Source organism: Ruegeria sp. AH7, assembly GCF_056541325.1.
On record NZ_JBQFYF010000006.1, the window covers coordinates 1 to 115,343 of the forward strand.

Genomic DNA, 115,343 nt, shown 5'->3' on the forward strand with positions numbered 1-115,343 from the left:
CGTGTCACACCCAACATGCGTCCCAGTCAAACTCAAATGATCCCGCAAAAAACCAGACAATAACGTCCGACCCTCTACATCGCCACTCACAGCCTTACCGTTCACAGTCATTGAAATCTCGGCCATAACATCCTCCCTAAAACTCTCTGCTCAAACGCCCAGAACGCGTTTGAGCCAGCCTTTCTTTTCTTCTGTCTCTTGAACTGGCTCAATCGGCTCTGCCGTGGCCTCATCTTTCGCAGCAACCGGTTCGACTTCGACCGCGCCCTGGAAATTCTCGAAGAACTGGTCGGCCATCTTCTTGGCCACACCATCGATGATCCGGCCACCCAGTTGCGCCAGCTTGCCACCCACCCGGGCATCAACACTATAGGCCAACAACGTCCCTTCCGGTGCGTCGGACAGGGTGACATCGGCAGAACCCTTGGCGAACCCGGCCGCACCGCCCTTGCCTTCACCTGTTAGTTTGACGCTTTGCTGATCGACCATGTCAGACAATGTGACCGAGCCTTTGAACGTGGCTTTGACAGGTCCGACCTTCTGCACCACCGTTGCTTCAAATCCGTCTGCGGCCGTGCCCGACATTTCTTTGCAGCCCGGTACACAGTCTTTCAACACTTCTGCAGATAACAACGCATCCCAGACCTTGGACCTTGGTGCCGCTATGACGCGGCTATCCTGTAGCTCCATGCCATTCCCTCCAAATTTCTTGCTACGCTACGCGGTGAATACCGTGCTGCCTATTCGACCTTGGGAGTAGTCAGCGAAGTTTCGGAGGGGTGTGGGTCAGGCCGTAGGTTTCAAAGATCTTTTGAATCCGCCCATCTTGCAAAGCAGCATATATAGCGTCATCGACCGCGTAGCTGAGACCCCGATAGGCAAAATGAACGGCGACGCCGCTGGTCCAGGTGCTGACGGCAAAACTCGGCAGCGGCGGAGTATGAATGTCCAGATCCTGAGTGAGACCGGCCTCCAACTGCGCGCGGGGGGCCATGGCTGCCATCGTTTCCCCTTCGGCCAGCGCGGTCATCGCCTGTTCGGCGGACGGGAACCTGTGTAAATTTTGCGAAAGCTGGCCGCCCGGAAAGGAAGACAGGTAGAAATCTGCGATCGAGTCGTTTTCCACGGCCACCGTATCGAACCGGAAATAAGCTGGGACCGGGGGGTCTTCGGGGTAGGCGTCGCGGCGATAAGCGATGGCGATCTCTTCATCGTGATATTGTCCGGTAAAGACAACCTGCTCGACGCGGCAGGCGAATTCACTGTCATAGGGAATATGCAGCATCACATTTGCCACGCGACCATTGATCAGCGGGCCTTTCCAGATCCAGTTGCGCAAATCTGCTTCTAGGTTCTCTCCTGCGGCGACCAGTTTGAACCTAGGTTCGACCCCCAGATCCTCGGCGATCAGCTTGCCGATTTCGATATCTACGCCCTGTATCTTGCCATCTTTTTCGAACGACCAGGGTGGGAAGTCCTCGTAGGCGGCAAAGTCGATATAGCCGCGCTCGACAATGGTATCGAGATCGGCGCCGACAATATCCCGACTGGCATTTTGAGGTTTAGGTTGAGGCACATGATCTTCGCATCTAGCCAGAGCCGACCCGGACGTAAGGGCGGCAACCAACAGGGAGAGTAAAAAGAGCGATCTGATCATGCGCCTCAGTCTGCCGCGCTATTGCGCTGCAGACAATCCGATAGTCAGTTGTTCGGCGGCTTCTGCGAAATCCGGGCTATCACCCGAGATCAAGACAGCCGCGCGCAGGGCGACACTGTCTGCGACCGGCGCGCCCGATCCTGTCTCGATCGAGCTGGCAATCTCGTCTAGCTCTGCCTGCAAAGCGCTTGCATCCCCATCGCCACCATCTGCCATTCCCGCGAGTGTATCTCTGATCTCTTTCAGTCTCTCGGAATGATCATCCAGGGCACCGTCATCGGGGCGGGTTTCGATATAGGTCCTGATCGCCCAGGCCGCTTTTTGACCCAGCAGGTCTCCGAAAGCGGGCATTTTGGTGATCCCATTCTGAGTATAGCCTTCGCGGAAGCGCTCGATATACCATTCATCGCCGTACTCTTCGGCTTCAAGGTAGCGAAGGTCTGGTGCCAGCCCGCCCGAGACAACGCCCAGACCGTGGCACCGGGCGCAGTTCTGGTTGTAGCCCGAGTCTCCGATTTCGATGGCCGCTTGCCAAACCTCTTCCCCCTGACTGCGATAGGGGTTTTCGATCAGCCACTCTTCGCTCACGTCGGGCAGAACATCCGTGTTCACCGGTTGCGGTGCGACGTCGCCATGGGCCAGCGCCATGCCCCCGGCGGTAACGGCGCCCAGCACTGCACTATAAAAACCAAGACGCATCTTCTCCTCCTTATGATGCTTTCCTCGGTCATAGCCCAAGCAGAATCACCGCGAAATTCGACCTTGGTTGCACATCCACCTCGATTGTCGACTAAGGTCTAATAGGCGTTCACAAGCGCCACCAGCTTTACTCTGAACCAGAGGGAGGAGGCCAATACATGTTCAGGATTTTCCGTGTTTTTGCGGTGTTAACCCTGCTACCCGGTATGGCCATGGCCGAACTGGAGATCTCAGTTACGTATCTGCAGCTTCAGACAGCCAGACCGCCGGTTCTGTCCAATCTGGACCCGGTGCCAGAGGATCTGGGTATTGCCGGGGCCGAGCTGGGGCTTGCAGACAATCTGACAACGGCGAAGTTTTTGGGGCATAAGTACTCCCTGACTATCCAATCGGTGCCTGAGGATGGCGATTGGTTGGCCGCCGCGCGGCAGGCGCTGGCCGAAACGCCTTACCTTATACTAGATGCGCCTGCACAGGCGCAGCTTGATGTGGCGGATCTACCCGAGGCGGCAGGGGCCGTTCTGTTTAATGCCTCTGCTTCTGAAATTTCAATCCGGGATGAAGCTTGTCGGGCGAATTTGCTGCATACGTTGCCGTCAAACGTCATGAGAACGGATGCGCTTGCACAATTTCTGGTCAAGCGCCGGTGGCAGAGGTTGGTTTTGGTGTCGGGGGATCATCCGGGTGATCAGGCATTTGCAAACTCGATCAAACGTTCGCTTGAGAAATTCCGACTAGAACTGAAAGCAGAGAAGACCTGGGCTTTTGATGCTGACCTTCGCCGCAACGCCGCGCAGGAAGTGCCGCTATTCACGCAGGACTTCGGCGACTATGATGTTTTGCTGGTCGCGGATGAGTTGGACGATTTTGGACGCTATATCCCGTTCAACACATGGGAAGCACGGCCCGTGGCCGGATCTGAAGGCTTGCAGCCCGTCACCTGGTCTCGGGTGGTTGAGCAATGGGGTGCGGTGCAGATGCAGAACCGCTTCTTTGAACAGTCCGGTCGGGCAATGATGCCGAAAGACTACGCCGCATGGGCTGCGTACCGGTCCTTGGGCGAAGCCGTCACGCGCACCAATTCTGCGGATCCGGCAACACTGCGGGCGTATATCCTGTCGGACGATTTCGAACTGGCAGGTTTCAAAGGGCGCGCAATGAATTTTCGCCATTGGAATGGTCAGTTGCGCCAACCGATCCCTCTGGTGACGGATCGGGCGGTAGTGGCGATGGCCCCGCTTGAAGGATTTTTGCACCAACGTACCGAGTTGGACACGTTGGGTATCGATGAAGCCGAAAGCCAATGCCAGGCATTCAAGGAGTGACAAGGATGAGACTAGCAGCACTTTTGGCAGCAACCGCGCTTTGCGCTCCGGCGGCTGCGGATGAGATTTGGATAAGCAATGAGAAAGACGACACACTAAGTGTAATCGATATTGAAACACTTGAGGTGATCAGAACCATCGAGACGGGAGAGCGCCCGCGGGGCATCACGTTCTCAAAGGATTACTCGGTCCTTTATATCTGCGCATCAGACAGTGATTCAGTACAGGTTATGGACCCTGAAACCGGCGAAATCTTGCATGATTTACCATCGGGTGAAGACCCGGAACAGTTCGTACTGCATCCCAATGATCGGCATTTGTATATCGCGAATGAAGACGATGCGATCACGACTGTTGTCGACACAGAAACACGTGAGGTGATCGCCCAGATTGATGTCGGAATTGAGCCAGAGGGTATGGCGGTCTCTCCGGATGGGAAGATTGCGATTACCACGTCCGAGACGACCAACATGGCGCATTGGATCGATACCGAAACGCGTGAGCTGTTCGCCAACACATTGGTCGATTCTCGGCCGCGCCATGCAGAGTTTCTGAAAGACGGAACCGAGCTTTGGGTAAGCTCTGAAATTGGCGGCACGATCACAGTGTTCGATGTCGAGAGCCAAACGGAAAAAGCCAAGATCGAGTTTGAGGTTGAAGGTGTCCACCCAGATAGGGTGCAGCCGGTTGGGTTTGAACTATCGAACGGTGATGAAACTGCGTTCGTAGCCCTTGGACCGTCGAACCACGTGGCGGCGGTGAATGCTGAAACCTACGAAGTTGAAGATTACATTTTGGTCGGGCGCAGGGTCTGGCACATGGATTTCAACGCGGACAAGTCGCTGCTGTTTACCACTAACGGTGTGTCGGGTGACGTGACGGTGATCGATGTTGCGAAACGCGAACCCATCAAGACGATCAAAGTTGGTCGGTTCCCATGGGGCGCGGCTTTCCGCCCAACCAATTGAATGAAAACAAGGAGATATAAGATGGTTCGACTAACAACTCTGGCCGCGATGCTGGCTTTGGCTCTACCGACAGTGGCTTTGGCAGATGATGATGACGATGATGATGGGTTTGGTCTGGCGGGCTTGTTGTCGGCCAAGAATAAGGAAGATCTGCCACCAATCACCCTGTCTGCTGGTGTCCCCCTGTCTGAAGCGCCTTGGGAGTTGAAGTCCGGCACCTATTATGAGTTCGAAATTCAAGGCGATGGCAGTCAGGAACTTGCCATTGTCGGGCCAGAGTTTTTTCGCGCAATCTGGGTGGATGAGATTGTGGTCGAAGGGCTGGAAATCCGACCACTGGGTGTCGATTCAATCGAGTTCGATGAGGCGGGCGAGATGGAAATAGGCTTTGTCGCCATCAAACCAGGCAGTTACTATCTGAAGGTGCCGGGTAGCACTGGCGAAACACAAAGGCTGGAGATTACCATTAAGTGACAGGGCTTTCAGTCCGGAATGTTAGCTACGACTATGGCGAAAAGTGTGCCCTTGATGACGTGAGTTTTCACGTTCCACAGGGCACGTTTTGCGCGCTTCTGGGGCCCAATGGCGCAGGTAAATCCACACTTTTTTCCCTGCTGACCCGTTTGTTTACCACTGCACAGGGCATCATTGAGATTGCGGGGTTCGACATGTCCCGACAGCCTCGCGAAGCCCTTGCGCAGATCGGTGTGGTGTTTCAACAGCCTACCTTGGATCTGGATCTGACCGTTCATCGAAACCTCAGTTACTTTGCTGCGCTTCACGGGCTTTCAGGCCACAAGGCTCAGGCGCGGATTATTGATGCTCTGGAACGGCTGGATATGCGCGAACGTATGGACGAACGGGCGCGCGATCTGAACGGTGGGCATCGCCGACGCTTGGAAATCGCCCGGTGCCTGATACATGAGCCCTCGGTCCTGCTGCTGGATGAACCAACCGTGGGTCTGGATGCGGCGGCACGCAGTTCGATCACATCGCAGGTTCATGAGCTGTCGGCGCATAGTGGTCTGACCGTGCTCTGGGCCACCCATTTAACCGATGAGATCGAACCCGATGATCAGATCGCGGTGCTTCACCGGGGGCAGTTGTTGCATCAAGGGATCTGTCGGGATGTGACAGGGGCAAAGCCATTGCAACAGGTGTTTCTGTCCATGACTGGATCGACTGAATGAAAGGCGCCTTTGTTGCTTTGCACGCGATATTGGTCCGCGAGGCGTTGCGTTTCGTGAGGCAACGCAGCCGGTTCATTGCAGCTCTGGTGCGCCCATTGGTCTGGCTGATCGTATTCGCAGCCGGGTTCCGCGCTGCTTTGGGTCTGTCGATCACGCCGCCTTATCAGACATATATTACTTATGAGATCTACATCGTACCAGGCTTGTGCGGGATGATCATGCTGTTCAACGGGATGCAAAGCTCACTCAGCCTTGTCTACGATCGCGAGATGGGTTCGATGCGGTTGCTCTTGACCAGCCCCTTGCCTCGGTGGTGGCTATTATTCTGCCGTTTGCTGGCCAGCACATCAATTTCCATTCTGCAGGTTTACACCTTTCTCGCTGTTGCAGCGATATATGGAATCGACATGCCGATTATCGGGTATTTCTATGTGTTGCCTGCGCTCATCATCGCAGGGCTTATGCTGGGTGCGTTGGGGATGGCATTATCTTCGACCATCCGGCAGCTTGAGAATTTTGCGGGAGTGATGAATTTTGTCATCTTCCCGATGTTCTTCCTGTCTTCGGCTCTGTATCCATTGTGGAAGATGGCGGAAAGTTCACGTCTGCTGAGAGATATCTGTTCCCTCAATCCGTTTACCCACGCGGTAGAGTTAATTCGTTTCGCGCTTTACGGGCAGTTCAATCTTGCCGCTTTGGGTTGGACGATCCTCGCTGGCATTGTCTTTTTAGGCTTCGCACTTTGGGGTTACGACCCGGCACGTGGAATGAAACGACCGGGGCGATAACCCATATACGACCATAGCAGGGATGAAATAAACCACCCAATGCGATAGTCTTATCTTCAATCGGAGGGTTTGATCATGATCCGCATTGCATACTGCCTGCTGTTTCTCGGCACGTCTGTCACGGCGCAGACGGTCGAGGATGAATTCGGGACACTTAATCCCCAAGACACCGGCTTTGGCCGTGTAATGAGCAATATTGAAAACGGTGTGACAGACATGACCACCTGCGCCACCGGCTATTACATCACCAAGTCTGGTCGGCATGAAATGGCCCGCACACTTTTCGAAAGCTGTGCCGAAGCGGGATATACCGGCGCGATGACCTGGATGAGCCAACTGGACAACAACGGGCTTGGTGCGGAATACGACCCGGACGCGGCCGCCGCGTGGGATAAGCGCGCCGCAGATCTTGGAGATCCGGTTGGCAAGTTCAACTACGGGCTCAATCTACTGCGCGGACACGGTGTGCCACAGGATGAACGGTTGGGCCGCGACTATGTAGATAGCGCAGCACAGGACGGGCTAAAAATTGCAAAGCGCCTTCAGGAATCGGGCTATGATCCGAACGAGGTCACGCCTGATGCGGATGAATGGAAGTATGCACCGCTGTTCTAAACGTCATTCGATTATGAGCTGGGGCAGCCAATGACTGTCCGGATCGGATGCGTGAATATCCTGTTCTGAAACAGGTCTTAGATTTCCGTCTTCGGGTGGCGCTGACAGCAGGCCCATATCCATTTCATGTAGGGTGCCGACAAGGTGGTCGCCGTCAATGCGTAGCTGGTAGTAGACACCGTTCCACATATCGATCCCATACTCGGTGGCCCCCTTGTGTATGAACAGAAGATCGTATTCCAGATCTGTCAGATCGTTTTGCGACACCTGACGTCGCAAGGTGTAGGGGTAGGGGACGTGACACCAGTGCTTTTCTGGCCCCTCCAGACATCGAAACGGGCGCATCGATAAGAAGTGCTCGGTGAAAGGACCGGAACTCAAATCGATCGTGTATGAAAAAGTCCCTTCAGATTCCACGAAATTCACGTGACCGATCAGTATCTTGCGATTTGAGCTGTCCAGCGCGTAGATTTGTTTTTGTCCGTCCAGCGGCGCGGCGGACGCACTTGTTTCAAATCCCAAAACGCTGATCAGTAGGAACGGAAAGAACCTCGACACTGTAGCCTCCTGACAAAAAAGTTGCGTCAATCTAGTTGAAATCCGGCGGTTGCCCCCTACGACCATTGTGCAATTTCGCTCATGGTCCGGTCCGCGAATAATACACTCGCCAACAATCCCGACGCGTCGGAGATTCGGCGTGGAGGAAAGACACAAGTCTAGGGAGGATACCGATGAGCCGGTTTATCATGGCGGCGGTTGCAAGCGTCATCGCGACAAGCGCAGCCTATGCAGAAGTTACCGAAGACGATCTGGCCAATGACCAAACGATCACCAATCAAATCGTCACGAATGGCATGGGACGTCACCTACAGCGCTACAGCCCGCTGGACATGCTGAACAAGGACAACGTCAAGAACCTGCTTCCGGCCTGGGCCTTCAGTCTTGGCGGCGAAAAGCAGCGCGGGCAGGAAACCCAGCCGCTGATCTATGACGGGATGATGTACATCACCGGGTCCTATTCACGCCTCTATGCGATTGATCTGGAGACCGGCAAAGAGGTCTGGCAATACGATGCGCGCCTGCCCGAAGGCATTCTGCCCTGCTGTGACGTGGTCAACCGGGGTGCTGCCATCTATGGCGACAAGGTCATTTTCGGCACGCTGGACGCACGGATCGTAGCGCTGAACAAGGACACGGGCGACGTGGTCTGGCGCGACAAGATTGCCGACTATAAGGCAGGCTATTCTTATACCGCTGCTCCGCTGATCGTTGATGGTCTGGTCATCACCGGCAACTCGGGCGGTGAGTTCGGCATCGTTGGTGCGGTCCAGGCGCGGGACGTCAATACTGGCGATCTGGTCTGGGAACGCCCGGTGATCGAAGGCCACATGGGCACGCTGAATGGCGAAGAAAGCACCATGACGGGTGAGCTGAACGCAACCTGGCCTGGTGACATGTGGAAAACCGGGGGCGGCGCGACATGGCTTGGCGGGTCTTATGACGCCGACACCGATACGCTGGTCTTTGGTGCCGGTAACCCGGCCCCCTGGAACAGCTGGTTGCGCGATGCGGGTACCCCGACTGAAGGCAACAAGGGCGACAACCTCTATGCCGCCAGCCGCATCGGGATCGACCCGAAAACCGGCGAGATCAAGTGGCATTTCCAGACTACCCCGCGTGAAGGCTGGGACTATGACGGTGTGAACGAAGTAGTTGCCTATACCGATCGCGAGGGAAACAAGCGGTTCGCAACCGCCGACCGGAACGGGTACTTCTATGTTTTGAACCGTGAAGATGGCGCCTTTGTCTCGGCTACACCTTTCGTCAAGGACATCTCATGGGCCGACGGTATTGATGAAACGGGTCGACCAATCTTTGTCGAAAACAACCGCCCTGGTGATCCGGCCGCGGCCGCTGATGGCAAAAAGGGTGAGGTGATCTTTGCCTCGCCGTCCTTCCTGGGCGGCAAGAACTGGATGCCGATGGCCTTCTCGCAGAACACCGGCAATTTCTATGTGCCTTCGAACGAATGGGGCATGGATATCTGGAATGAGCCGATCACCTACAAGAAGGGTGCCGCCTATCTGGGTGCGGGCTTTACCATCAAGCCGAACTACGAAGATCACATCGGCTCGCTCAAGGCCATCGACCCCGATACCGGTGAGTGGAAGTGGGAATACAAGAACGACGCTCCGCTGTGGTCGGGCGTGATGACCACGGCTGGTGGGCTTGTCTTCTTCGGCACCCCCGAGGGCGAATTCATCGCGCTGGATGACGAGACCGGCGAGAAACTGTGGTCGTTCCAGACCGGTTCCGGCATCGTCGGTCAGCCTGTGACCTGGGAACAGGATGGCGAGCAGTATGTCTCGATCATCTCCGGCTGGGGCGGTGCGGTTCCGCTTTGGGGCGGTGAAGTAGCCAAGAAGGTCAACTACCTGAACCAGGGCGGTACCTTGTGGACGTTCCGTCTGCCGAAGGAACTTGCCTCAGCAAACTGAACTGCTGGCCAAGTGGAAGAAAAACGCGCGTCAGGTTTGGCGCGCGTTTTTTAACGCATGTACGACTTTCCGACAGTAGGCGGGGTCCGGTCGACTTGCTAGGATTGGTCAGGTTGGGGCAATTTGATTGCAGAGGCCAGAATACATGCTTGCTGAAGCGACTAGAGAAAACGATTTTGAGAAGGTTCTAATCGTAGACGACCATCCGCTGTTTTGCGACGCGTTGTCCATGACGTTGCAAAGTGTTGCGCGGATTGGCGAAATCCACACAGCAGATCGGCTTGAAGACGCAATCGAGCTGATCGCGAAAGGGTTTAGGCCTGACGCGGTGATGCTTGATTTGAACTTGCCGGATGTAGATGGGCTTGAAGGGCTGATACGCCTCAAATCTGTCGCGAATGCCCCGGTTATCGTGGTGTCTTCGCTCTCAGAGAATCGGGTTATCAGTCAGGTCATAAATGCCGGAGCGTCGGGCTACGTTCCCAAGCACAGTCAGCGAGAAATCTTTCGCGCCGCAATTGAAACCGTCCAAACCGGAGGCGTCTTCGTTCCCGATGGATGTGTGCTGATTAACGCGGATGAAGATAGCGAACACAGCGCTGCAGTAAGCAAGTTGATGACCTTAACGAACCAGCAGTCTCGGATTCTGCAGTTGATCTGCGAAGGCAAACTGAACAAGCAGATCGCATACGATCTTTCGATTGCTGAAACGACCGTAAAGGCACATGTTACTGCAATAATGCGCAAACTTGGCGTCCAAAGCCGGACCCAGGCCGTGCTGATCGCCAACAAGGCCTCGTTTGCCAGCGTCTTGCAAGAATAGGGTCTAACAGCATACTTTCATAGAAAGTCGCGCCTTTTAGGGAGGATGGCTCGATGAACCAAGCTGTCGGGTGGGCAACGGCCCAGACCCGTTCGCCAGGTATTGTGAGAACAGAGTTCGTCCACTGCGACACAGATGATGCAGCGTCTGTGTTGGCGGGCGCGTTTGATAGTGACCCTTTTGCGCTGGTTATCCTTTTTGTAAGCGCCAACGCCGATGCTGGTGCAGTGATCTCGGATGCGCGCGCCGTGTTTGCGCCGGCACCTGTCGTTGGCTGCACCACAGCAGGTGAGCTTGCCGACTGTGGATATAGTGAAGATCTGATTGTCGCGATTGGATTTCCGCAAAGTCATTTCGAAGCCCGTACCGTATTGGTGCCCGATCTTGATGATTTTTCGTCCAAAGACATCATCAATGAGATGATCGACAACCGAAATCAGATGATGACTGCTGCACCGGATTGGCGACATGAGTTCACGTTTTTGATGATAGATGGTTTGTCCACCAAAGAAGATGCGCTGACTTCAGAGCTTGCCGTTGGCTTAGGCCCTGTGCCGCTGTTTGGTGGGTCCGCCGGAGACGGAACGCGTTTTGATAGCACCTTTGTGCTGTCGGATGGGCAGGCCTTGCAAAATGCGGCCGTCCTTTGCCAACTGCGCACGCGGTGTCCGATCAAGGTGTTCAAAACCGATCACTTTATCCCCAGCGCCCAACGCATGGTTGTGACAAAGGCCGACCCCGTCAAACGCATCGTTCAGGAAATCAACGCCGAGCCCGCTGCGCGCGAATATGCCCGCATCCTTGGTAAAGACCCTGAACAACTGACAACCTTCACCTTTGCGGCCCATCCTGTAGTGGTACAGATAGGCGGGCAGCATCACGTAAGATCCATTCAAAGGGTCGATGAAAACGGTGATTTGGTGTTTTTTTCCGCGATTGACGAAGGTTTGGTTCTGACCTTGGCGGAACCCAGAGATATGGTGGAACATCTCAAGGAAGAGATTGGGCTGTTAACGCGGGATCAGGTGCCAGATACCATTTTGGGTTGTGATTGTATTTTGCGCCGTCTGGAGGCTCAGGAGAAGCAAAAGACAGGGGCGATCTCTCGAGTTTTACGCGAGAACCACGTTGTTGGGTTCTCAACATATGGCGAACAATACAACTCGATCCATGTAAATCAGACACTGACCGGAGTTGCGATTTATCCCCCGGACAAAGGATAAGCGATGATTGAGGCCCTCATCAATCCAGCTGACACGCTCACGCGTCAAAACGAAAAACTCTTGAAGATCGTGGCCGCGTTGATGAAGCGGGTGGAAGAGTCCACGGACGAATCCGGAGCAGCATATGCACAGTTTCAAAGGGCCGCGATGCTGGAGCAGGAGGTGCGCGCCCGCACAGACGACTTGGAACGGGCGCTAGAGCTGCTGAACGATTCGAATGCCCGCCTGGCCACCGCAAATCAAGAAACCGAGGCTGCACGGGCAAACCTAGCCAATGCGATTGAAACCGTGCAAGAAGGATTTGCTCTGTTCAACCTCGAAGAAGAGTTGGTTTTGTGCAACAGCCGTTTCGGACTTCATATGCCGGACATCCAGGATCAGTTGCTTCCTGGATTGCGTTTCACTGAATATGTCGATTTGGTCAGCAGATCGAAATATCTGTCTCTTCCGGAAACGGTCACAACTGAGGAATGGGCACAGCGCAGGTTGGCGCGCCATGCGGATGATCACGTTGTATTCAACGTCCGGCTTAGCGGAAATCGCTGGTCACAGGTTTCAGAACACCGCACACCGGATGGTGGGACTGTTGTTCTGCAAACCGATGTCACAGATATCATGCGGATTGAGCGCAAAGAGCGGGACCGCATTTTGGATGACAAAGCGCGCCTGATCCGTGCCACTTTGGAACATATCGATCAGGGTGTCTGTATATTCGATAACAAGCTGCGACTGGTTGGCTGGAACAATCGCGCCAGCGAGTTGTTGGCCATTCCTATATTTCAGTTTCAGATGGGTGCACGGTTCAAATCCCTTTTCGACCGCCTGAGCACGACAATCAGCCTGGAAGGTGGTGTGGCAGACACCGATTTGTTGGCCTGGGTCAATCGTCCGACCAACCGGCCTCCGCTAAAGTTTCAGATGCAAAGCGGCGGGTCAAAAATCCTTTCCGTGTTTGCCCAGGAAATGCCGGACCGGGGCTTTGTGATTTCGTTTACGGATGTAACCGCCGAACGACAGTCCGCGCAGGCTTTGTACGAGGCTAAGGAGCTGTTGGAGCAGCGCGTTGCCTCGCGAACGATGGAACTTGCGGATGCGTTGAACGATGCAGAGCGTGCAAATGCATCGAAATCCCGGTTTGTTGCTGCGGCAAGCCACGATCTGCTGCAACCTTTGTCGGCTGCAAAGCTATATGTCGCTGCATTGGGCGGTGGATTGGACCCGTCCGAGGCTGGTATCGTCGCATCTAAGGCCGAAAGCGCGCTAAACAGCGTCGAGCATATTCTCGAAGCCTTGCTCGATATTTCCAAGCTGGATTCTGGTCGCGCATCGGTACACATGTCGACTGTTTCAATCAAAGAGCTTTTCTCGCAAATGGAAGACGCATTCGGGCCGGTGGCCCAAGCCAAAGGGCTGGACCTGCGTTTCGTCGCGACTGATGCGCTGGTCAGAAGCGACGCCACCTATTTGCGTCGAATTCTGCAGAATTTGTTGTCAAATGCGATCCGTTACACTGAAACCGGAAAAGTGCTTGTAGGTGTGCGGCGGCAGAGGAATAGTTTTTCGATCGAAGTTTGGGATACTGGTATCGGGATCGCGACCGATCAGCAAAATGTTGTTTTTCAGGAGTTTCGGCGCTTGAACTCTGACGCAAGTGCAGCCGAAGGAATGGGCTTGGGGCTTGCCATTGTGGAACGCGCCTGCGGATTGCTTAAACATCCTATTCATCTTCGCTCAGAGCTTGGCCGTGGAACTGGTTTTTCAATTGGCGTACCTTCGGCCAAGTCTAAAACTCAACAACAACCAGATCCGGCGGATGTCGGCGAACCAGAATCCAATATACTGGCCTCGAAGATCGCATTGCTGATCGAAAACGACGAAAGTCTGCGTGGAGCCCTCAGCATGACCATGGAAGCATGGGGTCTACACGTTCTGGAATGCGATAGCGAAAGCCAAGCCTTCCACCTGTTGCAAGAGATTGATATTTTACCTGATGTGATTGTTGCGGATTTCCAATTGAGTGACGGAAAAACAGGAACCGATGCGGTCGTTGCGTTGACCGGAAGGTTCGGCAACTTGCCCGCCTGCATTGTTTCAGCCAATCGTTCAGCGGAGCTGACAGAGCAATGTAAATCGGCAAGCCTGCCACTGCTTCACAAACCAATTGATGCGCAGCTGTTCAGGATGACGCTAGAGACCATCATGGGCTCATCGCGATCTTGAGAGAGATGAGCCCTGTTTCCCGACTTTAGAACAGGGGCTTGTACTTCCACTCGTCAGCATCGGGCGTTACTTCGTCCAGATCATAGTCGGCGCTCTGTAACCTTTTCGCAATTGCCAAGCCGTCCTTTGCTGCTTGATCTATGTAGCTGCGCCCCAATGCCTCATCCTGTTTGATGCCGTGACCTCGCATGAGGTTTAGGCCGTGGTTGAACCTTCCGACTGGATCTCCGAGTTCAGCGGCACGACGGTCCCATTCGGCGGATGCATCCGGGTTATAGTCGCCTCCAAGACCGTTGTTCTCCAGCTGGCTCATCCACGTCATGGCTTTGGTGTAACCAGCCTCTGCGCATTTGCGGGTTAGCTTTCTTGCAAGCTCATGGTTGTCGTTTTTTGTAACATTAATGCCCAAGGAACAGGTTACCGAGTCGATGACACCCATTTCGATTTTGCGGGTCAGCATCTCACGGCCTGTGTCCTGTGGGTTTAGAACACCAAGTTCATCTTCTTTGAACACAGGCGGTTCTTCTGCATGCGCACCGAACGAAAGGGCAAGGATTAGGATTGGATACGTAAAGTGTTTCACGAAGCTATCCTCCGATCCAAAGACTATCACGCGATACTAGCTCGTGTCACTTGGACTTTGGTGGTGGAGTGGTTCAGTTTGATCCAGACAACGACCAGTGTCCAATTGGATAGTGTCGGGACGATCACTCTGCCACCTATAAGCAAACGACGACCAGCCTATCTGTGATCCGATGGGGAGGATTTGTCTGGTGGTCAATAATTCACAAGCTGAGAAAATTTGTGGGATTCCTGGATGAAACGACCACAGGGCGTAGCACCATAGCCGTTTCAGAATTCACGCTGCCGCTGTTGCTTCGATTTCGAACAACAATCCGGGGATAGCGAGGCGCGTTACACCCAAGAGCGACATTGGCGGAGCCACTTGATGCGAACCGAACCGCATTCCCAGCAAGTCAAAATTCTTGAGCGCCTCGTCAACGTCGGTCGCATAGATCCCAAGCTTGATGACATTGCTCAGGTTCATGTCTGCCGCGCTGAGAACGGCTTCCAAATTATCGAGTGCAAGATTTATCTGCGCGCGCATATCGCCCGGGTGCTGGGGATTACCATCCCCGTCCACCGCCGTTTGTCCCGCACATATTACCTGACGTGACACCCCGTCAATGATCTCAGCCTGGTTGTAGCCAAGCTTGATCGACCAATCCCAAGGGTTCACAGCTCTCCGTTTCATATCACTATCTCCTCAGTTTTGTTTCCAAAGCCTTGGTAAGATGAAACGGTGACAAAATTTGACACTATTGATGTTAGAATGCTCCTATGAACATTCGAAGCAGACATGACGCCATCGTGCGAAACCTTCGTCGGAATAGTACATCTACCGTCGACGCGCTTGCCAAACAGGTCGGAGCTTCGCGCCGAACAATATTGCGCGATATTTCTGCACTGCGGGATGAAGGCTATGTAATCTACTCTGATGTAGGGCGGGGTGGCGGGCTGCAGCTTGATCCGCGCTCTATACAGACAACAGCAAAGCTATCGGTGTCCGAGGTTTTTGCGTTGTTAGTCAGCGTCGCAACAACACGTGCCGCCGGAAGCTTACCCTTTTCAGCTCTTGCCGATGCGGGCCTTGCGAAAATCGAAAAGGCGCTACCGGCAGAAAAAGTGAAAGACCTACGCAGGTTTTTGGACTGTCTCCATATTGGGCAGCTTTCACCGTTACAGGACTTGTCAGATGTAAGAAAAACCGAGCCTGAGCTTCTTCCTGCATTCGAAGCCGCGTTTCTTCAGCGACAGTTCATCCGGTTTGTTTACTGTGACGCCAAAGGTCAGAAAACGCAGCGCGAAGTCGAACCTCAAGCCATGCTCATACTACCGCCACTATGGTATCTGGTGGGCTGGGACCCGTCGCGCAAAGACTTTCGTCACTTCAGAATGGACCGGATTGCTGATCCTACGGTCGTTCCTGATACTCAATTCCGCCGGCGCCATGTTCCGTTTGAGGATGATGTCTGTCCTTATCGTGAAATGATCCGCAGAACTTAAACCCGCCTCGCAAAATAGGCTTCGAGCCCGCAGATGTTACGCTTTATCGATGCATAAACTCCGCCTCATTCCTCAACAAATACGAAAAATTCATGCTTGGCGCGAACTTGACGTTTGGCAGCGCTAAAACTTCGCAATTTGATGTTTCCCATAGTGAACAAGGGCGTACGATGTGCGCAAATCGGATGAAGTTGAAATGAGACAGATAGACCATGAGCGAACTTGAAGCGCAGCGCAAAATCTCCATCGAAGCGACACAGAGCGGGCCTCCGCCTCGGACCATCAACCCGTTCTTTGGCGTGGGGCCCATTACCGACGTGATTCAGGATGAGGCTGAAGGGCGCAAAAACCGTTTCGACTTTGACCGTTGGTTGGAAGCCACCTATCGCAAGCTTGACGACAACGGTAACGATCTGGGGCCGTTCACCACCGCAGAAATAGGCCGTTCGATGCACCGTGGCTATCCTGCGGATGCAATCCTGCGGGACATGATGTTCCATATCCATCGGTATTTTGGCTTCCCCAAATCAAATCCGATGGCTGTGGGTCTTGGCGGCGGCCATAGTGGTTTTACCGTCGCCATCATGCATTTGATGAACCCGAATCTGGATGGTCAGAAACTGTTTGTAGACACCCCGCGCCCGGAATCGGACGAGGCCACCAAGGGCGGGTTCTTCCGTCAAAGCTGGGGAACACAGATCCTGGAATTACAGCAGTTTGCCGCCAATGGGCACGAAGATAAGGTTGTGTTCGCGGACGCCGAAGGCACAATCCCGTCAGCGGACGAGCTGGAGGCTATGGGTATCACCCTGTTTGTCGGTGTTGGGCACGAAACCACCGGGGCGACCACTTATACCACCGAAGAAGTCACCTCGCTTCTGAACTGGTTGGACCGCGACCCGGCAAACCGCCACGCGATGATTGATGCAACGTCGATGCTGGGCGGGATGCCCTGGCCGCGAGACGTGGTCGAGTCCTTCATGGCGAAATGCAACATCTTCACCCCGTTCCAGAAAGCCATCGGTGGGATTTCGGGTTACTTCCTGGCGTCGTTCACCCCAGCAGCAATGCAGCTGATTGAAGACAACCAGAAGAACCCGGCCTGGGCGATTTCGCGCCAGTTGAAGCTGGTTGTTCCGACCGATGCCAAAAAGCCGCTGACCGGTGAAAAGACAGTGGGTCTTGGCCCGTTCTATGACGCCGCGGCGGACAGGATGACGGGTGGAGTGATCAACACATTCTCGTCGCTGGCTTTCGCTGAAACGACCTATGGCCTGTTGCGTGTCGAAAAGATGTTTGGCTCGGTTGCGGTGATGAACCATCGCTCGGCCGCCAACCGTGCGCAGATCGATACATGGCTGGCCGGGCAGGACCTGCTGGTTGCCGGTGTAAGCGATGCGCAGAAACGGGGCGCTGCGGTGACCCTGCTTGCGGTCAACGATCCCGGCATCACCGATCCAGCCATTCACGCTCGCATCATTGCCCGGTCGAAGCAGCTGCTGGGTTACGAGGGGCTGACCCATCCCAATGACGACTATGAACCGGGTCTGGACGCGGCCCGCTACGTAAATGCCTTCCCCGGCACCCCTGGTGACTATCGCGCCTGGATCGGTGGCATTCGCGAGCCCGAGGATATCGTGCGTCTGCTGGACAACATCTCTTACGCCTATCACCGTGCCAAGGTTGTGGTGCTGGAAGAGGAACTGGCCGCGCAAGGCACCACTTTTGAAGCCTCAGCAACAGGCGGCGCGGACCAGCGTAAAGATGACCCGAACCGCGCCTATCGCATTCTGGTCGCGGATCTGGTCGGCCTGAAGTTTGGCACGGACGGGCAGCCGGATGCTTCGGCGGTTAAGGCCTATGTCGAGGAACAGGGCGCAACCTTCACCTATGGTGGCTGGGATGGCTCCGATCTGCCTGCTGGCCAGCATTTTTTCTATCTGCCAGACCTGTCAACGCATGAGGAACTGACGGCGACATGCTGCGGCAACCAGTATGATGCGGTCATCGCGGCGGCAACCTTCTTCCCCGAGAATGCAACGTTCCCCGAAGGGGGCGTGCGTATCGGTGCCGGAACCGGCAACATGGCCTGTGCCTGTTGGGGCGGCGGTGATGGCGCGGGCGGTTCTGCCCCGCTGATGAACACCCCCAGCTTCAACAGCCGCGCGACGGCGCAGACCGCGATGAAGGCCTTGTTGCGTGTTCTGCCGGACCTGAAGGTTGATGAGATGCACAAGCGTGTCGTTGAAGGAAACTTTGACACCGGCAAGCACCTGCGCGATTACCCGACCGAAAAGCTGGAAGGCAAACGGCTGGCTGTGATCGGCTATGGCAATATCGGCCGCGAAGTAGCGAAGCTGGGCAAAGCCTTTGGAATGACCGTCGCCATACATGCGCGCGCGCGGCACCGTCAGTGGATTGAAAGCGAAGGTTTCATCTACGCTGCAACTCCGGAAGAGGCCGCCGCAGGCGCTGATGTGTTGTCGCCTCATACCGGCCTTGGTGCCAGGGGTGCGGATGGTGTCTTTGCCAATGCGGGGCTTGTTGGCGCGTCGGTTCTGAATGCCCTGAATGACGGCGCGGTTCTGGTCAACTACGACCGTGGCGAGGTTGTCGATGCAGACGCGCTGAACGATGCGATGGCATCAGGCAAGGTGGCCTATGCAGCGATCGATGCCGATCTGTTCATCGCAGAGGATGGCAGCCTATTTGGCCCGATGGTGCCTTACCGTCCGCTGATCGACGCCTATCCGGGGCGATTGGAGCTGCTCCCCCATGCGGCAGCGGATACCGAGCACACCTCACGCGTTGAAGGGGCCAAGCAAGCGGTCGATCAGATCCTGTCGGCTATTCGCTATCGCAAAGTGATCAACTGCAAGGGTGATATCCCCGAGGGCTATACCAGCGGCGGCGCACATACTGTCGCCGGGGTCGGAAAAGTATCCGCCTCTGCGATCGTATCGGCAGCAGCAGATGCGGACACGTTGACCCGTCTGCGCGATGCGGCTGAAACACTGGCTGCGATCTGGGGCGCAATTGAAACAACCCGCGACCCGGCCCGCCGGGCGGAATTGATCGAACGTCACGGAGAAGCGTTGACGCTGGCGTCGAACACGCTGCACCGAGACTTTGACGCCTGGGGTCTGGTCGGCGGTTACGACTGATTTGGCTCGGAAAGTCGACAGGCTGTGCGCAATGCAATAGCCGTGGATCTATTGAAACGTATCAAGCAAACCATCCAATGGGTGGTTTGCTTCCCGGTGCAGGATGATCTTTCAAGCAAAGCGCCTTTCTGTGCGTCCGGACATTGCGCAGTTTGCGTCTGAGCACCTATCTACTAGTAGCTTTTTGGGCTGCAAGCAATGCAGCCTCCAGTGTCGACTGATCGCCAATGTGATTGGCCAGAATCAGGATCAATCGGGCGTTCAGTGCGTGGACGCCAGCCTCGTCTAGCCCGTCATGGGCATTCAGCAGCGCCTCATAGAAATCGTCGCCATTGTCGAAGTTTGGGGTCAGGATCAGGTGTGACATGGCTCAGCTCCTCCCCAAGGCTTTGTGCATTGCTGCTTCAAGGGCAATTGGATCAAGCTGTGGCCAACGACCGGCGACATGCTGATCGGGGCGGATCAACAAAACGGCTGATTGAGCCTCGCCCAAATAGCGTTCAGCCAAATGGCCCGTGACGTTCTGAAGGGTAAGACAATCCAGCGACTGCTCAGCTACATCTATCCGCGTGGGCAGATCGCAATTCAGGGCGAGGATTGAGAATGCACCAGTGTTGAGACGATCCAGCAGAAACCCGTTTTCCAAAGGCGCATCAGGTAGTGGACTGCCGGGCCGTGTGCAGGCTGGTCCCTCGGGCATCCCGTCGTTACTATTTAGCGGCGAAAGATCATAGGTGCACGGCACCGACAGGCGACCCGAATTCACCAAAGGGCGCGCGAAATCAAAATCGGTGACCAGATCAAGCACCGCATCGCGGAACAGCGCGTGTGCAGGGTTCCTGGGCGTCAGAAAATCAGCGCTACGGCTGGAGTTTTTGATGTTCTCCAACGCGCCATGCTTGCGTTCGGTCTGGTAGCTGTCGAGCAGCACATCTGGCGCATGGCCTTGGATCACTGCGGCCAGTTTCCACCCAAGATTGTCGATATCCTGAATGCCGCCATTGCAGCCTCGGGCACCAAAAGGGCTGACCTGATGCGCGCTGTCGCCTGCAAAGAATATCCGACCATGGCGATACTCTTTCATCGTGCAGCAGCGGAACGTGTAGATTGATGACCAGACCGGCTCGAACTCTACGTCTTCCCCAATCATCGCTGATACGCGGGTGGCGACCTTATCAGGGTCCAGTTCGGCCTTGCGATCAATGTCCCATCCAAGCTGGAAATCAAGTCTCCAGACATTATCAGGCTGCTTGTGCATCAGGGCAGTTTCACCACGATTGAACGGCGGATCGAACCAGAACCGACGCTCGACCGGGAAATCCGCCTTCATCTTGATATCCGCGATCAGGAAGTTGTCTTCGAACACGCGGCCTTCGAAGCCAAGCCCAAGCATCTCGCGCGTGGGCGAGCTCGCGCCGTCACAGGCTACAAGGTAGTCGGCTTCGACTTGATAGGGTCCATCCGGCGTATCGACGTCCAAAAGGACGTGATCTTGGTTTTGTGTCAGCGCTGTAAGTTGGTTCTGTCCGCGAATCTCAATCGGCGCGCCCAAAGCTTGCTGGCGGCGAATTTCCTCGACGATGAATTGCTCGAAATAGGGTTGTTGCAGGTTGATGAAGGCCGGGCGTTTGTGGCCTTCCTCTGGCAGCAGGTTGAACGAGTATATCTCTTCCGTGTCACGGTAGACCCGGCCCAGATTCCAGACCACGCCTTTCTCGACCATGGGTTCCCCACAGCCTAGACGGTCGCAGATTTCCAGTGTTCGTTTGGAAAAACAAATCGCGCGGCTACCCATGCCCACGCCGTCATGGTCATCCAGCACAAGGCACCCAACGCCTTTCTTACCAAGATCCAGTGCAAGCCCCATACCAACGGGGCCACCACCCACGATCACTACCGGATAGCGGCTGGGTCTGGGTGCATCCTGATCGGGGACCCTTTCGTAGGGATAAAGCTGAAAGGCCGTTTGATATCGTGCTGTAACCATGGCGGTTTAACCCTGCAAGGCCTCCCACATGTCCAGATCGCGCTGGGCGGTCCAGATCCGGGGTGTGTCGATGCCGCGGGCCTCGTCATAGGCGCGCGCGACGTTGAAGGGCAGGCAGTGTTCATAGATGGCGTAGTCTTTGAACTTGGGATCGCATTCGGCGCGGACCGCGTCCCAGGCGTCTTTGAGCGAGCCGCCTTTGGCGGCAACAGGTTTTACCGCGTTATAGGTGCTATCAACAAAATCACGCGTGTTGGCCAAGGCTGCATCGACCATCTGACGTCCGACCAGAGCATCCCCGCGTCCGGGGGCAATGCTTTGCGGATCGTAAGATTTGACTGCATCCAGTGTTGCGCCCCAATCTTCGAAATGGCCATCACCGCAGTAGCAGGCTGAATGATATTCGACGATATCACCGGTGAACATCGTCTGGCTATCGGGAACCCAGATGACGCTGTCACCCGCCGTATGCGCGCGCCCGATCTGCTTGATCACAACCTTACGATTGCCCAGATAGACGGTCATCTGATCGTCGAAGGTTGTTGTGGGCCAGGTCAAACCGGGGATGCTTTCATGCCCTTCAAACAGGCGCGGAAAACGCTGAAACTCGCTGTCCCAGTCTTCCTGTCCGCGCTCCACCACCATGGCGCGCGCCGTATCGGACATGATGATCTGATCTGCGCCAAAGGCTGAGGCCCCCAACACACGCACAGCATGATAATGGGTCAGAACCACATGAGAGATTGGCTTGTCGGTCACGCCGCGCACGCAGTCGATCACCTTTTGTGCAAGGCGCGGGGTGGCCTGAGCCTCAATGATCATGACACTATCGTCACCAATGATCACGCCCGAGTTCGGATCGCCCTCGGCGGTGAATGCGTAAAGCCCTTCGCCGATCTCGGTGAATGAGATATTCTTTTCAGACATATCCCCTTGGCTTGCGAATGCTTTGGCCATGATCGGCTTCTCCCTGATACGGCCGCCCGTTTGCATGCGAAGCGACAGTTTGTTTCATCTGCAACGAGCTGTTTGTCTTTGCAAATGAGGCAAAAGTCAATATCGTTCTAGATGCAACGACCTTGGATATTGCCTATATGTCTGACGAATTTAACCTGTCTTCCTTCTTGCCATACCGGCTAGCGATATTGTCCGAGCGGGTCAGCCGCCGCTTGTCGGTCGAATATGACCGGACACATGGGCTGGTTGCTGCAGAATGGCGGGTGTTGGTGCATCTTCAGCGCTGTGTAACTGCATCGGTCCGCGATATCCGAACCTATGTGAACCTTGAAAAGCCACGGGTCAGTCGCGCGGTTTCCAAACTCGAGGCGGACGGGCTTGTCACAAAGGTGCCGGGTGATACCGATGCACGGCTTGTTTCGATTTCGCTGACCGACGCCGGACACCAAGCGTTGGCTGGCATATTGCCCGCTGCCCGAGAGATCGAAGACCGTTTGCTGGCGGTCGCCAGCCCCGACGAATTGGCAACATTCTTTGATGTCATGGAGCGCATGCATCATGTTCTGGACAAGGACCCGCAGGCCAAGCCGCGCTCGGCCATGGATCTGGACGGTGTTGAGACCTGAAGCCAACCCCACGCTTCTAGGAAGGCGCCGACAATCCCAGCGTTTTCAGGGTCTCAGCCGTCGTCTTGTGCCAACGGTCGCGCAATGAAGCGTTTGTGGTCCGCCGCAGCCCAAGTGATTTCAAAAGCTCGAAACGCTTATCATCGTCACCACCGAATGAGCCAGCAACGCGGGGCCACCAGTAGATGACTGAAGTTTGCATAGGCTCAGCTTCGCCCTGTTCGATCAGTTTGATCGCCCCCTCCTTCGCCAATTCACCATGATGCGCCTCGATTGGAGCAATTGCGCGGAAAGCTTCGGCCAGCGGCTGATATGAAATTGTTGAATATTCGGCCAGTTGTTCGGCCACAGCACCGCTCATGAGCAGGTTCATGATCACCGCGTCCGACCAGCCCGAAAACGGATAGTTGAACACGGCCAGACGCATGTCATGTTCGGACCGGGTGGCCCCGATATCCGCATCCCGGTTCAGCCGCGCCGTCCAGGGGTGATGATTGGCATAACGGTCCGTATCGACGCCAAACTCGCCCATGATGTTCAAAACGCGATCTGCATGATCCGTTTTTTCAAGCACGATCTTTGAGGCGGCGATGCGTTCCTTGATACCCGGTCCAAGGTTGATCACATCTGCAAAACCTGCTGCGCCTGCCAGCTCACTGTCGACAAATGTTGCCATCAGTTTCAACAGTTCCGCGCGATAGCGGGGCGGAACGTTGGTGGGGTTGGTCAGCACACCACCGGAGGCCAGATAGGTGTTGAGGGTCATCGCATCATTCATATCGGGCTCCTCTCTACTGATCGTAGTCCACAACCACGCGGTCTGTCAGCGGATAAGCCTGACAGCTCAGGACATAGCCCTTCGCAACCTCGTAATCCTCAAGCGCGTGGTTTGCGAGCATCTCGACCTCACCTTCCAGCACCTTGCAGCGACAGGTCGAACACACACCGGCCTTGCAGGCGTAAGGGGCGTCCATCGCGTTTTCCAGGGCGGCATCAAGCACGGACATGTCCTTGGGAATGGTCAGAGCCTGGGTCGAGCCGTCTAATGTAATGGACGCACTAGTCTGATTGTCCGTCCGGCTGGCATCCGCCGCGCTGGCCTTGCGCTTTGCGCGACCGGGCTGAGCGCTGGCGAACAACTCGAACTTGATCTGGCTTTCATCCAGCCCGTGGTCGCGCAGGGCGGCGGCAATGCCCAGCATCATCGGTTCCGGCCCGCAGATGAACGCGGTATCGACGTTTTCGATATCAACCCAGTGCTTGAATAACTCAGCGCATTTTTCCTGTGTGACTAACCCGGTGAACAGGTCGATTTCCTGAGAATCCGTTTCCAGAATATGAATCACATTCAAACGGCCCATATAGAGGTTCTTGAGGTCCTCTAACTCCTCGCGGAACATGATCGTGTTGATGCCTTTGTTCGCATAGATCAATGTAAACCCCGATTGAGGTTCCCGGGCGAGGGTGGTTTTGAGGATCGACAAAACCGGTGTCACGCCGGACCCACCCGCAAAGCCGAGATACTGCTTTTCAGCATTTTCATTGATCGGAGCGTGGAAGCTGCCCATGGGCGGCATGGCCTGCACAATGTCACCGACACTCAGCTCAGCGTTGGCCCAGCCTGAGAACGCGCCGCCATCGACCCGTTTGATGCCAACCTGCAGAACACCATCATCTTTGCCTGCACAGATCGAATAAGACCGGCGCAGTTCTTCGCCCTCAAAATCGCGCCGGAATGTCAGGTACTGACCGGCGGTAAAGTCGAATTCTTCCGCTGCACCATTCACAGGTTCTAGCGTCACAACCACCGCATCGCGGATCGTTTTGTGAATATCGGTAACTTTCAGATCGTGGAAACGTGCCATCCGGTGCTTCTCCTCAGATGCACTTGAAATAGTCGAAGGGTTCCAGACAGTCGGTACAACGCCAATGCGCCTTGCACGGGGTCGAGCCAAACTGGCTGACTTTTTCAACTGCCTTGCTGCCGCAGTGTGGGCAACGCTCGGGGCCGCCTGCCGGTTGCGGCGGGGCGATCCCGTATTCTTCCAGCCGGGCGCGGCCTTTGTCGCTGAGCCAATCCGTGGTCCAGGCGGGCGCGATGGTGGTTTCGATCTTCAGATCCTTGATCCCCTGATCCCGCAGCGCCGTTTCGATGTCCATGCTGATGACTGAGGTCGCAGGGCAACCGGAATAGGTTGGGGTAACCGTCACAGTCAGTGTGCCCGCATCCCAGTGCACATCGCGCACGATCCCAAGATCGACCACTGAAATCACAGGGATTTCGGGGTCAGGAACAGCATCCAGCCATTCCCAAATCTGGTCCGTTGGCACCCGTTCCATGTGGGCCTACCAGCTAGCGCCGGGATAGGCGCGTTGCAGCCATTGCATCTGAGTCAGCAGATGCCCCAGATGTTCCGTATGCATCTGCCCGTTGCGTCCGCCCTTATGCGCAAATGCGCTGTCGGGGATGGTCAGCGTCGCATCTGCCAAAACCCGCTGGACCAATGTGTCATACTCGGCGCGCAGATCAGCGGGATTGGGCGCGATACCTGCTGCCACCATCTCGGCATCCACCTCATCGCTGGCGAACATCTCACCCACATAGGGCCACAGATAGTCCAGCGCCGCCTGCATCCGGTCATGACTTTCGGTTGTTCCGTCGCCCAATCCAACAACCGTGTCGCTTGAGCGTTCCAGGTGATAAGCGACCTCTTTGCTGGCCTTCGCAGCGATGGCCGCAACACGGTCGTCTGAAGACTTAATCAGGCGCCCCAGCATGATCGAATGCCACGAATCGAACAGGAATTGGCGCATCAGGGTCCGGCCGAAATCTTCATTCGGAACCTCGACCATAAGAACATTGCGGAAATCCCAAGCATCACGCAGAAAAGCCATGTCATCAGCGCTCTTATTGCCATCGATTTCGCCAGCGAGGCCCAGCCACATCTGGGTTTGGCCGATCAGGTCCAACGCGGTATTGGCCAGCGCGATATCTTCTTCCAGCACGGGTGCATGACCGCACCATTCGCTGACGCGATGACCCAGGATGAGTGTATTGTCACCCATTCTGAGCAGAAACTGCAGGAAGGCTTCGTCGCGACTCATTACATCGCCCCCACTTCATCGGGAATGTCGAAGAATGTCGGGTGACGGTAAACCTTGCTTTCGCTGGGCTCATATAGCGGGCCTTTGTCACTGGGGGATGAGGCCGCAATGTTGTTCGCCTCGACCACCCAGATCGACACGCCCTCGTTGCGGCGCGTATAGACATCGCGTGCGTTCTTGATTGCCATTTCCGCGTCAGCCGCGTGCAGCGAGCCGACATGGCGATGGCTCATCCCGTGTTGACCGCGGATAAAGACTTCCCAAAGGGGCCATTCGTTTTTCATCGGGTTTCCTCCTCAGGTCAGGCTTATTCAGCGGCCACTTGACCGGCGCGTTTCTTCTTTGCGTGCGCCAGCAGGCCGTCCCGCACCCATTGCCCGTCGTCCCAGGCCTTATTGCGGGCGGCCAGACGGTCGGTGTTGCAAGGGCCGTTGCCTTTGATGACGTCAAAGAACTCGGACCAGTCGGGTTCCGAGAAATCGTAGTGGCCGCGTTCTTCGTTCCATTTCAGGTCCGGGTCGGGGACGGTCAGGCCCAGGAATTCGGCCTGCGGCACGGTCTGGTCGACGAATTTCTGACGCAGCTCGTCATTTGTGTTCATCTTGATCTTCCAGGCCATCGATTGGGTCGAATGAACCGAGTCCTTATCCGATGGCCCGAACATCATCAGCGATGGGTACCAGAACCGGTTCAGGGCATCCTGTGCCATCTTCTTCTGCTCGGGCGTGCCTTCAGCCATCTTGCGAATGGCGTCGTATCCCTGACGCTGGTGAAAGCTTTCTTCCTTGCAGATGCGGATCATGGCACGCGAATACGGCCCGTAGGAGGTCCGCTGCAACGGCACCTGATTCATGATCGCGGCCCCATCGACCAGCCAGCCCACCGCGCCGATATCGGCCCAGTTCAACGTGGGGTAGTTGAAGATCGAGGAATATTTCATCCGACCGTCCAGCAGCATCTCGGTCAACTCGTCCCGGCTGACGCCCAGTGTTTCTGCCGCGCAATACAGGTACAGCCCATGCCCGGCCTCATCCTGCACTTTGGCCAGCAGGATCGCCTTGCGCTCCAATGTGGGCGCTCGGGTGATCCAGTTGCCTTCGGGCAGTTGTCCGACGATTTCGGAATGGGCGTGCTGACCGATCTGGCGGATCAGCGTTTTGCGATAGCCTTGCGGCATCCAATCCTTCGGTTCGATCTTGATGTCCGCGTCGATCTTTGCCTGAAATTCGGCAAGCTTTTCGGGGTCATCATTAGTGGCTTCGGATTTAACCATTTGTGCGTACATCTTGCGTCCTCCGTTCGGGGTGATCTAGAATTGAACCGCTCAGCACGGTCCGTTCAGTGATCTGCCCGTCAAACCCGTTCCAAAATCAAAGCGGCACCCTGTCCGACGCCCACGCACATAGTGCATAGCGCGTAACGACCGCCTGTCCGGCGCAGTTGATACGCAGCCGTTAGCACCAATCGCGCGCCAGACATGCCAAGCGGGTGACCCAAGGCAATTGCGCCTCCATTTGGGTTCACATGTGCTGCGTCGTCGGGTAGGCCCAACTCTCTGAGCGTTGCCAATCCCTGGGAGGCAAAGGCCTCGTTCAACTCTATCACATCCATCTGTTCGATGGTGAGCCCGGCCCGGGCCAGCACCTTGCGACTGGCCGGTACTGGGCCAATCCCCATGATGCGCGGTTCAACCCCGGCAACAGACATGCCCACGACGCGCGCGATTGGGGTGAGGCTGTTCTTTGCGGCCGCTCCCTCATTCGCCATCAATATGGCTGCGGCGCCGTCGTTGACGCCCGATGCATTACCCGCCGTTACTGTATTGTCTGGTGCATTCACCCCTTTAAGGCCCGACAGTTTTTCTGCCGTTGTGCCAGGGCGTGGGTGCTCATCAGTATCGATCACAACCGGATCGCCTTTGCGCTGTGGAACCGAGACCGGGGTGATCTCATCCGCAAACAGACCTGCCTTGTGCGCGGCGGCCCAACGGGCTTGACTACGCGCGGCGAAACTGTCCTGATCTGCGCGGCTGATACCGTAGTCTTCAGCCACGTTGTCAGCGGTTTGTGGCATTGAATCAATGCCATAGGCTTGCTTCATCTTTGGATTTACAAAGCGCCAGCCAATCGTTGTGTCATAAACCGCATTGCTGCGCGTGAACGCGGATGTCGCTTTGGGCATCACAAAAGGTGCGCGGGACATGCTTTCGACCCCACCCGCGATTGCCAGGTCATAGTCGCCTGCCTTGATCCCGCGAGCCACCATCCCAACCGCATCCATCCCGCTGGCGCACAGACGGTTCACTGTGGTTCCTGGCACCTCGACCGGCAATCCGGCCAACAAGGCAGCCATCCGCGCTACGTTCCGGTTGCTTTCACCGGCCTGATTGGCATCTCCATAGATGACGTCATCCACGCTGGACCAGTCCACTTGCAGGTTCCGCTCTTTCAGAGCGGCCAGCGGAATGGCCGCCAGATCATCCGTTCGGATCGAGGACAACGCACCTCCATACCGCCCGATCGGAGTGCGCGTCGCATCGCAAATGAATGCATCCATCCGTGAAGTCTCCTACGTGCTCACGTTATTCATAGACCGTATGGTCGGTTTATAGGGTTTCTACCGATTCGAGGCAAGTATCATGTTACCAAAAAATAGTGCTTATCGAAATATCGGTAACATATTGAATCGTCACCACCGATGCTTGGCACGAGTTGGCCGTGATCAAGCTTAGTTGTTCAATTCAGCTTCCAACGCAGAGAGATTTGGCCGGGGCAACCGGTCCAGAAGGTCAGAAACGGCTGCTCGGCATTCTGACCCTTTCCAATCGGAGGGAAGGAAATCTGATGGAAACACCGGGTGGCGCAGTACGATGCGGCGCCAATTGTGTACGACGAGGACGCGTAACATCGCGGTTTCCATCGGATCGTCCACACCGGTTCTAGGTAGAAGGCCATCGACGATATGAACAGATTCTAAGAAATCAGCATATGCTGTTTTCAACGGCTGCGGCCCGAACAGGTCTTGCAACCAGTCAGGAACAGAAATGGCGCTGGTCTCATAGCCCAGCAATTCCTCCAGACCATCCGGCATAGGTCCCGAAGCCATAGCTGTTGCCGGATTGAGTGACACGTAGTCGCCGGTCAGCAATAGGTCAGCCAGTTCTTTGCGGGATGTGTCGGAGTTGTTTGCAATCAGCACGTGCCAGATATCCGGCATGCTGACTTCACGCCCATAAATGCGCGGTGCGGCTGCAGCGCTTTGATTGCGCCCATAGTCCGTGAGGTGATGAGTGCTTGCGCGCCCGATGCGGGTACTTTCGATCCACCCATCTTTGCGCAACCGATGCAAGGCAACCCTTGTTGCCTCAGCCTTGATGCCGACGCGACCCGTCAACGCCGAAATAAGTGAGCCGCTGATCTGGTCCGATCTGTTTTGCGCAAGATCGCCAAAAATTGTCACCAAAACCGACCACACCCGCAGGGAGTCGGTGGATGTCAGTCGACCGATACAGGAGTCAAACCAGTCGTTGGGCGCGTCTTTCATGACCGCAGTATAGGCGGGCCGGACTGAATTGCCATCCGGCCCGAAGCCTTTAGTAGGCCACCATGGTCAGCAGCTCGTATTCAGCGACACGTTCATCATCCTGCTGAGTCAGCGTGACGTGCCAGCGCACCTCGCCATATTCATCATTGCGTTTCGTCTTTGACTTGACGGTCAGGCGGACCTTGATGGTGTCCCCCGGCACAACAGGTTTCATAAAGCGCAACCCGTCAAGGCCGGTATTGGCCAGGACAGGGCCCTCGTTCGGTTCGACAAACAACCCGGCGGCGAAGGACAACAGCAGGTATCCGTGCGCGACGCGACCGGGGAAGAACGGGTTCCTCTCCGCCGCGGCCTGATCCATGTGCGCATAGAACGTATCGCCCGTGAATTCGGCGAAATGTTCGATATCATCCATCGTTACAACGCGCGGCGCAGTGTGGAGTGTCTCGCCGATTTCAAGATCGTTATAGCGTCGGGTGAAGGGGTGGGCGGGTCCTTTGATTTCGGTTGCGCCCGGAACCCATTTGGACCCGATCGCGGCCAGGATGTCCGGAGACCCTTGAATGGCCGTGCGCTGCATATAGTGTTTCACGCCCCGCACGCCGCCCATTTCCTCGCCACCACCCGCGCGGCCGGGACCGCCATGCACCATATGGGGCAGAGGGGAACCATGGCCGGTGGATTCTTTCATCGAGTCGCGGTTGTTGAAGTAAAGCCGCCCGTGATAGGCCCCGGCGTCCATAGCGAACTTGCAAGCGACATCCGTGTCATGCGTAATGACCGATGCAACCAAAGAGCCCTGTCCCTTATTCGCCAGCTCAATCGCATGATCGGTGTCGCGGTATCCCATTATCGTGCTGACCGGGCCGAAGGCCTCGGTGTCATGGACGCGCGTTGCCGCATCCGGATTGGCGCAATGGAACAACATCGGCGGCAGGAATGCCCCTTTTTCGACATCTGCGCCGTCAACTGCAAAGTCATCCGGATCGCCAAACACACGCTCGGCCTCTTGCCCAATGACCGCGGCTTTTTCCAGCACATCCTGTTTTTGACCATTCGAGACCAACGCTCCCATGCGCGTGGTTTCAAGTCTCGGGTCGCCGATGACCGTTTTGGACAGGCGCGCGGAAAGGGCTTCGATCACCGCCTGGACCTGTGGTTCAGGCGCGATGATCCGGCGGATTGCAGTACATTTCTGACCCGCCTTTGTGGTCATCTCCCGTTGAACTTCTTTGATGAACAGGTCAAATTCCGGCGTTCCCGGTTCAGCATCGGGCCCCAGAACCGAACAATTCAGGCTGTCTTGTTCGGCAACAAACCGTACCGAATTCTCAAGAATGACAGGGTTGGAGCGCAGTTTTAGGGCCGTGTCGGCCGAACCGGTAAAACTGACCACATCCTGCAAGGTCAGACGATCCAGCATATCCCCCAAACCGCCTGAAACAAGCTGCAGTGCTCCGGCTGGCAGAATGCCCGAATCCAGCATCAGCCGCACGCACAGTTCGGTGACATAGCAGGAGTTTGTTGCCGGTTTGACGATCGCTGGAACGCCGGCCAGCAGAGTCGGGGCGAGCTTTTCCAGCATGCCCCAAACCGGAAAGTTAAACGCATTGATGTGGACCGCCACGCCTTGCATTGGGGTGCAGATGTGCTGGCCTAAAAATGTGCCGTTGCGCGACAGCTGCTCGACGTCACCGTCCAGATACACGTGTCCGTCGGGCATCTCGCGGCGGCCCTTTGATGCGAAAACGAACATGGTACCGATCCCGCCATCGATATCGATCAGGTGATCTGATTGCGTGGCCCCTGTGTTAAACGACAGGTCATACATGGCCTGCTTATGCTGCCCCAGATGCAGAGACAGCGCCTTGAGCATCTTGGCGCGTTCGTGAAAGGTCAGCTTACGCAGCGCAGGCCCGCCAACGTTGCGGGCATAGTCCAGCATGCCCTGCACATCCAAGCTGTTGTTGCCAGCGGTCGCGATCACCTCGCCCGTTACGGCGCTGGCAATAGTGCGGGCCCCGTCGCCCGGGGCAATCCATTCGCCCGCTGCGAAACTTGAAATCTGCTGGATTGTCATGAGCCACTCCTCAGTCCTGAGATGATCTGCGCCGGCTTGCGCGCGATGAAGACAAGCATATTATTAACCGTATGGTCGGTCAATATTTAACGACTGCCTATTTGTTGTTCTCGTCAATTCAAACCTCTGCCGGTAATTGGGCGAAACCGCGAAAACGGATACGCCCGCCGCGTATTGCGCCGTCTGTGATCTGATAGTTTGGAAAACGGTTCAAAAACCGGCTGACCGCGATCTTGCCTTCCATCCGGGCAAGGGTCAGGCCGACGCAGGTATGTGGACCACCGGCAAACGCATGATGTTTATTGGGCCTGCGATCCAGCTGCACGTTATCAGGCCCGTCAAACTGCCTAGGGTCCCGGTTTGCGGCCCCAATGCATAGATGAATATCAGTCCCCGCCGGAATGGTGTGACCATGAAACGTAACCTCTTCGGTCGTCAGGCGGTTGCCAAACTGGTTTGGGCTTTCCAGTCGCAGGAATTCATCCACAGCCGAGGTGATGAGGTCGGGGGAGGTCAGCAACTCGGACCGTTTATCCGGGTGTCGGTGCAGCAGCTCCAGCGCGTTGCCGATCAGGTTTGTCGTGGTTTCGTGCCCAGCGTTCAGGATGAAAATACAGTTCTGATACAACTCAACCGCGGTCAGACCGCCATCCGCATCGTCCTGTATCAACCGGGTCAGAACATCCGTGTCCGGGTTGCCGGGATTACGTCTTCGGTCGTCAACGATATGGTGCAGGAACTCTTTGAACTCGGTGACCGCACGATTGCCCCAGTTTTCCTGTTCGGGTGTCAATTGGGGCTCTAACGCACCAAGGATGGCCAGAGACCAATCGCGCAAGGGTCCGCGTTCGGATCGGGGAATGCCCAGCAGGTTGCCAATAATCTCAATCGGGATTGCTCCGGCGAAATCCTGGATTAACTCGACGCTGCCTTTGGCCTGCATCTGATCCAGCAGAGCATCGACCAGTTCGATCAATCCTGGCTCCATCTGCGCCAAAGCACGCGGGTTCATCGCCCCGACCATTACCCTACGGACACGGGTATGCAAGGGCGGGTCATTGAACACCAGGCTGGTGGTGTGGTGTTCGTATAGAGGACTGTCGACCCCATATTTCGGGCCAAACACTGCCTTTTTGTCCGAGATGAACCGCGTTGTATCCCGATAGACCAGATCCAGATCCACGTACCGCGACAGGATCATTGAGCCGTCGGGTTGAGGGCAAACCGGCATATCCTCGCGCAATGCGGCATAGGTTGGATAGGGGTTCTCGTGAAACCCGTCTGGAAGCGCGGTCAGGGAAAACATCAGTGACCCATCGCCCCCATATGTTCAGGCAGGACCAGCACAAGCCATGGCACCAGAACGATAAGGGCCAGACGGAAGATATCGGCGATCCAGAATGGCGTTACGCCTTTGAAAATCGTTCCGGTCGAGACATCTCCGACCACGCCTTTCAGGATGAACACGTTCAGGCCAACTGGCGGGGTGATCAGGCTGATCTCGGTCACGACAACAACCACGATGCCGAACCAGATTGGATCATAGCCCAGCGATGTAACAAGCGGGAAAAAGATCGGCACAGTCAGCAGGAGCATCGACAGCGATTCAAACACGCAGCCCAAGATGATGTAGATGCATAGGATCATTAGGATCACAACAAAGGGTTCTAAATCATATGCGGTGACCAATGCGATCAATGCTTCGGGCAAACCGGCGAGGTTGATGAAGTTCGAAAATATCTGCGCCCCGATCAGGACCGAGAACAGTGCTGCGGCGGTAAACGTAGTTTCTTTCAAAACCTCGAAGGTGGAACTCAGGCTCAGCCCGCCACGCGACAGGGCAATCAGAAAGGCACCCATGGCCCCCATACCAGCGGCTTCCGTCGGGCTGAATGTCAGGTTTAGTGGGTGAAAATCAAAGGCACCATAGAGGCCGCCAATGACCAGAAAGAACAGCAATAACACTGCCCAGACAGAGCGCAGGGCATTCAATCTCTCACCCCACCCATGCTTCTCACCGGCCGGTCCCGACTCTGGCTTGCGCCAGACGGTCCAGCGGACTGCAAACAGGTATAAAAGGATGCCCAATACACCTGGGATGATCCCGGCGACGAACAGTTTGCCGATAGATGTTTCGGTCAACAAACCGTAGATTACTAGGATCACAGAGGGTGGGATCAGGATACCCAGCGTGCCGCCTGCCGCGATTGAGGCAGTCGACAGCTCATCTGAATAGCGATAGCGGCGCATTTCCGGCATGGCGACTTTGGACATCGTCGCGGCCGTTGCCAAAGACGACCCGCAGATCGCGGAAAACCCACCACAGGCCGCGACCGTAGCCATCGCGATGCCGCCTTTGAAGTGGCCAAGAAACGCATTTGATACGGCGTAGAGTTCGCGCGCCAGACCGCCCTTGTTCACGAACAGTCCCATCAGGATGAACAGCGGAATAACCGACAGGCCGTAGTCCTGTGCTGTGTCGGTGATCTGACGACCGACCATCGACATGGCCGCTTTCAAACCGCGTTCGGACAGGATGCTGCCACCACGCTCATATGCAAAGCCCAACGTTCCGACCAAGCCCATCGCGAACACGATGGGCAGACGCAGAAGCACGAGAACAAGGACAAGGGCAAAACCGATCAGCGCAGCAGTCATTGCTGGTTCTCCGTCAGAACTTGGGGCGCGAAGATGTACAGCAACCCGGTTGTGATCATTGCAACGGCAGTGACCGCAGTGGATGCAGCGATAAACCAGCCGATGTAGAAAACGGGGATCGACAGGTACTCGGTCACATCTCCATAGTCCCGTGCCCGTTCGGCAAGGATCCAGACTCGCTGAATCGGCCAGAACAGCATGATGCCCGAGATCAGATAGACAATCGCATCCCTGGCGCGGCTAAGCCGGAATCGTGAAAACAGCCCGTCGGTCAGATCAACGGCAATCTGGCCCTTTCCTGCGGATACCATCGGCAGAACCGAAAAAACGAGGATTGCCATCAGAATGCGCGTCAGTTCGGTTGCCGCCTCAATCGGGGCATTGAAGACTGATCGCAACACGACATCAAAGAACGTCATCACCATCAGCACGAATAGCGCCAGACAGGCAAGTATCGTCGGGGCGACGCTGACGCGACGCGCAAAGGTCACAAGGGATTGCATGTTTAGTTCCCGCAAGCTTGGGGGTGGCCGGCGGCTTGATTCCGCCAGCCAGGCTTGGTTACTGCGACGCCATTTCGTTGACGATCAGGTCATAGGCGGCTTGTGCGTCGACACCTGCACCATTGACCTCATCAATGACCTTGGCGCGGACATCCACGGCAATCGCGTTGAACTTCTCCAGGTCTTCGGCAGATGCGGTGTTGATCGCATTGCCGTCTGTGCCTTCGGTGGCTTCGCGCCCGATGGCATCAATTTCGTCCCAGATTTTACCGATTTCACGGCTCAGCGGTTCGCCAAATACCTGCTCTTCCAGCGCTTGCTGCAGCTCAGCAGGCAGATCAGCAAACGTGTCTTCATTCATGATGAACGCGAAGGATCCACGGTACAGACCGCCAGGAACTTCATAGACGTTCTGCGCGACTTCAGTCAGCTTAAAGCCTTTGCGAGATTCAAACGGCATCACAACGCCATCGGCCGCTTTTGACGCGAGTGTCTCGTACACTTTCGGGGCTGGCACCTGGATGCCGGTTGCGCCAAGTGCTGCACCGACATCGCCGCCAACACCGCCCGGGATACGAACCTTAAGGCCCGAAACCTCGTCCAGTGACGTAACAGGGTTGCTGGAATGCAGCTGCGCCGGTCCGTGGGTGTGCAAGGCAATCACTTTTACGCCGCGATGTTCGTCAGCGGCTTTCAGGTGCGTGTCATAGGCGCGCCAATAGGCAACCGATGCGGCCTCGGCCGAGCCCTCATAGCCGGGCAGTTCGATCATTTTGGTGGTGACAAAGCGACCGGGCTGATAGCCGTGGAAGATGATCGACGCATCCGCTGCCCCGTCCATGATCAGGTCCATCTGGGCGGGTGGGGGCGCAATGCCCAGCTTCAGTTCCGCTGTGACCTGGCCGTCTGTCGCTTCTTCAACCATCTCAACGAATTTTGGCCACATCTTGGCGTTGATGCCGTGGGTCGGCGGCGCCCAGCTGGAAATCGTCAGCGTATAATCTGCGGCCAGTGCCACGGTGCCTGAAACGGCCAAAGCGGCCGATGCCAGCAAGGTGCTTAACTTGGTGAGTTTCATGTTCAGTGCCTCCCTTTGAAACATGCATTCAGAATGCGCTAATGGTTACTTTTGTAACTATCAACATGTTATTGGCGTTTTGCTTGGGCCGCGATGACCCAAGACGCGGGGCTTTCTTCCGCCACAACCCGCATGGTCGCCGCTGACGTGCGGCTTCCGATTTCATTGCGATAGTTCATGGGGCCTCCGCGCCAGCGTGGAAAGCCATAGCCGTGGATTTGAACCATATCGACGGCCTCGGCGTTTTCGGCGATGCCTTCCTCAATGATCCGCTCGCCCTCATTCGCCAACACGGCCAGAAGACGCGAAGAAATATCCTGAGCGCTAAAGCTACGCCGAAAAATGCCTTCGGCGGCTGAATAGGTTTTGATCAGAGCCTCAACCTCGGGGTCGCGGATCGGTTTGCGATCCCCGGCATCGTATCGATACCAGCCTTTCCCCGAGCGCTGGCCAAGCCGCTCCATCTCGCAGAGTTGATCGGCGATGGTCACATAGCGTTCGTTCGGATCGCGCGTTGCGGCATTGCGTTTTCGATTGGCCCACGCGATCTGTAGACCGGTCAGATCCTGCAGCTCATATGGGCCCATGGGCATTCCGAACCCACGCATCGCCTCATCCACCTGATAGGGCAGGGCGCCATCTGCCAGCAGATAGTCGGCTGCGCGGCGATAGGCTGCCAGCATACGGTTGCCGATGAACCCGTCGCTAATGCCTGACAGGACGGAAATCTTGCGCAGCTTCTTACCCAGCGCGAACCCTGTGGCGACAACCTCTGGTGCCGTTTGAGGTGTATGCACAATTTCGAGCAGTTTCATCACATGAGCCGGGCTGAAAAAATGCAAGCCAATGCAGCGCGCCGGGTTTTCGATGCCTGTGAAGATTTCAACCGGGTCAAGATACGAGGTGTTGGTGGCCAGAATGGCTTCGACGCTCATGTGCTGCACCAATTCGGCAAAGACCTGTTGTTTGACCGAGATATCTTCGAACACGGCCTCAATTGCCAGTTGCGCGTCGGCCGCCTCAGCATAGCTGTCAACGGCGCGAAACCGGGACAGGGCGTTCTGGAATTGAGCCTCGGTCATCTTTCCGCGTTTGACCGCACCGTTCAACAGACCGTTAACCCGGTCATGAGCGGCTTTTGCAGCCTCGGTATCCCGCTCAATCAACGTAACGGATAATCCACTGCTGAGCGCGGCAGTTGCGATCCCAGCCCCCATCAATCCGCCGCCGACAACGGCAATGCGATGAATTTCGCGTGCTTCGACACCCTTGATCATGGCGGGTTTCGAGACGACGCGTTCGGCAAAAAATGCGTGGCGTAAGGCGCGACTTTCCGCGCTTTGTCGCAGCGCCATATGAAGCGTGCGTTCTTTCGGTTGCCCCGCCGAAAATGGTTCCGTCGCCCAGCTTAGTGCGGTCAGGTTTTCCATTGGTGATTGCTGCCCCTTGGCGCGCTTCTCCAGTTTACGGCGCGAGGCCTCGATTAGGTCAGGCGCAAAATCAGCAACAGGGCGCTGGCTGACGGGCACGGGGCGTTCTGGCAAATCAGAGACAAAGCGATCAACCGCATCTTCCAAAGGATCTGCCACCAGATCGATGGCACCGTGCTGTTGCATAGCCTCGGCTTTCAGGATTTTGCCCGAACAGGCCAGGTCAATCGCCAAGTCCATCCCCACAAGGCGCGGCAGCCGCTGCGTGCCGCCCGCGCCGGGGATCAGCCCGACATTGACTTCGGGCAGTCCGAAGCCCGTGCCGGGTGCCGCAATGCGCCATGCGCAGGCCATCGCAATCTCAAACCCACCGCCCAGAACATTGCCATGCATACAGGCGACGAACGGAACCTCGCTGTCTTCAATCATCTGAATGACATCGGGTAGATGTGGCTCGACCGGCGGTCTGTCGAACTCGGACATGTCGCCACCCGCAACGAAGGTTCTGCCAGCGCATCGCAGCACTGCCACTCGTGCACCTTTGACTGCGGCAACGGCATCGACCAGCCCCTGACGAACGCCGACAGAGGTCGCATTCACAGGCGGATTGTCAATGGTGATCCATGCGACATCGCCCTTGAATTCAACAGTCACAAGTGACCTGTGCGACATGGTTGTGCCCTTTATTCGGTTGAGAATCGAAGCTGGTTTATATATTGACCAACCGTTCGGTTAATGCAATGCTTTAGTTAAAGCAGCATCAAGCGGGACGGTCATGAGTAGTACGATTCTTGTGGAAGATCACGGACACTGGGTGGAAATCATCCTGAACCGGCCCGACAAGCTGAATGCGTTCAATGAAGAGATGCATGAGACGTTACAGAATGCCCTGAAGTCCGCCGGAGACAGCGGCGCGCGCGCGATCCTGCTGACAGGCGCGGGTCGTGGGTTTTGCGCCGGCCAGGACCTTGGCGACCGCGATCCGTCAAAAATAGATGGTCCCCCTGATCTGAGCGTGACCGTCAGGACCTACTACGCCCCGTTGGTGCGATTGATCCGGTCGCTGAATTTACCCGTTGTCTGCGCCGTGAACGGGGTCGCCGCCGGGGCCGGGGCCAACCTGGCGCTGGCCTGCGATATGGTCCTGGCAGGCGAAAGCGCCAAGTTCATTCAAAGCTTTGCCAAGGTCGGTCTGATCCCTGACACGGGCGGCAGTTGGCATTTGCCTCATCTGGTTGGAGAGGCCAGAGCCAAAGGTCTGGCGCTAACCGCTCAACCCTTGTCCGCACGCCAAGCAGAGGAATGGGGTCTGATCTGGAAGGCGCTTCCTGATGAGGAATTGCTGAGCGAAGCGCGATCCTTGACCAGCCAATTGGCCAATGGCCCAACCGTCGGGCTGGGCAAAACCAAACAGTGCATTCAGGCTGCTGCGACAACCACGCTTTCGGATCATCTTGAAATCGAAGCAGATGCCATGAAAATCTGTGGGGAAAGCGCGGATTATGCCGAAGGCGTATCCAGTTTCCTCGAAAAGCGCGCCCCGCTTTTTCAGGGTAAATGACAATGACCCCTCAAGAACGCGCAGCCAAATCCGCCGCCGCCATGTGGGCCCATGATGCGGCCAGCAAGTGGTTTGGCATGGAGCTTGTCGAAGTTGACGAAGGCCGCGCCGTTCTGGCGTTGACCGTCGCGCCGCATCACTGCAACGGGCATGGGATTTGCCATGGTGGCGTGACCCACGCTTTGGCAGACAGCGCGTTTGCCTTTGCGTGCAACAGCCGCAATGTGGCGACGGTCGGGCAGCACACCATGATGAGCTATCTGGCGCCAGGGCAATTGGGTGATCGGTTGACCGCAACGGCCACCGAAACCACGGTTGCGGGTCGTAGCGGTGTGTATGACGTACGCGTCACCAACCAGGATGACACCATAATCGCCGAGTTCCGTGGCATGTCACGTGCAATTGGCGGGCAGAATTTTGAAGAATAGAACGACGTCGGAGGAGCAACACTATGGATGACCTCTCACCGAGCAAAGCGGATTTGGATCCGATAGAAATTGCCTCGATTGACGAAATCCGTGTAACACAACTTGAACGCCTGAAATGGTCCGTTCGACATGCCTATGACAACGTCGCGATGTACAAGCAGCGCTTTGACGAGGCTGGCGTGCATCCCGATGATCTGCAGCACCTCTCGGACCTGTCGAAATTCCCGTTCACCTATAAGAACGATCTGCGCGACAACTACCCGTTTGGCCTTTTTGCGGTGCCACGTTCAGACGTGATCCGGCTGCATGCGTCATCCGGCACGACCGGAAAACCAACTGTCGTGGGCTATACCCAACGGGATATCGACAATTGGGCGGATCTGGTTGCGCGTTCGCTGCGCGCCGCAGGTTTGCGAAAAGGCGATATGATCCATAACGCCTATGGCTATGGCCTGTTCACCGGTGGTCTGGGCGCTCATTACGGGATTGAACGGCTGGGCGCGACCGTTGTGCCGATGAGCGGCGGGCAAACCGAAAAACAGGTCGGCTTGATCACCGATTTCCAACCCGACGCGATCATGGTGACCCCGTCATACATGCTCAATATCCTTGAACAGTTTCACAAAGCGGGGCTCGACCCCCGGCAAAGCTCTCTCAAGGTTGGTATCTTCGGCGCGGAACCCTGGACCGATGCCATGCGCGCTGAGGTCGAAGCCGCATTCGATATGCATGCAGTGGACATCTATGGCCTGTCCGAAATCATGGGGCCTGGCGTGGCCAGCGAATGTGTTGAAACAAAGGATGGCCCGGTGATCTGGGAAGATCACTTCCTGCCCGAGATCATCGACCCTGCGACTGGAGAGGTGCTGCCAGATGGCGAAACGGGCGAACTGGTCTTTACCACATTGACCAAAGAAGGGCTGCCGATGATCCGCTATCGCACGCGCGATCTGACCTGTCTTTTGCCCGGAACAGCCCGTTCAATGCGGCGGATGGCCAAGATCACCGGGCGCAGTGATGACATGATGATCCTGCGGGGTGTCAACGTATTCCCCAGCCAGATCGAAGAGCAAGTCATGGCGACGGGCGGTCTGGCCCCTCACTATCAGATCGAGCTGTACAAATCCGGTCGCATGGATGCGATGCGGGTGTTTGTCGAGGCAACTGAGGGGTCGACAGATGAAATGTCCAAAACGGCAGCGGCCCGTATGCTGACAAAGCGCATCAAGGACATGGTTGGTGTCTCAACAGAAATTGTTGTAGGTGATCCCGGCGAGGTCGAACGCTCTCAGGGCAAGGCAAAGCGCATCATCGACAACCGCGACAAGGAATAGGCCATGGCCCGAACAATCGCCAAAGACCATGACCAGAAGCGGGAACAGATCCTGAAACGCGCTGCAAAGATTTTTGCGGATCAGGGATTTGACCGTGCCTCCATGACTTTGTTGGCAAAAGAATGTGGGATATCAAAGGCGAATATCTATCACTACTACGACAGCAAGGATGCTATCCTCTATGACATCCTTGAAACCTATCTTCGCGAGCTGCGTGATCGCATTTGCAATGTAGAGCTAGGCGGCCTGAGCCCCGAGGAAAAACTCCGTAAGGCGGTGCGCGAAATCCTGTATGCCTATCAAGGGGCCGATGACGAACATCGCGTGCAGATCAGCGGCATGGGGTCCTTGACCCAAGACCAGCAGAAAACACTGCGCACCTACCAGCTGGACATGGTGAGCTTTATCCGCGAGCTCCTGAAGGAGCTTTCCCCAGAGACCTTGCGTGATGACAAAGACAAACTGCGCGGTGCCACCATGTCGGTCTTCGGGATGCTCAACTGGTATTACATGTGGAACACCGGGGCCGGAACCAAGGCGCGTACCGAATATGCTGACCTCGTCTGCACCCTGACAGTCCACGGTATTCGAAAGCTTTAGGCGCAAGTCTAATGGGGGCCAATATTCGGGTTTCGTCTAACTATAGCAGCCTCATCTTTAGATCTGCGCGTCCGCGTAGAAACGCCACGCGCAATCGCGCTATACATTTCCGTGGGCTTTCCACATAAAAGCGATATGCCAGCAATCGAATATGTCTATTCCGCACATTCTGCGTTTGCCTATCTGGGCTCTGCCGAACTTGCCCGAATATGCGCCAAGCACGATGTCACTCTAATCCACAAACCGGTCCTGTTGTCACCAGTTGTTGAAGCGCAGGGAAGTTTGCCTTTCCATGCGCGCACGCAAGCACATGTGGATTACTTTTTCGGGCGTGAAATCGAACGCTGGGCCGAGTATCGCGATGTCCCGGTTATCCGGTTCAGGCCGACATATCACGATGCGGACTACAGCTTGGCATCTGGTATGATCATCACGCTGGGTGAGACAGGGCAGGAGACTGACGCCATGGCTCATAGATTGCTCGAAGCCCATTGGCGCGACGACGCAGACCTTTCCGATACTGAAACGCTTGCGGCCGTGGCGGCAGAGTTGGGTCACAATCCAACCACGCTGTTGGATCAGGCTGGATCGAAGCAGATCCAACAAAAACTGCGCGACAACTCGGCCTGGGCCCGAACTTTCAACATATTTGGGTCACCAACCTACATCGTGGATGGCGACCCGTTTTATGGACAAGACCACCTGAGCCTTGTGGAACGCGCTCTTGAGCGACCGTTTCGGCCATCGACATGGACCAATCCATCGGTTGATTGAACCAAGATGTTCGATCACAAGCTCTTGCTCGGTTTTAACGTCCCAGTCCGGTTGGAGTGACCTCGTAGCCGGGTTCCTCAGGCTCATCATCTGTCATCTCGGCTGGGAAGCCAGGGGCGCGGATGTCCAGGCTAGTTGCGTCTTCCAAACGGCGGATAATGTTTGGCGAAAGCTCTCGGTCGCCGTAGCGCGCGATGCCATCGTCGAAGATTTTGCAGATCAGCGGCGAGATTTCCAGTGGCACATTGTTGCGCTCGGCAATCTCCTGAAACAGCCCGATATCCTTTTTCACAAGGTCCATAGTGAATGAGATATCGCGCGACCCGTTCAGGATGACCTGGCTCTCGGTTACGTGACTAAAGGAGTTGCCAGACGATATCGCGATGGCCTCATAGGCGGTGTTGAGGTTCATCCCGGCGGCTTTGGCCACGACCAGCGCCTCGGCATTGGCCACCAGATGAACGGTGGCCAGATAGTTGGTCAGCACCTTAAGCATCGAGGCCGAACCCAACTCTCCCGTGTGCAGCACGCGGCGACCAAGGGTTGTCAGCAAGGGCAGAACCCTTTCGAACGTGACGCGATCACAGCCCGCAAAGATCGAGATATTGCCTGTATCTGCGCGATGGCAGCCACCCGAAACCGGGCAGTCCACCGCAGCCCCTCCGGCTGCGATGACAAGATTTCCCAGACGAACAGCCTCGGCCTGATCGGTGGTGGACATCTCCATCCAGATCTTTCCTTCGCGTACCTCGGGCAGCATCTGTTGCAGCACGGTTTCGCAGGCCGCAGGCGATGGCAGGCACGTGATGACCACGTCACACTCCCGCATCATCTGAGCCGGGTTGGCCCCGGCTGTCGCGCCCTGCGCAACTTTTTTAGCTACGAATTCGGCGTTCAGGTCGTGGACCATCACATCGTGCCCATTGCGGATCAGGCTGCCGCTCAGCTTGCCACCGACATTGCCAAGGCCGATAAATCCGATTTTCATTGTTTTGCGTCCTGTTGTTCTGAGAAGTTGTAGACCACATCGCCAAAACGATGCTGGGCGAAGCCATAGACAAACTCAAGGCTTTCATCGCTGGCGGTCACGCCATGTTCGGCCCCAGCGGGAACGAATACCGCCATGCCCGGGTATACAGCGGTTGCTTTGCCTTCGATGGTAACTTCGCCGTGGCCCGAAATGAAATAGTAGAACTCGGCCGGATCGTGACGATGAAGCGGCAAGCGACCGAACGCCGGAAGATGGGCTGTGCCCAGCACGATATCGTCCGAGTTCATTCGATCTTTGCAGATCAGTGTTCTCCAGGTGACATCTCCGAATTTGGGGTCGAAACCGCCCTCAATCGGGGCATCATCACGAAACGCAAACCAGGGGTTTTGCGGCGTGTCACTTGCGGGGCTTGGCTCTAGAGCCAGGTTGAGGTCCATGTCGGACATATTGCTTCCTCCCAAGCAAAAAAGTTTCTTTGACCGAAGTTGCCCGCAAGCTGTGTTCGGCGATTTAAGCCAGCCCCCTAAGCGGAAAGTGCCGGGGGCTGGCCTGTTGCGTATGGGTTAGACAGGCAGGCCAAGCCCACCCCGGACCTTCAGTTCCAGATAGTCTTCAAGCCCGAAGGTCCCGCCTTCACGTCCGTTTCCGGATTGTTTGTACCCACCGAATGGCGAGCCATAGTTTGTGCTTTGTCCGTTTATGGTGACAGTACCTGCCTGCAATGCTGCACAGACACGTTCGGCACGTTCGGCGTCGCCCGTCTGAACGTAAGCCGCCAGGCCATAGACAGTGTCATTGGCAATCTGAATGGCCTCGTCCTCGGTCTCGAACGGGATCAGGACGAGAACCGGGCCAAAAATCTCTTCTCGCGCGATGGCCATCTGGTTTGTCACATCTGCGAAAATCGTGGGCTGCGCATACCATCCGCTTTCAAATCCATCCGGTTTGCCGAGGCCACCGGAAATCAGGCGCGCGCCTTCGTCAATGCCGATCTGGATCATCCGCTGCACGCGGTCATATTGGATCTGATCAAAAAGCGGACCGATATGATCGCCGGGCTGGGCCGGGTCCCCCACCGTCTGCGCCTGTGCCGCCGCAGCGGCGATGTTAACGACCTCATCATAGCAGATGCGTTCGACAATCATCCGTGTTGGGGCGTTGCAGGATTGGCCAGTGTTATGGAAGCAGCTGATAACAGACGCTTCGACGCGCGCTTTCAGATCGGCGCCATTGTCAGCAAAGACCAGATTGGGGGATTTGCCTCCCAGTTCCAGCGCCACGCGTTTGACTGTATCTGCGGCGTCTTTCGACACCAGGATGCCCGCGCGGGTCGAGCCGGTGAAGGACATCATTGCGATGTCCGGATGCCGCGACATTGCAGAGCCGACTTCGGCCCCATCGCCAAACACAAGATTGAAAACGCCCGCAGGGTAACCGGCCTCATGAACGATCTCGGCAAAGATCGCGGCGGATAGGGGCGTGTGTTCCGAAGGTTTCAACACGCAGGTGGCCCCGACGGCAAGCGCAGGCAGGACCTTAAGGGCGATCTGGCTGATCGGCCAGTTCCAGGGCGTGATCAGACCACAAACGCCAATCGGCTCTCGATACAGTACATCACCACTGGGCAGAGTTTCGCGCGCGTCGTGGTCTTTGAGCACACGGATGAAATCCTTGATGTGCTCGATCCCGCAGCCTGCCTGCTCTTGGCGTGACATATCGATAGGTGCGCCCATCTCGCTTGTGATGGCCCAAGACATGTCCTCAAGACGTGCGGTGTAGACCTCTAGCAAACGCTCCAGCAAGGCAAGCCTTTCGGCCTTGGAGGTTCTCGAGAAGGTTGCAAAGGCACGCGACGCGGCGGCTACAGCGCGGTCTACATCCGCAGCCGATCCCAGCGCAACCGTGCCGATCACAGAGTCATTTGCCGGGTTCCTGATCGGGAAGCCTGTGCTCGACAGGGGTGCGACCCAGGCACCGTCGATATAGTGGGTGTTCAGGTTTTTCATATTGATTTTGCCTTTCGAAAGACCTTGGTCCTGCGTTGGTGCGCCTGTCGGCCGATCGCGTTTCATGCCGGGCGCCTGTGCACGCCCGAGATTTTTGCATCTGCCAGGATCATCTCGGCCCCGCGCGCGGCCAGCATCATGACAGGCGCGTTGGTGTTGCCAGAGGTGATGTTTGGAAACGAAGACGCATCGATCACGCGCAGCCCGGTCATGCCATGGACCCGCAGGCGCGAGTCGAGAACTGAATCTGCGGCCGAGTTCCCCATCCGGCAGGTGCAACTGGCGTGATACACCGAATTGGCGCGTGCTTGGAAATCCTTTAGCAACGCGTCATCGGAACATTCCGTGAGTTCGGCCCGGTCGCGGATTACAGCACGGATCGCAGGCGTGTTCGCGAGCTTCTGGATATTGCGCCCTGCGGCGATTGCCATGACGCAATCTTCATTCGTCGACAGCGAGTGTGGCCGGATTTCGGGCGCTTTATTCGGGTCCGCTGATGTGATCAGAACCGCGCCACGGCTCGTGGGGCGGCAGGGCTGCGCGCAGATCAAAAAGCCGGCCTTCTTGTCCACATCGGGCTTTCCGGCGGCATTCACGCGATAGGACATCGGATTGCAATACATCTGCAAATCGGCGTGCCTGTTGCGCCCGGACCGCACAAAGCCGCTGACCTGATTGATGGGTACGGCCAGGGGGCCTTGCCGCATCAAAGCATATTGCGCCCCGGCAATGATCTTGCCTGGCCAGTTGCCCAAGCGATTGTTCAGTGTCGGCTCAGTGGCCTGAAACTGATAAGAGACTGCCAGATGATCCTGCAAACCCTGACCCACCTGCTCAAGTTGATGCTGCACATCGATACCGTGCTTTTTCAGCAATGCTACAGGGCCGATGCCCGACCGCTGCAGGATCTGCGGCGAGTTCACGGCCCCGGCGCAGACGATTACTTCACACGCGGCGTGCGCCACGATGCTGCAGTCGCCCTGTCGATACGTGACCCCTGTTGCGGTACCGTTTTTGATGGCTATCCGTTCGACCAGAGCGTCAGTGACAATGTGCAGATTGGTTCGGCCTCGGGCCTTATGCAAAAACGCGTCTGCTGCCGACCAGCGCCTGCCGTTTCTGACGGTGCTGCGTAGGCGCGCCATGCCCTCGCGCGCTGACCCGTTCAGATGATCCAGAATGGGCCAGCCCGCCTGTCGCGACGCGGCCAGAAAGTGGTTCGAAAACGGATGCATCTTTTGGCTCAGATCAGAGACGTGAATTGGGCCGTTTCCGGTATCACCCGTCTCGGTATGCTGCGTTTCGAGCGCGGCAAAGGTTTCTGAAACAGCGGCCCAATTCCATCCCTTAGCACCTGCATATTCCCAATCGTCATAGTCATGCGGCAAGCCCTGAACATAGGCCATTGCATTAATTGAGCTTGACCCGCCGATCACACGCCCGCGTGGCCAAAAGGCCTGTCGCTGGTTCAAGCCGGGATCAGATGCGGCTGTGTAGCACCAGTTGACCTTTGGGTCGTCATAGGTTTTGCCATAGCCCAAAGGCATTTTGATCCAGAAACGACGATCCGATCCGCCCGCTTCGATCAGCAAGACCTTGTGACCTCCGCAAGCTGTTAGTTTATCAGCCAAAACGCAGCCCGCAGACCCGGCGCCGATAATGATGAAATCATAGCCGCCCATCGCGACAACCTGCCTCCCTTTCGTGGCGTGCAACAGGCATCCACGATCCTTGGGGGCATCTTTCTGGCAGAAGTATTGTTAAATCAAACAATGGATTTTAGGATATAGGCTAAAATTTACTTAACGGTTATGTGACATGGACCTGCCTCATCCAACTTGGCTGCGAACCTTCGAGGCTGCAGCTCGGCTTGCCAGTTTTTCTGCTGCGGCTGACGAGCTGGGCCTGACCCCTGCCGCTGTCAGCCAGCAGATGCGTCTGTTGGAAGATCACCTGAAGACCACTCTGTTCGAACGCTTGCCGCGTGGTGTTGCGCTCACCGATATGGGCGAAGCCTATGCGCAACCGGTGCGTCAAAGCCTTGCCGACATGCGCACCGCTACAGCCGGGTTGTTTGGTGCTGCCAGGAAGCGACAGATCAAGGTCAGGGCCTCGATCTCATATGCCACCCTCATCATCGCGCCCCGCCTGAACGAATTTCTAGCCGAACATCCAGACATTGATGTTGAGCTTTCAACCTTTGTCTGGGCAGGCCGTTTTCAGCAGGGTTTAGGGGATGTCGACATCCGGTTCGGCCATGGAGATTGGGCAGACGGTCACGTTACGCATCTAGGCCATGAATATGCCATACCCGTCTGCCACAGGGACCATCTTTCGCGGTTTGGAAACGCGCCCACCTTTGATCAGCTTGCAGCCGATCACATCACAACCATCCATGGCTCCGAAACAGATTGGCCGCAGCTGATGGAACAGTTAGGATTAACCTCGCCGGTCCCGCAAAAGGTGACGCGCTTTGATTCGTCGTTGATGGCGTTGCAATTTGTAAGTTCCGGCTACGGGACGGCCATTGTTGTCGAAAGCTTTGCCAGCGCGTTTCTTGATCGCGGCGCCGTCGTAAGGCCGATTCCAGAAAAGCTTGCGATCCGACCGGCTCATTTCATTGTCGAACGTGAGGGGGCGGAAAAGCGCGACGAGGTGCGTGCGTTTTCGGATTGGGTGAAGTCAATCCACAACTGGTCCTAAGCTGAACAGTGCGCATCGTTGATGACACTATCTCAGGTCAAGTTGATCTGAGCGATCATCGGTGCGGCTCTGAGTTCGGTTCCTGCTTTTGAGCAGTATTGGTGTATCTGGGCCATTCTTTTCCGCTTCTTTGCTTTCCCAAGTTTAGCGCCCGCACAAAGGTATTTGCCTGTCTGATGCGCCAAAATCCGATAATGCCATTCCCTGTTGACAGTTAGAAATGTATAATGGATACATTATTCAAGATAAAACTGCCGCGCTGGCATAATGAGGCAGGCGAAAAGCTCAACGTTTACCCGTCGGCCTTATCAGGCGGTCAGCAGCAGCGCCTTGCCATCGCACGGGCCTTGGCGATGGAGCCTGAATACATGCTGTTTGACGAGGCGACCTCGGCCCTTGATCCTGAACTGGTGGGTGAGGTCCTCGATACCATGCGCCTTTTGGCAGAAGAAGGCATGACGATGATCTGTGTGACACATGAGATGGGTTTTGCACGGGATGTGTCGGACAGGGTTGCTTTTTTCCATCAGGGCGTGATGGAAGAGATTGGCCCACCCGGTCAGATCTTTGGTGATGCACAGTCCGAGAATACACGCAAATTTCTGGCCAATGTACGCTAAACAGTTGGCCAAACGACACGTTAAGGAAGGTTACGTTCATGTCCCAGAACATTTTTACCGGCACGATGCCGGCCCTGATGACCCCGTGCGAACCGGATCGGACACCGGATTTTGATGCGCTGGTGAAAAAGGGCAAGGAAATGATCGCGGCTGGAATGTCGGCTGTTGTGTATTGCGGTTCGATGGGCGATTGGCCGTTGCTGTCTGATGCCGAGCGCATGGAAGGGGTTGAGCGTTTGATCGACGCCGGGCTGCCCGTTGTCGTCGGAACTGGTGCGATCAATTCCAAATCTGCGGTTGCTCTGGCGGCACATGCGCAAAAAGTCGGGGCGGCCGGGCTTATGGTGATCCCGCGCGTGCTGTCGCGCGGCTCGTCGATTGCGGCACAGAGGAACCATTTTAAGGCGATCCTGTCAGCGGCTCCGGATATACCTGCAATTATCTACAACAGCCCGGTCTATGGCTTTGCAACCCGTGCCGATCTGTTTCTGGAACTGCGCTCTGAACACCCCAGCCTTGTGGGATTCAAGGAATTCGGCGGCAAATGCGATCTGCGTTATGCAGCAGAACACATCACATCCAAAGATGATCAGGTCACTTTGATGGTTGGTGTGGACACCGAGGTTTACCATGGCTTCGTCAATTGCGGTGCAACCGGTTCGATTACAGGCATTGGCACAGCCTTACCGCGCGAGGCGCTGTTGCTGGCGGCGCTATGCCAAAAGGCAGCCGTAGGTCATGCCGAGGCGCGTCAGCGTGCGCTGGAACTGGAAGAGGCTTTTGGAGTGCTGGCCAGCTTTGACGAAGGCACAGATCTGGTGCTCTACTACAAATACCTTCTGGTGCTAAACGGTGAAGAGGAATACCGCTTGCATTTCAATGAAACAGACGAACTGACGGACGCGCAACGCAACTATTGCGAACAGCAATATGCCCTGTTCCGCGCTTGGTTCAAAGATTGGTCCAAACAGGGCGGGATCATCGCTGAATGCATGTGATCGACAGCCACACAGGCGGGATGCCCACACGCGTAATCCTGGATGGTGGCCCTGATCTGGGTTCAGGGTCTCTGGCTGAACGTGCCCACCGTCTGGCGACCGAGCATGAGGCGTTCTACAAATCCGTTCTGCTGGAGCCGCGCGGTCAGCCTGGGATGGTTGGGGCGCTGCTGGTTGATCCGCAGGACCCGGGTAGTGAAACAGGTGTGATCTATTTCGACGCTGATGCGGTTCTTGGCATGTGCGGTCATGGCACTATCGGTTTGGCTGTCACGCTGGCCTATCAGGGCCGGATCGCCCCCGGCAGGCACATTTTTGAAACCCCAGCCGGTCTGATTTCGGTAGACCTGTTAGATGCAAATACCGTGCGTGTCACCAATGTCGAAAGTCGCCGGGTCCGCTCCTCTGTTGCGGTTGAAGTTGCGGGCCATGGGCAGGTGATCGGAGACCTGGCCTATGGCGGGAACTGGTTCTTTATCGTTGACCCAAGTCCAATCGCTGTGGAGCCGCGCAACATCCGTGACCTGAGTGATCTGGCGATCGCCATTCGCAAAGCGTGTATCGCGCAAGGTGTGGCGGGCGAAAAAGGTGAGCTTGTGGACCATGTGGTGTTGCAGGGACAATCCGATTTCGCAGGTATCCACAGCCGCAACTTTGTACTGTGTCCCGATGATGAATATGACCGTTCGCCCTGTGGAACTGGCAGCTCCGCCCGCCTGGCTTGCCTTGCGGCCGATGGGGTGTTGGCGCCGGGTGAAGAGATCGTGCAGGAAAGCGTTATCGGCAGTCCTTATCGGTTGAGCTATCAGCTAGGTGCAAATGGCGGCGTCATTCCCAGCCTGACCGGGCAGGCCCATGTCATGGGGGAAGGTAAGTTGATTTTCGCGAAAGATGACCCGTTTCGTGCAGGTATATCCTTTTGAAAGGCTCTTTCGGGGCAGAGCGATCTGACCCTATGGGAAACGCAATGTGAAAGCACTCAACCATGCAGTCTAGCATTCAACCGGATACTATTGTGATCGGAGCAGGCCTGATCGGGATCAGCACGGCACTGGCATTGCAAAAACGCGGCAAACAGGTGTTGGTGCTGGATCGGGAAGGGGTTGGGGCAGGGGCCTCGCAAGGCAATGCCGGGGCGTTTGCTTTTACTGAAATCGAACCGCTGGCGACGCCAGGGATTATGCGCAAGGCGCCGAAGTGGCTGATTGACCCGCTAGGGCCGTTATCGATCCCGCCTTCCTACGCGCTGAATATAGCCCCTTGGATGTTGCGTTTTTGGCGGGCCAGCTGGCGGGATCGTTACATCGCGTCGCTAAATGCGCAGGCAGAGTTGATGAACCACTGTCGTGCCGCTTTGGAGCGTCAGGTTGCAGATGTAGGCGGAGAGGCATTCATCCAGCGCGACGGCCAATTGCAGCTGTTCGAAAGCGAGGCCGAGTTTCGGGCCAGCCTACCCACTTGGGAGCTGCGCAAAGAACACGGTATTCCTTTTGACCTGCTTGAGAACCCGGAGGCGATCGCCGAGATTCAGCCGGGCCTGGATCGCAGATTCACCCATGCAGGGTTCACGCCAACCTGGTTGAACACCATAGACCCGGCCCTCTGGACCAGCCATTTGGCCAAACAGTTCACATCGCGCGGAGGGCAGATCGAGATTGCGGGTGTTTCTGCGCTGACACCCATTGAAGCCGGAGTAAGGGTGACAGCCAGCACGGGGGAGCTGACAGCGGGGCAAGTCGTTGTCTGTGCAGGCGCATGGTCGCACCGATTGGCCGCAACCCTGGGAGATCGCATCCCGTTGGAGACCGAGCGCGGATACAACACGACTCTACCCGAAGGGGCCTTTGATCTGCGGACGCATCTGACTTTTGGCGGGCATGGCTTTGTCGTGTCACGTATCAATGGCGGTGTGCGCGTTGGTGGCGCGGTCGAGCTGGGGGGGCTGCAACTGGCGCCCAACTTCAAGCGGGCAAAGACGTTGCTGAACAAGGCAAAACGCTTCATGCCGGGCTTGAACACAGACGGTGGCACGCAATGGATGGGTTTTCGCCCGTCGCTGCCGGATAGCCTTCCGGTCATTGATCGTTCGGCCCGTTCTCCGCAGGTTCTTTACGGCTTTGGGCATGGCCATCTGGGGCTGACCCAATCGGCGGGCACAGCTGAGCTGATCGCTGATCTGGCCATGGGCAGTGAACCGATGATTGATATGCGGCCTTACGCGTCGACGCGTTTCTGATCCGAAGGACGCCTCGATTTGCGACACTTTAGGTCAACTCGCCGCTTGGTAGGATTGAGGGACAGATGCGCAGCAGCAAAACGATTCACGTTATTTCTGCCCATGCAGAAGGAGAGGTGGGGGATGTCATCGTAGGCGGCGTGGCCCCGCCGCCGGGAGAGACACTCTGGGATCAGCGCAGTTTTATTGCTCTGGACCAAGCCCTGCGCAATTTCGTGCTGAACGAGCCCCGTGGCGGTGTGTTCCGGCATGTTAATCTACTGGTGCCGCCCAAGCATCCCGAGGCTGATGCCGCCTGGATTATCATGGAGCCGGAAGACACGCCGCCGATGTCTGGATCAAACTCGATCTGTGTTGCAACGGTGTTGTTGGATGGGGGGATCATTCCCATGCGCGAACCCGAGACCCGAATGGTGCTTGAAGCGCCTGGAGGGTTGGTGCGAGTGCGGGCAGAATGTCGTGAAGGCAAGGCACAACGTATCTTTGTGCAGAACTTGCCTAGCTTTGCGGATAAACTCTCGGTCCCGCTGGAGGTTCCGGGCCTGGGCACACTTACAGTCGACACGGCATATGGGGGCGACAGTTTCGTCGTGGTCGATGCCCAGGCGCTGGGTTTTGAGATCGCCGCACACGAAGCGCGCGACATTGCCCGGACGGGCGTGCGCATAACCAATGCGGCCAACGAACAACTTGGGTTCTCGCATCCCGAAAACCCGGATTGGAACCATATCTCGTTCTGCGCATTTTGCGGGCCTCTGTCGTCTACAGAGATCGGGTTGACCAGCAAATCTGCCGTCGCCATCCAGCCGGGCAAGGTGGATCGCTCGCCGACAGGTACGGCAGTTTCCGCACGCATGGCGTTGATGGCGGCCAAAGGGATAATGGCGCCCGGTCAAACCTTCGAGGCAACTTCGATCATCGGGTCCAGCTTTACCGGTCGCATTCTGGGCAAGGCTACGGTCGGTGGTCGTGACGCGATTATCCCTGAAATCGGTGGCCGAGGTTGGATCACAGGTATCCACCAACATATGTTAGACCCCGATGACCCATGGCCCGGGGGCTACCGTCTGTCCGACACCTGGGGCGTCTGAGGAACGCCGGTCCGATTGCGCCGGTGCATTGATCACTTGATCTGCTAAGATGTTGGATACAAAATAAAAGCTAAAATATTCAAAGCTATGCGAGGATACCGGATATGCGGCTTTGCTTGGAAAAACCACCACTAGTCGCTACGCGTATCTTCAGAGCGTAACTGGGCAAGGGCGGAAATGGCGGGAAAACGCGCGATCACAAGGCAAAGCCTTCCAGACGTCATCGCAAATGACCTGCGTGAACGTATCCTCAGCGGCGAGCTGGCAGAAGGCGAAACAATTCGACAAGAGGCGCTGGCCGAAGACTATGACGTGTCCCGGATGCCGATCCGAGAGGCGTTGAAGCGCCTGAATGCTGAAGGTCTTGTTCAGTGGACCAACAATCGTGGCGGGTCGGTCACCAAACATTCCCTCAGTGAAATCGGAGAGATATTCGATCTGCGCAGCCTGATTGAAGTCGACCTTTTTCGCCGATCCATCCCCAAAATGGATGCCAGCGACTTCGCCCGCTGTGAAGAAATTCTTAAGCAGATGGAAACATCTTACGACGACAACGACGTCAGTAGATGGGGAATTTTGAACCACGAATATCACTCGGCGCTTTATACAGCCTCGGATCGCAAGCTCACCCAAGAGCTGCTGGACCGCATAAATATGCAATCAGACCGCTATGTTAGGATGCATCTGAGTGTCATGAAACAGCGTGAACCGGCAAAGATGGAACACCGCGACCTTCTGCAATTGGCCCGGGACGGCAAGGTGGAAGACGCCTGCGAGCTTTTGACCTCGCATATCCGGCGGACCAAGGAACAGTTGCTTGAGATGATTGCCTCAAAGCGTGCTGTTGAGGCCCAAAGATGAATTGAAGGGGTACACACCCCGCTATTTCCAGATGGCAGTACAAGCCGTTTCGGCCCAGTCCAAACCCTCAGGTGACAATTCTGAACGCAGCCCGTTCAAAATGCCGGCGTGTGCCTGGCCCAAGCCAATCCTGCTAATCTGTTCCAGAGACGCCTTCAAACTGTGTTGTTTGCAAATTCATAGCGGCACATCGAGGCCAGTAAGGGCATTTACCTTCAGAAACGGTCGTTATCCAGAACTCATATCTGACACCGCCCATGGCCCTTTTGATATTTTATCTACGCTCAATCGCGCCACGTGACATGACCTATGGCCAAATGTATCGCGGGGTATTGCCTTTTGTCGAGGCGCAGATGTTGGTGCTGGTGGCGATCATTCTGTTCCCCGAAGTCGTAACCTGGTTGCCCGATATGCTTGTAGGTCTGTAATTTGGCGTGCAGCAACTGGTGATTCAGGACGACACTTGCAGCTCGGTGCAGTTAAATACGTGGTCAGCAACCGGAGTGCGAAATGTCATTCCGTGTATCGCTTTTCCATTTCGTCATAATAGGCTTTCTGAACTGCGCCCTGCCGTACCTCGAAGCTCGCCACCGGTCCGTTTTCGTCCATCCGACCATCTGATTTCAGCAGGGACAGCGCATCATGCATGCCTTTCAATGCACCCTGCAACGCGACATTGGCATATAGCACAAGGCCGTAGCCCATCTCATCCAGTGCCGAAAAGTCGACGATTGGGGTTTTGCCGCCAACAACAAGGTTGATCAATTGCGGTGTGCCATTCAAGCGCCTGGGGATGTTGCGAATATCTTCCATGCTTTGGGGCGCTTCGACAAATGTGATGTCGGCGCCATCTTCGATGAACGCCTCGGCGCGTTCGATCGCGGCATCGAACCCTTGCGTGGCGCTGGCATCCGTGCGGGCAACCACAAGGAAATTTGGATCCCGACGCGCGTCCACGGCGGCCTTGATCCGGTTGCGCGCTTCGACCATATCGACAACATCCTTGCCCGCGAAATGGCCGCATCGTTTTGGATTGATCTGATCCTCCAGCTGAATCGCGCTGGCGCCCGCACGTTCCAATGTGCGCACGGTGTGGTGTACGTTCAGGGCATTGCCGAAACCAGTATCTGCATCAACCACGATAGGCAGTTCCGTGATGTTGCGAATGGCCGATGTATGCTGCGCAAGTTCGGGGAGTGAGATAAAGCCCAGATCAGGCATGCCCAGATTGGTGTTAGTCAAGCCCGCACCTGAGATATAGACCGCTTCAAAACCCAGCTGATCGATCACGCGCGCGGCAAGGGCATTGGCAGCACCGGGCATCAGAACCGCTGTGCCTGTGTTCAGGCGTTCGCGGAATGCTTTGTTGATCTCATGATTCATCATCGGCGCGCCCTCCGGCTTGTGGGGTTACCCGAATGCCTATCGAAGCCCGGTTAATGTGGCAAGTTGAGCGACCTTGCGTTCTGTCTGGTGAAATATCCGTCAACTTGTGGTCAGACTACGCGCCAGACTTTCAAGCAAAGGGATCGTGTTTGCCCTTGTTTCGGCGTCGAACCTATTGGCCAGACCCGAGACCGTCAGCGCGCCTATGAGGTGCCCTTCGGCATCGAAGACTGGAGTGGCCACCGATGAGATGTTTGGATTGGTTTGGCCTTCGGAACTGGCTGTGCCGTTTTTGTTGAACTTCGCCAGGTCACCAACATCCTCGCCCGAGAAGTGTCGCAGTACCAGCCCTGAGGCCCCGGTCGACAATTGCAGGCGCATGCCTTCTTCGACGTGAAAGCGCAGCAGGTTAGGTGAGTTTTCTCTGTATAAACAAATGCGTTCATTGCCAGAACGCACATAGAAAGAGGCCGTTTCCCCGGTGGCCTCAGCCAGGATTTTCAGGGACGGGGCGACATGTTCGCGCTTGGTAAAATCACGCCGGAAAATCAATCCAAGCCGCCAGACACTGGGCCCCACACTGAACCGGCCGTCCTCGTCACGCTGGATGAAACCATAGATGCTCATGGAATTTGTTATGCGCAGGATGGTGCTTTTGTGCAGCCCGGTTTCCTCGGCCAACTCGGCCAGAGACATGATGGGGTGCTGGGTCGAAAACGCGCTTAGGATTGACATGGCGCGCTCGACGGATTCCGTTCTGTTCGATGGCATGGCGTTCTGTCAGATGAAACGATACTGGATCAACCTTGCTGTATCTCTTTGGCATTGTCTAGCTTGGTGGCAATTCTGGAGGCCACCGTGATAGACGCTATACACAAACCAATCGCCAATACGTCGTTCCGGGCCGTGGATTATTGTGCCTTGCTGGGGCGCGACTATCGGACGCTTCCCTATTCGTTGCGGGTTTTGGCTGAGAATGCAGCGCGTCATTCCGAGGGTGGTTTAGCGGCGCTGGACGTACTCGCGCGGGCCGGGGATGCGGTTCCGTTTCGCCCTGCACGCCTGTTGCTGCATGACATGCTGGGTATTCCAGCGCTGATCGATATCATGGCCATGCGCAACCGTTTGGAAGAGGTGGGTGGCGACCCGAACGTGGTTGATATGAGTTTGCCGGTCGATCTGGTAATCGATCATTCCATGTCCATCAATCATTGGGCTGAAAAGCTTGCGCTGACCAAGAACATGGATCGCGAGTTTGAGGTGAACCGCGAACGCTTTGCGTTTCTGAAAGCCTGTGAGGCGAGGTTCCCAAAGCTGCGGGTTATCCCACCCGGAGGGGGCATTTGCCATCAGGTCAACCTTGAATATCTTGGGCAGACGGTTCTGCCGTCCAATGAGAACCCCGATATACTGATCCCGGATTCTAGCCTGGGCACTGACAGCCATACCCCGATGATCAACGCGCTTGGGATCATCGGCTGGGGTATTGGCGGGCTCGAGGCTGAGGCGTTGCTGTTCGGCGAAACCACGCCAGTAAACGTCCCACGCGTGATCGGGCTTGAGGTCACGGGTAAGCCTTCAGACCATGTGACCGCCACGGATATTGCGTTGGTCATCGCCGAGAAGCTGCGCGCGATTGGGGTGGTCGACACCTTCGTTGAGCTGTTTGGCAGCGGCTATGCTGAACTGAGTGTGGCCGACCGTGCCACCATTGCCAATATGGCCCCGGAATATGGCTCGACCATGGTATTCTGCCCGGTGGATGAGCGTACAATCGGATATCTGCGTCAGACCGGCCGCAACGACAGTGCCAAACTGGCCGAGCTGTATTGCCAAGAGCAGAACCTGTGGGTCGAGGGTATGGATGCTTCGGTTGACTATGAGCAGGTTGTCGAACTCAATCTCCATCAGATTGGCCGCTCGGTTTCTGGCCCGTCGCGCCCGGAACAGCGGATCGATCTTGCGGCTGCAACGGATCGCCTGAGTTTCGAAGGTGAGGTCGAGCGCAGAGTGCCCGTGCCCAATGCGGCACATGACATTGGCGATGGTGACGTGATCATTGCGGCTATTACCAGCTGCACCAACACAGCCAACCCCCGCAACATGGTTTTGGCTGGCCTTGTCGCCCGCAACGCTGTAGCGCGTGGGTTGACTGTCAAACCGCATGTCAAAACCTCTTTGGCGCCGGGCTCGCGCGTAGTGGCCAAATACCTGTCTGAAAGCGGCCTGCAAGATCCGTTGGATGCGCTTGGCTTTGAGGTTGCCGCGTTTTCCTGCTCGACCTGCAATGGGATGTCCGGCCCCCTTGAGCCCGCGCATGAAGAGGCGATCAAGGCACATGATGTCAAAGGCATTGCGGTCTTGTCAGGAAACCGGAATTTTGCCGGGCGGATTCACCCGCTCGCATCGCGAAACATGATCGCCTCGCCGCCTCTGGTTGTGGCCTATGCCTTGATGGGAACGATCCTGAAAGACATCACAACCGAACCGCTGGGAACCGATCAAGATGGCAACCCCGTGATGCTGGATGATTTGTGGCCCTCTGCGGATGAGGTGACGCGGATTGTTGAGATCTACGTGACGCCTGAAGAATTCCGCGACAATTACGCGACCATCGGGGATGTCAACGATCAGTGGAATGCCATGGATGTTGGGAAAGGGCCCTATGCATGGGAGCCTTCGACCTATGTCTCTTTCCCGCCTTTCGTAAAAGACATCAGCCCCAAGAAGATTGGGCTTGAACCCCTGCGGGATCTGCGCCCGTTGGCTATTCTGGGCGACAGCGTAACGACAGATCATATCTCACCTTCGGGTATCATCACGCCCGAGTCAGAAGCGGGGCAGTTTTTGCAGGCACAAGGCGTCGCGCAACGCGACTTTAATTCTTTCGGAACCCGACGCGGTTGTTCTGACGTTGTTATTCGCTCGACATTCGCGAACTATCGCCTGCGCAATGAAATGACCCCCGACAAAGAAGGGTCCTGGACCAGGGTGGAGCCCGATGGGCACGTGACATCGATTTTCAAGGCGATCGAAACCTATCTGGACCGGGATCAGAAACTCGTCGTGATCGGAGGTAAGGAATATGGCTGCGGCTCCTCCCGGGACACAGCGGCCAAAGCCCCGTGGTTGGCTGGCATTCGTGCCGTCATCGCAGAAAGTTTCGAGCGTATTCATCGCTCGAACCTTGTGAATATGGGGATCGCGCCGCTGTGTTTTTCGGAAGGTGTAGACCGCAAAAGCCTGCAACTGGACGGGTCCGAGACCTTTGATATCGATTTCAGTGAGGACCTGAACACAGCCTCTCTGACCATCCATCGAAAGGATGGTCGTACCCAAACCACGCCGCTGGACCTTCGCCTCTACAATGACGGCGAACGCGCGACCTTTGCCGAGGGCGGATTGTTGCCGCGCGCGTTTCGCGGTTTTCTGGCTGGGGCGGCCTGATGGCAGAGCGGTTGCGAGCGGCATTCTATCGGGGCGGGACCTCGAAGGCGGTTGTGTTCAACGGTGCAGATTTGCCCAAGGATCAGATGGTGCGTGATCGCATATTCCTGCACGTCCTGGGTAGCCCGGACCCCTATGGCCGGCAGTTGAACGGAATGGGCGGGGGGCTGTCATCGCTGTCCAAAGTGGTGATTGTTGAACCGTCGAGCCGGGACGATGCGGATGTGGAGTACACCTTCGTACAAATTGCGGTGGATGAGCCAGTTGCCGATTACGGCTCGGCCTGCGGAAACATGTCATCCTGTGTCGGGCCCTTCGCTGTTGAGGAAGGGATGGTTCCGGTTGCAGCGGGTCAATACGAAGTACTTGTTCGCATCTACAGCACCAATACCGACAGTATTTATCACGCGCGCTTTCCAGTGCGCGATGGCCAACCCGTGGAAGAAGGCTCGTTTGAGATTCCCGGTGTGTCCGGGGCTGGGGCAAAGGTAACAATAGACTTTCTGGCCCCCGGTGGTGCGGGCACCGGGATGCTGCTGCCAACAGGTAATGTTGTTGATGTTCTTCAGATTGACGGGTTCGGGGCGCTTGAGGTCTCCTTGATCGATGCAGCCAATCCGGTGGTGTTTTGCCGTGCTGCGGATCTGAACAAAACGGCCACCGAACCTCCGCAGGATTTGGATGGTGATCCTGAATTCATGGCGCTGATAGAGCAAATTCGTGCAGCGGGGGCTGTGGCGATGGGGATGGCCTCATCTGTTGGAGACGTGAAACGCTCAAGCCCGAAGGTCGCCATGCTTGGTGACTCCAAGGGATTCACGGCCCTTGATGGACGTGCGCATGGACCGGGCAGCCATGACGTGAATGTACGGCTTGTCTCGATGGGGAATTTTCATCGTGCCATTACATTGACCGGAGCGATGTGCGCTGCAGTCGCTGCCCAGATACCGGGCACGCTGGTGCAAAAGATCGCGCAACCCACAACTCAGGACCTGCGCATCGGCAACCCGTCGGGTAATTTGCCGACCACTGCGAATGTCCAGACTCGTCCATCTGGACCTGAGGCGATATCTGCCGGAACGTTTCGAACCCAAAGGCGCCTCATGGAAGGTGCGGTGCTGTATCCGGCCGAATTGGCGGAGGGTGCGCTTTGATCAATGCGAACGATAAACCCACAGCAGACCTGAGCGATGCGCATCCCAACAAGCTCTGGCCGGTACGTCAACAGTTCACGGATTATGGAGCAAAAAGAAGCTTTGCGGGGCGTATCCACACCGCAGTCACGGCTGAAGATACCAAGCTGGTTCAAGAGAAACTCTTTACTTTGCAGGGAAATGGCGGTGTCATTGTTCTGGATGGCGGCGGATCACTGCGCACGGCATTGCTGGGAGATATGATGGCAGAACGGCTGATTGCCAACGGATGGTCAGGGATCGTCATAAACGGGGCAGTTCGTGACAGTGAACGTCTTGCGCGTCTTGACCTTGGGATCAAAGCGCTTGGGACGACGCCGGTTCGATCAGGCAAGAGCGGCATTGGGGCAATCAATGTTCCTGTCGCCTTTGGTGGAACTCTGTTTGAGCCGGGGCAGTACATCTTCTGTGATCAAGACGGAATTCTGGTGGCACAGAATCCGATCTAACAAAAATAACGAAATGCCAACCAATGGGAGGAAACAATGGCAAAATTTCAACTTACACGCCGGACCTTTGCGGCTGCTGCGGTGGCAGCGATGTCGCTGGGGATGCCGACGCTTGCTCAAGCGCAGGAAGTCGTGGACAGTATTCACTTTCTCATTCCTGGCGGCGCTGGCGGCGGCTGGGACGGTACAGCCCGTGGTACTGGCGAGGCACTGACAAAGTCAGGGCTTGTCGGAACTGCGAGCTATGAGAATATGTCGGGCGGTGGTGGTGGTAAGGCCATCGGCTATCTGATTGAGAACGCAGACAGCAATCATGGCACCTTGATGGTCAACTCAACGCCTATCGTAATCCGGTCGCTGACAGGCGTGTTCCCACAGAACTTCCGCGATCTGACGCTTGTGGCCGGAACGATCGGTGACTATGCGGCGCTGGTGGTTGCGGCGGACGGGCCAATTCAGGACCTGAACGGGCTGATCGAAGCGTTCAATGCTGATCCAAATTCGACCGCCGTTGGTGGCGGATCAGTTCCCGGCGGGATGGACCATCTGGTTGCAGCCATGGTTTTCCAGGCGGCGGGCGCTGATCCAGTGGCCATGAAATACGTCCCTTATGATGGCGGCGGTGCCACCATGGCAGGCCTGCTGTCGGGCGAAGTTCAGGCAGTCTCAACAGGCTTCTCCGAAGCGGTTGAACTGGCCAAAGCAGGTGAGGTGCGCATCATTGGCGTGACCTCGGATGATCGAGTGGACGCCTATCCAGATGCTCCAACCATGAAAGAGCAGGGCAATGACACCGCGTTCGTCAACTGGCGTGGGTTCTTCGCGGCCCCTGGTCTGCCTGACGACAAGCTGGCGGCTTATCAGGACGCTTTGACCCAGATGTACGGTACGCCGGAGTGGGTGGAAGTTCGTGATCGCAACGGCTGGGTCGACATCCACAACAACGGTGATGACTTCCGTACCTTCCTGGAACAGCAGGAACAGGAAATCGGCGATCTGATGAAGAAGCTTGGCTTCCTCTAAGTCGACCGTTCACAGCTAAGAAAGGCGCCCGGCCCTAAGCCGGGCGCCTCAAGTAATTTGGGGAGGGGATGAAATGGCACTGGATCGCTGGATTGCGCTTGTCATTCTTTTGATCTGTTTGGCCTATGGCTATGCGGCTTTTTTCACCATGGATGATTTGCTGCCGCCAATCATGCGGCGCAGCCCGATATGGCCTTCGAGCTTTCCCAAAGTGCTGGTTATTGGCGCCATTCTGATGGCCCTTTCGATCATTCTGGGTTTGGAAAAGACGCCCGAGAAAGAAAAACCGGCAGATATCAATCTTGCGAAACTGCATGAATACAAGGTCGGCCAGGCTGTGATGTTACTGGCGCTGATGGTCGCCTATGCGCTGCTGTTGCGCCCCTTGGGATTTCTGGCGTCGACCTTCCTGTTTCTAAGCATTGGCAGTTTCATACTTGGAGAGCGACGATACGTTCTGATGGCTGTTGTCGGCGGCGTCGCTGCTGGTGTTGTCTGGTATCTTGTTGATGTGGTGCTTGGGATTTTCCTAAGCCCGTTCCCCGGATTTCTGACCGCTATGGCAAACGGAGGCTGATATGCTTGAGGGACTTATGACAGGCCTCGCAACGGCCTTTACACTCACAAACATCCTGATGGTGATCGGTGGGTGTTTGATCGGAACTTTCATTGGCATGTTGCCGGGTTTGGGGCCGATGTCGATCATTGCGATCATGATCCCGGTTGCCATCACCATTGGCGATCCTTCAGCGGCACTGATCCTCTTGGCAGGGGTTTATTACGGCGCAGTCTTTGGTGGCTCGACTTCATCAATCTTGATCAACGCGCCGGGGGTGGCATCGACAGTGGCCACCAGTTTCGATGGCTATCCGCTGGCTCGTTCGGGCCAAGCGGGTAAGGCGCTGACCGTTGCCGCGATCTCATCCTTTGCGGGTGGTACAATTGGGGCGGTGTTGTTGATGGTCTTTGCCCCAGCTTTGGCCTCGGTGGCGTTGCTGTTCCATTCCTCAGAGTATTTTGCGCTAATGGTCGTCGGCTTGTCCGCCATTGCAGCATTTGCAGGTACAGGACAGGTTGGCAAAGCGCTGTTGATGACGTTTTTAGGTCTGATCATGGCCACGGTGGGCGAAGGCGTTCTGTTCAATTCGCCGCGTTTCACCATGGGGATCATGGACCTGCAATCTGGCTTTGGCTTCATTACGCTTGCGATGGCCATGTTTGCCTTGCCCGAGGCGATTTACCTGGTGCTTGATCCCAATCGGTCCAAAACCGGCGATGGTGATAGCGGCAAGATCAGCAATCTACGCATCGACCGGGAGGAGGCCAAGAAGATTGCACCGGTGATTGGACGCCAATCAATTCAAGGCTTCTTTATTGGCGTCTTGCCAGGGGCAGGCGCGACCATTGCATCCTTTCTTGGGTATGCGGTCGAACGGAATATCGCACCGAAGGAAGAACAAGAACGCTTTGGCAAGGGTGAGATCAAAGGCATTGCCGCACCGGAAAGTGCCAACAATGCCGCCTGTACCGGATCGTTTGTGCCTTTGTTGACGCTGGGTATTCCCGGGTCGGGCACAACCGCGATTCTGCTTGGGGCTCTGATCGCCTTGAATGTCAGCCCGGGTCCACGGCTGATGATCGATGAGCCGCAGATTTTCTGGGCCGTGATCATTTCGATGTATCTGGGCAATCTGGTTCTGCTGATCCTGAACCTGCCGCTGATCCCTTACATCGCCAAGGTTTTGGCGGTGCCGCGCAATTTCCTGATCCCCTTTATTTTGTTCTTTACGCTCATGGGGGCGTATATCGGGCAGAACAACGCGACAGAGCTGCTGATACTGGTCGGCTTCGGTGTCTGCGCGACGATCTTGCGCTTTGCAGACTATCCACTGGCGCCGCTGCTGATCGGGTTCATCCTTGGGCCGCTGCTTGAGAACAACTTTTCGCGTGCAATGCAGCTTTATGATGGCATGGGCTTTATCTGGGAGCGCCCGATGACTTTAGGGCTTCTGGCGATCGCCGTCATACTGGTTTTGCTTCCAAGCTACCGTCAGCGTCGGGCCGTCGCGCGCGCCAAAGGGGTTGCCGACGGCGACTGATGTTCAACCTTGGTGTTGTGGGTATCGCGGGTCACGCGCCAGACAGAGTTAGGTCTGGCGCGTGATTATCTATCGTCTTTGTCAAGCAATGCCGCAGCTTTAGCCGCCTGAGAACACAAACATCAGCTGGCCTCTGCAAGCAGGCTTGCATTACCGCCTGCGGCCGTGGTGTCGACACAGACGTGGCGCTCCATTACGCAGCGTTCGCCGAAATCGCTTTCAGTGGCCAACGGGATAAGGGCGCCGTCGCGATCTGCCAGCGCTTTTCTTATGGCACGCTGTTCGGCCTCTGACCCCCAGTAAACGACGAGGTCAAAGCCACGGAGCGCGGTAAGAGAAGCCGGGTCGAGTACACCGTCTATTGCGCCGATGCCTTGTGCACCGGGTGCGACCGTGATCGGAGCGCAGCCATGTGCGCGAACAATCGACGCCTGCTGTTGCGCGGCGACAAGATTTGGCCCCAAGCACAGAACCTTACCACGACCATAGGTCGACAGAACGTTGGATTCTCCGGTTGGGCCGGGTAATTCAGAAGTACTGAGCGCCAGCCTTTCGGGGGTCGCCGTTGCGTCAATCGCCTTCTGAACATCGGCTAGCGATGCCATGGTTCCGGTTTCGGCTGGAAGCTGGCTGGACGTGCCTTGGGTAAAGCGCCTCACATAGGAGGGGCCACCTGCTTTTGGCCCGGTTCCTGAAAGACCCTCGCCCCCGAACGGCTGCGATCCAACGATCGCGCCAATCTGATTACGGTTGATATACATGTTGCCTGCGTTCACACGCGATGTGACCTGCTCGATCCGATCATCAATCCGCGAATGCATGCCAAAGGTCAGACCGAACCCGGTTTGGTTGATCGCATCGACAACATGATCCAGCTCCGATGCTTTGAAGGTCGCGACATGCATGACCGGGCCAAAGACCTCTTTTTCCATGTCGCCGATACCCGAAACGCGCAGAACGGTGGGCGGCACAAATGTGCCCGTGTCGGGAATAGCAAACTGTTTGAGGACACGGCCCTGACGGCGTGCAACCTCGATATAGTCCAGGATTTCTTTCTGCGCCCCACCCTCGATGACCGGACCGACATCTGTGCTTAGATCCCAAGGGTTGCCGATGACCAGTTCGTCCATCGCGCCATAGAGCATTTCCAGAACCGTATCTGCGACATCTTCCTGAACATAGAGGATACGCAGGGCCGAACAGCGCTGACCAGCGGACTGGAACGCCGATGCGACAATGTCCTTGATCGCTTGCTCGGGCAGCGCCGTGGAGTCGACGATCATGGCGTTCAACCCGCCAGTTTCTGCGATCAGCGGGGCACCGGGTTCGATCTTTTGGCTCATTGCGCGGTTGATGGTCTGGGCTGTGAAGGTCGAGCCTGTGAAGCACACACCGTTGACGCGGGGGTCAGACGTCATTTTGGCGCCGACAACGGAACCACGGCCGGGGATCAATTGCAGATTGCTGATAGGCACACCCGCCTGATGCATCAAACGAACTCCGATTGAGGCGATGATGGCCGTCGGTTCGGCGGGTTTTGCAATCACGCCGTTACCTGCTGCAAGTGCCGCCGCGATTTGGCCCGAGAAAATCGCCAGAGGGAAGTTCCAGGGCGAAATACACGCGATCACCCCGCGCGCCGGGCGGTTCAGCTCCAATGCACGCGCTGCGTAGTAGCGTAGGAAATCGACGGCCTCGCGCAGCTCGGCAATGGCGTCCATCGGGGTTTTACCGGCTTCTCGGGTCAGGGCTGCGAAGATTTCGCCGAAGTTCTCCTCGTACAGATCCGCAGTCTTATTCAGAACCTCTGCGCGCGTTTGGGCATCCGCGCTCCAGGCCTTTGCCGCGCTCAGCGCTGTTTCCATGTCTTCTGCAGCGGCCTGCTTTGCAGTTCCCAGCTTGTCCGCGTGATCAGCCGGGTTGATTACGTCAAGAACGCGGTCACCGATGACCTCACCTTCGATGATCGGGCCGACATTCCAAACGGTGTTTCGGAAGGGGGTGCGGGCCTGTTCAATCTCTGCCAGATCGGTTGTGTCATGCAAATCCCAACCGCGCGAGTTCGGGCGTTCGGTCCCGTATAGAGCATTCGGCATCAGCACAGATGAGTTGCGGTCGGGGGTGGCAATTGTTTCGAACGGATCGGTGGCGATGGCTTCGGCCGGAACAGCTTCATCTACGATCTGGTTTACGAAGGAAGAGTTTGCGCCGTTTTCCAGCAACCTGCGGACCAGATAGGCCAGAAGATCGCGATGCGCGCCAACCGGAGCATAGATACGGCAGCGGGTGCCTTCGCCTTCCAGCACCAGATCGTGCAGTGAATCCCCCATGCCATGCAGGCGCTGGAATTCAAACGCGCGCTTGTCATCAGCCATTTCCAGAATGGCCGCGACCGAATGTGCATTGTGCGTGGCAAATTGCGGATAGATGCGATCCGTCATCTCAAGCAGTTTTTTGGCGCAACAGATATAGGAGACATCGGTTGCTGCTTTTCGGGTGAACAGGGGGAACCCGCCAAGCCCTTCGACCTGTGCCCGTTTGATTTCGGTGTCCCAATAGGCGCCTTTGACCAGACGCACCATGATCTTGCGATCAAGTTCGGTGGCCAGCGCGTTCAGCCAGTCCAGCACATGAGACGCACGTTTTCCGTAGGCCTGAACCACAACCCCAAAGCCATCCCAGCCTGCCAGCGATGGATCACGCAGAACGGCTTCGATCACGTCAAGCGAAAGGTCGAGCCGGTCAGCCTCTTCCGCGTCAATATTCAGGCCCATGCCGGCGTATTTCGCTTGCCGTGCAAGTTTCAGTGTCAACGGCACCAGCTCGGCCATGACCCGGTCTTTCTGACCAACTTCATAGCGGGGATGCAGCGCTGACAGCTTGATCGAGATGCCCGGGTTTTCGCGAATATCCTTGGAGCGGCATTCCCGTGCCAGAGCGGCAATGGCGTCCTGATAGGCGATAAAGAACCCCTTTGCATCTGCTGCCGTCAGTGCAGCCTCACCCAGCATGTCGTAAGAATAGGTGTAACCCTGCGCTTCTTTCTTCTCGCCGCGCTTAACCGCCTCTTCGATGGTTTGACCCAGAACGAATTGAGCCCCCATTTCTTTCATCGCACGTCCGACAGCCGCGCGGATCACCGGCTCACCCAAGCGTTTTACGGCGCCTTTCAGGGTCGCAACAAGGCCGCTGCCTTCCTGAAGAACCTTGCCAGTCAGCATCAGCGCCCATGTCGACGCGTTGACCAGTGAGGAAGAGGAGTTGCCAAGGTGCTGGCCCCAGGCCGAAGGTGCAATTTTGTCTTCGATCAGGGCGTCGATCGTATCTGCATCCGGCACGCGTAACAGCGCCTCGGCCAGACACATCAGGGCAACGCCTTCGCTGGTGGACAGGCCGTATTCGGCCAGAAAGACCTCCATCAAGCCGGGTTTGTCGTCGGCCCGGATCGATTTCACCAGAGCAATTGCACGGTTGCGTGCTGCTGCACGATCAGATGCTGTCAGTTCAGCCGCTTGGGTGAGTTCTCTCAGAACCTCGGATTCGTCACGCAAATGGTTCTGGCGAATTCGGTTCCTGATTGTAGCCAACTCTGACATTGCAGCTCTCCTGAGTTCTTTGCGCTTTGACGCTTGCCGCGTAGGATATCAGAGTTCCAGAATTCGTGTTGCCTAAAGAAAGGCAAAAAGGTAGAAAAAAGTACTGAAATTGCTGAAATAAGCAGGCATAATGGTGGAAATATCGGGCAAGAATAGGCAATTAGATCGCCATGATCGCGCAATCATTGCGATTCTTGCGCGGGAAGGCAGAATACCTGTTACAGAGTTGTCTGTGCGGGTTGGTTTATCAAAAACCCCATGCCAGATCAGGCTGAAACGCTTGCAGGAAGATGAGATCATCCTTGGTTTTCAGGCCGTAATCAATCCGGCCAAGATGGACCTGGAGCAAGTGGCCTTTGTCGAGGTCAAGCTGTCCGATACGACCGAGCCCGCTTTGTCCGCTTTCAATGCAGCGGTGCGCAAGGTGCCAGAGGTTGAACAGTGCCATATGATTGCGGGGGCATTCGATTATTTGATCAAGATCCGTACATCGAACATGAGGACATTTCGCGAAGTGCTGGGAAAAACCATCTCGTCCCTGCCTAACGTCGCCAGCACGTCGACCCATGTCTCAATGCAATCTGTCAAAGACAGCGAAACATTTTAGGCACAGCTGTAAACGCGACACTGGTATACGTGATATGTGGCTTTGAAATTTTCCGATTTGCTGGCGTTTGAGTCGGTTTGTCAAAAGATGATGAAACCAAAACTGATGGCCTTTCGCTCATCGATTGCGGCGATTGATCTGCACCGTATCAGATCGGTGGATCAGGCCCATCAGCGGTTCACGTTGACAAATCAGTAGATCAACTGGCGTCGTGATGGGTATTTATGAAATGGATCATTCTGCCAGAAGCGCCGAAAGATCAGCCGCGCCTTTCTGCAAAGTCTGCAAGAAAGACATCAGGCTTTCTACGTCATGACGCTGAGTTGGCGCATGAACGGAAAGTGTTGCAACCAACCTGTCCTGCCCATCCTGAACAGGCACCGCAAGAGCAGTCATCCCGGTCATGAACTCTTCATCATCGGTGGAATACCTGTTGCCGGCGATACGTTGGATTTCTGTGCGTAAAGCATCGGGATCGGTCAACGAGCGTTCGGTCTGCGGTTGCAGATTGCCGGCGGAAAGAAAGCCGTCCAGTGTCTTTTGCCGCAATGTGGAAAGGTACATCTTTCCGCTGGCGGTGCAATGAAACGGCACTTGTGTACCGACGGGCAATTGAATGCGCAACGGCCATTTGGTTTCGACCCGGTCCAGATAGATCATACCTTCACGGTCCGGGGTGGCGAGATTGCAGGTCTCACCCACTTGTTCGGCGACGCTGCGCAAGATCGCCAGACGCGCTGTACGCAGGTGCTCGGAAGACAACGTATTGACTGAAAGCAATCTTAGCCGGTGGCCGGGGCCATATGAGCGGCCATCCAGATCACGCTGCAGGAATCCTTCGGCCTCGGCGGTTTGCAATAGGCGGTGGACCGTTGGTTTTGCCAATCCCAATGCGTCGATAAGATCAGATGGTTTAACGGCAACCCCGCGCCGCGCCACCTCCTCTAGTATGAGGAGAAGGCGCAAGTTGGTCGGGATCTGAGTTTCTTTTTCTTGTGTTTCCGTCAGGGCCATCCCGCAACAGTCTAGTTATTTGGCAGCAGGATCAAGGCCAGATCGGGCACAAGTGAAACCAAAATCCATACTGACAGCAAAGATACCAGATAAGGCACGGTGTATCTGAGCAGCCGGAAATAGGGCACTCCGGTCACACCTGAAGCGACATACAGGTTCAACCCGTAAGGGGGTGTGATGAAGCCGATGGACGCGCCGACCAGGAAGATCACCGAGAAGTGGATCGGATCAATGCCAACCGAGGCCGCGATGGGGGCCAAGATTGGGGCCAAGATAATCGTGACCGGTAGACTTTCCAACACCATGCCGGAGAAGAAGACGATTACCATCGAGGTGAACAAAACCGCATGATAGCCACCCATTGAGGTTACGAAGTTACCGATAGTTTCCTGTGCGCCAAGCAAAGACAGGATTTGCTGCATCACGACTGAAATTGCGATAAGTGGTGCGAGGATACCTGTGATCTGCGCCGATCGGATCACGATCGAAGGGATTTCCGGAATTGTGAACCCTTCGACAACGAACATCTCGGCAAAGGTTTTTTCGGTGGGTGGAATGTCATTCCGCGCGCCCATGATGCGGTTGATCGGATAGCTGACGAGTCCCGCGATGACGCAGAAGCCTACGGTCACGCCCGCCGCCTCAGTGGGGGAAAATTTGCCAGTGTAGATGCCCCACAGCACCAGGCCAATGGCGAAGAAGCCAAGCCAAGCTCCGAACGCGGTTTTTAGCACCCGGTTCAGTTGCAGCGGGATCAAGTGGCCCCAGCCATTCATGCGGCAGATGATCCAGCAGGCAAACTGCATGCCAAAGACCATCAGCGCGCCGGGCAGGATACCTGCGACGAACAGCTCAGAAATCGGCAGGTTCATCAGGAATCCGTAGACGATGAAGATAATCGAGGGAGGAATGATAATCCCCACCGTGCCGCCCGCCGCAGCGGTTGCCGCGCTGAACCGTTCGTCATAACCACCCTTCACCATCTCCGGATGCAACATGGAACCAATAGTAGCGGTGGTTGCAGAATTTGATCCTGAGATTGCAGCGAACAATCCGCAAGCGCCCAATGACGCCATCGCAAGCCCGCCGCGTATCCATCCGAGACAGGCATAGGCGAAGTCGCTAAGCCTTCGGGCGATACCAGACTTGTTGATCAGGTCACCTGTCAAAATGAAGAGGGGCATCGCCAGAAGGGCAAAGCCTTTATTGAAAACATTCAGAAGCTCTGCGCCCATGTTGTCCAGCGTCAGGCCAAGGACAAAGGAACAGCCGATGACCCAGTAGCCGATGACCAGCAGAACGGGCACGCCCAGCATGAAAAGGAAGGTGACCCCCAGCGAGATCAGTGTAACCATGGTTCCATCTGTCATCAGTCTGCTCCGATCACGGCTTGCTTGATCAGCGGCTCGCCTGTTTTCCAATTGTGCAGATCGTCGGCGAGGTTTTGAAACACCCGTCCAACCATCAGAAAGAACGAAAGCGGTGCGGCCAGAAGGAACCACCACTGCATGATGTTGTCAGTCCCCAGGACAATCTGGAAGTTCGAAGCCGACAGCGCCACCAACCGCGTGGTGGTCACGATGACGATCACCGCAAAGATGAACCAAAGGACCGCGTCTAGGATCAAACAGGCCAGTTGACCGGCGCGGGGCATGGAGGTGCGGAATTCACTAAAGCTCAGATGTGTACGCAGGCGGACGTTGTAGGAGGCACCGAACCATGCCATCACCATGAACAGCAGCGGCGGAATGGTCGTTGACCAGGGTTCTTGATCGTTGAACACAAACCGGTCAATCACGCCCCAGAAGATGATGAAGGCAATCGCCAGGTAGGAATAGACCATCACGGACCGTTCAAAATGGCGTTCAACAAAGGGCACTTTCCGGTAAACCCACATGATGAGAAGCCCACCCAAGGCCGCGACGATTGCGCCCAAAACCCATGTCGCGTCGGATTCCAGTGCAGATTGTATCTCGAATGAATCAAAGGTGAGAAGAGCGCTAAAGATTGCGCCTATGTCTGCCCAAAATGACATGAGCCCCGTCCTCCCAGTCGGTGTTTTGTGGAACCGGCCCAAACGGGCCGGTTCTTGAAGAGCTTAGATTAGGCTTGGCCCATCCACCAACGGCGCGGCTCGACATTTTCGGGCAGGGTGTCAGCCGGAATTTCACGCGCGATGTCGTAGATTTCCTGATAGGTGTCGATGCCACCGGCCCATTTGTTCAAACGCTCGCGCCACTGTGCCCAGGGTTCGGGGTTGTAGTTGGGCGCGCACATCTCTTCGGCCAGTTTGATCTGGTCATCGGCCAGGAAGGCCGGACGCACACCGTTCTCGGCGAAGATCGTATTCGGCAATTGCGGCTCTGAGAAGCCAACCGTGTTCAACAATGCAGCTTCATTGGCGCCCTGAATCAGAGCCTGCGTAAAATACGAGGACTCCATGACTGCGTCCTGCAAATCACCACCCAGGCTGTCGAACACCTTGGCCGACATCGAGGTATGCTCGGTGCCGCAGAAGAACTTCAGGTTCACCGACTGCGAAACCACCGGCGCCATGTTGGCATAGGCCACGGCCGAGGCCCAAGTTTCGGCCCCATCAATCAGACCCGTTTTAAGCGCGTCCAGGGTTTCTTCCCAAGCGACAGGCACAGGGTTCAGATTCAGCAATTGCATGGCAATCCGGCCCAGCTGTGTACCTGTTACACGGTTTTTGGTGCCAAACAGTTCTTCCAGCTTGGTCACGGTTGGCTTGTCGGCAAAGTTCGAACCCATTTGCAGACCACGCAACTCGCAATGGGTGAACAGGAACTTCAGCCCATGCCGTTTCTCAAGCGGATCGCGCAGGATGCGCTGGCTCGCGGGGCTGTAGAAGAAGTGATACTGCGCTGCGCGGCTTGGGAACATATAGGCATAGTCCAACACGTTCAAATAGGGTGCGCCACCTGCAGAGTTCTGAGTTGAGGCTGCATAGATGTCGACGATACCCTGCTGCGTTTTCTCGACACAGCTCAGCTGACCGCAGATTTGGTTATCGCCGATGAACTCAATGCGAATCTCACCGTCCGTACGCTCTTCCAGATCACGCGCAAACTCGATGGCTCCGGCGCGTTCGATCAGAAGGTTGCGGGTGTTGAAGCCAGAAGCGCCGAATTTCAGCGTGTGCTTCGGCTCTTTTGAAAAGCGCTTTTCATAGGTTGACTCAGCGGCTTGCGCCAAATTCGCCAGGCTCATCGCGCCGCCGAACCCGCCTGCTGCTAGCAGCGTCGAGCTCATGCCATAGCGTCCGGCCACACGGAAGAAATCCCGCCGCGAAATACCACTTAGTTTCTGACCAATCTCCATTGCTTACCTCCCTGATCGCAAATAATGAGACTATTTGTATCAAAAAATGCTAGTATAATTCTTGCATCTTGCATAGAGTTTTTTTCAGCGACTTTGGGAGGAGGCAGTCATGGAAGTGGATTATGCGGTTGTTGGCGCGGGGTCTGCGGGCTGCGTTATTGCCAATCGGCTTAGCGCTGATCCCAAGAGCACAGTTGCTCTGCTAGAGGCCGGCGGGCGCGATACAAACCCGTGGATTCACATTCCTGTTGGGTACTTCAAAACGATGCACAATCCGTCAGTCGACTGGTGTTATCGCACCGAACCCGACCCCGGCCTGAACGGTCGGTCCATCGACTGGCCGCGCGGCAAAGTCTTAGGTGGCTCATCTTCGCTGAACGGGCTACTATATGTCCGCGGACAAAAAGAAGACTATGACCGTTGGCGCCAGATGGGCAATGAAGGCTGGGGCTGGGACGATGTGTTGCCCTTGTTCAAACGCAGCGAAGATCAGGAACGGGGCGTGGATGAGTTCCACGGTGTTGGCGGGCCATTGTCTGTGTCGAACATGCGCATTCAGCGCCCAATCTGTGATGCATGGGTCGCCGCCGCGCAGGCCGAAGGCTACCCCTTTAATCCCGACTATAACGGCGCCGAACAAGAGGGCGTTGGGTATTTTCAGCTGACCACGCGCAATGGTCGCCGTTGTAGTGCTGCTGTCGCCTATCTGAAGCCCATTCGCGATCGCCAAAACCTGAACATCATCACCAAAGCTTTGGTATCGCGCGTGATCCTGGACGGCAAGAAGGCCGTCGGGTTAGTGTACCGTGATAGATCTGGGGTGGAGCACACTCTGAAAGTGCGAAGCGAGATTGTCCTGTCGGGTGGTGCGATCAACTCGCCCCAGATTTTGATGTTGTCAGGGATCGGAGACCCGGATCACCTCAAGGAAAACGGCGTTGAACCGCTGCACGCGCTGCCGGGTGTTGGCAAAGGTCTTCAGGATCATCTTCAGGCTCGGCTGGTCTTCAAATGCAATGAACCTACACTGAATGATGAGGTGCGCAGTCTATTCAATCAAGCGCGTATCGCCTTGAAATACGCCCTTTTCCGCGCGGGCCCGATGACCATGGCGGCCAGCCTGGCCACAGGTTTCATAAAGACCCGCCCAGATGTCGAAACGCCGGATATTCAGTTCCATGTCCAACCCTGGTCCGCCGATAGCCCGGGGGAGGGCGTGCACCCGTTTTCAGCCTTCACAATGTCTGTTTGCCAGTTGCGCCCGGAAAGCCGTGGGGAGCTTAAGTTAAACGGCCCTGATCCATCCACGCACGTAAAAATCATTCCGAACTACCTATCAACAGAAACCGATTGCCGTACCATGGTCGATGCGGTGAACATCGCCCGGCGGATCGCCAAACAGAATCCACTTGCCTCGAAAATCTCTGAGGAGTTTCGACCATCGGCAGAGCTGAGCCTTGACGACTATGAAGGTACATTGGATTGGGCCAGATCGAACACCGCATCAATCTATCACCCTACCGGTACCTGCGCGATGGGACAGGCCGAGACATCGGTTGTTGATGCCAAACTGAAGGTCCATGGAATATCGAACCTGCGCGTCGCGGATTGCTCGATCATGCCCGAAATCGTCAGTGGCAACACCAATGCACCGGCGATTATGATCGGTGAAAAAGCGAGCGATCTGATAATGGTTGATGCCTGATCTACGGGCTGGCCAGAGCCGGGATTCGCCCCAACAGGCGGGTAGACCAAAACTACTCTAGAAATAGCTTGAATGAAGGATGACGTTCCGCGCCGCTTGGCATAATCTTTTGAATTGCTAACAGAACTTCTTCGGATGAAGACAGTTGCAGACGTCTGCGGCTGTCTAGAATATGGGCCAGCCAGGCAAGTGCCCTGATATCTCGGGCCATTTGTTCTGCGTGGTCCAAATCTCTCACCAGTACATCTGCAGGTGCTTTTGCCAGATAGCGAGATTCCGCGCGCAGCCGCAGAATTTCGGGCCAGATCATCGTGTTGCCCTGGGCGTTTTCGGGCGTGTCAATCGTTGCCCACAATCCTTCGGCGTCTTCATGTCGCCCCACGCACGCATAGGCATGCGCGAGCAATGCTTCGTGGTATCTGGTCAAAAATCGAATGCCCAGAGCCTCAGCCCCCGCGATGGCGGCTTCCAAGTCAGCCAGCGCCGCGGCGGGGCTTTCGTTGTGGTAGCGCGCAGCAGCCATCCAGAGATTTGCGCCGACAATCCAAAAGGGCTGCCCAAATGTTTCAGCCAGCGACTTGGCCTGTTCCAGTTCGTCGCGGATCGGTAGGCCGCTTGGCGCGTAACAACGTGCTGCTGTGCGGAAAACGCGAATATATGGGACAAGTGGCGCAACATCCAACCGTTCCCCATGCGCGCGGGCCGAGGCCAACGCTTGCTCCCAGCCATCAGCATCACCCGCGATAAAGCGCCCGTGCGCCCGGAATAGATGGACCAGTTCCAGACAATCCATCGAATAGGTCATTACATGCAGCTTATGTTGATCAAAGTCATACAGTTCGGCGGTGCGCTGATAGGATGCTTCTTGCTCGGCGAATTCACCAAGGCTGAAGCTCGTAACCGATCGTGCGCAGTTAGAAACAACGCCCAGCTTGGGATCGACTTTGGCGATGTGTTCCATGCGCTCAACCATCCGCACGGTGCCCGACACATCTGACAAGGTGTAAGCGTGAGTCCATATGCCCCACGCAATCTGGAATTCAAGCTCACCACCCCCGGCGATAGCTTCGCACAGTGCCAGTGCATTCCCATAGGCCGCTGCCGCACGAGGGGATCCAAACCCCCCCTGCTGGACCAGCGCGTTGCCAAGTACAAATTCGGTCGACATTTCCAGGCGATTGCGCAGATCCTGATCTTCGATTTTCTCTAGTAGCCCCTTGGCAATTTTCGCGACACGCACGCTTTCGGCGATCTCACCGCGCATGGTTGCGACCTGAGCGGCCTCGGCCAGTTTAGGGATGGCTTGCGCATAGTCTTCGCACCCAATCAAGTGCTTTGCTTCGATGATAGGATTGGCCTTCAGAGATTCAGGTGCGATCGCCCGATAGGCCTGCAGCGCGTCCCCGTGCAGCTTGCGGGCGCGCGTGTTCAACATAGATGTGACCACCGCATCGCGCAGCAGTGCATGATCGAACGCAAGCTCGTTGGTACCCCTTTGCCGAAGCAAACTGCGATAGACAAGCGTGTCCGTAGTCTTTTGGACCTCGTGCACTGGTTTGTTCATCATGGCAGCAGCCACGTCCGTTGTTGCATAGTCCTGCAGGACGGCGACGACCTCGACCAACTGCCTTTCATCCTCATCGACATCCAGCCGTTGCTGCAGTGCTTCTATCAGGGTTTGTGGTATGGCTGCCTCGATACTCGCTTGCGGCTGCTCTAGCAGGGTCATCGTGTAATGGTACACATAAAGCGGTATGCCATTCGCGCGTTCGATTATTTTTTCGCGCGTCGATTGGTTGAGCCGGTTATCTGGGTCGAGAAATCCTATCAGTCTACCCGCATCGTGATCTGCAAGTGGGGTCAGATCGATACGCAAGTCTGCTTCTACCTGCAGATTTCGCCCTTCCAGCCTGTGTGTCGCCAACAAAAACAGCGGCTGGTTGCGAAAAACCTGCGAAAGCACGGTAAGGAATGCAACAGAATCCTCATCAAGCCATTGGGCATCGTCGATGAACAGTATGAGTGGTCCCTTGGCAAGCTCGCGTTCGAGTATTGCTTGTAATGCTTCTGTAATCCGGCCTTGGCGGACGATTGGCGCGACAGGTATTTGCGACATATTCAAGAGGCGCTGAAGGCCGTCTAGCATACCTTCCGGGGCCCATTCCTCGAGGGAAGCGGCGGGGTCCTTTCCGTTCTGCTCTTGAGCGATCAACGTACGTATCGCGGCATTGAAACATGCAAAACTTTGCTCGCTGCGGTGAAGGGATCCCACGACGCGTATGACGTTTGCATTCGGAACTGACGTTAGGAATTGCTCGGCCAGCATTGTCTTGCCATAGCCTCCGGGGGCCATAACGTCTGCAAATGCAAATCGGCCCGAAACAGCGTCTGCATAACAGGTGCTGATCTGGCTTATCAGGTCAGAGCGGCCCAGCAATGGCTGTCCGACCGGGTTCAATTCCACTTGCCCGTCCCATAGCGCGGGTTGATCCTGAAAACCTTGTTGGTCATTCAGGATACTGCCTGTCGCCAGCATGGCCTGATCACTGGTCAGGTGCGGAACGTCAATCGCCCAAACATCAATTGGATTGCGAAAGCCTTTGAGCGCCGTCTCACCAACCTCTCTAAGGTTAAGCGCCGCCTGATCAATGGACCGCCTGACTTCGGATGAAAAGAAGATGCTGCTTGGGCTCGCCAGCGATTGCAGCCGCGCAGCGCGGTTCACCGCGTTACCGATAGCCAAGGCTTCCTGAGCCGCCTCGCCAGCGCGCACAGTGTTTACAACGCTCCATCCTGTTGCGACGCCACAGCAGGCTTGCAAAAGCTTTCCTTTTATCTTCAGCGCAGAGGCGATTTCGATGATCTTAATTGCGCAAACAACTGCGGTGGCGGCGCTGTTTTTGATCGACCTTGGATAACCAAAATAGGCCATGGCGCCGTCGCCCATATATTTCGCAACAAAGCCACCCGCATTCTGGATTTCCTGCTGGCACTGGCTTTGAAAGCTCTGGATCACCTCGAACATAGCTTCATTGCCAAAATGCTGTGTTGCATCCGTAGAACCAACGAGATCAACGAAGAGAACGGTCATGTATTGTGATCTTGCTTCGCTGGTTTCTCCGATACGGGCACCGCAGCTTGAACAGAAATTCCCACCAGCCTGGGAAGGAACTCCGCACCGCTTACATACAACTTCACTCATCTGGCCAGCTTCCTCAGGGTCTTTTTGACTCTGCACGAAGGGAAACAGGTATTGGTTACAGCGGCGTCTTTCTAAAAGGCATCAAAACCAAGACATTTAGGTATCTAAATCCCAATTCGGGGCCAGAATCCGGGAATGAGATATCTGATTGCACGTTCCCCCATTTGTGCGATCTTCCAAATATGCCCCGCCCAATCCTCCGGGCCAAAGCATAGTGTATTATGATATAATGCTTTAAATGTGATAGATTGTCGACAAATTAGAAACACTGATGAAGCTGGTTGTTCCGCCAGTGTTTCTAGCGTCGTTGAAATCCGTGTCGTTTTCGAGAACTCGCAACTGAGATTCGAAAGTGACACCACGCATTTGGTCAAAATAGTTTCGCCAATAGTGCAGTTCTTTTACTGATTGTGGGCGACGATCCCGCAATTGAAACACCCCAAACTCGCAATGCTTCAGTAGCGCTTAAAGCTCTGCTGGGGGCGAAACATAAGAGGGCAGGTCGTCTGTCATGCCGAACTCACAAAAGTGAGAATGCAGACCGTTCCCATTCAGTCTGCTCACCCGCTCCATGGGCGAAAACGGTGATTTCGGGCCGCTTTTTCTATCTTAACCAATTCCCCAATGAAGGCAGGAAGAAAACAAACTTTGGGCACATTGAAGGGATTCTTTGGGTTGGCGCTGGATTCTGGGGTGATTGTTGCACTCGCTAACTCGTCTGAACTTGGACCTGATGCGAGCCTTGCTCCTACGTCCATGCGCGTTTGGCCATCATAGGATTGGCTCAAAAGTTGTGAAAAGTTAGATGGTGAAACAGATGTTCAAATACAAAAGCCCGCTCAGCCGTATTCTTGATGGAACCAATATGCCCAGCGTCGCTGAAGACGAAACGGTCGATAGTGGTGTCATCGTTGCCGAAGATTCAGAATTGACGACTGAACCTACAGAACCTGAAACGCCCGAGGCGGAAGCGGCCCTTCAATCCGAAATTCAGTTGGCCGGATCGGATGCGATTGCATCTCTGGCGTTTGCGGAAAGATTGGAGGCGCTGAATACGCCCAATGTGGAAAATGCTCTCGATGTCCCAGCGCCTCAGCTAGTTGAACCGGCTCCGATGCCCGATCCTTATCCGGGACCCGGAGAAAACGACGAAGCCCCTGAAGCTGATGCTTCGAATGCTAAACGCGGCCGGCGCGTCAAAACAACTTTCCTGGGCTTTGGGAACCAGGCGGATCCGATCGAAGATATTCTAAAAACCGCGGAGCCTGTGAAAAACAATTCCCAACAACACAAAGCCTATCCGGTCGGTTGGTTGGTTGTGACCAAAGGCCCCGGTCGCGGAACAAGTGTGATGCTCACGGGTGGATTGATGCAGATCGGTCGGAATGACGATCAAGCCATCCAACTCGATTTTGGCGACAACGGTATCTCTCGCAGTAATCATGCAGTGATCGCTTATGACCCAGAAGCCCGAAAGTGCTATTTGGGTCATGGGGGTAAAGCGAATTTGGTTCGCCTAAATTCGGGGCCTGTGCTTAGCACGGTTCCATTGTCGAGTGGTGACGATATTCGCATCAGTGACACCACAATGCGCTTTACCGCATTTTGCGATGATGAGTTCGACTGGCAAGAAGATTGAGTTGATCTAAAGTAAACTCTCCTTAAAGCAGAGCGCTTCGCATAAATGTGGAGTGCTCTTCTTCTTTTTGCGTATCAAATTGACAGCGATAGCAAGAAATATTGAATGATTTCAATGCTTAGTTCGATCTTAAGGTAAGTCAAGAAATCAACACAAACTTTTCTTGGGCCAACCACAATGCAGCTCAATTTCTCATCATTGTTAACACAATCGGTGGGTACAAAGTGAGCAAGGGTAAGGTTGATCAATATGAGAATGAACCGACGAGTATTTGTGAATAGTGCATCGCTGGCGGCCTGTGTCGCTATGGTGCCGGTCGGCGGTCGTGCGCTGGCGATGGCTGCAGGGCAGGTTGCGCATCGCATACTGGCCGCAGACAAGCTGAGTTTCTTGACCGAGAAGGTTGCGAAGGCAGTTGTGCTGCTTAGCCTGGGTGCCGAAGTCGAAAAGGATCTGGCTGAACTGCAAGAAGCCCATGACGAGTTTGACGACATTCTGCTGGGCTTTCGCGAGGGCAAGGGATCTTCGGGCGTTGACCGTGAGCGGTTTGTTTCCGTGAACAACGCGCTGAAAGAGGTCGAAAAGCTTTGGATGCCTTACCGCAAGGCGATCGAAGAGATTATCGAGGCAGGAAAGGTGGATGATGAGCATCTGCACCTAATTGTCGGCAATGATGAGGTTCTGGAAAAAACCTGCCACGAAGTCGTTCGTAAGCTGGAAGAGGCCTATGGCGACGTGGATATCGATCTGGCACTGGCATTGGCTCTGGACTTTGCAGGACGTCAGAGAATGCTGACACAGAAGATCTGCAAGGAAATCGCGCTGGCAGCAGCAGGTCAGGACACCGAAGAGCACCACAAGAAATTCAAGAAGAACGCCAAGAAGTTCGGCAAGATTGTCGACGTTCTGATTGAAGGTGGAAGCAGTTCGATCACGATGGCCAAACCGCCAAGCAACGCGGCGCTTGAGGCCTTGACCGAAGTTCAGACCCATTGGGCAAAACTGCAGCCGGTTGTCGAGCAACTTGACAGCGTAGACGTGCCAAACGTCGATGACGTAGCTCACTTCTGTGCCGAGATGGATGTGCTTGAGCTTGAGTCCGAAAAGGCCGCGCTTCTCTATGAAGAGGCCATCAAGCTGGATTCCTGAACGCTAACCCATGTCTCACGTGATTTGGCCCCAAACTACAGCACCTGAACGGAACTCGTAGCAAAACCAAATTGCGACTACTTTGATGCCCAAAACATGCATCAGAAAAATACTAAATGAGTGCTAACTCGAGGAGTTAAAATGTTAAATTCACCATTCACGCGGCTTTGTGTTGCCGCATCGATCATCTCAGGCGCTGTCACCACCGCGTCATTTGCACAAGAGGTTCGCCTGGTCGGGAAGGACAGCAATATCGACGTGATCGGCAATCTTCTGTCGTCAAAAGACGGGAAGTATCTGGTCGAAACGGATATCGGCGAGTTTGTGATCAATCAGGACTTGGTGACCTGCGAAGGTGAGGCTTGCCCGACCGAGCAGACCTATGTCTACGACCTTGAAATTTCCGCCCCCGATGAGATCGCAGAGGTTCTGGTTCCGATCATCGCAGAAGGATATGCCGCTGCCGCTCTGGAAGCAGAGGCCCAGCTTTATGACGAGAACGGAGAGCCGGTCGATACCGAGACCGTTGATGTGGGCGACCACAAATACGGCGAGGAGCATGATTTTGCATTGCTGCTGACCGATCTGGAAGGCGATGATGTTGCCACATTCGGCATCCATACAGCCAATGGTGCACGCCTGTTCGAGCGTCTTGCCAAGAAAGATGCCTCGATCATCTTTAGCGAAACCTCTGCACGTAAGGCTGATCGCTCGATTGTGTCTGAAAGCAGTGGCGGCAATCTGCGCGACTTTGATCAGGAGCGTGTTATCGCGGTGGACGGTTTTGCAATGATTGTGAACCCGCTGAACCAGATCCCCGATCTGAGCGTCAAGCAGGCTCGTGACATCATGTCCGGTGATATCGTGAACTGGTCTGAAGTTGGCGGTTCGGATGCACCCATCCATGTCTACTCGTTCGACCCTGATACCGAAGCGTATCATCACATCGAAAAGCTTCTGTTCAAGAAGTCCGATAAGACACTGACGAACGAGTCGAGCATTGTGCACGACCGCACGGAATTGACCACCGCGATCATGGAAGATGTGGCCGGCTTCGGTATCGTCAACTACGCCTCCAAGCGCGATGCACGGGCAGTTCCGCTGCGCACAACCTGCGGGATTGTTCAGGACCCAAGCCTCTTCAACCTGAAGACCGAGGAATACTATCTGCAGGAACGTGTCGTGGCCTATAACCGCTCGGATATCGACGGCTATGCCCGCGAACTGGTTGATTTCCTGGATGATGGCAGCCTGGACGGCCTTGTCGCTAAAGCGGGCTATATCGACCTGTCGATCACTTCGGACAGCCAGGAGCGCGCCGCAGAACGTCTGGTCGCCGAGCTGGAAGAGGGTGAGAATGAGTATGAGGCAGAGCTTGTCGAAGACCTGCTGAAAAACATGAACACCCACGCGCGCCTGTCGACAACGTTCCGTTTTGCTCCGGGATCGAAGCGTTTCGACAACAAAGCTGAACGCGACCTGATGCGTATGGTGAACTATCTGGCCGAAACCAAGCCGAGCGAAGTTGTGATCGTCGGGTTCACTGACAACAAGGGCCCATTCGACTCGAACCTGCTGATTTCACAGGAACGTGCTCAGGCTGCGTTGGACCATCTGGTCGAGGTTGCCACTGGTGGCGAACTGGAAGGGATCACCCTGAAGGCAGCTGGTTATGGCGAACTTGAGCCTGTCGCCTGCAATGACAGCCCACGTGGCCGCGCGATCAACCGTCGCGTCGAAGTATGGATCGCCGGTTAAGGTGAGAAAAAGCAAGCCGCGGCAATCACGTCGCGGCTTGCGCGTCACAGGTGTAGTTTCTTCAGGGTTCGAGGCGAGTATGAAAAGTTGGTCAAAATATGCTGCAGCAATAGCCTTTGGTTGCATCGCGTCTTCGGGGCTTGCGCAGGAAGTAACGTTGACCGCGAAAGACGGCTCTAGGTCAGTGACTGGCGAGCTGGTTACGATCCAACCCGGCAAGTTCATCGTACGATCGAATGTCGGGGTTCTTTCACTAAACACAGCAGAGTTTCATTGCATCGGCGCGGCTTGCCCAGCAAGCCTGCCAACAGATACCGACCTCGTTGTGGCTGGTGGCGCCGGTTTGGCAGACATCCTTCTTCCGTTGCTTGCCGAAGGGTTTGCCGCAGAACAGGAACTCTTCTCGGATGTTTTTGATCTGCAAGGTGTTCCCCTGGGTGAACAACATGCGTTTGGGCAAGACGATACAGTCTCTGGCGCGATCGGATCTGAGGCTTTCGACATTCTGATCATGGATGAAGAGGCCAGCCCAGTTCATAGCATTCTTGTGAAAGAGGCTTCGGGTCAGAACCTCTTTGAATCCTTGATGACGCGCGAAAGCGATCTGATCGTTAGCGAAGAACCGGTCTCGCCTCAAAACTATACGCAGGCCAGAAAAAGTGGTCTGGGCGAGCTGACCTCATTTCAGCAGGAACATGTTCTGGCGGTTGATGGCTATACGGCTACTGTCAATCCTGAGAACGATCTGTTGTCCCTGACAATCGAGCAGATATCGCAAATTCTGTCGGGTGAGATTGTAAATTGGACTCAGTTTGGTGGGCCCGATCACAAGATCAACGTCTACACGTTACCACAAAATTCAGAAGCGTTTCACAGGGTCGATGGGCTTATCCTTTCGCCCTTCGAACGCGATTTTCTGACCGATAGCAACATCGTAAACTCGAACCGAGAGCTTTCCCGAGCGATTGAAACTGACCCATATGGCTTCGCCGTCATGCGGTTTTCGAATATTCGTGACTCACGCCCGGTGCCGTTGCGCAGTGAATGCGGAATCATTCATCAGCCCAACCAGTTTTCAATGAAGACCGAAGAATATGGGCTGCAGAACCGGGTGACCGTCTACAACGGCAGCGATCTTTCGGGTGTGGGTACGGCATTGGTCGAATTTCTGGACAGCCCAAGAATAGATGGGTTTGTGTCCAAATCCGGTATCACCAGCCTTTCGGTTATCGCTCAGAGTGAAGACGAGAAGTTTGCCAGACTAAAATCAGACGTTGCCGAGATGACAGTCTCGGCCAATGCGTCCGAACTCCGCTCGTATGTGAGTGACAAGCTGACAACCACACGTCTGTCGACAACATTCCGCTTCTCGCCTGGATCTTCGTTTCTGGACAACAAGGCGAAACGGGATATCGAACGGATTGCCGAATACATCCGCGATGTCGAACCCCACAAAATCGTCTTGGCGGGATTTGCGGATGCTGGCGGCAGCTACGGAAAGAACCGTCAGCTCTCGCTGGCCCGCGCCAATCAGGTCCTGAGGGAGCTTTCATCAAGCATGGAAGCCAACGGTCCCGTTAACACAGTGATCGAAGTACGCGGTTATGGGGAAATGGCCCCTGTTGCATGCAATACCAACCCAGTGGGTCGCGCAAAGAACCGCCGTGTCGAAGTCTGGAGTGAAGTGAGCAGCCCTGATGCGGAGATACGCGCATGGGGTGGATAATGAAAAGAACTGCGGTTTCTGAGGTCAGTTTCCCTCAAGCTTCGGTCGCAAAAAAAGCACGGGCGCGTCTGCATCCGGCTACAGCAAGGTAAGTGTTTCTTATGGTACAATCAGCCCACACAAACGATCAGTTCCCGGACGAGCTTGCTCCGGGTACCAAATTGCTGTCCGGTCAATACACGATCATGCGGTTTCTCAACAGCGGTGGCTTTGGCATCACCTACCTTGCCAAGGACAGCCTTGAGCGCACGATCGTAATCAAGGAATGCTTCCCCGAGGCGATCTGCCGTCGCAGCCAGACCGCGGTTCGCCCGCGGTCCCAGTCGCATACATCCTCGTACGAAGCGCTGGTGAAATCCTTTGAAAAAGAAGCGCGCAATCAGTCAAAACTTGTGCATCCCAACATTGCCGGTGTCCACCAGGTGTTCAGAGACAATGAGACCGCCTATATGGCGATCGACTTCATCGAGGGCAAAGATCTTCTGGACACGATCGAAGAACGTAAGACGATACCGCCCGAAGAGGTTGAACAGCTGTTACGCACCACGCTGGAAGCCGTCGGTTTTATTCATAGCGAAGGCATGCTGCACCGGGACATCTCGCCAGATAACATCCTGATCAACCAAGACGGCGAACCGATGATTATTGATTTCGGTGCCGCCCGTGAGAGCGCCGCCAAATCTGACCGCGCAATGTCGATGCTGAGGGTCGTAAAGGAAGGGTATTCGCCGCAAGAGTTTTATCTGCAAGGCGCGGAACAGGATCAATCCAGCGATCTTTATGCGCTGGCGGCTACGTTTTACCATGTGATCAAAGGGGCTGCCCCGCAGGACAGCCAGACCCGGTTGGCGGCTTTGGCTCAGAATGGCAAAGATTGCTACGAGCCACTTGAGGGTGCGGTCGAGGGTTATCCTGTCAGTTTCTTGCGAGCGATTGATCGTGCCCTGAGTATCCCGCCTGAAGACAGGTTCCAATCTGTTCAGGAATGGCAGGATGCGATTGAAGAAAGGATGCCGATCGAAGCGAAGCCCGAACCGGTCGCTGCGGTCGACTTCAACGATAAGGTCGCGGTCAACAGCAAAGCGCCGCGCAAACGCTCAAACTCTATGCTGATGATCGCGCTGATCGTCGCCGGAGTAATCGGTGGAGCAGGGTACTATTTCAGCCAGGGTGGTGAAGTGGATAAGGATGTGGTCGCGATTGCTGCTACCCAGCAGGCGGCTCCGCAACCAGCCACCGATGAAGAGCCTGAAAGCAGCGGCGCGACGGTGCAGGAATCGGAACCGGAACCCCGGCCTGTAGTCGCAGAGCCAGCGGTGGAGAGTGTTGCTTCGGAACCAGCGACGACAGATTCAAACTGGATAGCGTGGACTGGTCCCGCTGTGGATCTACCGTTTGCAACCGTTACAACATCGCAGCCGCAGGGCAGGTTCTCGATGGTATCGCTGGTGCGATCTGACCTTGATCAGGCGACAACGGATTGGTTGAAATCCGGCACGATCATCTATTCCGTAAATGGTCATTTGGTGGTGGATGACAACTCGATCATGCGCGCAATCCAATCACGTGAGGCTAATCCCGAAAGTGGCGAGATTCTCGTGGATATGCGGGTCAGAACCGAAGAAGATAGCCCGGTTTCTGAAAAGAACCTGACCCTTCAAACGGGTAAGGTGGTTGAGCTCACAAATGGAGTTCAGTTCATTACGGTCACCAACGGCAATGGGAAATGGATCAGTAAGGTATTGCGCGCTCCGGCTTCGGCCAAATCAGTTCGCGTGGGCGATATTGTCGTATCAGAAACCGCTTCGCAAATTTCCGTCGAGGGTGAGAACGGTATTACTCAGTTGTTCGAAGAGCTTAGCAATACAGGTGCAGAGCTTGCGTTGTTGACCATCGCGCGGAATGGTGAACTTCAATCGGTGGATCTGCCACTTACGCATTAATGCTTTGGCGGCTTTTATAGTTAAGAGCCGCCTACATTGCCTTGAAGGAAATTCAAGTGTCTCATTCTGAAAGATCTCTGATGCAAGTTCACGAGCCCAGATTTCAACAGGCGGAGGAACGCCAGCGTGAAGTCTTCGATATTTCAACCGTGCTTAACCAGGGTGCTCGTGAATATCAGGAAGATGCCATTCTTTCTGAAAAGCCGATCGGATCTGAGTTAGGGTTCGTGGTTCTGGCAGATGGTATGGGTGGCCACGCGGCAGGGGATGTTGCCTCTAACCTGATCGTTTGTGAGGTGATGAAAGGTTGGTTGGCCGCCGGGCTGAACAAAGACTCATCAAATTCGGAAGTCGTCGCATTCTTGCATGACAGTGCCGAGCGCGCGAACAAGCAGATTTTCGAAGCCAGCCGCAACGATCTGAATGTAAAGGGAATGGGAGCGACTCTTCTCATACTGATCTGCATCGAAGATCGCGCGTTTTGGTTTTCCGTCGGGGACTCGCCACTCTATCTCTGGCGGTCTGGCGAGCTAATACAGCTGAACGAGGATCATTCAATGGCGCCTCAAATCGATATGATGGCGAAACTTGGCATGTTGGATCCCGATTTGGCCCGAAATCACCCCGATAGAAACATGCTTACGTCTGTCATACATGGTGGCGACATCGCGAAGATCGATTGCCCTTCAGACCCGTTTAAGCTTCTGCCAGATGATGTTCTCATTGCAGCTTCGGATGGGCTTCAGTTTCTAGAAGACAAGGACATTCAAGAGGTTGTTACGCGCAATCATGAAGTGAGTTGCGACGCTATTGCGGATAAGTTGATCAGAGCCTTGATTGGCCTTGATGATCCAGATCAGGACAACATAGCTTTCTCTGTTGCAAAGGTTTGTTCTTAGGCGTTGATAGCTGGCGTCGAACTGATGTCGCGGGGCGTCTGTATTTATTACAAACTGGCTTGTCACAACTGAATTCTGCGATTCTTGTAGTGCTGATTGGCCCGCTTTTGTGCTCAACGAGTATCAAATCACCTCTACCAACTCCGCATGTTTGAACAAAGCAGGCCGTGATTTGACTAGATCGAATACATCCTACGCCCATCGCATTTCAGCAACGGCGTCATCGGTGAGCGGAACCCGGACGCCAGGTTGAACAACAGCCGGATCATAGGGTGTGCGATCAAACACCTCACGCACCATATCTGCAAAGAAAGACAGTGGTTTGCTGGGATAAGCGGGGTCAAAGCTCGATTGATCCCAACGTTCGCAGAACTCGGCACAGTCATCGAAATAGATGCTATCACGATGAGCTTGGCGTTTTTCGGGGTTCGCGCCTACGTGCTGTCCGAAGTAAACAAGCTGAAAATCCCCATGGGTGTGCACGCACCACGTGACCTGTTCGCGCAGGAAGGGTTTGAGGATTGAGGCCGCATATTCATCGTGATTATGCGGCGCATAGATGTCACCGATATCATGCAGCAAGGCGCCAACGATCCAGTCTATGTCTGCCCCGTCAAACCAGGCGCGGGTTGCTGACTGCACCGAATGGCCAAGACGTGTGACTTGATAGCCGGACAGGCTTTTGTCGAGCCGCTCCATCGCTTCCAGCAAACGATCTGCCGTTCCTTTGCAGTACTCACGCTCCAGAGTATCGAGGAAGGTGTAATCCTCTTTGTCCCCGTCCTTCATCTGCGTGAATTTCACCTGGTCCATAGCATGTCCTTTGGCGTTTACGTGTGGGTCAGCGGGCGCAAGCAAGCATGCAATTCTGGACTATCCACGCAAACACCGGACTCGGCAAATGAAACCTGTTGTGCCGGTAAAATTTGTAGTCGCCGGAGGTGGGTATTCGATTGCGTTTAAGAGCCTAAAGATGTGCGATGATCCCGCAGCCTGTTCTATGTCACAGCGGCATGCGAAAAGATCGGCGGGCTTGTGCACCCCCGCGCCTTTCACGTTTTGGCATGGCAAGTGGCAAAGGTCTGAACGGCTGTTCCAGCGAAGTCAAAAGCAAGTCGCAGAACGCTGCAACGGCAGGTGAGTGATCTTTAAATGGTGCAGCTGTTTCGTAAGCATGCCTCGCAGCTACTTCATAGCAGGCATTGCCAGGAACACCCGCGATCCATTGCATATAGCCAAGCTGTCCCATCTGACGTGCTTCATCCGCAGGCATGGGGCCTGTATCGAGTTGAATAATCGTCCGTTCCAATAACATCGCGCCCTCCGCGCAAAAGGGAGGAGTGTGGCTGGTCACGGTGATGTGCCGGGGACGCTTGGTCCTTCGGTCGTCTCTGCCGTTCCCAAGGCACCCCGCCCGGGTTCAAGTTGACTGCGGCGCATGGCATCACACACCGTAGATGGCAGGTCTCCTGACTTGCGGGTCAACGCTTTCCCGTTCCTTCCCGAACCCTAGGGCTCAGTGGTTTCCAACGGGGTCGCTCGCCGCTTACAGTTGCGGGGGCAGTCACGGAATTGGGTATGAACCCGCACCGTGTTCCCTTTTCAGCCGACTCGAACCGAGCCGGACACCATCGCTTTCACTGTCTCATACGCGATTCACTATGTCCACTGGGTTTGGCGCAATCTGACAACGCCGAAAATGTCCGCCAAAGCTGAAATGGCAGTGAGTTCAATCCATGCAAAAGGCTTTACAGGGCGTGGCATTCGGGTGCCTTAATGTTCGCAAATGTTGAAGATCTGAACAGAAAGAACCCTCATATGTCGAACCATGGCTACGAGTCCGGCCGATTGAACCTGCCTTTCGTTGGTATCTGTACCTTTGGCAAGTATCCCTATGTCGAGGATTGGGACGCGATTGACGCCGACGTTGCGGTTCTTGGCGCCCCGTTTGATTTTGGCTGTCAATGGCGGTCCGGGGCGCGGATGGGGCCACGCGCGATCCGTGAGGCGTCGACGCTGTTCTCATTCGGCCATGCTGGCGCTTATGACCACGAAGATGATGTCACCTATCTGGATCCGGCCAAAGTAACCATTGTTGATATCGGCGATGCAGACATCGTGCATACCGACACAATGAAAAGCCATGCAAATATCGAGTTTGGGGTGCGCAAAATACTGGAGGCGGGGGCGCTACCGGTCGTCTTGGGCGGCGATCATTCGATCAATATCCCCTGCATCAATGCCTTTGATGATCAAGAACTAATTCATGTGGTGCAAATCGACGCGCACCTGGATTTTGTCGATGAACGGCATGGGGTGCGCTATGGCCACGGAAACCCAATGCGCCGTGCCGCCGAAAAACCCTATGTCACCGGCCTCAGTCAGATCGGCATTCGCAATGTGTCGTCCACCGCTAAGGATGGCTATGCGGATGCCCGCGCCATGGGATCAGACATCCAATCTGTCCGGCAATTCCGCAAAATGGGGGTCGATGGGATGCTGGCCCGCATTCCAGAAGGCGCGCGGTATTATGTGACTATAGACATTGATGCCTTCGACCCATCCATCGCCCCAGGTACAGGTACACCAAGCCACGGCGGATTCATTTACTACGAAGTGCTAGAGCTCATGGCAGGTCTGGCCAAGCGGGGCGACATTGTCGGACTCGATCTTGTTGAAGTCGCACCGGATTATGACGCCACCAGCTCCACCCAAATCCTGGCGGCCCAGTTGCTAATGAACATCATTGGGCGCGTGCTGCATGAAAAAGAGCAGCGTTAGATCTGCCAATCGTCATCTAGTTGTGCCGAGCGTTTGAGCGTGCCACCGCCATCGGCGATGGTTTTATGCTATACTGGGCGCATTGAAGCACTCCTTAAGGGGGATTTTTAGATGACAACGATTGCCAAACTGAACTTTCTAAGAAAACAAGCCGGGTTGCCGCTGATCCGTTTCGACCTGATCAGATTGCGCGAGGAGGATATTCAGGACCTGCGCGACGCCTATGCTGCGATGTACGAAATCTCGGACATCGCGATGGGTGATCGGCGCGGATATTTCGCTCTGGCGCGTGGGCATGGTTATGATCAAGACCTTTGCCATGACGATGACCGCACGTTTCTGACCTGGCACCGGTCCTACGTTTATTCCTTCGAAAAAGCGCTCAACAGCGCGCTGCAGTGGAAGCGCGGGGATGACGAACTAGAACTTACGCTTCCCTATTGGGATTGGACCCAGTTTGCCACGGCGACACATGCCTCGAACGGGCTGCCCAAAGTGGTGGATGATGCGACCTACACAAACAGTGCCGGGGATGATGTTCCAAACCCGCTTGCCCGCGCACACAGCATCTATCGTAGCATTGCGCTGGGTTTGACCGGCGACGAGGTCTTTACACGCAGATACACAACGCGCCTGCGCAGCAATATCCCGTTGCTGGAGGATGAGGTTGAGCGTTACCTGACCAATCCAAACTTTGAAGCCTTCCAGGCCGACTTCAACTTTGCGGCTCATGGCGGTATCCACGTTTTAACGGGTGGCACGGATGCATCGTCGCCATTGCACCGCTCGATTGGAGATATGGGCAGCACAGTGTCCGCGTCTTACGATCCCGTTTTCTGGCTGCATCATGCGATGTGCGACAAGGTTTGGGCAGATTGGCAGGCGTTGTGGCCAGCGGCCAATGTTCCACAGCATGTTCTGGACACAGTTGTATATGATGGTCGGGTGGGCCGCGATCTGATCGATGCGGAAACCTCACTTCGATACATCTATTCCGAGGATTCCGTTGAAGCCGCGATTGGTGCTTTGGGCACCGCAGACAGCGCGCCAGTGGCCACTTTGTCAGCGGCGGCCAGCAATGTGACCGAGGTTCGGCTGGGCACGGTGAAAGCCGGGTTTGTCAGGGCGGAACTTGAATTCCATCGCATGCGCCCGCCGACCGAAAGCTTTGAGCTGCGCGCCTATGTCGACAACGCCAGTTGCGATGCTTCGACAGGGTACAAAGACAAAAGCTATGCAGGGCGCCTTGTCTTTTTTGGTCACGGCACCTGCCCGGGTGCGCCGGGTCATTGTAACCCGGCCTTGGCCGTCCGCGACGATTATGACCAAAGATACAAGCATCCGCTCAGATATGAACATACGCGGTATCGGCTGGACATCACGCGCGGCTTGCGGCGCTTCATTGGCCGAAAAAAGACTGTAAAAGACCTTAAGATTTACCTTGTTACGTTGGATGACAAAGGTGAGGCCGTCGCGCCCGAGGCGCTGGTTTACGATCAGTGTTCCTTGCGTACCTATGCCAAAAACTAAACGGGTGGGGCTGGATCCTTGGACGTTAGACTTACGGATAAAGCTGTCAAAGACAGGGTTCTAAGGATCTGGCTGCGCCGTGTCCCAGAAGCGGGTGGTTTTCTTCAGGCCTGGCATATTGATGCAAACGAGAATGAGCGGCAGATCGGCAGCGCAACTTTGTATGGCAGAGGGGTCGGATCGACGGCGCAGGAACGCGCAATGCTGTTGTTTCGGCTGCCTCCGGATACCGATGATCTGAAGCTTTCAGTTGGGGATCGCGTTCAAGTTCGTATTGAAGAAGGAAGCGGCTTCAAAGAGCTGAATCTCGATGTATCTGAGGTCGAGTAGTGTTTGGAATTTGAAGAACTTAGCCAGTTTTGCTTAGATGCCTACCAGGGTGTTCGAAGATTTGTCCGAATCCTTCAAGCTTATCCATAATTCCTGCGCGGCGTAGACAGGACCAGAATTGCGCCTGGTTCGATGTGATGACCGGTTTGCCTGCTGCCTGTTCAATCTCATCCACCACTTCCAATGATCTGATACCCCCACAGGACAAGAAGATTGCATCGGCTTCGGGCCGGTCGATCTCTAGGGCGAATTCTTTCCAATAGGATGGCTCGACCTTGCCGAACTCAATACCGGTTGCAAGACACAGGCCTTGAATGTCCAGAACATCGAACCCTGCGGCCAATAGATATTCGGCCTCGGCGGTGTTGACGTCATCCAGATAAGGTGTGCCAACGACGATCTGTTTGGCACCAACCTCACGCAGGGCGTCCATGACGCCAGTGACAATACACATCGGTTGCGCATATGGCGCGCCTTTGCGGATTTCTCGAAAGACGTTCTCTTCGCGGCAAACAATCGACCCCGACGTGCAGCTGTAGCTGATAACGGATGGTTTCACATCGGGCTGTAGGCGCGAAGCGGCGTCGGCCATGTGATCGATGTGGCGGGCCAGAGTTTCATTTGTTGTATAGTCGTCAGTCTTCAGGCGGGTGATATGAATGCCCACACCTTCAGGGGCCATCGCATTTAAATCCGCCTCGCTGGCAAGATCGGTCGACATCAAAATGAAGCCCAAGCTGCCACGATTAGCGATACCGCCTCCCATAAGCGGCGTGCGAGGTATCGAGTGCACAATATCTCCGGTCTTAAACATCAGACGATGACCTCCTCAATTGCCTTGGGGTGATGTGTAACCTGTTCCCAGCCGGTTTCAGTAACGATGAATGTGTCGCCAACCTGTGCGCGAAAGTCATCGGTCGCAACCGCGCCATCGACGGCAAAGACCATACCAGGCTGAATGACGGTTTTGTCCCCGGTTACCAGCTGCGGTGCCTCAAGAAAGCTGAATCCTGTAGCCCGGCCGCAGCGAAACGGATATTCAAACCCGGCGTCCTGAATGACTTCGGCATAGGTGGCATGCACACTTTCTGCGGACACACCGGGTTTGAGCGCATCCAGCGCAGCCTGTTGGCTGGCGACGGCGACCTCGTAGATTGCGACCTGCTTTGGGTCGGGATCGCCGATCCAGAACATGCGGTCAAATCCGACCTTGAAGCGATGAAAATTGGTCAACCCGCAGAAACACATAAACACCGGCTCGCCATGCCGCATGATGCGGTTGGTCGCGCGATGATGGGTCTTGGTCAGTTGATCGCCTGAGGCCAAAATCTGCAGGAAATGCATGTTGGGTGACATGTCGCTGTCTTCATAATGCGCCGCCAAAAGTTCTGCTGCTTTGCGGGTTCCTGCTTGCGAGGTGGCAATCGCAACCTCATATTCGGGCACCCCATCCCCAATGGCTGCACGACCCGCCGCCACCATGGTCGAAGCGACCTCACCCGCGTGACGGGCCAGTTGCAGCTCGTAAGGTGATTTGATCATTCGCATATCGGTCAGGATCGGGGTCGCACTGGCCAATCGGTCTGTTCCGACAAGCTCATCCACGTATGCGCGTACAATGGGCGGCATATGGTCCGGTTCAATCCCAACCTTGGTGGCGCTTTTGACTGCGTTGGGCAGTTCCGCGCGCCATTCTTCGCCCATCCCATCATTCCAGGCTGCGATCCGGTCCACACGCGCAGAATACCTGGCCGCATTCAGATCAATCGTCGGTGTGATCAGTAGCGAAGGACCATCTTTTGGAACTGCCAATATGGTTGGACGGCCAAACTCCATATGCAGATAGTCATAATATCCAGTCAGGTAGTAGACATTGTCGTCATCGGTGATCAGCGCGATGTCGATTCCCGCCTTGGCCAGTTTGGTTTGAAACCGGGACAGCCTTTCGTCAAACATATATGGCTTCCTTGCGTGTTTGGTTTTTTGGCATCGTTCCACAGATGGTTCGGCGACGTGCATGTCTCATGAGCCAGCATACAATTCGCAAAGCAACCTTTGATATGAATTCATCATGGTTGGGGGAGATGGAAATACGCTTACCGTTCAGGACAAAACCGTCCCTCAGATGCAAAGACGTAACTGCATTTTTTGGGTTTGTTTCTGCCAACATGGCTTCCGTGGTGCGCTGGATTGAGCATTTATTCAAGAAACATTCTGTCGTCATCTTAGACAATGATGGCGAGGTTTGACGTCGAACACTATTCGTTAGGTGAGGTTTCGCGTTGCTAGTGGCGCCAAGTAAGAGCATTGTGATCGTATGGATGACAAAGACTTAGAGCTGCTCGCGCTGGTGCAGAAAAACGCACGTCAAACCGCCGAATCCTTGGGTTTGGAAATCGGTTTGTCGACCCCGGCGGTTCAGAAACGTTTAAAAAAGCTACGCGAAACGGGCGTAATCGAGAAAGAGATTGCGGTTCTCTCGCCGCCCAAGCTTGGGCGGGAACTGACGGTTATCGTCGAAGTTAAATTGGTTCGGGAAAGCCGTTTGCATCTGGATAACTTCAAGCGGTTGATGCGAAACAGCCCGGCGGTCCAGCAATGCTACTATACGACAGGTGAGGCTGATTTTGTTGTGATCGTCGTTGTAGCGGACATTAAGGAATATGAGGCGTTTACGCAGGAATATTTCTTTGACGATTCCAATGTGAACGGGTTCACCTCTTCCATTGTTATGGACCGTGTAAAAGTATCGCTTGATATCCTGTGACGGCGCGATTGCGCCCCCAGACATTGAAGTCGGGAAGCGCGTTGATAGCAAATCTTTAGATCACGATTAGGCTCTGGGGTGCGCGGGTGGTCAAAAGCTCTGCGCCGTGTTTGCGGATAACGATGTTTTCTTCATGCACCATCATCAAGCCGGACCCGTAAGACAGCGACGGCTCAAGCGTCAGCACCATGCCGTCTTCAAGAACTGTTTCATCGAAGGCCGCGTGCGAGGGTTGTTCGGTCAGTTGCAGTCCCAACCCATGTCCCAGGCGACCAACATCGCCGCCCGAGGGGTCGATTTCAGCGATCACCTCTGACATGGCCCGGAACAGATCTTTGCAGGTGTTTCCGGGTATGGCGGCCTCCAACCCGGCTTCGGTCGCGCGCCAGAGTGTATCATAGGCCTGGCGGGTCGCATCATCGGCGTGACCGATGGCCCAGTTGCGGTCAAAATCGCAGAAATACCCATCCCAGACACAGCCGGTATCCAGCATCATCACATCACCTGCCTGAAGCGGGCGGCGCGACGGGGGCGAGATGACATCTGCATATCCGCCAGGTGCGGCTGCCCCCACGAGATAGGGCGCGTTATCTGCGCCTTGTGCCAGCGCTTCACGGCGAAAGGCGCGGAATACATCTTCCAGCGGCATGCCCTCGGACACGAGTTCGGGCACCCGTGCAAAGGTGGCTGAGCCGATGGCGCAAATATGGGCGAGTTTTTCGATCTCAGCCTCGGATTTCACCATGCGCAGATGTTGCATCAGGCGGGTTGCGTCGGCGATGTGCAAGCCGGGCAGGGCGGCAACCAGCCGCTCCCAATCCCCAAGAGGCATGCGCAGCTGCGTCTCATGCCCTTTCAGGACACCGATCCTGTCACCAGCTTTTGCCAGCGGCGCAAGAAGATCGGTTAGCAGGCTGATGCCATCATCTTCGGGGCAGGGTGCGCTCCATGTGCGGATATCATCCAGCCAGGTTTGACGCATCAGCTCTGCCCCAATCTCGGGGATGATCGCGATAGGTTTGCCCGCAGCGGGGACGAATAGAAACCAGGGGCGCGTTGGGCTTTGCCAAAACAATGTCTGGAAGCCGGTAAAATAGGCGACTTCGGGTTCCGTCATCAAAAGAAGACCGGCAAGGCCGTCTTGGATCATTCGGTCCTGGGCTTTTGCGGTGCGCGCCGCGAATTCTGCTTCGGGGAAGCCGCGTTCGGGGGCGCTAGGCTGCATCGCGGCCCTCCATGATCATCTGGAAAATAGCCGGATCTGTCACACCTTCGGACCCGATCAGCAACACGCGAGACTCGCCGTCCAGACCCAACTGCGCCGAAACATCGTCATCCGTGCGCGCCATGATCAAAGCCGCCAGACCGGCAACTGCGCTCTCACCTGCTTCAAGCGCTGTGTCTCCGGGCAACGGCCGCGCCAACAGCCGTACAGCCGGTGCAACGACGCTTTCCGGGATCGTCAGGAAATCGGTGGCTTCCTCGGCGAGGATCTCCCACGCCAGAGGCGAAGGTTCGCCGCAAGACAGACCGGCCATGATCGTCTCTTCAGCGATCGCGACAGAGGTGGCGGCACCCGCTTTCGCGCTTTCGAACAGACAGGCCGCCAGTTCTGGTTCAACGATAATCACGCGCGGGGATTCCACGCTCCAATACTGGCGCAACGCAGCAGCGACACCTGCGGCAAGCCCGCCAACACCGCCCTGCAAGAAAACATGGGTCGGTGCCTGAGCCAATGCCTCGCAGATTTCGCGAGTCATCACCCCGTAGCCCGTCATGACATCGCGCGGCGGTAGGGAATAGCCGGGCCACGAGGTGTCGGAGACCACAAACCACCCGTTCTCGTGGGCCTCGGATTTCGCCAGAACGACCGATTCATCATAATCGCCCGCGATCCGGATCACGTCCGCTCCCAAATCGCGCATCGCTTCGGCACGGCCTTCGCTGACCTCGGCGTGAATATAGATGCGGCAGGGCGCACCAAAGCGCTGACACCCCCAGGCAAGCGAGCGTCCGTGATTGCCATCGGTGGCCGAAACCAGCGTGATTTTGGCTACTTCATCGCTGTATTTGCCCCGACGGATATCCGATAAGCTAACCTCGGTGCCAAGGCGCTTTGAAATCTCGCGCTGCAGCACACGCAGGGCCGCATAGGCCCCGCCAAGGGCCTTGAAGCTACCAACGCCAAAGCGCGGGCCCTCATGCTTGTACAAAACCTCGCCAACACCGATCTGCTTGGCCAGGGTTTTCAGGGACACAAGGGGTGTGGGCGCATAGCTGTCCCAGGCCATGATCTCGGATTGGGCTGTGGCGAAATCTGCTGCGGTAAGGACTCTGTCTGATGCATCACCGGTTTTGCGGGTCACAGCGACATGGCCCAGATGGGCTTTTGGAAGAAGGTCGGTCACGATTTGTCCTCTTTGGCAGGTAGGCGATCCCGCACCAGCGCGGCCCAGAAGGCTGCGCCGATTGGCAGAAGCGCGTCGTTAAAGTCATAATCCGCAGCATGCAGCGGTTGGCCATGCGCACCCTCGGTACCATTGCCAAGCAACAGAAAGCAGCCCGGCACAGCGGCAGAGAAATGGGCGAAATCTTCCGAAAAGCTCATCGGTGGGCGCTGACCATCGGCTTCAAGCCCGGCAGCCTGCGCGGCGCGCAGAACCGCATTGACGGGTTCGGGTGCGTTAATCGTTTCGATGAATTCCGTGTTGAATTGCATCGTCGCCGTCACGCCGTGTGTGGCGGCCACACCATCGACGATCTGGCGCATGAAATGTTCGACGGCCTGACGATCCTCGGGCAGCCGTGCCCGAACATCGCCTTTCAAAACCGCGTTCCCCGGCAGGACGTTTCTTTGCCCATCGGTTGTGAACTCGGTCACCGACACCACGGCGCACGCACTGGGGGCCAGTTTGCGCGAGACGATGGTCTGGAGGGCCAGCACCATTTCAGCACCCACTGTGATCGCATCCACCCCCATCTGCGGCATCGACGCATGACCGCCTCTGCCAGTGATCTGAATTTCGAACAGGCTTTCTGAGGCGCAAATTTGACCCGGACGGGTCGAAACCTGCCCCACAGGGGCACCGGGCAGATTGTGGATGGCGTAGACCTCTTGAATCGGGAACCGCTCCAGCAGCCCTTCCTCAATCATCGCTTTCGCCCCCAACCCGTGTTCTTCGTTTGGTTGGAAGATGAACACGACCGTGCCGTTGAAATCCTTGTCACTGACCAGCATTTCTGCGGCCCCCAACAGCATCGCCATATGGCCATCGTGACCACAGGCATGCATGACGCCGGGATTGGCGGATACATAGTCATGAGTGCTTTGTTCTGCGATTGGGAGGGCATCCATATCGGCCCGCAACCCGATGGCGCGGTTTCCGGTTCCGGCCTTTAGAATTCCGACGACCCCGACACCTTCGTGTACTTCGAGCCCCAACTCGCGCAAACGAGCAGCAACGACCGCCTTAGTACGGTGTTCATCAAAACCAAGCTCTGGGTCCCGATGGAATGCTTGTCTGAGTTTGATGAGATTCTGTAGATGCACGTTCAAAATGACTCCTGTGGACCGCTGCTGAGACGATAGCCTGGGCGATGATTTCTTGGCGTCGATCATTCGACAATGTGTGATTAAAATTGTCACAAACCTCGCAAATCATGAGGCTTTCCCGAGAGTAGCGCAAGTTGCGCCAGCGGTGGGGTGGCGAATCGGATTTTTGATATCGAGCCGTTTCCAAAAGTGCACACTCGTTGGGTTGCTTACTGCGCTTGTCTGCGACGAAGCCATTGATCTCGGCAGGCAAGTTGCGTGTTCTCGGTTGGAGGATGGTGAGGTGTTTAAGGGCAAGAATTTGATGCTCAAGCCCGTCTACATGTCCATCGATGACTTCAAAACAGCGAGATACCGCCGTGGTTTTGCAGAGGTCTGGCCCGGGCATTCAGGCTCCGATGCGCATTTACACTGGTTGAGTAAAAAATTTGTCGGTTCAGGGACATCTGTGTCGTTTCTTTCTACCCAGATGAAGGTGCGTCGTTACACTCTGTTGGAAACACAGACGGCAGGAGATGCATATGCCACCATTCAACGTAGGCCGGGTTCCTCAGGCAACTTTCGGTGCGGGCAGGATTGCGAAAGTACCAAAAATCGTCAGCGAGTTAGGTGGCGGTCCGGTGCTGATTGTATGTGACGCCTTTCTTGCTGAAATCGGGGCCACCGAAAAGTTGACCAAAGGGTTGTCTGCCGAAGGCATTGCCTTTGACTTGGCAGCCGATGTGTCCGGTGAGCCAAAAGAAGCGTTGGTGGATAGTCTGAGTGCGCTTGCACGCGAGATTGATGCCGGTGTGGTTGTTGGTCTCGGCGGCGGTGCGGCGATGGATGCGGCCAAGCTGGTGGCTGCGATAGCCCGGTCCGGTCGAGCCGCTGCCGAATTTGCGCTGGCGGCTCAGCCGTTGCCCGCAGGTGGCATCCCGGCAATAGCGATCCCGACCACTGCCGGTACCGGTTCAGAGATGACCAGAACGTCCGTAATCTCGCAAGCAGATGGCAGCAAGACTTGGTTCTGGGGCGAAGAACTTATGTTCGCACAGGCGGTGCTGGATCCTGAACTGACGCTTAGCTTGCCGGCGACCCTCACAGCTTGGACCGGCATAGATGCTGTTGCGCATGCCCTAGAGGGTACAACAGCGCGCAACACCAGCCCGGCAGGTCAGCTTTACGGTTTGGAAGCGCTTCGTATTCTAACCGATGCCTTGCCGCGGGCCGTGGCGGACGGCACCGACCTCGAGGCACGCGGACGTGTTCTTTGGGCCAGTATGGTTGCGGGTCTTGCGCTGCACAACTGCAACACGCATATGGGCCACAATATCAGCCACGCTCTGGGGTCTTTAGTGCGTATCCATCATGGGCTGGCGACGGGTCTGGCGTTAGAGGCCAGCCTGCCGTGGCTGGTTGCACGCCCTGAAGGTGCTGAAAACTATGCGCGCGCAGCGAAGGCGATGGGGGCAGCAGAAAGCGCCGAGGCTTTGCCAGAGTCTTTGTCGAACCTGATGCGCAAGTGCCAGATATCGCCAGATCTGCCAGCAGAATGCGCCAGCGTGACAGTGGAGGCCTTGGCGATCGAAATGCGGAACTCTGCCAATATTGGTATGGCCCAAAACGCGGCCTGTTCGGTCAACGACGATGATCTGGATCAGATGGCCTCACTGATGCTGCGTAAAACAGTAATGAACGCATGACACTGATGTCGCACCGATTGACTTGATGCTAAGCGGAACTGCTTAGCTGCCTGACCAATGCTGGCAAATCAGCAACTGTGTCGATGACATAGTTGGCCCCGGCGTCTGTGAGGATCTTGGTAGCCTGCACGCGAAGGTGATCTACTTCTGTATCGGATAGCGCATTCAACTCTTCCGGTGTTTTGCCGACGGCATTGCCCGAAAGGGATACTCCGACTGTGACACAACCGGCTGCAACGCCTTCCTTGATGCCCGGTTCGGTATCGTCAACTTTGATGATCGCCGAAGGTGGGTAGGCCACCAGATCAACCATGCATTTGTACATGCCCAGAGGCCCAGGGCGACCTTCGGGTAAGTCGTCTGAACACACCAGATTGTCGGGTGAGTACCCCTGACGTGCCGCAACAGGGAGCACGTGCTCCATGATGGAGCGGGTATAGCCTGTGGTCGAGCCGATCTTCAGGCCCATGGCACGTAGCTCATCAATTGCAGTTTTGCCACCCGGTACAAGATCAGCGTAATCGGCAGCGACCTTTTCATTCATGGGCACAAAAACCTCATAAACTCTGTCGACATCAGTATCAGAAGGCGCCGCACCATATTGACTTTCCCACTGAGCAGCGATGTCGGGCATGTCCATCATCTGACGAATGTGATCCCATTTCGGAGCGCCCATTGGTGCGCGGGCCTGTTCAATTGTTGCCTCGATACCGAATTGAGCGAATGCTTTGACAAAGACACCCATGGGCGCGAAGGAGCCAAAATCGACCATGGTCCCTGCCCAATCAAAAACAACTGCTTTGAAGGTGTTCATTGGAAATCCTTGTGTTCGAGGCGTTGGCGATTTTGTGGCATAGAACGACTATAGTTGCACTGTTTGAATGGGGTGTGACGGCTGGTGGTGTTGCAGAAGCAAAGAACCACCAAAATCCCAGGTTCAGAAGACAAATGAAACCCGACTGCTTTCTAACTCACATCCATTGTGAAACTTAAGCTTGGATCTTGCTGGGCATCGTGCATAGGCCCCTTAAAGTCGGCCCATTCTGACCCCGTTGTTTCATACAGGAAGTTCATTTGGCCGACGTATAAAGACCATAGAAGTGCACGGCTGTGTCCCGAAACACGGGCGCATGCGCGTCGACTGGGATCAGCTTCTGATATGCCCGCATCAACGTGGCGTAGTCGCCGTAAAGCTTATCGACGGGGAAGTTCGATCCGAACATGACCCGCTTGGGTCCGAATTGATCCAAGCATTCTTCGACAATCGGACGAATGCTATCAACGGTCCAGCCATGATCGAACATTCCCAATCCAGATAGTTTGCAGGTGACATGGGGTAGCTCGGACAGGCTGCGCAGTCTCTGGGCCCAGTCCTTCAGACCGGCCGTGCTTCGGTCATGGGGTGATCCTGCGTGGCAAAGGGCGACAGGTGTGTCAGGCGCTTGTTCCAACACGCGGGCGGTCTTGTTCATCAGCTCGGGAATAAGCTGCAGGTCAAAGCTGAGGCCACGCTGACCGGCTTCTGTCAGGCCACTCAAAAAGCCAGGGTGATCCAGCAGAGTGTTGGTGCCGGTCTGCGCATCCTCCCCTGGAGCGCGTCCAATGATCTGGCGCACACCCCGCACCGTTGACAATGTCTGGAAGGTGTCCAGCTGCGTGGACAAATCCGCTGAAGTGAGATCACAAAACACCACCTGCGCCATGGGCCAGTCGGGATTAGCATCAGCGACGGATTGCACCCACCGGGCTTCCTGTAACCCGCTTTCAGCGCCCACCTGAATATGAACCGAGGCGCGAATACTGGAATCTGCGGCGTCCGACCGGAATTCGGATAACAGATAGTCGTGCTGAATAGGTGTCGGGTCGCCAAAGAACCGTTTCACCCCGCGCGCCATAAGCCAGGGATAGTGGACAGCGTTCAGGTCCCAAAGATGGTGATGGGCGTCGATCCAATCGGTCATGTTCTGGGTACCTCGGCCATTCGGGCCAGAATATCGACCCCTTGTTGCTTCCAGAAGTGAAGAAGGTCGATGAATATCCAGTTTTCGGCCAGTTTATCCCCGGAGCGCCGATAGATATCGATCACCCGGAACTCACCCGACTTATCGGTCGCAGGCATGCCCATGAAACCGCCGGTGGGACGTGCAGTGAAGTTCGGCCAGCCAAAGAACCCACCATAGTGCCCTTCAGCCATACGGCAGATGTGATTGGTCTTGGAACGCTCGGCGAACGATGCCCGGAACGGTCCTGCATGTTGTTTCGCATAGCGTTCGATCGTGTAAGTCGCGCCGATGCCAGAGGGGCCCCACCAGATCATATCCTCACACCATGTGCGGCGCAGCTCGTCCTCAAGGCTCAGGCCGCTGTCCCAACGGCCAAGATCAGAGATCATTGCGTTGATTGTGGCCAGGGTCCGGTCGCCTTCCTCAGTGGGCTGCGGCCTGAACATCAGGCCATCATGTGTCATCGGTCCCGGCTGAACCAATTGGGCGGCGGTTTGCGGCGGAAAGGGGTGCAGACCGGCCTGCATCATCAGATGTGGGATGTCGAAATACATCGCGGTTTCGGTGATCTTGCCGTTCTCAACCCTGTTGAACTCGCAATATCGCAGAAATGCCATCTTGCCAGTGGGCGGGATGCCGAGCCAGCTTGTGTCAAACAAGCCCATCAGATGACCCATCGACACCACCCAAACCGAGTTGAACCCGTCGATCTCGTTTGCGCCTGCCATGAACACATCCATCCGGCGCTGCAAACCGGTCAGGCTGGCCCTGAGTGGTTGCCAGAATGTGCGGGCGACTTCGTCGATTCCCTGTAGTTCGTTGAAGGGGTGGAATCCCCGCCAAACAAGCCCGTCAGCGCAGTATTTTGGGAGTGTTTCCACGACGGTTGCGTCCTCGCATCGACTCAGCGCTTCGTAAAAACCGAGGACAAGCTTTTTCTCGGATTCATATGGCATTCTATTAGCTTTCAATGTGTTAACGAGGTTTCGGTGGTGCCGCCCATAGGCTTTGCATTCGCATGCAAAAAAAGCTTGCCATAGGCTTTTCTGAATGTCTATGCTTCTGCAAGCGTATGCACAATGAATGCGCAAGGGAGGACAGAATGGCCGAAATCCAACTTCGCAATGTCGGTAAACGTTGGGGATCATTTGTCGGTGTGGACAATTTTGATCTGACAATTGCCGACAAGGAGTTTCTGGTTCTTCTTGGTCCTTCGGGATGTGGCAAAACCACGACCATGCGCATGATTGCAGGGCTGGAAGATGCCAGCGAAGGTGACATCCTGATTGACGGTGCACGCGTCAATGACATGGAGCCCAAAGATCGTGATGTCGCCATGGTGTTCCAATCCTATGCGCTCTATCCGAACATGAATGTCTATGAAAACATTCGCTTTCCGCTGAAAGTTCGCGGCATTGACCCCGCCACCCATGACGAAAAGGTGCGTCGCGCTTCGGCGATGGTTGAGCTGGACGATTTCCTGCACCGCAAACCGGCAGAACTGTCCGGTGGTCAGCGTCAAAGGGTTGCCTTGGCGCGTGCAATTGTGCGCGAACCGAACGTGTTCCTGATGGATGAGCCGTTGTCGAACCTTGACGCCAAGCTGCGCGTTTCGACGCGCGCGCAGATCAAAAACCTGAGCCATGAACTTGCGGTCACCACAATCTACGTGACCCATGACCAGATTGAGGCGATGACCTTGGCCGATCGTGTGGTGATCATGAAGCAAGGCGTGGTTCAGCAGGTTGGCTCACCCACCGATATCTACGATGAACCCGCAAACACATTTGTCGCCAGCTTTATCGGCAACCCGGCGATGAACCTTGTCGATGGCGAGGTTCAGGGCGGCGTGTTCCGCGCTCAAAGCACCGAAGTTCACGGGCTGAACGCGCCTGATGGTCCCATCACGCTGGGCTTTCGCGCCGAAGACGCAAATGTTGTGGAAAGCGGCGGTGAGATCAACGCGCCAATCTACACGCAAGAGCTTTTGGGCGACAGCACCATGGTCTCGGTTCGGATCGGTGGTGCGCTGGTCTCGGTCAAGGCTGACAAGACCTATCGGGCTGAAATCGACGATCAGGTTTCGATCCACATCCATACCGATCACTGCCATCTGTTCGATGCGCAAACAGGTGCGCGGCTGACCGGCTAAACGGTGAAATCAAGCCCGCAACGACGGGTCAAACCCGGGTGCAGACTTCGAAGATGCACCCATTCCATCTAGGGAGGAATACTCATGTTTCTAAAGAGAATTGCATTGGCTGGCTCAGTCGCCGCCTTTGCCGCAAGCGCAGGATATGCCTGCGAAATCGGCGGTCGGGTCAACATTGTTGGCAACGAATTTGCGGCCATTCAGGCGGTTGCGGCCGGTGCCAAGGAATGTACCGGCGCGTCGGTTGAATCCAACCTGACATCCGAGCACCAGACGATCAACGTGGCTGGTCTTTCGGGCAACCCGTCGGAATACACAAGCGCCATTATCGCCAACAGCTCGATTGTGGCTTTGATGAACGAAGATGTCATTCGTCCGCTGAACGATCTGGTGGAAAAGCATGGTCAGGATCTGCAGCCGGGACAGCTGATCAAGATCGGCGATGACATCATGGCCGTCGCCTTCATGGCGAACGCGCAGCACCTGATGTACCGCAAGGACGTGCTGGAGCAAGCGGGTGTCGAAGTGCCGACGACCTATGAGGAACTGCTTGAGGTGGCCGAGGCCATTCGTGAGCAGGGCATCATGCAAAACCCCGTTGGCGGCGCCTATGCATCGGGTTGGAACCTGGCGCAGGAATTCAACAATATGTTCCTGGGTTATGGCGGCCAGCACTTTAAACCCGGCACTGCTGAGCCCAGCGTGAATTCTGAGGCTGGTGTCAACGCTCTGAACATGATGAAGGCCCTGTCGGAATACATGAACCCCGACTTCCTGACCCATGACTCGAACGCCACCAACGCCGAATACCGCGCGGGCAACGTTGCGATCATGAACATGTGGGGGTCGCGCGCGTCTCAGCAGACGACCACCGAAGGTGTGCTGCAAGAGGTGATCGATGGCCACGCAATTGGCGCACCGCTGACCGTTGGCGGCGGCGAAATTCCTGCATCGACCCTGTGGTGGGATGGCTGGACTGTTGGAAAAAACATCTCGGATGAAGAGGCCGAAGCCACGTTCATCGCCATGAAACACGGTATCCGTCCGGACATGCTGAACGATGAGACCACACCACTGGCGGTTTGGCTGATCGAAGGCTACGAGCCGGCTGCTGATGCAGAAGGCGTGTTTGCAGCGGCCAAAATGGGCACACCTGCCTATCCGATGCTGCCGTACATGGGCCTGATGCACAGCGCGCTTGGCAACGAACTGGCCGATTTCATGCAGGGCAAAGAAAGCGCTGAACAGGCGCTTGCCGATGTCGAGGCCGCCTATCGCGCAGCCGCGATCGAACAAGGCTACCTGCAGTAAGACGCCCCTTGTGCGGGCGCCTCTGGTAGCTGCCCGCACAAACTATTCGACGCGAGGATTGTGACATGCGCCATAAGACATTCCTTTGGTTCTTCCTGCCCACAGGACTTGCGATGTTGCTGTTCATCGCGATGCCCATCGTCTCGGTCGTGATCCAATCGATCTTTGCACCACATCCCGCCGTTCTGTTGGAAGTAGAAAACTGTACACCGCTGATCGGCTGCACAACAGAAACGACCATCGACCAAGAGGCCACCGCCGCTCTGCGGGAGGCTCAGCCTTTGGGTCGGTTTGTTGGGCTGGGTATTTACTTTGACCGCGGTCACCTGGCGATCCAGGAAATTAGCCAGATGTGGGCGGCCAATGAGACTTTGGGCGGCTTTTTCTCGGACCTAGGTAACCTGCCATTCTATCGTGCAATGGCGTTTACGCTGACGTTTACCTTCATTGTAACGCCGCTGACGATCCTGCTGGGTCTGGTCATTGCACTGGCTGTGAATTCGCTGCATCGGCACCTCAAAGGGCTGATGATCTTCTTCTCGCTTTTGCCGATGATCGTCACGCCGTTGATCGGTTCGCTGATCCTGTTCTGGATGATCGACAGTCGCGGTGTCATCGGAAACGCCCTTGTGTACATGGCAGGAGACCCGAATTTCAGCCTCAAGGCCTCGACCGGGCTGATGTGGGTGGCCTTGATGGTTTATGGTGTCTGGAGCTCGGCCCCATTTGCCTTCGTCGTGTTCTATGCCGGGCTGCAAACGCTGCCACAGGACCAGATCGAAGCTGCGCAGATTGACGGCGCAACCCGCTGGCAACAGGTCAAGTTTGTGGTCGTCCCGCACCTAATGCCACTGGTGACATTTGTGGCGCTGATCCAGCTGATGGATAATTTCAAGGTGTTTGAACCCATAATCGGCTTCAGCGCTCAGGCACACGCGCAATCTCTCAGTACCTTCATATTTGATGACCTTGGCGGTGAAACCCGCCAACTGTCATCCGCCGCCGCAACCTCTGTGATGACAATCATCGGAGTCGCCATTCTTCTGTCGCCCGTGCTTGTCCGCACCTGGCGCGACTTTAAAGGAGCACGATAACATGGCCAGTCGCGCACAAAGAATGCCAACAAGCCTTCGGGTCGCCTCGTCCCTGTTCGTGCTCCTTTGGTTTGTCCTAGCGGCCTTTCCGTTCCTGTGGACGGTATGGGGGTCGTTTAAGGTTGAGCTTGATTTCTTCTCAATCGCAGATTGGACCAATGCCCTAACCGGTGCCCGGACTGAGGCTGTCTATGGCTCGCCCTTTACCACCACCGGGTACGAGGGCGCGTGGATCCAAGAGGAGTTCTGGCGCAATGTTCTGAACACAGGGATCGTCTGTTTCTTTGTGGTAACCATCTCGCTGACGATTGGCACGCTGGGAGGTTATGCCCTGTCGCGGTCGTCCTACAATTACACCTTCTGGTTGCTGATTACCGCGCTAATCTTCCGTGCCATGCCGCCGATCACGCTGGTTTCAGGGTATCTGCTGCCGTTCTTTGAATGGAACATCTGGGGCATTCTACCGACCACGATCATCGTACTGGTGGCGATCAACCAGCCGTTCACCCTGTGGATGTTGCATTCCTTCTTCAAGAACATTCCAAGCGAGTTGGACGAAAGTGCCAAGGTTGATGGCTGCAACCAATTCCAGGCGTTCCGCCGCGTGATCATTCCGGTGATGTGGCCGGGTGTGATTACCACGGGGCTGTTCTCATTCCTGCTGGCCTATAACGACTTTGCCGTCGGCGCGATGCTGCTGTCTGAAAGCAACCGCACCATGGTGCCCGCCATCGCGGCGTTCCTCGGGACCACGCAAACCGAAGGCAATGTGATGTTTGCGGTCGCCGCAGTGGTTTCAGCCACCGTGCCTCTGTTCATCCTGGTCATGTTCTTCCAGCGCCAGATTGTCGGCGGCCTGACCGCCGGGGCGGTCAAGGGCTGATGAGCGCGAGTGCAAGACATACCGCCGTTGCGCGCCACCCGGCACTCAACCGGATGCCCAGGGATTTTCTGCTAGCCCATTGACCCTCCCATTTGACGCAGAAAACCTCTTGGCAACCAAATAAGGAATAGAAACATGAAGGGTTCGCGCCCCGAACAAGCCGTGCTGACCAAAAACACGGATATGAGCAAAACCGAAGAAACCCGCGCTGTCATCGAAGGCATGGTTGACGGGCTGAACGATCACCGCATCGACGACATCGGCGAATTCTTCGCCCAAGGCTTCCGCTGGATGGGCAATCAGGGCTGCGGCACCAAGATCGGCCTTCAGGAATTTCAGAACAACTGGCAGCGCCCGTTTCAGGCCGCGTTCTCGGACAAGACCTGCATTGATGAGGCGCGTCTTTACATGGGGGAATGGGCCGCCGCCTTTGGCCGCCAGGAAGCCACCCATTCCGGTGAGTTTCTGGGGATAGCCCCCACCGGGAAAAGAGTTGAAATCCGGTACATGGATTTCTGGAAAGTCGTCGACGGCAAGATCGTCGACAACTGGGTGAATGTCGATTTCGCCCATGTTGCTGCTCAGCTTGGCGTTGATTTGTTCAACGGGCAGGGCTGGGAAACATTCGACCGGGGAGAGAGAACTCCGCCCCGGCCCGACAACTGAGGATCAGGACAATGGCTATCGAATATCTCAAACGCGGCAAACCCGAGGCTGACAGAGCAGAGGATGACGCCAAAACACGCGCAGTCGTCGAGGCAACGTTGAAGGATATCGAAACGCGCGGCGATGCGGCTGTGCGCGAATTGTCCGAGAAGTTCGACAATTACTCGCCGGAAAGCTATCGCCTGAGCCAGCAGCAGATCGATGACCTGATCGCCTCGCTGTCTGATCGCGAACTGGCGGATATCAAGTTCGCGCAAGAGCAGGTGACGAACTTTGCGCAAGCGCAGCGGGATTCGATGCTGGATATCGAGGTTGAAACGCTGCCAGGTGTGATCCTTGGCCATAAGAACATCCCGGTTCAATCCGTGGGTTGTTATGTGCCTGGCGGCAAGTTCCCCATGGTGGCCTCGGCACATATGTCGGTGGCGACCGCCAAAGTGGCTGGCGTGCCGCGTATTATCGCTTGCACCCCTCCGTTCAATGGCCAGCCAAATGCAGCCGTGATTGCGGCGATGCATCTGGGTGGCGCGCATGAGATTTATGTCATGGGTGGCATTCAGGCCGTCGGCGCGATGGCCATCGGGACTGAGACGATCGAACCTGTGCATATGCTGGTGGGCCCCGGCAACGCCTTTGTCGCCGAAGCTAAACGCCAGTTGTTTGGCCGTGTGGGTATCGACCTGTTCGCAGGGCCGACCGAGACTATGGTCATCGCCGATGAAACTGCCGCCGATGCCGAGCTGTGCGCGACCGATCTGCTGGGGCAGGCCGAGCATGGGTATAACAGCCCCTGCGTGCTGCTCACCAATTCGCGCAAACTGGCCGAAGATACGCTGGCCGAGGTTGAGCGTATTCTGGGTATCCTGCCAACCTCGGGCACTGCGCAGGTCAGCTGGGATGAGTATGGCGAGGTGATCGTCTGCGACACGTATGACGAGATGCTGCAAGTGGCAGATGACATCGCGTCTGAGCATGTTCAGGTGATGACAGACCGAGACGACTGGTTCCTTGAGAACATGACCTGCTATGGCGCGCTGTTCCTCGGGCCGCGCACCAATGTGGCAAATGGCGATAAGGTAATCGGCACCAACCATACCCTGCCTACCAAGAAAGCCGGGCGCTATACTGGTGGTCTCTGGGTTGGCAAGTTCATGAAAACCCACAGCTATCAGAAAGTCACTACCGATGAGGCCGCGACCATGATCGGCGAATTCGGCTCGCGCCTGTGTATGCTCGAAGGCTTTGTCGGCCATGCCGAGCAATGCAACATCAGAGTACGCCGCTATGGCGGGATCAATGTGCCGTATGGCGAAGGCGCACCCTATCGCGAGGCCGCAGAATGAGTGATGTGCATTCAGCGAACAAAGCGCTGATTGCGCCGCTTCGTGCGGCGATGCACGATTTTGATGATGTTCGGGTGCAGGCAACGTTAAACGGCGCGTTTGCCCCGGACGCCATGGTTCACATGCCGCATCCTTTCGGGGATCTTACGGGGCCAGTAGAGCTGTATCAGACCTGCTATGCGCCACTGTTGAAGGCGATGCCCGATCTGGAACGGCGCGATTGGATCGTAGTTGGCGGGTGCACCGAACATGGCGATGACTGGATCGGGTGCGGGGGCCACTACTACGGCACTTTTGTCGGCCCTTGGCTGGACATTCCGCCAACAGGTCACTTGACCCATATGCGGTTCCACGAATTCTACCGGATCGTCGAGGGTCAGGTGGTCGAGCTTCAGGCGCTCTGGGATATTCCCGAGGTCATGATGCAGGCTAGGGCCTGGCCGATGGCTCCCTCTTTGGGGTTGGAATTCTGTGTGCCGGGTCCGGCAACTCAGGATGGTATCGTACCGGGCCCATGGGATGAGGCGCAGTCGACGGCATCCTGTGATCACATTATCGACATGCTGGACCATCTCAAGAAACATCCAAGCCAGGGTGGGCCAGAAGTGATGGAAATGCAGCGGTTCTGGCATCCACGCATGAACTGGTACGGCCCCGCCGGAATCGGCACCGGGCGCGGGATCGCCGGGTTTCGAAACTGGCACCAGATGCCGTTTCTCAACGGCATGCCGGATCGCGGAAAATATGTCGACGACATCACGTATCATTTCTTCGGAGATGCGGATTACGCCGCCGTGACAGGTTGGCCAAACATGATCCAGACCGTCACCCATGATGGGTGGATGGGTATCGCGCCGTCGGATAAACGGATCAGCCTGCGGTCGCTTGACTTCTGGCGGCTTGAGAACGGCTTGATCCGCGAAAACTGGGTTCTGGTCGACCTGCTGGATGCCTATCGGCAGCTGGGTGTTGACGTCTTTGCGCGTCTGCGCGAATTCAACAAAGCCCGCGTTCCGGGTGAAATTCCATTCCCGGTTGGCGAGGTCTAAAATGGCTCAATTCCCCACGACACCCAGTTTCAAACTAGACGGCAAACACGCGCTGGTCGCCGGGGCCTCATCCGGCATTGGCATGGCCTGCGCTGTGGCATTGGCCGAACACGGGGCCGAGGTTACACTTGCCGCGCGCCGCACAGATGCTCTGAAAGAGATCGCCGCAGATATGACCTCGCGCGGGTGGTCTGCCAAAGTGCTCGAACTGGACGTGACCGATATCGAGGCAACTGCCTCGGCAGTGGCTGAACATGGCCCCTTTGACATCCTTCTGAACTCTGCGGGTTCGGCGCGCCACAGCAAGGCGGTCGACACATATGTCGAAGATTTCGATGCGGTGATGAATATCAATGTCAAAGGCGCGTATTTTTTGACGCAAGCTGTGGCCAAAGGGTTGTTGGCGGCGGGGCGTCCCGGCTCGCTGATCAACATATCCAGCCAGATGGGCCATGTCGGCGGTCGCGAGCGTGCGGTCTATTGCGCATCGAAATTCGCGGTCGAGGGGTTCTCCAAGGCGATGGCGTTGGAATTCGCACCCGCAAAGATACGCGTCAACACAATCTGCCCGACCTTCATTCTGACCGATCTGACGCGCCCGACTTTTGATGACCCGGACAAGCGCGCCTGGATCCTCGACAAGATCAAACTGGGCCGTCCGGGCGAAATCGAAGACATCATGGGCGCGGTTGTCTATCTGGCCTCGGATGCATCGGGGCTGGTGACCGGAACATCTATGATGGTGGATGGAGGTTGGACAGCGGATTGATGGCAGTGCAAAAAGTCACTTCGATGGATGTTGCTCGACTGGCCGGAGTAAGCCAGTCCGCCGTCAGTCGTGTGTTCACGCCAGGTGCGTCCGCATCCGCAAAAACCATTGCGAAAGTCCGCAAAGCGGCTGACCAATTGGGGTATCGACCCAATGTTTTAGCCCGCGCGGTGGTCTCGGGCAAAAGCCGCATCATCGGGCTTGTTGTCGCGTATCTGAACAATCAGTTCTATCCTGAAGCGCTTGAGAAGCTAACCAACACGTTGCAGGAGCGCGGCTATCATGCGTTGGTGTTCATGGCCTCGAACTCGGCTCAGAACATAGACAAGGTTGTCGGAGAAATTCTGGATTTTCAGGTTGACGGGATCATCGCCGCCTCGGTTGCGCTTTCATCCGATCTGTCCGCGCGCTGCCAGTCAGCCGGGGTGCCCATGGTTCTGTTCAACCGTGGGCAGGACGATCCGTCCATGTCGTCAGTGACATCGGACAATCTGGCCGGAGGCCGGAAAGTGGCCGAGTTCTTGTTGGCTGCCGGACACAAGAAAATCAGCTACATCGCCGGGTGGGAAGGCGCTTCGACCCAGCGAGATCGTGAGACAGGGTTTGTCGCGGCTCTGAACGAGGCACGCGTGACACTACACAGCCGCGAGATCGGCAACTTTGGTACAGAAGAGTCCAAAGAAGCCGCCCGCCGAATGTTCGCCTCAGACCCACCCGATGCTGTCTTTGTGGCCAATGACCATATGGCGATTGCCGTGATGGACACGCTGAGGTTCGAGTTGGGTTTGAAGATCCCTGAAGACGTTTCCGTAGTGGGGTATGACGATGTCGCCGTCGCGGCCTGGCCCAGCTATGACCTGACAACGGTCCGGCAGCCCGCCAACCGCATGGTGGCTGAAACCGTGGACATATTGCTCAGCAAAATCGACGACCCGGAGATAGAACCCAGGCAGCTTGAGATTGACGGACCGCTGATCATTCGCGGGTCTGCCCGCATACCTGAAGGATGGAAGACATGAAGGGATTTGATCCCAAATTCAAAGACTTTCCCGACTATATTATCGGGATCACCAAAGAAATCTGGGAAGATCGCGGCATTGCCACGCTGCATGACTACTACGGTGCGGATATCGTTGTGCGCACCCCCGGTTCTGTGGTCGTCGGCAATCAGGGCGTGATTGCGGCCACGATGGCAACGCTGGCCGAATTTCCCGACCGCACGCTGCTGGGCGAAGATGTCATCTGGTCGGGTACGCCGGAACAGGGGATGTTGTCGTCGCATCGCATCATTTCGACGGCGACCCATTTGGGCAATGGTGTCTATGGCAATGCAACAGGCAAGAAACTGGTCTATCGTATCCTGGCCGATTGTCACGCGATCAACAATAAGATCGACGATGAATGGCTGATCCGGGATCAGAGCGCCATCGTGCAGCAAATGGGTTGGGACCCCAAGGACTATGCCCGCGACTTGATCATGCGTGAGGGCGGCCCAGAGGCCTGTGTGCAGCCCTATACCCCTTTAAATGAGCAGCCGGGACCGTACAAAGGCAGCGGCAATGACAACGAATGGGGTGAGAAATACGCCGATATCCTGAACCGGATCATGAACGCAGATATGGCCGCAGTTGAGGCCGAATACGACAGGGCCGTACAGTCGGAATATCCCGGCGGCGTGACTGGGCACAGCTGGGGCCCGGTAGATCGGTTCTGGATGGGGCTGCGCGCCTCATTCCCAAATGCCGAATTCGCCATTCAGCATCAGATCGGTCGAGAGGACCCGATGATGCCTCCGCGTGCGGCGATCCGCTGGACCTTGCACGGCACGCATGACGGCTGGGGCGTGTTTGGCAAACCAACCGGAGCCGAGGTCTTTATCCTTGGCATCAGCCATGCAGAGTTCGGCCCCTGGGGCCTGCGCCGCGAATACACTCTGTTCGACGAAACATCTGTCTGGAAGCAAATTCTGTTGAAAACCGGCGATCTGTAACATGCGACATCTGATGTCAAATCTGGACGCAGGACCGTCGATGCGGCGCTACCACGCCCATCGGGCCAGTCTGCGTGCGCGGCGGTTGAACAACCGCCCGCCCGGATTTGGGGTTTTGAACCAGAAACCCCAAACAAAAGGAAGACAGAGATGAGTACTATTCAAAGCCGCATCGTCCGCTATGGCGAGTTGCAACCCTGTAAAACCGCGTTCATTGACGCACATACGCCGGGCTCGGACCAGAAAGAGAACTTTACCATTGTGGGTGGCGGCGTTTCGGAAAGCCCGGATCAGCACGTCCACATTACCGACAAGATCGGGTTCAATATCGGCGCGGCGGGGCAACCGCCGAAATGCCGCAACTCGCTGCACAGCCACACGACGGCCGAGGTGTTCTTTGTCGCCAAAGGCCGCTGGCGGTTTTTCTGGGGACGCTACGGTACGGCGGGTGAGTTCATCGCTGAGGAAGGTGATATATTCAACATCCCAACCGGTATCTTTCGTGGGTTCGAAAATGTGGGCCAGGACTATGGCATGATCATGTCGATCCTTGGCGGCGACGATGCGGGAGGCGGTGTCACTTGGGCCCCGCAGGTTATTGAGGATGCGCAAGCCCATGGTTTGATGCTGGGTAACAACGGCGTTCTGTATGACAGCAAGAAAGGCGAGGAGCTTCCTCATAACGTGCAGCCCATGCCGTTGCTGACCGAAGAGGAACTGAAGGCTTACCCGGAGGTTCCGATTGAGGATGTGATCGGCAAATACGTTGCCCGGTATTGGGACCTGATGGCTTTGGCGGCCAACAAACCTGCGGTGGTGATCGGCGAAAACGGCCTGATCAAAGATAAGCCGGGATTTGAGGTTGATTTCCTGACCCGTGGATCGTCAGTGAACGACCCGTTGAATGCGGAAAAGCCGGTGGTTCTGATGCCCGCAAGCGGCCATTGGCGGATTGCGATCAACGATGTTGAGACCACATTGTCCAACGGTGATACCGCGCTGGTCTTGCCTGGCGAAACTTACAGCGTCGCACCGTCCATGACCGGGCAGGCGGGCCTGTACCGGATCACAGCCACCGACGATCCGGCCGGTGCCACCTGGGTCGGATGACGGTAAACCCCGACGATACCCATGCCGTCTATGAACGGCAGGCCAGGGCCTATGACGAGCAACGCTCGCGGGCCCTGTTCGAAGCGCGCTGGCTGGCGCGCTTCACCGCCAACTTGAAACCCGGTGGTCATGTGCTGGACCTGGGGTGTGGTGCGGGCGAGCCAATTGCGCGTTGGTTCATGGCCGAGGGGTTTAACGTCACGGGTGTTGATTTTTCTGAGGCTATGCTTGAAATCGCCCGCAACCGTTGGCCCGAAGGTGATTGGCGACAGGCCGACATGCGGGATTTTGAGCTGAGCCAACGCTTCGACGGGATCATCGCCTGGAATAGCTTTTTTCACCTAACCGCGGACGAACAAAAAGCCTGCATTACGCGAATGGCGCGCCATCTGCGCAGCGGTGGTATGTTGATGCTGACCGTGGGGCACAGCGCGGGTGAGGCGCAAGGGACCGTTGGTGGTGAACTGGTTTACCACGCCTCGCTTTCCCCGGCTGGCTATGCGGCCTGTCTCGAAGATAACGGTATGATCTTAAGCGGATTTCTGGCCAAAGATCCCGAAACCCAAAGCCATACCGTGCTGATGGCACACAAGATGTAAGGAGGTCCCATGACCGTCAAAACAACACATGTCGGGTCTCTGCCGCGATCTCAGGAGGTTGTGGATTTCATTTTCGCACGAGAGAATGAAAAAGAGTTTGACCAAGCCGCATTTGATGCGTGCATGACATCAGCTGTGGCCGAAACCGTTCGCAAACAGGCCCAAGCCGGGGTTGATATCGTATCGGATGGCGAGACCTCAAAGATCTCATATGCGACCTATGTCAAGGACCGCTACACCGGATTTGCGGGGGATAGCCCTCGCAACGCACCAGCGGATCTGAAGATGTTCCCAGGTTTTTTGAAACGTCTGGCCGATGATGGCGGCACCCCGCAATATGCACGCCCGATGTGCGTGGGCGAGGTACGCTCGAAAGGGCAGGGAGAGTTGCAGAAAGATATAGCGAACCTTAAGGCGGCAATGGCGCAGCATGGGGTTGATCGCGGATTCATGAATGCGGCAAGCCCCGGCGTGATCTCGCTATTTTTGCAAAACGACTTCTACCCCACGCGCGAGGCCTATCTGTCCGCGCTCGCCGAAGCGATGAAGGAAGAGTACGAGACCATTGTCGCTGCCGGTCTGGACCTGCAGCTGGATTGTCCCGATCTGGCGCTGTCTCGCCATATGCTGTTCACCGAGCTTTCTGATGAAGAGTTCGTCAAGGTTGCCGATATGCATGTCGAGGCCCTGAACCATGCACTGCAAAACGTGCCCGCCGACAAGGTGCGCGTGCATATTTGCTGGGGGAATTACGAGGGGCCGCATTGCTGTGATATCGGCATGGACAAGGTTTTCGCAACGCTGATGAACACCAAATCGCGCTATGTGTTGTTTGAAACCTCGAACCCGCGCCACGCGCATGAATGGACTGTGTTCCGCGACCGAAAGGATGAGATACCGGACGACAAGGTGTTGGTGCCCGGCGTGGTCGACACCACGACAAATTTCGTCGAACACCCCGAAGTGGTCGCCCAACGTACCCAGCGCTTTGTTGATATCGTTGGCGCTGATCGTGTGGTGGCCGGCTCGGATTGCGGCTTTGGGACTTTCGCCGGGTTCGGCGCGGTCGATCCCGACATTGCCTACGCCAAGTTGGGGGCGCTGTCCGAAGGGGTTTCCCTGCTCAAATGACCCCGCTTGTTCTAGTGCCGGGCATGATGTGCGATGCGCGCTTGTTTGCGCCACAGATCGCGGCGCTGTCAGGGCAGAGGCCAATTGTAACCGCCCCGATTGGCGCGAGCGACACGGTGGAGGCGCTGGCTGCCGAAGTACTGTCCTACGCCCCCCCGCGCTTTGCCATAGCAGGGCTGTCCATGGGCGGGATCGTTGCGATGGAGGTTCTGCGTCAGGCTCCCGACCGCATTTGTGGGCTGGCCCTATTGGACACCAACCCTTTGGCAGAAAAAGACGAGGTCAAAGCCAGACGCCAACCTCAGATCGACGTCGTCTTGGGTGGCCAGTTGCGCGCGGTAATGGCCGAGGAGATGAAGCCCAACTATCTGACTGACGGGCCAAACCGCAGCGCTATTCTGGACCTGTGTATGGAGATGGCAACCGACCTCGGGCCTGAGGTTTTTGCCAATCAGTCCAAGGCACTCCGAGATCGTCCGGATCAAAGCGCGACCTTGCGGGCCTATGACGGCGCGGCGCTGGTGCTATGCGGGCGAGAGGACACTCTGTGCCCAGTATCACGCCACGAGCTGATGCATAGTCTGATGCCCCAAAGCCGGTTTGAGATCATCGAAGATGCGGGCCACCTGCCCACATTGGAACAACCCGAGAGAACAACAGCGGCGTTGACCCGCTGGTTGGAGGCGATATGAAACAAACCCTTTTGGACCTGCTCAGATCGGTCGATACCCCGACAGTCTGCAACGCAATCGAAGTGGCGCAAGGCAAGCGTGGCTTCAACGCATTTACCCGCGGGACCATGCAGTGTTCTGACCCTGAAGCGAAACCCATGGTCGGATATGCCCGCACCGCAAAGATTGCCGCCGTGAACCCACCTACGGAATCGCCCGAGGTGATCCGAAAACGCCGGATGGAGTATTATCGGCATATGGCAACCGGGACCGGCCCGGCTGTTACTGTGGTGGAGGATCTGGACTATCCCGATTGCATTGGCGCCTATTGGGGCGAGATCA

The 115,343-nt window shown here is 55.9% G+C and carries 104 protein-coding genes, 2 pseudogenes and 1 riboswitch (1 of these 107 running past the window's edge); of the genes and pseudogenes, 60 read left to right on the forward strand and 46 right to left on the reverse strand.

Annotated elements, in window-relative coordinates:
- The 4 genes and pseudogenes from ACR0JX_RS14555 to pedF all read right to left on the reverse strand — a co-directional run.
- Nucleotides 1-126, reverse strand: a pseudogene (locus ACR0JX_RS14555) ((2Fe-2S)-binding protein); the annotation flags it as partial.
- A gap of 24 nt (nucleotides 127-150) precedes the next feature.
- Nucleotides 151-690 carry an SRPBCC family protein gene (locus tag ACR0JX_RS14560; protein WP_480544498.1) on the reverse strand — a complete coding sequence of 180 codons (540 nt, stop codon included), beginning with the start codon at nucleotides 688-690 and terminating at the stop codon, nucleotides 151-153.
- A gap of 70 nt (nucleotides 691-760) precedes the next feature.
- A complete protein-coding gene (locus tag ACR0JX_RS14565; RefSeq protein ID WP_480544499.1) occupies nucleotides 761-1,657 on the reverse strand; it encodes a substrate-binding periplasmic protein in 897 nt (298 codons plus the stop codon).
- Nucleotides 1,658-1,675: 18 nt separating this feature from the next.
- Entirely contained in the window at nucleotides 1,676-2,356 is a 681-nt protein-coding gene (gene pedF / locus ACR0JX_RS14570; protein WP_480544500.1) for a cytochrome c-550 PedF, read from the reverse strand.
- Between the two features lie 158 nt (nucleotides 2,357-2,514).
- Between pedF and ACR0JX_RS14575 the strand changes: the two genes are divergently transcribed.
- The 6 genes from ACR0JX_RS14575 to ACR0JX_RS14600 all read left to right on the forward strand — a co-directional run bounded on the left by ACR0JX_RS14575 (nucleotide 2,515) and on the right by ACR0JX_RS14600 (nucleotide 7,242).
- Nucleotides 2,515-3,681 (forward strand): ABC transporter substrate-binding protein, encoded by a 1,167-nt coding sequence (locus ACR0JX_RS14575; RefSeq protein ID WP_480544501.1) that lies wholly within the window; start codon nucleotides 2,515-2,517, stop codon nucleotides 3,679-3,681.
- 5 nt (nucleotides 3,682-3,686) lie between these two features.
- Nucleotides 3,687-4,649, forward strand: a complete 963-nt coding sequence (locus ACR0JX_RS14580) for a YVTN family beta-propeller repeat protein (RefSeq protein ID WP_480544502.1) — start codon at nucleotides 3,687-3,689, stop codon at nucleotides 4,647-4,649.
- A gap of 21 nt (nucleotides 4,650-4,670) precedes the next feature.
- Nucleotides 4,671-5,123 carry a cupredoxin domain-containing protein gene (locus ACR0JX_RS14585; RefSeq protein WP_480544503.1) on the forward strand — a complete coding sequence of 151 codons (453 nt, stop codon included), beginning with the start codon at nucleotides 4,671-4,673 and terminating at the stop codon, nucleotides 5,121-5,123.
- On the forward strand, nucleotides 5,120-5,839 hold the full coding sequence (locus ACR0JX_RS14590) for an ABC transporter ATP-binding protein (RefSeq protein WP_480544504.1): 720 nt from the start codon (nucleotides 5,120-5,122) through the stop codon (nucleotides 5,837-5,839). The genes ACR0JX_RS14585 and ACR0JX_RS14590 overlap by 4 nt, the downstream gene beginning before the upstream one ends.
- The gene (locus tag ACR0JX_RS14595) at nucleotides 5,836-6,627 is read left to right on the forward strand and encodes an ABC transporter permease (RefSeq protein WP_480544505.1); all 792 of its coding nucleotides are present in this window, start codon (nucleotides 5,836-5,838) and stop codon (nucleotides 6,625-6,627) included. Before ACR0JX_RS14590 ends, ACR0JX_RS14595 begins: the two co-directional genes overlap by 4 nt.
- Before the next feature lie 75 nt (nucleotides 6,628-6,702).
- Nucleotides 6,703-7,242, forward strand: a complete 540-nt coding sequence (locus ACR0JX_RS14600) for an SEL1-like repeat protein (RefSeq protein ID WP_480544506.1) — start codon at nucleotides 6,703-6,705, stop codon at nucleotides 7,240-7,242.
- 3 nt (nucleotides 7,243-7,245) lie between these two features.
- Here ACR0JX_RS14600 and ACR0JX_RS14605 read toward each other — a convergent pair whose 3' ends face one another.
- Nucleotides 7,246-7,800, reverse strand: a complete 555-nt coding sequence (locus ACR0JX_RS14605) for a hypothetical protein (protein ID WP_480544507.1) — start codon at nucleotides 7,798-7,800, stop codon at nucleotides 7,246-7,248.
- Nucleotides 7,801-7,973: 173 nt separating this feature from the next.
- Here ACR0JX_RS14605 and ACR0JX_RS14610 point away from each other — a divergent pair, with 173 nt between their 5' ends.
- The 4 genes from ACR0JX_RS14610 to ACR0JX_RS14625 all read left to right on the forward strand — a co-directional run bounded on the left by ACR0JX_RS14610 (nucleotide 7,974) and on the right by ACR0JX_RS14625 (nucleotide 14,006).
- Complete coding sequence (locus tag ACR0JX_RS14610; protein WP_480544508.1) at nucleotides 7,974-9,740, forward strand: PQQ-dependent methanol/ethanol family dehydrogenase; 1,767 nt, start codon at nucleotides 7,974-7,976, stop codon at nucleotides 9,738-9,740.
- Between the two features lie 145 nt (nucleotides 9,741-9,885).
- The gene (locus ACR0JX_RS14615; RefSeq protein WP_480544509.1) at nucleotides 9,886-10,563 is read left to right on the forward strand and encodes a response regulator; all 678 of its coding nucleotides are present in this window, start codon (nucleotides 9,886-9,888) and stop codon (nucleotides 10,561-10,563) included.
- Between the two features lie 53 nt (nucleotides 10,564-10,616).
- Complete coding sequence (locus tag ACR0JX_RS14620; RefSeq protein WP_480544510.1) at nucleotides 10,617-11,786, forward strand: FIST N-terminal domain-containing protein; 1,170 nt, start codon at nucleotides 10,617-10,619, stop codon at nucleotides 11,784-11,786.
- Nucleotides 11,787-11,789: 3 nt separating this feature from the next.
- Nucleotides 11,790-14,006 carry a hybrid sensor histidine kinase/response regulator gene (locus ACR0JX_RS14625; RefSeq protein WP_480544511.1) on the forward strand — a complete coding sequence of 739 codons (2,217 nt, stop codon included), beginning with the start codon at nucleotides 11,790-11,792 and terminating at the stop codon, nucleotides 14,004-14,006.
- 25 nt (nucleotides 14,007-14,031) lie between these two features.
- Here the strand turns inward: ACR0JX_RS14625 and ACR0JX_RS14630 are convergent, their stop codons facing one another.
- Together ACR0JX_RS14630 and ACR0JX_RS14635 are read right to left on the reverse strand one after the other, a co-directional pair.
- Complete coding sequence (locus ACR0JX_RS14630; RefSeq protein WP_480544512.1) at nucleotides 14,032-14,589, reverse strand: tetratricopeptide repeat protein; 558 nt, start codon at nucleotides 14,587-14,589, stop codon at nucleotides 14,032-14,034.
- A 276-nt stretch (nucleotides 14,590-14,865) separates the two neighbouring features.
- Nucleotides 14,866-15,261 (reverse strand): RidA family protein, encoded by a 396-nt coding sequence (locus tag ACR0JX_RS14635; protein WP_480544513.1) that lies wholly within the window; start codon nucleotides 15,259-15,261, stop codon nucleotides 14,866-14,868.
- An 86-nt stretch (nucleotides 15,262-15,347) separates the two neighbouring features.
- On the opposite strand from ACR0JX_RS14635, the gene ACR0JX_RS14640 reads away from it, so the two are divergent.
- Both ACR0JX_RS14640 and ACR0JX_RS14645 read left to right on the forward strand, forming a co-directional pair.
- Nucleotides 15,348-16,073 (forward strand): helix-turn-helix transcriptional regulator, encoded by a 726-nt coding sequence (locus ACR0JX_RS14640; RefSeq protein ID WP_480544514.1) that lies wholly within the window; start codon nucleotides 15,348-15,350, stop codon nucleotides 16,071-16,073.
- A 212-nt stretch (nucleotides 16,074-16,285) separates the two neighbouring features.
- A complete protein-coding gene (locus ACR0JX_RS14645; protein WP_480544515.1) occupies nucleotides 16,286-19,237 on the forward strand; it encodes an NAD(P)-dependent oxidoreductase in 2,952 nt (983 codons plus the stop codon).
- A gap of 166 nt (nucleotides 19,238-19,403) precedes the next feature.
- Here the strand turns inward: ACR0JX_RS14645 and ACR0JX_RS14650 are convergent, their stop codons facing one another.
- The 3 genes from ACR0JX_RS14650 to ACR0JX_RS14660 are packed head-to-tail and all read right to left on the reverse strand — an operon-like array spanning nucleotide 19,404 to nucleotide 22,181.
- A complete protein-coding gene (locus ACR0JX_RS14650) occupies nucleotides 19,404-19,604 on the reverse strand; it encodes a DUF2783 domain-containing protein (RefSeq protein ID WP_480544516.1) in 201 nt (66 codons plus the stop codon).
- Nucleotides 19,605-19,607: 3 nt separating this feature from the next.
- Entirely contained in the window at nucleotides 19,608-21,224 is a 1,617-nt protein-coding gene (locus ACR0JX_RS14655) for an FAD-dependent oxidoreductase (protein WP_480544518.1), read from the reverse strand.
- Nucleotides 21,225-21,230: 6 nt separating this feature from the next.
- Complete coding sequence (locus ACR0JX_RS14660; protein ID WP_480544519.1) at nucleotides 21,231-22,181, reverse strand: MBL fold metallo-hydrolase; 951 nt, start codon at nucleotides 22,179-22,181, stop codon at nucleotides 21,231-21,233.
- 137 nt (nucleotides 22,182-22,318) lie between these two features.
- Between ACR0JX_RS14660 and ACR0JX_RS14665 the strand changes: the two genes are divergently transcribed.
- Complete coding sequence (locus ACR0JX_RS14665) at nucleotides 22,319-22,807, forward strand: MarR family winged helix-turn-helix transcriptional regulator (RefSeq protein ID WP_480544521.1); 489 nt, start codon at nucleotides 22,319-22,321, stop codon at nucleotides 22,805-22,807.
- A gap of 16 nt (nucleotides 22,808-22,823) precedes the next feature.
- Here ACR0JX_RS14665 and ACR0JX_RS14670 read toward each other — a convergent pair whose 3' ends face one another.
- The 14 genes from ACR0JX_RS14670 to ACR0JX_RS14735 all read right to left on the reverse strand — a co-directional run bounded on the left by ACR0JX_RS14670 (nucleotide 22,824) and on the right by ACR0JX_RS14735 (nucleotide 37,876).
- Complete coding sequence (locus ACR0JX_RS14670) at nucleotides 22,824-23,585, reverse strand: Phenylacetic acid catabolic protein (protein WP_480544523.1); 762 nt, start codon at nucleotides 23,583-23,585, stop codon at nucleotides 22,824-22,826.
- A gap of 13 nt (nucleotides 23,586-23,598) precedes the next feature.
- Entirely contained in the window at nucleotides 23,599-24,672 is a 1,074-nt protein-coding gene (locus ACR0JX_RS14675) for a 2Fe-2S iron-sulfur cluster-binding protein (protein WP_480544524.1), read from the reverse strand.
- A 13-nt stretch (nucleotides 24,673-24,685) separates the two neighbouring features.
- Nucleotides 24,686-25,147 carry a 1,2-phenylacetyl-CoA epoxidase subunit PaaD gene (gene paaD, locus ACR0JX_RS14680; protein WP_480544525.1) on the reverse strand — a complete coding sequence of 154 codons (462 nt, stop codon included), beginning with the start codon at nucleotides 25,145-25,147 and terminating at the stop codon, nucleotides 24,686-24,688.
- Nucleotides 25,148-25,153: 6 nt separating this feature from the next.
- The gene (paaC, locus tag ACR0JX_RS14685; protein WP_480544527.1) at nucleotides 25,154-25,912 is read right to left on the reverse strand and encodes a 1,2-phenylacetyl-CoA epoxidase subunit PaaC; all 759 of its coding nucleotides are present in this window, start codon (nucleotides 25,910-25,912) and stop codon (nucleotides 25,154-25,156) included.
- Nucleotides 25,912-26,196 carry a 1,2-phenylacetyl-CoA epoxidase subunit PaaB gene (paaB, locus tag ACR0JX_RS14690; protein WP_480544528.1) on the reverse strand — a complete coding sequence of 95 codons (285 nt, stop codon included), beginning with the start codon at nucleotides 26,194-26,196 and terminating at the stop codon, nucleotides 25,912-25,914. Before paaB ends, paaC begins: the two co-directional genes overlap by 1 nt.
- Nucleotides 26,197-26,219: 23 nt before the next feature.
- Nucleotides 26,220-27,197: a 1,2-phenylacetyl-CoA epoxidase subunit PaaA gene (gene paaA, locus ACR0JX_RS14695; protein ID WP_480544530.1), complete on the reverse strand. Its 978-nt coding sequence runs from the start codon at nucleotides 27,195-27,197 to the stop codon at nucleotides 26,220-26,222.
- Between the two features lie 68 nt (nucleotides 27,198-27,265).
- Nucleotides 27,266-28,468, reverse strand: coding sequence for a 3-oxoadipyl-CoA thiolase (gene pcaF, locus ACR0JX_RS14700; RefSeq protein WP_480544531.1), 1,203 nt, complete (start codon nucleotides 28,466-28,468; stop codon nucleotides 27,266-27,268).
- A 171-nt stretch (nucleotides 28,469-28,639) separates the two neighbouring features.
- A complete protein-coding gene (locus ACR0JX_RS14705) occupies nucleotides 28,640-29,455 on the reverse strand; it encodes a PaaX family transcriptional regulator C-terminal domain-containing protein (protein WP_480544532.1) in 816 nt (271 codons plus the stop codon).
- 49 nt (nucleotides 29,456-29,504) lie between these two features.
- The gene (gene paaZ, locus ACR0JX_RS14710; RefSeq protein ID WP_480544533.1) at nucleotides 29,505-31,535 is read right to left on the reverse strand and encodes a phenylacetic acid degradation bifunctional protein PaaZ; all 2,031 of its coding nucleotides are present in this window, start codon (nucleotides 31,533-31,535) and stop codon (nucleotides 29,505-29,507) included.
- Nucleotides 31,536-31,653: 118 nt separating this feature from the next.
- Nucleotides 31,654-32,841: a cytochrome P450 gene (locus tag ACR0JX_RS14715; RefSeq protein ID WP_480544535.1), complete on the reverse strand. Its 1,188-nt coding sequence runs from the start codon at nucleotides 32,839-32,841 to the stop codon at nucleotides 31,654-31,656.
- Entirely contained in the window at nucleotides 32,841-34,193 is a 1,353-nt protein-coding gene (locus tag ACR0JX_RS14720) for a TRAP transporter large permease (RefSeq protein ID WP_480544536.1), read from the reverse strand. Before ACR0JX_RS14720 ends, ACR0JX_RS14715 begins: the two co-directional genes overlap by 1 nt.
- Nucleotides 34,190-34,696 carry a TRAP transporter small permease gene (locus ACR0JX_RS14725; protein ID WP_480544537.1) on the reverse strand — a complete coding sequence of 169 codons (507 nt, stop codon included), beginning with the start codon at nucleotides 34,694-34,696 and terminating at the stop codon, nucleotides 34,190-34,192. Before ACR0JX_RS14725 ends, ACR0JX_RS14720 begins: the two co-directional genes overlap by 4 nt.
- A 58-nt stretch (nucleotides 34,697-34,754) precedes the next feature.
- Entirely contained in the window at nucleotides 34,755-35,774 is a 1,020-nt protein-coding gene (locus ACR0JX_RS14730) for a TRAP transporter substrate-binding protein (protein ID WP_353009676.1), read from the reverse strand.
- Between the two features lie 68 nt (nucleotides 35,775-35,842).
- Nucleotides 35,843-37,876, reverse strand: coding sequence for an FAD-dependent oxidoreductase (locus ACR0JX_RS14735; RefSeq protein WP_480544538.1), 2,034 nt, complete (start codon nucleotides 37,874-37,876; stop codon nucleotides 35,843-35,845).
- A 103-nt stretch (nucleotides 37,877-37,979) separates the two neighbouring features.
- On the opposite strand from ACR0JX_RS14735, the gene paaG reads away from it, so the two are divergent.
- The 5 genes from paaG (at nucleotide 37,980) to ACR0JX_RS14760 (ending at nucleotide 41,901) form a co-directional block, all read left to right on the forward strand.
- Entirely contained in the window at nucleotides 37,980-38,765 is a 786-nt protein-coding gene (gene paaG, locus ACR0JX_RS14740; protein WP_480544539.1) for a 2-(1,2-epoxy-1,2-dihydrophenyl)acetyl-CoA isomerase PaaG, read from the forward strand.
- Between the two features lie 2 nt (nucleotides 38,766-38,767).
- Complete coding sequence (gene paaI / locus ACR0JX_RS14745) at nucleotides 38,768-39,193, forward strand: hydroxyphenylacetyl-CoA thioesterase PaaI (protein WP_480544540.1); 426 nt, start codon at nucleotides 38,768-38,770, stop codon at nucleotides 39,191-39,193.
- 23 nt (nucleotides 39,194-39,216) lie between these two features.
- Nucleotides 39,217-40,527 (forward strand): phenylacetate--CoA ligase PaaK, encoded by a 1,311-nt coding sequence (gene paaK / locus ACR0JX_RS14750; RefSeq protein WP_480544542.1) that lies wholly within the window; start codon nucleotides 39,217-39,219, stop codon nucleotides 40,525-40,527.
- Between the two features lie 3 nt (nucleotides 40,528-40,530).
- Nucleotides 40,531-41,127: a TetR/AcrR family transcriptional regulator gene (locus ACR0JX_RS14755; RefSeq protein ID WP_480544543.1), complete on the forward strand. Its 597-nt coding sequence runs from the start codon at nucleotides 40,531-40,533 to the stop codon at nucleotides 41,125-41,127.
- A gap of 135 nt (nucleotides 41,128-41,262) precedes the next feature.
- Nucleotides 41,263-41,901, forward strand: a complete 639-nt coding sequence (locus tag ACR0JX_RS14760; RefSeq protein ID WP_480544544.1) for a DsbA family protein — start codon at nucleotides 41,263-41,265, stop codon at nucleotides 41,899-41,901.
- A 34-nt stretch (nucleotides 41,902-41,935) separates the two neighbouring features.
- On the opposite strand, the gene ACR0JX_RS14765 is transcribed toward ACR0JX_RS14760, so the two are convergent.
- The 4 genes from ACR0JX_RS14765 to ACR0JX_RS14780 form a co-directional block, all read right to left on the reverse strand.
- Nucleotides 41,936-42,889, reverse strand: coding sequence for an NAD(P)-dependent oxidoreductase (locus ACR0JX_RS14765; RefSeq protein WP_480544545.1), 954 nt, complete (start codon nucleotides 42,887-42,889; stop codon nucleotides 41,936-41,938).
- Nucleotides 42,886-43,338 (reverse strand): cupin domain-containing protein, encoded by a 453-nt coding sequence (locus tag ACR0JX_RS14770; RefSeq protein WP_480544546.1) that lies wholly within the window; start codon nucleotides 43,336-43,338, stop codon nucleotides 42,886-42,888. Before ACR0JX_RS14770 ends, ACR0JX_RS14765 begins: the two co-directional genes overlap by 4 nt.
- Nucleotides 43,339-43,455: 117 nt before the next feature.
- Entirely contained in the window at nucleotides 43,456-44,898 is a 1,443-nt protein-coding gene (locus ACR0JX_RS14775) for an aldehyde dehydrogenase family protein (protein WP_480544772.1), read from the reverse strand.
- A 62-nt stretch (nucleotides 44,899-44,960) separates the two neighbouring features.
- Nucleotides 44,961-46,580 carry a GMC family oxidoreductase gene (locus ACR0JX_RS14780; protein WP_480544547.1) on the reverse strand — a complete coding sequence of 540 codons (1,620 nt, stop codon included), beginning with the start codon at nucleotides 46,578-46,580 and terminating at the stop codon, nucleotides 44,961-44,963.
- Between the two features lie 136 nt (nucleotides 46,581-46,716).
- Here ACR0JX_RS14780 and ACR0JX_RS14785 point away from each other — a divergent pair, with 136 nt between their 5' ends.
- The 8 genes and pseudogenes from ACR0JX_RS14785 (at nucleotide 46,717) to ACR0JX_RS14820 (ending at nucleotide 53,835) form a co-directional block, all read left to right on the forward strand.
- The gene (locus ACR0JX_RS14785; RefSeq protein WP_480544548.1) at nucleotides 46,717-47,601 is read left to right on the forward strand and encodes a LysR substrate-binding domain-containing protein; all 885 of its coding nucleotides are present in this window, start codon (nucleotides 46,717-46,719) and stop codon (nucleotides 47,599-47,601) included.
- Between the two features lie 263 nt (nucleotides 47,602-47,864).
- Nucleotides 47,865-48,221 (forward strand): annotated as a pseudogene (locus ACR0JX_RS14790) (ATP-binding cassette domain-containing protein); the annotation flags it as partial.
- Between the two features lie 38 nt (nucleotides 48,222-48,259).
- Entirely contained in the window at nucleotides 48,260-49,219 is a 960-nt protein-coding gene (locus ACR0JX_RS14795) for a dihydrodipicolinate synthase family protein (protein ID WP_480544549.1), read from the forward strand.
- Nucleotides 49,210-50,142: a 4-hydroxyproline epimerase gene (locus tag ACR0JX_RS14800; RefSeq protein WP_480544550.1), complete on the forward strand. Its 933-nt coding sequence runs from the start codon at nucleotides 49,210-49,212 to the stop codon at nucleotides 50,140-50,142. Before ACR0JX_RS14795 ends, ACR0JX_RS14800 begins: the two co-directional genes overlap by 10 nt.
- A 62-nt stretch (nucleotides 50,143-50,204) precedes the next feature.
- Complete coding sequence (locus ACR0JX_RS14805) at nucleotides 50,205-51,455, forward strand: NAD(P)/FAD-dependent oxidoreductase (RefSeq protein WP_480544551.1); 1,251 nt, start codon at nucleotides 50,205-50,207, stop codon at nucleotides 51,453-51,455.
- 65 nt (nucleotides 51,456-51,520) lie between these two features.
- Nucleotides 51,521-52,546, forward strand: coding sequence for a trans-3-hydroxy-L-proline dehydratase (locus ACR0JX_RS14810; protein ID WP_480544552.1), 1,026 nt, complete (start codon nucleotides 51,521-51,523; stop codon nucleotides 52,544-52,546).
- Between the two features lie 177 nt (nucleotides 52,547-52,723).
- Nucleotides 52,724-53,407 (forward strand): GntR family transcriptional regulator, encoded by a 684-nt coding sequence (locus tag ACR0JX_RS14815; protein WP_480544553.1) that lies wholly within the window; start codon nucleotides 52,724-52,726, stop codon nucleotides 53,405-53,407.
- A gap of 230 nt (nucleotides 53,408-53,637) precedes the next feature.
- Nucleotides 53,638-53,835, forward strand: a complete 198-nt coding sequence (locus ACR0JX_RS14820) for a TRAP transporter large permease subunit (RefSeq protein WP_480544773.1) — start codon at nucleotides 53,638-53,640, stop codon at nucleotides 53,833-53,835.
- Between the two features lie 85 nt (nucleotides 53,836-53,920).
- Here the strand turns inward: ACR0JX_RS14820 and ACR0JX_RS14825 are convergent, their stop codons facing one another.
- Entirely contained in the window at nucleotides 53,921-54,793 is an 873-nt protein-coding gene (locus tag ACR0JX_RS14825) for an isocitrate lyase/PEP mutase family protein (RefSeq protein ID WP_480544555.1), read from the reverse strand.
- A gap of 99 nt (nucleotides 54,794-54,892) precedes the next feature.
- Nucleotides 54,893-55,564, reverse strand: coding sequence for an IclR family transcriptional regulator (locus ACR0JX_RS14830; protein WP_480499250.1), 672 nt, complete (start codon nucleotides 55,562-55,564; stop codon nucleotides 54,893-54,895).
- A gap of 87 nt (nucleotides 55,565-55,651) precedes the next feature.
- Between ACR0JX_RS14830 and acnA the strand changes: the two genes are divergently transcribed.
- The 6 genes from acnA to ACR0JX_RS14860 all read left to right on the forward strand — a co-directional run bounded on the left by acnA (nucleotide 55,652) and on the right by ACR0JX_RS14860 (nucleotide 63,004).
- Nucleotides 55,652-58,240 (forward strand): aconitate hydratase AcnA, encoded by a 2,589-nt coding sequence (gene acnA / locus ACR0JX_RS14835; protein ID WP_480544557.1) that lies wholly within the window; start codon nucleotides 55,652-55,654, stop codon nucleotides 58,238-58,240.
- Nucleotides 58,240-59,394 carry a PrpF domain-containing protein gene (locus tag ACR0JX_RS14840; RefSeq protein WP_480544558.1) on the forward strand — a complete coding sequence of 385 codons (1,155 nt, stop codon included), beginning with the start codon at nucleotides 58,240-58,242 and terminating at the stop codon, nucleotides 59,392-59,394. The genes acnA and ACR0JX_RS14840 overlap by 1 nt, the downstream gene beginning before the upstream one ends.
- A complete protein-coding gene (gene rraA / locus ACR0JX_RS14845; RefSeq protein WP_480544559.1) occupies nucleotides 59,391-59,882 on the forward strand; it encodes a ribonuclease E activity regulator RraA in 492 nt (163 codons plus the stop codon). The genes ACR0JX_RS14840 and rraA overlap by 4 nt, the downstream gene beginning before the upstream one ends.
- A gap of 36 nt (nucleotides 59,883-59,918) precedes the next feature.
- On the forward strand, nucleotides 59,919-60,905 hold the full coding sequence (locus tag ACR0JX_RS14850; RefSeq protein ID WP_170535431.1) for a tripartite tricarboxylate transporter substrate-binding protein: 987 nt from the start codon (nucleotides 59,919-59,921) through the stop codon (nucleotides 60,903-60,905).
- Between the two features lie 73 nt (nucleotides 60,906-60,978).
- Nucleotides 60,979-61,482, forward strand: coding sequence for a tripartite tricarboxylate transporter TctB family protein (locus tag ACR0JX_RS14855; protein WP_480544560.1), 504 nt, complete (start codon nucleotides 60,979-60,981; stop codon nucleotides 61,480-61,482).
- A 1-nt stretch (nucleotide 61,483) separates the two neighbouring features.
- Complete coding sequence (locus ACR0JX_RS14860; protein WP_480544561.1) at nucleotides 61,484-63,004, forward strand: tripartite tricarboxylate transporter permease; 1,521 nt, start codon at nucleotides 61,484-61,486, stop codon at nucleotides 63,002-63,004.
- Nucleotides 63,005-63,126: 122 nt separating this feature from the next.
- Here the strand turns inward: ACR0JX_RS14860 and putA are convergent, their stop codons facing one another.
- Nucleotides 63,127-66,600, reverse strand: coding sequence for a bifunctional proline dehydrogenase/L-glutamate gamma-semialdehyde dehydrogenase PutA (putA, locus tag ACR0JX_RS14865; protein WP_480544562.1), 3,474 nt, complete (start codon nucleotides 66,598-66,600; stop codon nucleotides 63,127-63,129).
- A gap of 130 nt (nucleotides 66,601-66,730) precedes the next feature.
- On the opposite strand from putA, the gene ACR0JX_RS14870 reads away from it, so the two are divergent.
- The gene (locus tag ACR0JX_RS14870) at nucleotides 66,731-67,207 is read left to right on the forward strand and encodes an Lrp/AsnC family transcriptional regulator (protein WP_480544563.1); all 477 of its coding nucleotides are present in this window, start codon (nucleotides 66,731-66,733) and stop codon (nucleotides 67,205-67,207) included.
- A 234-nt stretch (nucleotides 67,208-67,441) separates the two neighbouring features.
- On the opposite strand, the gene ACR0JX_RS14875 is transcribed toward ACR0JX_RS14870, so the two are convergent.
- The 4 genes from ACR0JX_RS14875 to ACR0JX_RS14890 form a co-directional block, all read right to left on the reverse strand.
- The gene (locus ACR0JX_RS14875; RefSeq protein ID WP_480544564.1) at nucleotides 67,442-68,221 is read right to left on the reverse strand and encodes an IclR family transcriptional regulator; all 780 of its coding nucleotides are present in this window, start codon (nucleotides 68,219-68,221) and stop codon (nucleotides 67,442-67,444) included.
- Nucleotides 68,222-68,232: 11 nt separating this feature from the next.
- Nucleotides 68,233-69,591, reverse strand: a complete 1,359-nt coding sequence (locus ACR0JX_RS14880; protein WP_480544566.1) for a TRAP transporter large permease — start codon at nucleotides 69,589-69,591, stop codon at nucleotides 68,233-68,235.
- On the reverse strand, nucleotides 69,591-70,256 hold the full coding sequence (locus ACR0JX_RS14885) for a TRAP transporter small permease subunit (RefSeq protein WP_170535419.1): 666 nt from the start codon (nucleotides 70,254-70,256) through the stop codon (nucleotides 69,591-69,593). The genes ACR0JX_RS14880 and ACR0JX_RS14885 overlap by 1 nt, the downstream gene beginning before the upstream one ends.
- Before the next feature lie 68 nt (nucleotides 70,257-70,324).
- On the reverse strand, nucleotides 70,325-71,563 hold the full coding sequence (locus tag ACR0JX_RS14890; protein ID WP_480544567.1) for a TRAP transporter substrate-binding protein: 1,239 nt from the start codon (nucleotides 71,561-71,563) through the stop codon (nucleotides 70,325-70,327).
- 109 nt (nucleotides 71,564-71,672) lie between these two features.
- On the opposite strand from ACR0JX_RS14890, the gene ACR0JX_RS14895 reads away from it, so the two are divergent.
- Complete coding sequence (locus ACR0JX_RS14895) at nucleotides 71,673-73,268, forward strand: GMC family oxidoreductase (RefSeq protein ID WP_480544569.1); 1,596 nt, start codon at nucleotides 71,673-71,675, stop codon at nucleotides 73,266-73,268.
- Between the two features lie 52 nt (nucleotides 73,269-73,320).
- Here the strand turns inward: ACR0JX_RS14895 and ACR0JX_RS14900 are convergent, their stop codons facing one another.
- Nucleotides 73,321-76,359 (reverse strand): AAA family ATPase, encoded by a 3,039-nt coding sequence (locus ACR0JX_RS14900; RefSeq protein ID WP_480544571.1) that lies wholly within the window; start codon nucleotides 76,357-76,359, stop codon nucleotides 73,321-73,323.
- A 928-nt stretch (nucleotides 76,360-77,287) separates the two neighbouring features.
- Here ACR0JX_RS14900 and ACR0JX_RS14905 point away from each other — a divergent pair.
- From ACR0JX_RS14905 to ACR0JX_RS14930, 6 genes are all read left to right on the forward strand, one after another.
- The gene (locus ACR0JX_RS14905) at nucleotides 77,288-78,109 is read left to right on the forward strand and encodes an FHA domain-containing protein (RefSeq protein ID WP_480544572.1); all 822 of its coding nucleotides are present in this window, start codon (nucleotides 77,288-77,290) and stop codon (nucleotides 78,107-78,109) included.
- Nucleotides 78,110-78,364: 255 nt separating this feature from the next.
- Complete coding sequence (locus tag ACR0JX_RS14910; RefSeq protein WP_480544573.1) at nucleotides 78,365-79,258, forward strand: type IV pili methyl-accepting chemotaxis transducer N-terminal domain-containing protein; 894 nt, start codon at nucleotides 78,365-78,367, stop codon at nucleotides 79,256-79,258.
- Between the two features lie 141 nt (nucleotides 79,259-79,399).
- A complete protein-coding gene (locus tag ACR0JX_RS14915; RefSeq protein ID WP_480544574.1) occupies nucleotides 79,400-81,016 on the forward strand; it encodes a phosphate ABC transporter substrate-binding/OmpA family protein in 1,617 nt (538 codons plus the stop codon).
- A gap of 79 nt (nucleotides 81,017-81,095) precedes the next feature.
- Complete coding sequence (locus ACR0JX_RS14920; protein WP_480544575.1) at nucleotides 81,096-82,742, forward strand: phosphate ABC transporter substrate-binding/OmpA family protein; 1,647 nt, start codon at nucleotides 81,096-81,098, stop codon at nucleotides 82,740-82,742.
- A gap of 101 nt (nucleotides 82,743-82,843) precedes the next feature.
- On the forward strand, nucleotides 82,844-84,685 hold the full coding sequence (locus ACR0JX_RS14925) for a serine/threonine protein kinase (protein ID WP_480544576.1): 1,842 nt from the start codon (nucleotides 82,844-82,846) through the stop codon (nucleotides 84,683-84,685).
- 80 nt (nucleotides 84,686-84,765) lie between these two features.
- Nucleotides 84,766-85,584 (forward strand): PP2C family protein-serine/threonine phosphatase, encoded by an 819-nt coding sequence (locus tag ACR0JX_RS14930; RefSeq protein ID WP_480544577.1) that lies wholly within the window; start codon nucleotides 84,766-84,768, stop codon nucleotides 85,582-85,584.
- Between the two features lie 192 nt (nucleotides 85,585-85,776).
- On the opposite strand, the gene ACR0JX_RS14935 is transcribed toward ACR0JX_RS14930, so the two are convergent.
- A complete protein-coding gene (locus tag ACR0JX_RS14935) occupies nucleotides 85,777-86,397 on the reverse strand; it encodes an HD domain-containing protein (protein WP_480544578.1) in 621 nt (206 codons plus the stop codon).
- Between the two features lie 190 nt (nucleotides 86,398-86,587).
- The gene (locus ACR0JX_RS14940; protein ID WP_170535406.1) at nucleotides 86,588-86,899 is read right to left on the reverse strand and encodes a hypothetical protein; all 312 of its coding nucleotides are present in this window, start codon (nucleotides 86,897-86,899) and stop codon (nucleotides 86,588-86,590) included.
- A 127-nt stretch (nucleotides 86,900-87,026) separates the two neighbouring features.
- A riboswitch (cobalamin riboswitch) is annotated at nucleotides 87,027-87,232 on the reverse strand.
- A gap of 170 nt (nucleotides 87,233-87,402) precedes the next feature.
- Between ACR0JX_RS14940 and speB the strand changes: the two genes are divergently transcribed.
- The 3 genes from speB (at nucleotide 87,403) to ACR0JX_RS14955 (ending at nucleotide 90,225) form a co-directional block, all read left to right on the forward strand.
- On the forward strand, nucleotides 87,403-88,365 hold the full coding sequence (speB, locus tag ACR0JX_RS14945; RefSeq protein WP_480544774.1) for an agmatinase: 963 nt from the start codon (nucleotides 87,403-87,405) through the stop codon (nucleotides 88,363-88,365).
- 111 nt (nucleotides 88,366-88,476) lie between these two features.
- A complete protein-coding gene (locus ACR0JX_RS14950) occupies nucleotides 88,477-89,895 on the forward strand; it encodes a tyrosinase family protein (RefSeq protein ID WP_480544579.1) in 1,419 nt (472 codons plus the stop codon).
- 18 nt (nucleotides 89,896-89,913) lie between these two features.
- Nucleotides 89,914-90,225 carry a hypothetical protein gene (locus tag ACR0JX_RS14955; RefSeq protein WP_480544580.1) on the forward strand — a complete coding sequence of 104 codons (312 nt, stop codon included), beginning with the start codon at nucleotides 89,914-89,916 and terminating at the stop codon, nucleotides 90,223-90,225.
- Between the two features lie 19 nt (nucleotides 90,226-90,244).
- Here the strand turns inward: ACR0JX_RS14955 and ACR0JX_RS14960 are convergent, their stop codons facing one another.
- Both ACR0JX_RS14960 and ACR0JX_RS14965 read right to left on the reverse strand, forming a co-directional pair.
- Nucleotides 90,245-91,039, reverse strand: a complete 795-nt coding sequence (locus ACR0JX_RS14960; RefSeq protein ID WP_480544581.1) for a maleate cis-trans isomerase family protein — start codon at nucleotides 91,037-91,039, stop codon at nucleotides 90,245-90,247.
- Nucleotides 91,039-92,181, reverse strand: a complete 1,143-nt coding sequence (locus ACR0JX_RS14965; protein ID WP_480544582.1) for a M24 family metallopeptidase — start codon at nucleotides 92,179-92,181, stop codon at nucleotides 91,039-91,041. Before ACR0JX_RS14965 ends, ACR0JX_RS14960 begins: the two co-directional genes overlap by 1 nt.
- A 361-nt stretch (nucleotides 92,182-92,542) precedes the next feature.
- On the opposite strand from ACR0JX_RS14965, the gene ACR0JX_RS14970 reads away from it, so the two are divergent.
- Nucleotides 92,543-92,992, forward strand: a complete 450-nt coding sequence (locus ACR0JX_RS14970; protein ID WP_353009789.1) for an Lrp/AsnC family transcriptional regulator — start codon at nucleotides 92,543-92,545, stop codon at nucleotides 92,990-92,992.
- 55 nt (nucleotides 92,993-93,047) lie between these two features.
- Here the strand turns inward: ACR0JX_RS14970 and ACR0JX_RS14975 are convergent, their stop codons facing one another.
- The 3 genes from ACR0JX_RS14975 to ACR0JX_RS14985 are packed head-to-tail and all read right to left on the reverse strand — an operon-like array spanning nucleotide 93,048 to nucleotide 96,548.
- A complete protein-coding gene (locus ACR0JX_RS14975; protein WP_480544583.1) occupies nucleotides 93,048-94,217 on the reverse strand; it encodes a M24 family metallopeptidase in 1,170 nt (389 codons plus the stop codon).
- A complete protein-coding gene (locus tag ACR0JX_RS14980; protein WP_480544584.1) occupies nucleotides 94,207-95,400 on the reverse strand; it encodes a diaminopropionate ammonia-lyase in 1,194 nt (397 codons plus the stop codon). The genes ACR0JX_RS14975 and ACR0JX_RS14980 overlap by 11 nt, the downstream gene beginning before the upstream one ends.
- Nucleotides 95,397-96,548, reverse strand: a complete 1,152-nt coding sequence (locus tag ACR0JX_RS14985) for an amidohydrolase (protein ID WP_480544585.1) — start codon at nucleotides 96,546-96,548, stop codon at nucleotides 95,397-95,399. Before ACR0JX_RS14985 ends, ACR0JX_RS14980 begins: the two co-directional genes overlap by 4 nt.
- Nucleotides 96,549-97,066: 518 nt before the next feature.
- Between ACR0JX_RS14985 and ACR0JX_RS14990 the strand changes: the two genes are divergently transcribed.
- Entirely contained in the window at nucleotides 97,067-98,230 is a 1,164-nt protein-coding gene (locus tag ACR0JX_RS14990) for an iron-containing alcohol dehydrogenase (protein ID WP_480544586.1), read from the forward strand.
- A 28-nt stretch (nucleotides 98,231-98,258) separates the two neighbouring features.
- Here ACR0JX_RS14990 and phnX read toward each other — a convergent pair whose 3' ends face one another.
- The 3 genes from phnX to ACR0JX_RS15005 form a co-directional block, all read right to left on the reverse strand.
- A complete protein-coding gene (gene phnX / locus ACR0JX_RS14995; RefSeq protein ID WP_480544587.1) occupies nucleotides 98,259-99,044 on the reverse strand; it encodes a phosphonoacetaldehyde hydrolase in 786 nt (261 codons plus the stop codon).
- Between the two features lie 256 nt (nucleotides 99,045-99,300).
- Nucleotides 99,301-100,191, reverse strand: coding sequence for an amidohydrolase family protein (locus ACR0JX_RS15000; RefSeq protein WP_480544588.1), 891 nt, complete (start codon nucleotides 100,189-100,191; stop codon nucleotides 99,301-99,303).
- On the reverse strand, nucleotides 100,188-101,189 hold the full coding sequence (locus ACR0JX_RS15005; protein ID WP_480544589.1) for a nuclear transport factor 2 family protein: 1,002 nt from the start codon (nucleotides 101,187-101,189) through the stop codon (nucleotides 100,188-100,190). Before ACR0JX_RS15005 ends, ACR0JX_RS15000 begins: the two co-directional genes overlap by 4 nt.
- 146 nt (nucleotides 101,190-101,335) lie before the next feature.
- On the opposite strand from ACR0JX_RS15005, the gene ACR0JX_RS15010 reads away from it, so the two are divergent.
- The 15 genes from ACR0JX_RS15010 to ACR0JX_RS15080 form a co-directional block, all read left to right on the forward strand.
- Nucleotides 101,336-102,385 carry an ABC transporter ATP-binding protein gene (locus ACR0JX_RS15010; RefSeq protein ID WP_170535381.1) on the forward strand — a complete coding sequence of 350 codons (1,050 nt, stop codon included), beginning with the start codon at nucleotides 101,336-101,338 and terminating at the stop codon, nucleotides 102,383-102,385.
- Between the two features lie 84 nt (nucleotides 102,386-102,469).
- Entirely contained in the window at nucleotides 102,470-103,696 is a 1,227-nt protein-coding gene (locus tag ACR0JX_RS15015; protein ID WP_480544590.1) for an ABC transporter substrate-binding protein, read from the forward strand.
- A gap of 65 nt (nucleotides 103,697-103,761) precedes the next feature.
- Complete coding sequence (locus tag ACR0JX_RS15020) at nucleotides 103,762-104,790, forward strand: carbohydrate ABC transporter permease (protein WP_480544591.1); 1,029 nt, start codon at nucleotides 103,762-103,764, stop codon at nucleotides 104,788-104,790.
- Between the two features lies 1 nt (nucleotide 104,791).
- Entirely contained in the window at nucleotides 104,792-105,673 is an 882-nt protein-coding gene (locus tag ACR0JX_RS15025; RefSeq protein ID WP_170535375.1) for a carbohydrate ABC transporter permease, read from the forward strand.
- A 135-nt stretch (nucleotides 105,674-105,808) separates the two neighbouring features.
- A complete protein-coding gene (locus tag ACR0JX_RS15030; protein ID WP_480544592.1) occupies nucleotides 105,809-106,339 on the forward strand; it encodes an ester cyclase in 531 nt (176 codons plus the stop codon).
- A gap of 11 nt (nucleotides 106,340-106,350) precedes the next feature.
- Nucleotides 106,351-107,682, forward strand: a complete 1,332-nt coding sequence (hisD, locus tag ACR0JX_RS15035; protein WP_480544593.1) for a histidinol dehydrogenase — start codon at nucleotides 106,351-106,353, stop codon at nucleotides 107,680-107,682.
- A complete protein-coding gene (locus ACR0JX_RS15040; protein ID WP_480544594.1) occupies nucleotides 107,679-108,731 on the forward strand; it encodes an ester cyclase in 1,053 nt (350 codons plus the stop codon). The genes hisD and ACR0JX_RS15040 overlap by 4 nt, the downstream gene beginning before the upstream one ends.
- Nucleotide 108,732: 1 nt before the next feature.
- Nucleotides 108,733-109,500: an SDR family NAD(P)-dependent oxidoreductase gene (locus ACR0JX_RS15045; RefSeq protein ID WP_480544595.1), complete on the forward strand. Its 768-nt coding sequence runs from the start codon at nucleotides 108,733-108,735 to the stop codon at nucleotides 109,498-109,500.
- On the forward strand, nucleotides 109,500-110,519 hold the full coding sequence (locus ACR0JX_RS15050; RefSeq protein ID WP_480544596.1) for a LacI family DNA-binding transcriptional regulator: 1,020 nt from the start codon (nucleotides 109,500-109,502) through the stop codon (nucleotides 110,517-110,519). The genes ACR0JX_RS15045 and ACR0JX_RS15050 overlap by 1 nt, the downstream gene beginning before the upstream one ends.
- Nucleotides 110,516-111,490: a nuclear transport factor 2 family protein gene (locus ACR0JX_RS15055; protein ID WP_480544597.1), complete on the forward strand. Its 975-nt coding sequence runs from the start codon at nucleotides 110,516-110,518 to the stop codon at nucleotides 111,488-111,490. Before ACR0JX_RS15050 ends, ACR0JX_RS15055 begins: the two co-directional genes overlap by 4 nt.
- A 150-nt stretch (nucleotides 111,491-111,640) precedes the next feature.
- A complete protein-coding gene (locus tag ACR0JX_RS15060; RefSeq protein WP_480544598.1) occupies nucleotides 111,641-112,600 on the forward strand; it encodes a cupin domain-containing protein in 960 nt (319 codons plus the stop codon).
- Complete coding sequence (locus ACR0JX_RS15065; protein ID WP_480544600.1) at nucleotides 112,597-113,199, forward strand: class I SAM-dependent DNA methyltransferase; 603 nt, start codon at nucleotides 112,597-112,599, stop codon at nucleotides 113,197-113,199. Before ACR0JX_RS15060 ends, ACR0JX_RS15065 begins: the two co-directional genes overlap by 4 nt.
- Nucleotides 113,200-113,208: 9 nt before the next feature.
- A complete protein-coding gene (locus ACR0JX_RS15070) occupies nucleotides 113,209-114,330 on the forward strand; it encodes a cobalamin-independent methionine synthase II family protein (protein ID WP_480544601.1) in 1,122 nt (373 codons plus the stop codon).
- Nucleotides 114,327-115,022, forward strand: coding sequence for an alpha/beta fold hydrolase (locus tag ACR0JX_RS15075; protein ID WP_480544603.1), 696 nt, complete (start codon nucleotides 114,327-114,329; stop codon nucleotides 115,020-115,022). The genes ACR0JX_RS15070 and ACR0JX_RS15075 overlap by 4 nt, the downstream gene beginning before the upstream one ends.
- Nucleotides 115,019-115,343, forward strand: partial view of an RraA family protein gene (locus ACR0JX_RS15080; protein ID WP_480544605.1) — the beginning only. It continues 371 nt past the right edge of the window; the window shows 325 of its 696 coding nt (coding positions 1-325); it begins with the start codon at nucleotides 115,019-115,021; its stop codon lies beyond the right edge, outside the window. The genes ACR0JX_RS15075 and ACR0JX_RS15080 overlap by 4 nt, the downstream gene beginning before the upstream one ends.

Coding starts and splice junctions, on each gene's coding strand:
- ACR0JX_RS14560 (WP_480544498.1), bottom strand. CDS start 690: ATGGAGCTACAGGATAGCCGCGTCATAGCGGCACCAAGGTCCAAGGTC.
- ACR0JX_RS14565 (WP_480544499.1), bottom strand. CDS start 1,657: ATGATCAGATCGCTCTTTTTACTCTCCCTGTTGGTTGCCGCCCTTACG.
- pedF (WP_480544500.1), bottom strand. CDS start 2,356: ATGCGTCTTGGTTTTTATAGTGCAGTGCTGGGCGCCGTTACCGCCGGG.
- ACR0JX_RS14575 (WP_480544501.1), top strand. CDS start 2,515: ATGTTCAGGATTTTCCGTGTTTTTGCGGTGTTAACCCTGCTACCCGGT.
- ACR0JX_RS14580 (WP_480544502.1), top strand. CDS start 3,687: ATGAGACTAGCAGCACTTTTGGCAGCAACCGCGCTTTGCGCTCCGGCG.
- ACR0JX_RS14585 (WP_480544503.1), top strand. CDS start 4,671: ATGGTTCGACTAACAACTCTGGCCGCGATGCTGGCTTTGGCTCTACCG.
- ACR0JX_RS14595 (WP_480544505.1), top strand. CDS start 5,836: ATGAAAGGCGCCTTTGTTGCTTTGCACGCGATATTGGTCCGCGAGGCG.
- ACR0JX_RS14600 (WP_480544506.1), top strand. CDS start 6,703: ATGATCCGCATTGCATACTGCCTGCTGTTTCTCGGCACGTCTGTCACG.
- ACR0JX_RS14610 (WP_480544508.1), top strand. CDS start 7,974: ATGAGCCGGTTTATCATGGCGGCGGTTGCAAGCGTCATCGCGACAAGC.
- ACR0JX_RS14615 (WP_480544509.1), top strand. CDS start 9,886: ATGCTTGCTGAAGCGACTAGAGAAAACGATTTTGAGAAGGTTCTAATC.
- ACR0JX_RS14620 (WP_480544510.1), top strand. CDS start 10,617: ATGAACCAAGCTGTCGGGTGGGCAACGGCCCAGACCCGTTCGCCAGGT.
- ACR0JX_RS14625 (WP_480544511.1), top strand. CDS start 11,790: ATGATTGAGGCCCTCATCAATCCAGCTGACACGCTCACGCGTCAAAAC.
- ACR0JX_RS14635 (WP_480544513.1), bottom strand. CDS start 15,261: ATGAAACGGAGAGCTGTGAACCCTTGGGATTGGTCGATCAAGCTTGGC.
- ACR0JX_RS14640 (WP_480544514.1), top strand. CDS start 15,348: ATGAACATTCGAAGCAGACATGACGCCATCGTGCGAAACCTTCGTCGG.
- ACR0JX_RS14645 (WP_480544515.1), top strand. CDS start 16,286: ATGAGCGAACTTGAAGCGCAGCGCAAAATCTCCATCGAAGCGACACAG.
- ACR0JX_RS14650 (WP_480544516.1), bottom strand. CDS start 19,604: ATGTCACACCTGATCCTGACCCCAAACTTCGACAATGGCGACGATTTC.
- ACR0JX_RS14655 (WP_480544518.1), bottom strand. CDS start 21,224: ATGGTTACAGCACGATATCAAACGGCCTTTCAGCTTTATCCCTACGAA.
- ACR0JX_RS14660 (WP_480544519.1), bottom strand. CDS start 22,181: ATGGCCAAAGCATTCGCAAGCCAAGGGGATATGTCTGAAAAGAATATC.
- ACR0JX_RS14665 (WP_480544521.1), top strand. CDS start 22,319: ATGTCTGACGAATTTAACCTGTCTTCCTTCTTGCCATACCGGCTAGCG.
- ACR0JX_RS14670 (WP_480544523.1), bottom strand. CDS start 23,585: ATGAATGATGCGATGACCCTCAACACCTATCTGGCCTCCGGTGGTGTG.
- ACR0JX_RS14675 (WP_480544524.1), bottom strand. CDS start 24,672: ATGGCACGTTTCCACGATCTGAAAGTTACCGATATTCACAAAACGATC.
- paaD (WP_480544525.1), bottom strand. CDS start 25,147: ATGGAACGGGTGCCAACGGACCAGATTTGGGAATGGCTGGATGCTGTT.
- paaC (WP_480544527.1), bottom strand. CDS start 25,912: ATGAGTCGCGACGAAGCCTTCCTGCAGTTTCTGCTCAGAATGGGTGAC.
- paaB (WP_480544528.1), bottom strand. CDS start 26,196: ATGAAAAACGAATGGCCCCTTTGGGAAGTCTTTATCCGCGGTCAACAC.
- paaA (WP_480544530.1), bottom strand. CDS start 27,197: ATGTACGCACAAATGGTTAAATCCGAAGCCACTAATGATGACCCCGAA.
- pcaF (WP_480544531.1), bottom strand. CDS start 28,468: ATGGATGCATTCATTTGCGATGCGACGCGCACTCCGATCGGGCGGTAT.
- ACR0JX_RS14705 (WP_480544532.1), bottom strand. CDS start 29,455: ATGAAAGACGCGCCCAACGACTGGTTTGACTCCTGTATCGGTCGACTG.
- paaZ (WP_480544533.1), bottom strand. CDS start 31,535: ATGACAATCCAGCAGATTTCAAGTTTCGCAGCGGGCGAATGGATTGCC.
- ACR0JX_RS14715 (WP_480544535.1), bottom strand. CDS start 32,841: ATGTTTTCCCTGACCGCGCTTCCAGACGGGTTTCACGAGAACCCCTAT.
- ACR0JX_RS14720 (WP_480544536.1), bottom strand. CDS start 34,193: ATGACTGCTGCGCTGATCGGTTTTGCCCTTGTCCTTGTTCTCGTGCTT.
- ACR0JX_RS14725 (WP_480544537.1), bottom strand. CDS start 34,696: ATGCAATCCCTTGTGACCTTTGCGCGTCGCGTCAGCGTCGCCCCGACG.
- ACR0JX_RS14730 (WP_353009676.1), bottom strand. CDS start 35,774: ATGAAACTCACCAAGTTAAGCACCTTGCTGGCATCGGCCGCTTTGGCC.
- ACR0JX_RS14735 (WP_480544538.1), bottom strand. CDS start 37,876: ATGTCGCACAGGTCACTTGTGACTGTTGAATTCAAGGGCGATGTCGCA.
- paaG (WP_480544539.1), top strand. CDS start 37,980: ATGAGTAGTACGATTCTTGTGGAAGATCACGGACACTGGGTGGAAATC.
- paaI (WP_480544540.1), top strand. CDS start 38,768: ATGACCCCTCAAGAACGCGCAGCCAAATCCGCCGCCGCCATGTGGGCC.
- paaK (WP_480544542.1), top strand. CDS start 39,217: ATGGATGACCTCTCACCGAGCAAAGCGGATTTGGATCCGATAGAAATT.
- ACR0JX_RS14755 (WP_480544543.1), top strand. CDS start 40,531: ATGGCCCGAACAATCGCCAAAGACCATGACCAGAAGCGGGAACAGATC.
- ACR0JX_RS14760 (WP_480544544.1), top strand. CDS start 41,263: ATGCCAGCAATCGAATATGTCTATTCCGCACATTCTGCGTTTGCCTAT.
- ACR0JX_RS14765 (WP_480544545.1), bottom strand. CDS start 42,889: ATGAAAATCGGATTTATCGGCCTTGGCAATGTCGGTGGCAAGCTGAGC.
- ACR0JX_RS14770 (WP_480544546.1), bottom strand. CDS start 43,338: ATGTCCGACATGGACCTCAACCTGGCTCTAGAGCCAAGCCCCGCAAGT.
- ACR0JX_RS14775 (WP_480544772.1), bottom strand. CDS start 44,898: ATGAAAAACCTGAACACCCACTATATCGACGGTGCCTGGGTCGCACCC.
- ACR0JX_RS14780 (WP_480544547.1), bottom strand. CDS start 46,580: ATGGGCGGCTATGATTTCATCATTATCGGCGCCGGGTCTGCGGGCTGC.
- ACR0JX_RS14785 (WP_480544548.1), top strand. CDS start 46,717: ATGGACCTGCCTCATCCAACTTGGCTGCGAACCTTCGAGGCTGCAGCT.
- ACR0JX_RS14795 (WP_480544549.1), top strand. CDS start 48,260: ATGTCCCAGAACATTTTTACCGGCACGATGCCGGCCCTGATGACCCCG.
- ACR0JX_RS14800 (WP_480544550.1), top strand. CDS start 49,210: ATGCATGTGATCGACAGCCACACAGGCGGGATGCCCACACGCGTAATC.
- ACR0JX_RS14805 (WP_480544551.1), top strand. CDS start 50,205: ATGCAGTCTAGCATTCAACCGGATACTATTGTGATCGGAGCAGGCCTG.
- ACR0JX_RS14810 (WP_480544552.1), top strand. CDS start 51,521: ATGCGCAGCAGCAAAACGATTCACGTTATTTCTGCCCATGCAGAAGGA.
- ACR0JX_RS14815 (WP_480544553.1), top strand. CDS start 52,724: ATGGCGGGAAAACGCGCGATCACAAGGCAAAGCCTTCCAGACGTCATC.
- ACR0JX_RS14825 (WP_480544555.1), bottom strand. CDS start 54,793: ATGATGAATCATGAGATCAACAAAGCATTCCGCGAACGCCTGAACACA.
- ACR0JX_RS14830 (WP_480499250.1), bottom strand. CDS start 55,564: ATGCCATCGAACAGAACGGAATCCGTCGAGCGCGCCATGTCAATCCTA.
- ACR0JX_RS14840 (WP_480544558.1), top strand. CDS start 58,240: ATGGCAGAGCGGTTGCGAGCGGCATTCTATCGGGGCGGGACCTCGAAG.
- ACR0JX_RS14850 (WP_170535431.1), top strand. CDS start 59,919: ATGGCAAAATTTCAACTTACACGCCGGACCTTTGCGGCTGCTGCGGTG.
- ACR0JX_RS14855 (WP_480544560.1), top strand. CDS start 60,979: ATGGCACTGGATCGCTGGATTGCGCTTGTCATTCTTTTGATCTGTTTG.
- ACR0JX_RS14860 (WP_480544561.1), top strand. CDS start 61,484: ATGCTTGAGGGACTTATGACAGGCCTCGCAACGGCCTTTACACTCACA.
- putA (WP_480544562.1), bottom strand. CDS start 66,600: ATGTCAGAGTTGGCTACAATCAGGAACCGAATTCGCCAGAACCATTTG.
- ACR0JX_RS14870 (WP_480544563.1), top strand. CDS start 66,731: ATGGTGGAAATATCGGGCAAGAATAGGCAATTAGATCGCCATGATCGC.
- ACR0JX_RS14875 (WP_480544564.1), bottom strand. CDS start 68,221: ATGGCCCTGACGGAAACACAAGAAAAAGAAACTCAGATCCCGACCAAC.
- ACR0JX_RS14880 (WP_480544566.1), bottom strand. CDS start 69,591: ATGACAGATGGAACCATGGTTACACTGATCTCGCTGGGGGTCACCTTC.
- ACR0JX_RS14885 (WP_170535419.1), bottom strand. CDS start 70,256: ATGTCATTTTGGGCAGACATAGGCGCAATCTTTAGCGCTCTTCTCACC.
- ACR0JX_RS14890 (WP_480544567.1), bottom strand. CDS start 71,563: ATGGAGATTGGTCAGAAACTAAGTGGTATTTCGCGGCGGGATTTCTTC.
- ACR0JX_RS14895 (WP_480544569.1), top strand. CDS start 71,673: ATGGAAGTGGATTATGCGGTTGTTGGCGCGGGGTCTGCGGGCTGCGTT.
- ACR0JX_RS14900 (WP_480544571.1), bottom strand. CDS start 76,359: ATGACCGTTCTCTTCGTTGATCTCGTTGGTTCTACGGATGCAACACAG.
- ACR0JX_RS14905 (WP_480544572.1), top strand. CDS start 77,288: ATGTTCAAATACAAAAGCCCGCTCAGCCGTATTCTTGATGGAACCAAT.
- ACR0JX_RS14910 (WP_480544573.1), top strand. CDS start 78,365: ATGAACCGACGAGTATTTGTGAATAGTGCATCGCTGGCGGCCTGTGTC.
- ACR0JX_RS14915 (WP_480544574.1), top strand. CDS start 79,400: ATGTTAAATTCACCATTCACGCGGCTTTGTGTTGCCGCATCGATCATC.
- ACR0JX_RS14920 (WP_480544575.1), top strand. CDS start 81,096: ATGAAAAGTTGGTCAAAATATGCTGCAGCAATAGCCTTTGGTTGCATC.
- ACR0JX_RS14925 (WP_480544576.1), top strand. CDS start 82,844: ATGGTACAATCAGCCCACACAAACGATCAGTTCCCGGACGAGCTTGCT.
- ACR0JX_RS14930 (WP_480544577.1), top strand. CDS start 84,766: ATGCAAGTTCACGAGCCCAGATTTCAACAGGCGGAGGAACGCCAGCGT.
- ACR0JX_RS14935 (WP_480544578.1), bottom strand. CDS start 86,397: ATGGACCAGGTGAAATTCACGCAGATGAAGGACGGGGACAAAGAGGAT.
- ACR0JX_RS14940 (WP_170535406.1), bottom strand. CDS start 86,899: ATGTTATTGGAACGGACGATTATTCAACTCGATACAGGCCCCATGCCT.
- speB (WP_480544774.1), top strand. CDS start 87,403: ATGTCGAACCATGGCTACGAGTCCGGCCGATTGAACCTGCCTTTCGTT.
- ACR0JX_RS14950 (WP_480544579.1), top strand. CDS start 88,477: ATGACAACGATTGCCAAACTGAACTTTCTAAGAAAACAAGCCGGGTTG.
- ACR0JX_RS14960 (WP_480544581.1), bottom strand. CDS start 91,039: ATGTTTAAGACCGGAGATATTGTGCACTCGATACCTCGCACGCCGCTT.
- ACR0JX_RS14965 (WP_480544582.1), bottom strand. CDS start 92,181: ATGTTTGACGAAAGGCTGTCCCGGTTTCAAACCAAACTGGCCAAGGCG.
- ACR0JX_RS14970 (WP_353009789.1), top strand. CDS start 92,543: ATGGATGACAAAGACTTAGAGCTGCTCGCGCTGGTGCAGAAAAACGCA.
- ACR0JX_RS14975 (WP_480544583.1), bottom strand. CDS start 94,217: ATGCAGCCTAGCGCCCCCGAACGCGGCTTCCCCGAAGCAGAATTCGCG.
- ACR0JX_RS14990 (WP_480544586.1), top strand. CDS start 97,067: ATGCCACCATTCAACGTAGGCCGGGTTCCTCAGGCAACTTTCGGTGCG.
- phnX (WP_480544587.1), bottom strand. CDS start 99,044: ATGAACACCTTCAAAGCAGTTGTTTTTGATTGGGCAGGGACCATGGTC.
- ACR0JX_RS15000 (WP_480544588.1), bottom strand. CDS start 100,191: ATGACCGATTGGATCGACGCCCATCACCATCTTTGGGACCTGAACGCT.
- ACR0JX_RS15005 (WP_480544589.1), bottom strand. CDS start 101,189: ATGCCATATGAATCCGAGAAAAAGCTTGTCCTCGGTTTTTACGAAGCG.
- ACR0JX_RS15010 (WP_170535381.1), top strand. CDS start 101,336: ATGGCCGAAATCCAACTTCGCAATGTCGGTAAACGTTGGGGATCATTT.
- ACR0JX_RS15015 (WP_480544590.1), top strand. CDS start 102,470: ATGTTTCTAAAGAGAATTGCATTGGCTGGCTCAGTCGCCGCCTTTGCC.
- ACR0JX_RS15020 (WP_480544591.1), top strand. CDS start 103,762: ATGCGCCATAAGACATTCCTTTGGTTCTTCCTGCCCACAGGACTTGCG.
- ACR0JX_RS15025 (WP_170535375.1), top strand. CDS start 104,792: ATGGCCAGTCGCGCACAAAGAATGCCAACAAGCCTTCGGGTCGCCTCG.
- ACR0JX_RS15030 (WP_480544592.1), top strand. CDS start 105,809: ATGAAGGGTTCGCGCCCCGAACAAGCCGTGCTGACCAAAAACACGGAT.
- hisD (WP_480544593.1), top strand. CDS start 106,351: ATGGCTATCGAATATCTCAAACGCGGCAAACCCGAGGCTGACAGAGCA.
- ACR0JX_RS15040 (WP_480544594.1), top strand. CDS start 107,679: ATGAGTGATGTGCATTCAGCGAACAAAGCGCTGATTGCGCCGCTTCGT.
- ACR0JX_RS15045 (WP_480544595.1), top strand. CDS start 108,733: ATGGCTCAATTCCCCACGACACCCAGTTTCAAACTAGACGGCAAACAC.
- ACR0JX_RS15050 (WP_480544596.1), top strand. CDS start 109,500: ATGGCAGTGCAAAAAGTCACTTCGATGGATGTTGCTCGACTGGCCGGA.
- ACR0JX_RS15055 (WP_480544597.1), top strand. CDS start 110,516: ATGAAGGGATTTGATCCCAAATTCAAAGACTTTCCCGACTATATTATC.
- ACR0JX_RS15060 (WP_480544598.1), top strand. CDS start 111,641: ATGAGTACTATTCAAAGCCGCATCGTCCGCTATGGCGAGTTGCAACCC.
- ACR0JX_RS15065 (WP_480544600.1), top strand. CDS start 112,597: ATGACGGTAAACCCCGACGATACCCATGCCGTCTATGAACGGCAGGCC.
- ACR0JX_RS15070 (WP_480544601.1), top strand. CDS start 113,209: ATGACCGTCAAAACAACACATGTCGGGTCTCTGCCGCGATCTCAGGAG.
- ACR0JX_RS15075 (WP_480544603.1), top strand. CDS start 114,327: ATGACCCCGCTTGTTCTAGTGCCGGGCATGATGTGCGATGCGCGCTTG.